We start from the raw sequence: 110096 nt of genomic DNA, 5'->3' as shown, positions 1-110096 counted from the left end.
GTGGTGACGGTCACCGACGGCGACGGCGACACGGCGACGAGCCCGACCGGCATCGGCGATGCCGTGCAGTTCCAGGACGACGGCCCGACGGCGGGAATCGTGCAAGGCGCCGCGGCGGTGGCGCACGACGAGACCGCGGGTCTCCAGGCGGATGCCGACGATACCGACGCTGCCGCAGTGGCGGCGTTGTTCACCGGCGTCAGCAATGTCAGCACCGATCTGACGGCCGGCTTCGCGCAGGACGCGACCCCTGTCGTGAGCTCGACCGGAAGCTCGCTCGGCGCGGACCAGGAGGGCGGAACGATCGTGTTCTCGCTGGCGGTGTCCTCCGCAGGGGTGGACTCCGGCCTCGACACGACGGCGGGCACCAGCATCTTCCTGTTCAAGGAAGGCGACCTGGTGGTCGGCCGCATCGGCAATTCCTCCGGGGCGGCGGCCTTCGCGGTGGCGATCAACAGCTCGACCGGCGTCGTCAGCGTGGCGCAATACGCCTCGCTGAAGCATCCGAACTCGGCCAACGCTGATGAGTCGATCAACATCACCGACGCTGCGCTGCTGGCGGTGGTGACGGTAACCGACGGCGACGGCGACACCGCGACGAGCTCGACCGGCATCGGCGATGCCGTGCAGTTCCAGGATGATGCGCCAACCATCGGGCCCATCGCCGATGGGCAGGTGGACTTCTCTGCTCTCTCTACCGTAACCAAGACGCTCAACGGAGTGGTCGGAGCGGATGATCCGGCGACCTACAGCATCACGAGCTCGCCGGCGAGCCTGACGATACTCGATGGCACGGTCTCGCAGATGACGCTGCTGCGGGAGCTCTCGAACAGCGATACTGTCGCTACCTACTACAAGGACGTTGATAACAGCGGCACACACACTGCAGGCGACATCGATTTCTTCAAGCTGACCCTGTCCGGCGGCAGTTACACCTTCGACGTCCTGCAGAATCCGCCGCCTGCGGAGATCAGCTTCAGCTTTGCCGGCGCGCCCTCCGGCAGCAACCTCTTCATGACCTTCGGCGATCCGACCTCGACCCAGATCGTGGTGATCGGGGAAAATCCGCTGAACCAGTCCCAGGGTGGAAGCATCACGACCAAGGACGTACTCAATATCAGCCAGGCCGGCAGCACCACGTCGTTCGGTGTCAACGGCAACGCGCTCAATGACAACGCCAATTACCCCACTGAGGGCGCGTACATCACCTACGTGACGGGCACGAATACGAACTTCCTCGTGCCCAATCTGGACCAGAACGAGGCGGACGTCGAAGCCAACATCGACTTCCAGAACGTCTTCAATGCGACCGGCGCGTCCTTCACCGTCAACCAGACCAACCCGGGCGTCGGTCCCGTCACCGTCAAGATTACGGCCTTCAACACCGCCAAGGAATCGGGGGTGAATTTCGTCGACGGGCTCACCAACGACCAGCACGTCAATATCACGTCGGCTTCGGTCACCGACTTCGTCGTCAAGACGGGCAACACGTCATTTACTCCCGTCGCCACGATCGACACCGACGGCAACTTGATCATCACCGGGCTGAGCACCGGCGACAAGGTGTCGTGGTCGACGGGCGCGACGACCCACGACCGGGTCCTGATCGAAAACATCAGCGCTCATGACACCGTTGTCGGCAACGACAACAACACCTTCGATATCGGCGGGTTCAGCCTGATCCAGTCGCAGCCGGCGCCCGATGAGAAGCTCGACTTCACCGTTCAGATCGCCGATGCCGACGGGGACACGGCGTCCAGCAGCTTCTCCGTCAAGATCGACGGAAACCACGACGGCGTCATCAACGTCTGAACCGCAAGCCGCCGGCTGCACGCCCCTTGGCGTGCAGCCGGCACCTCACATCGGGCTGGTGATGCTGCATGAAATTCCGAGAACCTGACTTCAGCCGGTCGCCGCAAACGCAAAACCTGTCCTCGCTGCTTCACGCCTGCCGCGGCGTGCTGGTCGGGCTCGGCCTGATCACCGCCATGCTGAACGTGCTGTACCTGACCGGCTCGTGCTTCATGCTGGAAGTCTACGACCGCGTTGTACCGAGCCACAGCGTGCCGACGCTGATCGGCCTCGCCGCGCTGGTCGGCGCCCTCTATGTGTTTCAGGCATTCCTCGACATTCTGCGCGGGCGCATCCTCGTCCGCATCGGCGAATGGCTCGACCGTGCATTCTCGGCGCGCGCCTATGACATCGTCGCGCGCTGGCCATTGCGGGCGCGCGCGAGCGGCGACGGGCTGCAGCCGGTGCGCGATCTCGACCAGGTGCGCAGCTATCTGTCCGGGCTCGGCCCGACCGCGCTGTTCGACCTGCCGTGGATCCCGTTCTACCTCGCGATCTGCTTCCTGTTTCATCCGCTGATCGGGCTCACGGCGACGATCGGCTCGCTGGTGCTGGTGTCTCTGACCCTTCTGACCAACCGGCTGACGCGCGAGCGAACCAGGGAAGTCACCGGGCAGCTCGCGCAGCGCAATGCGCTCGCCGAGGCCAGCCGCCGGAACGCCGAGGTGTTGCAGGCCATGGGTATGCGCGGGCGGCTTGCCGCGCGCTGGGCGGAGGCCAATGACAGCTACATGGCCACCCAGCGCAGTGCCGCAGATATCACCGGCGGCTTCGGCTCCGTTTCCAAGGTGCTGCGCATGGTGCTGCAATCGGCGGTGCTCGGCGTCGGCGGCTATCTCGTCATCAACCAGGAGGCGACCGCCGGAATCATCATTGCCGGCTCGATCCTCGCCTCGCGCGCGCTCGCGCCGGTCGAGCTCGCCATCGCCCATTGGAAGAGCTTGATCGCGGCCCGGCAGAGCTGGAAACGCCTGCAGCAGCACTGGGCACAACTCCCGGCCGAGGACGAGAAGACGCCGTTGCCGCCACCGTGCAAGTCCCTCGTGGTCGAGGCCGTCTCCGTGGTGCCGCCGGGCGAACAGGCCGCCGTCGTGATGGAAGCCTCCTTCGCGTTGAACCCGGGGCAGGGGGTCGGCATCGTCGGTCCGAGCGCATCGGGCAAGTCGTCGCTGGTGCGCGCCGTCGTCGGCGTGTGGGTGTCGGCGCGCGGCAAGGTGCGGCTGGACGGCGCCGCGCTCGACCAATGGAGCTCCGAGGCGCTCGGCCGCCACATCGGCTATCTGCCGCAGGACGTGGAGCTGTTCGCCGGCACGGTGGCGCAGAACATCAGCCGCTTCGAACCGGCTCCCGACGCGGAGGCGATGATCGCCGCCGCGCGCGCGGCCGGCGTGCACGAGATGGTGCTGCGATTGCCGAAGGGCTACGACACGCCGATCGGCGAAGGCGGCGCGGCGCTCTCTGCCGGGCAGCGGCAGCGCATCGCGCTCGCCCGCGCGCTCTACCGCGATCCCTTCCTGGTGGTGCTCGACGAGCCCAACTCCAATCTCGACGCCGAGGGCGACCAGGCTCTGACGCAAGCCATTCACGGCGTGCGCGCGCGGGGCGGCATTGTCATCGTCGTCGCGCATCGCACCAGCGCGCTCGCCGGCGTGGACCAGTTGATCGTGATGGCCGAGGGGCGCGTGCAGACGTTCGGACCCAAGGACGCGCTTCTGGCCAAGATGGTGCAGCCGCGCGCGGGGCCGGTGCCGCTCAAGGTCGTGACCGAGGGAGCCGGTCCATGAATCGCGAGCCGATGAACGTGGTTCCGCTCTCGATCCGCCGGCATCTGCGCGCCGGCCTTGCGGGAGTCGTCATTCTCGCCGGCGGCGTCGGCGGCTGGGCGGCGACCACGGAATTGGCCGGCGCCGTCGTCGGCTCCGGCACGCTGGTGGTCGACAGCTACACCAAGAAGGTGCAGCACCCGACCGGCGGCGTGGTCGGTGAACTCAACGTCCGTGAGGGCGCCCAGGTGAAGGCCGGCGACGTGGTCGTACGCCTCGACGAGACCGTGACACGGGCCAATCTCCTGATCGTCGTAAAAAGCCTCGACGAACAGACGGCGCGCCGGGCGCGGCTCGAGGCGGAGCGCGACGGCCAGGACTGGCTCGGTTTTCCCGCGGAGCTCGTTGCACGTGCCGCTGATCCGGACGTCGCTCGCCTGATCGTCGGCGAACGCAAGCTGTTCGAGCTGCGCCGCGTCGCCCGCGCCGGCAAGAAGGCGCAGCTCAACGAGCGCATCGGCCAGCTTCAGGAGCAGATCCGCGGGCTCGACGAGCAGATCCAGGCGAAAGACCGCGAAACCACCTTCATCGACCAGGAGCTTCTGGGCGTGCGCGATCTGTGGCGAAAGAATCTGGTCCAGATCACGCGCCTGACCACGCTCGAGCGTGATGCGGTGCGTCTGCATGGCGAACGCGGCGCTCTGGTCGCCGCCATTGCCGAAGCCAGAGGCCGGATCACCGAGACCACGCTGCAGATCATGCAGATCGATCAGGATCTGCGTAGCGAGGTCGGAAAGGATCTCGCCGAGATCCGCGCCAAGACCTCGGAGCTGGTTGAGAAGCGCGTGGCCGCCGAGGATCAGCTCAAGCGCATCGATATTCGGGCGCCGCAGGACGGCACCGTGCATCAACTGGCGCTGCACACCGTCGGCGGCGTCATCAGCGCCGGCGAGCAGATCATGCTCGTCGTCCCCGCCCACGATGCGCTCGTCGTCGAGGTGCGGATTCCTCCGCATGAGATCGATCGTCTGTCGGTCGGCCAGCCGGTGCTGCTGCGCTTCACGACCTTCAATCAGCGCACCACGCCTCAACTCAACGGCGAGGTGAGCAACGTCTCTGCCGATGTCGCAGTCGACCAGAAGAGCACGGCGAGCTTCTACGTCGCCCGCATCGCCGTTCCCGAGGCGGAGATCGCACGCCTGGGCGAGCTGAAGCTGATCGCCGGCATGCCGGTCGAAGCCTTCATCCAGACCGGTCAGCGCACGGTGATGTCGTACCTCGTCAAGCCGCTCTCCGATCAGCTGATGCGCGCCTGGCGCGAACGCTAGCGCGAGCCCGGCGTTTTCAAATGCAGCCATCACATATGTGATCTCTGCAGCTGAGCGTGTCATTCGCAAAGGCTTTGCGATTGCGACCGTCCCGCCGCTGCGAACTCATTGCATGAGAATCGGACCAAACGGCGGGGTCGGTATCATGCTCCGCAGCCGTTGATTCAAATCAATCTGCTGGTCCCTGGCACTGTCAATGTTTGCGACGCGTTGGTCGTTCTTGGGGAGTGCTCGCAATGGGAATCCCTCGCAGCGCATTTGCAGGCGCATTCGTATTGGCCTTGGGCTGGACTCCGTCAGCTGCGCAACAGGTGACAGGCACTCCAGGCTCCGCTGATGCCACGACCACCATCACCGGCCAGCAACTTCCGTCGCCGCCGCCAAAGTTTGGCGGCGTGATCAAGGAAAAGGCCGTGGAGTCGAGTTCGTGGTGGGCGCCGCGGATCGTGCCGCCGAAAGGCGCGCCTAACGTGCTGCTGATCATGACAGATGACCAGGGCTTCGGGGCGCCCAGTACCTTCGGCGGCGTCATCCCTACGCCATCGATGGATCGCATCGCCAAGGCGGGGTTGCGATACACCAACTTTCATTCCACGTCGCTGTGCTCGCCGACGCGGGCAGCTCTGATCACCGGCCGTAACCATCACTCGGTCGGGTACGGTGTCGTGGGTGAAATCGCAACCGGGTACCCGGGTTACGACTCGATCATACCGCTCGATAAAGGCACCCTTGGCACGATTCTCAAGGAGAACGGCTACGCGACGTCGTGGTTCGGCAAGGACCACAACACGCCCTCCTATCAATCCAGCCAGGCCGGGCCATTCCATCAATGGCCGAATGGAATGGGTTTCGAATATTTCTACGGCTTCGTCGGCGGCGATGCCAGCCAGTGGCAACCGAACCTGTTCCGCAACACGACCGCGATCTATCCGTTCCTCAACAATCCGGGCTGGAATCTGGAAACAGCAATGGCCGATGAAGCCATCCAGTACATCAAGCAGCTCAAGGAGGTTGCGCCGGGCAAGCCGTGGCTCGTCTACTACGTGCCGGGTGCCACTCATGCGCCGCATCACCCCACGCCCGAGTGGATCAAGAAGATCAGCGACATGCACCTCTTCGACGAAGGCTGGAGCACGGTGCGCGAGAAGATCTTCGCCAATCAGAAGCGGCTCGGCATCATGCCCGACAACGCCAGGCTGACACCGTGGCCAAAGGGATTGCCGGAGTGGGATTCCCTGAACCTGGAAGAGAAGAAGCTCTTCATCAGGCAAGCCGATATCTACGGCGCCTACCTTGCTTACGCGGATCATGAGATCGGACGCGTGATCCAGGCCGTGGAAGACCTCGGCCAGCTCGACAATACGCTGATCGTCTATATCGGCGGCGATAATGGCGCGAGTGCCGAGGGCATGGTGAACGGCACGCCCAATGAATTCACGACCTTCAATGGCGTGCCTGTGCCTGTGAAAGATCAGTTGCTCTGGTATCCGTTCTGGGGATCTGAGCGTACGTTCCCGCACTTCGCCGCGGGCTGGGCATGGACGATGGATACACCGTTCAAATGGGTGAAGCAGGTGCCGTCGCATTTCGGTGGAACGGCTCAGGGTGTGGTCATGTCATGGCCGGGGCACATCAATGACGCCGGGGGCATCCGCAGGCAATTCCACCACGTCATCGACATCGTGCCGACGATTCTGGAAGCGGCCGGCATCCCGCAGCCCGAGATGGTCAACGGCATCAAGCAGGATCCCATCGAGGGTGTCAGCATGGCCTATACGTGGGAAAAGGCGACCGCAGATTCGGCAACGACCCACAAGACCCAATACTTCGAAATGCTGGGCAACCGCGCGATCTACCAGGACGGCTGGGTGGCTGCGACCACGCCCGCGACCCTGCCTTGGGAGTTGAGCACCGCGACGCCGCCGGACGTCATCACCGGCTACAACTGGGAACTGTACGACGTGCGGGAGGATCCCACCCAGTTCGACGACCTTGCGGCAAGGATGCCGGACAAGCTCAAGCAGATGCAGGATCTCTTCTATGCCGAAGCGAAGAAGTACAACGTCCTGCCGCTCGACAACTCGACGCTGGCTCGTTGGAATACGCCACGTCCGAGTCTCACCGCTGGCCGAACGGAATTCACCTACTCCGGCGAATTGATCGGCACGCCGGCCAGCGCCGCGCCGAGCATCCTGAACAAGGCTTATGCCATCAGGGCGGAAGTGGAGATCCCGCAAGGCGGCGCCGAAGGCATGATCGTCACCCATGGCGGCCGCTTCGGCGGCTATGGCCTGTTCCTGAGCAAGGGCGAATTCGGCGCCGGGCGCGGCAAGGTGGTGTTCCTGTACAATCTGCTCGACCTGAAGCGCACGACATGGGAGGGCCCCGAGCTCGAAGCCGGGAAACACACCATCGTCTTCGAGTTCAAGCCCGAAGCGCCCGGTCTTGGCAAGGGCGGCACCGGCGTCTTGTTGGTGGATGGTAGGGAGGTGGCGCGGAAGACTCTGGAGCATACCACGCCCGTGACCTTCCCCGAGGACGAGACCTTCGACGTCGGTCAGGACACCCGCACGGGCGTAGCTCTGCTGGAGTACCGCTATGAGCCGCCATTCAAGTTCACCGGCAAGCTCAACAAGCTGACGTTCAAGCTCGATCCGGAACCGACGACACAAGGGAAGAACTAGCGGCCGCTCACCCTGCGACGTCGGGATCCGGGTCTGGGCGCGCTGGCGTTTTCGGCTGTCAAAACGTCTCGGTAATCTTGCTCAGGCGAGGGGGACGATCCGGGTCAAATCCGCGGGCGCATGCCGCCTGCTCGATCATCCGGTAGGCCGGAACCAGCATGGTGATCGGGTCGGTGGCAGGGTCGTCCTCGGCCAGCCAGGGCAGCGAACCATGCGGTCCGCCGCAGAGATGCAGCGCGAACTTCTGCTCACGCAATTCCTCTGCAAGTGCGTCCACGCTGGCCGCAGTTTCATCCATGAGGCGCATCATGACGACGGGCGTGCGTGACGAAAGCGCGGCACGTGGCCCGTGCTGCAGCTCGGCGGCGCTCAAGCCGATGGAGGGCAGGCGCAGGATTTCCGAAAGCTTGAGCGCGATCTCCCGCGCCGAGCCCAGGGCCAGGCCTCGAGCTGCCACAAACACGGCTGACGCCTTGACGAGATCATCGGCAATCCCGGACCAGTCGAGCGCCAGCGCACGGTGCAGGCGTTCGGGCAGCCGGTCGAGGGCTGACCGCAGCGCACGATCCTGCGCCAGCTCGGCAACCAGTCCGGCACCGGCGGCCATCGAGCCGATGACGGTCTTTGTCGCCGCAACTGAATGCTCCTGGCCGGCTTCGATCGGAACGACGAACTCCGCTTCGTCAGCCACCGGCGACGAGGTCGTATTGACGATGGCAATGGTGCGGGCGCCCGAAGCGCGCGCCGACCTTGTCGCCGCGACGAGATCCGGGCTGCGCCCGGATTGCGAGATCACGATGAACAGCGCGTCGCGCAGCATCAAGGGTGTGCGAAATGCCGTGATCACCGAGGGGGCACTTGCCGAAACGGGAAGGCGAAGCCGCGTCTCGACAAGGTATCTCAGGAAAACTCCGGCATGCCCGGAGCTTCCCCGGCCACACACGACGCACAGGGGGGCGGAGCCTATCTCAATTCGCTGCGCGATGTCGCGCGTGGCGGGACGGCCGCGAACGATTTTCGCGACGGTATCGGCGCTTTCCAGGATTTCACTCGCCATCGCGGATGTCATCACGACTTAACCGCTCCGCCCTGCTTGCGTGCCGCCGGTGCCTTGGGATGCGAGTCCCGATCCGAGTCCCGATCCCTGGCGAGCTCGGCAAACACGCGCCGGAGATTGCCGTCGCCGTCCTTCAGAATGGTCTCGGCATCAGCCCTGTCGACGCCCAGCGCCAGAAGGACTGCCGTCTTGACGTCTCCTTCGGCCTGCTCGAGCGAGCGTGCCGCGTGCGACGGATCGCAGTCGGCGATTTGCGCCACCATGGCCTCGGCGCGCCGCTTCAGCTTGGCATTGGTCGGCTGCATGTTCACCATCATGCCGCGATACACCCGGCCAAGACGCAGCATGATCCCCGAGGAGATCAGGTTGAGCACAACCTTCTGCGCAGTGCCGGCCTTCATCCGCGTGGAGCCGGCGATCAGCTCGCGGCCAGTCTCGATCAGGATAGGAAACTTGGCCGATGCCAGCAGTGCGGTGCCAGGATTGTTGGCGACACCCACCGTCACGGCACCGCAGGAGCCCGCCTGCTGCAGCGCCGCGACCGTGAACGGCGTTGTCCCGCTGGCGGCGACCGCAATCACCACATCATGAGCTGTGAGCCGCACGGCATTGATCTGCGCAACCGCATCATCAATGTCATCCTCCGCGCCCTCGATGCTGGTGACGAAGGCACTGTCTCCGCCGGCGACGACGAAGCGGACGCGCTCTTTGGGCCAGGCGAAGGTCGGCGTCAGCTCGGCGCCGTCCTGGACCGCCACGCGCCCCGAGGTGCCGGCGCCGACATAGACAAGGCGACCGTGATCGCCGAGCGCCGCTTTGGCCGCTTCGGTCGCCGCGGTGATCGCGGGGAGGGCATGGCCGATCGCAGCGACTGCCGCAAGCTGCCCCTCCCACATCGCCTCCATCGCCGTGGCCAGCGACCATGCATCAAGATCGGCAAAGCGGGGATCGACTTCTTCGGTGGCCATATCCTTGATCCATGCACCATCAAACGCGGAACTTTGAGGCCGGCTCATGCTCGGTTTCCATTCTGGGTAGTGTAAGCCGCCCTCGCGCCACCAGTAACGCGCCGGCCGCCGCATCGCCGTCAGGACGCTTCAGGCGGGCGCGCAGGTCGGGCGTCAGCCAGGGCGTAATGGCTTCTGCGAGCCCACCCACCAGCGAGAGCCGGTCGATTCCTCTCGCCAGGAATAGATCGAGCAGATCGCCAATGGCATCGGCCGCGCGTTCGACAATGCGACGGCCGACCGGATCACCCTGGTTGGCGTGCCGCATCACGATCGGTGCAAATGCGGCGTAGTCTGCGGCTCTGGCTTCTTCGGACCAGGCCACCGCCTGATAGGGATCATCATCGAATGCGCCCAGCACCTCTGCAAGCAATGGCGTCAACTCGCCGCGGCGATCCGCGGCCCGCAGCGCCAATCGGACAACCTGCAGGCCGATGTCGGCGCCGCTGCCTTCGTCCGACACGGGAAAACCGTAACCGGCGAGACGGACCTCGCGGCCGTCGACCAGGCCGACACCGACCGAGCCTGTGCCGGCCACGACAATGGCTCCGTCCGCGCCGCTATGGGCGCCAAGACAGGCCGCGAGGCCGTCGCTGATCAAGTTAACGGACGCGAAGGGATGCGCGATCTCGCTGAGCGCCGATTTCGCGCCCCGGCGGCCAATACCGGCAAGGCCAATTCCGGCGTGCATTTGGGCGAAATCCTCACGGCTCAGTCCGGCCCGGGTCGCCGCCGCTTCGGTGGCCTCCATGATGGACCGCCAGGCCTTGTCGACGCCGATCCGCGTTGTGGCCGGTCCCGCGTTCGCTTCTCCGAGCGTCTTGCCGTTTTCGTCCTCGATCCGGGCGCGGCAGCGGGTTCCGCCGCCATCAATGCCGAGATACGTGGTACCTTTTGTTCCCATGGAAAGTTAACGCGAAGGTTTCGCTTGGGGTCCGCACAAGGTCCCCTTGGCGTACATATGAGCTCTTGTGCGAGATTCGCCTCACGAGTCCGTGACGGCCATTCCCGGATCGATACAAATGGGCCACGCTGGTTCTGCCTCTCTCACGATTGCTGCACAGCACATCTTTGACGGCATCGACATGCGCGGGCCGGGGTCGGTCAGGATCGCGCAGGGACGGATTGAAAGAATCAGCTTCGGCGAGACCGCGGGAGCGTCAATCCGCCTTCCCCGAGATGCAATCCTTGCACCCGGATTCATCGACATCCAGGTGAACGGAGGCGGGGGCGTGCTTCTCAACGACCAGCCAACCGAGGCCGGCGTTCGCGGCATCGTCGAGGCGCACCGCAAGGCCGGCACCACGGGCTGCTTGCCGACCCTCATCTCCGATCGAAGCGAGGTCATCGAACGATTGGCTGTAGCAGCCGAGACGTGCCTCGAAATTCCCGGCGTGCTCGGCTTTCATCTGGAAGGTCCGGCCCTCAACAGGTCCCGCAAGGGCATTCACCCGGACGCCGAGATACGCGTGCCCGATCGGCGCGACCTCGCCGCCATCAAAAGTTTCGGGGACCGCGGTCGCTCCATTGTGACCTTGGCCCCGGAATGCGTGCCCGCGTCCATGATCGATGAATTGATCGCCGCCGGATTGCGTATCGCGGCCGGTCACAGCGACGCCACCGCAGCCGAAATCGGGCAGGCGGTCGATCGCGGTGTCTCGGGGGTGACCCATCTGTTCAACGCCATGTCGCAGTTGAACGCCCGGGAGCCGGGCCTGGTGGGCGCCGCGCTGGGCGATGACCGGCTGTTTGCAGGAATCATCTGCGACGGCATCCACGTCGACCCCACCGGTTTGCGTGTTGCCTTCCGCTGCAAGGGACGCGATCGATTGATGCTGGTCACCGATGCCATGCCATTGGCGGGCACGAACGACCGGCAATTCATGCTTCAGGGCAGGGAGATCACGTTGCACGACGGTCGCCTGACTGGCCGGGATGGCACACTCGCGGGCGCTCATCTCACCATGATCGAGGCGGTCCGCAATGCAGTTGCGCTCATCGGAATCTCCCTCGTCGATGCCCTCGTCATGGCGTCCCGGACGCCCGCTTCATTTCTGGGCCTTGGCTCCGAGCTTGGACGGATCGCGCCGGGATACCGTGCCGATCTCGTCGCCTTCAATCCGGATTTTGAGGTTGTCGACACCTGGATGAGCGGTGTCGGTTCGATGGGCGAGGCGAGCAAGGCTTCCGAGCGAGGTTAGATGCGCAACCATCCCGTCATCGTGCAGAAATATGGTGGTGTCTGCCTGGAAACACCGGCGAAGATTCGCGCGGTTGCGCGCAGTCTCGCCGATCTCTACGGCCGCGGTCATCGTGTCGTGGCGATCGTCTCCGCCATGGGCACGACCACCGACCAGTTGATTCAGATGGCTCATCAGGTCAGCCCGGCTCCCAACCGCCGCGAGCTCGATATGCTGCTGACGACTGGCGAGCGCATCAGCATGTCCCTGATGAGCATGGCGCTTTCCGATCTCGGCGTGCCTGCGATCAGCTTCACCGGCAGCCAGGCCGGCGTGATGACCGACGACTCCCATTCCTCCGCACGCATTCTGGATGTACGGCCCATTCGCGTGCTCGAGGAGCTCGATCGCGGACGCGTCGTGGTGCTGGCAGGATTCCAGGGCGTGAACCCGGCGACCAGGGAAATCACCACGCTCGGCCGGGGCGGCAGCGACACCACGGCCGTCGCGATGGCCGCTGCGCTGAAAGCCGAACGCTGTGAAATCATCAAGGAGGTCGACGGAATTTGTTCGGCCGATCCGCGCATTGTGCCGAACGCAAGGCCCCTGCGGCACGTGGACTTCGCATCCCTGTCGGAGATGTGCTTCTGGGGTGCAAAGATCCTGCATTTTCGCAGCGTGGAGCTGGCGCAAAGTCAGGATGTGCCTCTGGTCCTCAAGCAGTGGGGTGGCGTCGAACACAGCACACAAGTGATGAAAGAGGTTTCAGGCATGGAAAACGGGAAGGTTCTCGCCGTCAACTCGATCGCTCGTATTGAGCATGTGGAAATCGATTCCAGGGATCTCAATCACGGTTTCGAGAAACTCGCGCAGCATCTCAAGCAAAACAGCCTGTCGTGGCCGCAGCTCCTTGCATCACACTTCGCCGCAGGAAAAACCAGCATGACCGTGGCGTGCGATACGGAGTGGTTGGATGCACTGTTGCGCACGCTGGAGCACGTCAAGGATCTGCGCAAGCAGCGCCAAGCTTCAAGTGTGGTGAGTCTCACCTGCTTCGGTGGCGTCTCGTCGGAATTGCCGTTCAGGGCGTTGCAGGTCCTTGGGGCTCAGGGGATTGTCCCCGACAGGTACGTGTTGTCGCCGCATTCGGTCAGCCTGTTTGTCCCCGTGGAGAGCAGGGAAGCCGCGGTGAAGGCTTTGCATTCGCTGGTTCAGCAGACAGGGCAGGAGCAGTTGCAGAGAGACTGAGCGATACTTGTCGCGGTATCGGTCCTCTGTCCAGTTTTCAAGAAGTCCGCGCACCATCTGATCGGCTTAGATTGCGTCTATACTGCAAGGGACTAACGCTCATTTCCGAGCGGAACATGAATATAAAGGCTGAGGCCGACGAGTAACCGAGACGCAACGCGATCTCCGTAATCGGGAGGTCGCTGCCCAGCAATTCGATGGCCTTGAACAGGCGGACACGCTGGCGCCACGCGCGCAAGCTCATGCCGACTTCACTCTCAAAGTGCCGGGTCAGGGTTCGCGCGGACATTCCGATCTCACGTCCCCATTTGTCGGCGTGGCGAGGATTGGCGGGATCGGCATAGAGGCTCTCGCAAAGTGCGAGCAAGGAGGGGTGGGAAGGCCATGGCAGTGCTCCCGCGATCGGCGTCGCCCGCCGCAACTGATCGAGGATGAGTGCGGTAACGCGGTTGGCGTAGCGACGATCTTCTCGTTTGAGCGAAGCGGCCTCCACGATGAGCGCCCGCAGAAGTGCCGACACATGCATGACGGTGGTTCGGGACGTCATGCCGCGGCTCGCGACGTCGGCGACCCACAGGCTGCGAAATTCCGCGCCCATCAGGGATCCGACCGAGTGTGCCGTGCCGGTCGGCAGCCAGACGGCCTGCTCCGGCGAAATGACGAGGCTCCTTCCATTGGCGTTGACTGTGAGCGCACCCGCAATCGCGTAAACGAGTTGACTCCAGGTGTGACTATGCTCGGCGAAGTAGCTTCTCGGAGGCAGCGACTGCACCCGAACGATCATGGGCCTGGGTGATCCAAGACCCGGCGGAGCCTGAAGCAGCTTCCAGCCAATGGTCTTCGGCGATTGACGCTTCATCGACATAAATTGGCATTTTGTCGAGGGAAAGACTAGCGCTCTTTTCCTAGGCTGCGGCAATTGACGCCGCGCCGGTTCGGCTGACGTTGGTCGGCATCACTTGGCCGCGCCACCGCAATGACAAAGGGGGAGGAGCTATGAGCGTCAGTCGACGACAAATTCTGGCGTCGGGAGCGGCTCTCGCCATCGGCGGCTTGTCCTCCACGACATCCGTCGAAGCGCAAGCTGGCAATGTCCCGCTGGATGTTCCGGGATCGATGCATGAGCAGGGCAGGCCAGTCCTGTCGCCAGCCTACGGACTGCCGTCGAAATTCGAGAAGGATGTTGTTCGACGCATTCGCGAGCCTCGCGCCACCGACACCGAGGCCTTCAGCGTCACGCCGTTGCAGAACCTTCACGGCATCATCACCCCGAATGGGCTGGTGTTCGAGCGTCATCATGCCGGGGTGCCCGAGATCGCGCCCGATCAGCATCGCCTGCTGATCCACGGCTTGGTGGAGCGGCCATTGATCCTGACGATGGACGATCTCCTGCGCTTTCCTGCGGTCACCCGCATTCACTTCCTGGAATGCTCCGGGAACAGCTCCACTGAATGGAAGAAGTCCGGCTATCATTCGGTTCAGCGCACACACGGGCTGCTGTCCTGTTGCGAATGGACCGGCGTGCCCCTTTCGACAATCTTGGGCGAGGTCGGACTGAAACCGGATGCCAAATGGGTCCTGGCCGAAGGCGCCGATGCGGCCGCCATGACCCGCAGTGTGCCGATCGAAAAAGCGCTCGACGATGCGCTGATCGTCTACGCCCAGAACGGAGAGATGCTCCGGCCGGAGCAAGGCTATCCCGTTCGGCTGTTCCTTCCCGGCTTCGAGGGAAACATGTCGGTGAAATGGCTGCGTCGCCTGAAGGTCGGCGATCGTCCATGGCACACGCGAGAAGAGACTTCGCGTTACACCAACCTGCTCGCAAACGGCAAGGCGTATCAATTCGCGTTCGAGATGGACGTCAAGTCGGTCGTGACCTTTCCGAACGCGGACCGCAGCTTCAAGGCTCCAGGGTTTTACGAAATCTCGGGAATTGCCTGGTCGGGACGCGGCCATGTCACGCGCGTCGACGTTTCGGTCGACGGCGGTGCCACATGGCATCGGGCTTCGCTCCAGGAGCCTGTCCTCGACAAATGTCTGACCCGCTTCCGGCTGCCATTCAACTGGCAGGGCCAGCCTCTGGAAATTCAGAGTAGAGCCTACGACGACAAGGGTTGGATGCAGCCCACCCGCTCGAGCTTGATCGCCGCGCGGGGAATAAATCCCCGGTACCACTTCAACGCAATTCAGGGCTGGAAGGTCGCTGTCGATGGAGGCCTCACCAATGCGAGCGCTTAGCGCCTCGGCTGCTCTTGCCCTGTTCTTCTTCGCCGGGTCGGCAGTCGCGCAGCAAGCGCGGCTTGGCCTCGGAACGCCGGCTACCCCGGAACAGATCCGCGGGTGGGACATCGACGTGAGGCCGGACGGCGCAGGGTTGCCGCCCGGGAAAGGCAGCGTCGAGCAAGGCGAGAAGATCTATGCCGAGCAATGCGCCGCCTGTCATGGCGAGAAGGGACAAGATCCGGCGAAGGGATTCGACCGGCTTGTCGGGGGCAAGGGCACGCTTGCCACGCCCAAACCCGTACAGACGGTTGGCAGCTACTGGCCCCATGCGACGACTCTCTTCGACTATGTTCATCGCGCGATGCCGTTTCCCGCGCCGCAAACGCTCACGGCAGACGAGGTCTATTCGGTCGTGGCGTACGTCCTTTACCTCAACGATATCGTCCCGCGCGACACGGTCATGACCGCGCAGGACTTGATGAAGGTGAAAATGCCCAACGCAGAAGGGTTCATTCCGGACGGACGGCCCGACGCAGAGAACATGAAATGCAAGACGGATTGCAAATAGCCGGATTTGCGCCGGATGCGTCGGCAAGTGTTCGCCGAGAGCGCGGCAATGTCATAAGGCTCGCCGTCGCCCAGGCCTTGGCGGGCGCCAATTCCACCGTCGTCTACGCAACCGGCGCCGTGGTTGGCGACATGCTGGCGCCCACCACGGCGCTTGCGACGCTTCCGGTTTCAGTTTTTGTCGTCGGCATGGCGCTGTGCACGCTGCCGGCGGGCGCCGTCGCCGAGCGGTATGGCCGACGCACGACATTCCTGCTCGGTGCAGGCAGTGGCGTCCTCGCGGGCTTGATTGCACTCCTCGCGATAGTCTGCTCGTCGTTCTGGCTATTTTGTGCGGGCACCTTCTTCGGGGGCGTCTATGCGGCAGTTGTGCTCTCGTTTCGCTTTGCGGCTGCGGATTGCGTAGCGGCCGCACGGCGTCCGCGTGCTCTCTCTGCCGTGATGGCTGGCGGCGTGTTCGCCGGTGTGATCGGCCCACAGCTCGTGACACACACCATGAACCTGTGGGCGCCTTATCTCTTTGCTGCGACGTTTGTCGGCCAGGCGGCAGTTGCCGCTCTCTCCGCAGTCATTCTGGCGGGGGTTGAGCTTCCTCCGCTCACTGCGGCTCATTCGAGCGCCGGAAGGCCGCTGGTCATCATCGCGCGACAGCCGCGTTTCATCCTGGCGGTGATCTGCGGGGTCGTCTCCTATCTTCTCATGAACTTCCTCATGACGGCAGCCCCTCTGGCGATGAAGTTATGCGGACTGCCCCAGGAGTCAGCCAATCTTGGGCTGCAGTGGCATGTCATCGCGATGTATGCTCCCAGCTTTTGGACGGGGCGCCTGATCACGCGCTTCGGTGCATCCGTTATCGTGGCGGTCGGGCTGGCGCTTATCGCGGCCTCTTCGTCCGTTGGCCTGCTCGGAATCGACGTCGCGCATTTCTGGGCGACGCTGAGCTTGCTCGGGATCGGCTGGAACTTCGGCTTCATCGGCGCCTCGGCCATGGTTCTGGAGTGTCATCGTCCCGAGGAAAAGGCGCGCGTTCAGTCGCTCAACGACTTCGTTGTCTTCGGCACGATGACGTTCGGCTCCTTCCTTTCGGGCGGGCTGCTGTCGTCCTTCGGCTGGTCCACCGTCCTGATGCTGTCGTTCGCACCACTGCTCGCCGCGCTGTTGGCACTCATTGGCTTTTCATTTTGGCCCGCCGCACCACGAAGTTAGCGTCTCGAGGAGAATCCACATGACCGTAGCGGAAATCCCCGTTCAATATATGGAGCGAACCCGCCACTATTACCGTGCCCTCGGCTACGACAGCGATTATGTCTGGGCGAGCTTCGATGACGTCCCTTTCACCACGCCTGCTAAATCGTCATCGGACCTGCGTATCGCACTGATTACCACGGCCAGTCCGCCGGATTTTGATGGCGTGAAGCGGGTGTGGTCAGGTTTGGTTTCGCCGCCCCCCAAGAAGCTGTTTACCGACAACGTTGCGTGGGACAAGGAGTCGACCCACACCAATGACCCCGGCAGCTTCCTGCCGATAGAAGCCGCTTTCGGATTGGTCGGCGAAGGCGCCCTTGTCGGTCTGACCCGGCACTTTCACGGTGTGCCGACAGAATACAGCCAACGGAAAACGAACACCGAGGATGCGCCTGAAATCCTGGCGCGCGTTCAGGAAGATGGGGCGGATGCTGCGATCCTTTGTCCGCTTTGCCCTGTCTGTCATCAGACCGTAAGCCTGGTGGCCCGGCATCTCGAAGCGAACGGTATTCCGACCGTCATCATCGGCTCGGCGCTGGATGTTGTGGAGCACTGCGGCGTCCCACGGTTCTACTTCACGGATTTTCCTCTGGGCAATCCGTGCGGTCATCCCTGGCGACCCGACATGCAGCGTGACATCCTGCGCCAGGCGCTCACCCTTTTTGATACGGCGAAGACGCCGCGAACGACCGTGAATGCGCCGTTTGCGTGGAAGGAAGAGGGTTCCGAGTGGCGGCCCCGATATGGAAGGGTAACTCCGGAGAATCGCGAGCGCCTGCTCCAGCTGGGTCATGAGCGTCGCCTGCGGCAGGCAAGGGCCAAGCAGGTTGTCGAGGAGCGTCGTCAAAATGGCTGAGAACGCGATGAGCAATAGTGCGAGCGCTCTTGAAGACCGGTATGGCAACAGATTGAGCACAAGCTCTTCCGCCGCCCGCGACGCTTATGTGGTCGGCGTCGACAAGCTGCTCTCGGCCGGCACCGGGATTGACGAGGCGTTCCGCGACGCGATCGCTGCCGACGAAGGCTTTGCCCTGGCACACATCGCGCTTGCGCGAACCTTGCAAGTGCTTGGCCGGGGCAACGAAGCAAAAGCACCGCTCGAACGCGCATTGGCGCTCGCCCCGGCGACGACAGCGCGCGAACAAAGCCATGTTGCGATCTTCGCCACGATCCTGGGCGGTCGAGGCGCTGAGGCTGTTTCGATGATCGCCGGGCACATCAAGGATTGGCCGCGTGACGCGATGGTGCTGGCCCCGGCCACCGGTGTTTTCGGTTTGATCGGCTTCTCCGGAGAGTCCGGGCGCGAGGTCGAGCAACTGGCGTTGCTGGAACCCCTTGCGACCCACTACGGCGACGACTGGTGGTTTCGAACCGTGCTCGCGTTTGCCGAAATCGAGCTGCACAGGCTCGACAGTGGTTACAGGAATATCGAGGCCGCACTTCGCGGGTTTCCTCGCAACGCCCACGCTGCCCACATCAACGCCCACCTGTTCTATGAGAAGGGCGAGCGTGAAGAAGGCCTTGCCTATCTCGGCCGATGGAATGCTGCCTATCCACGCGAGGGACAATTGCACTGCCACATAAGCTGGCATCTTGCCCTCTGGTCCCTGGAGACCGGCCGGCGGGATCAAGCCTGGAAGATCTATCGGGAAGCGCTGCATCCGGGCGGTTCATGGGGCCCGCAGATCAATGTCCTCACCGACTGCGCTTCGTTCCTTGCACGCGCCGAGCTGGCGGGCGAGCCGCGATCTCCGGAACTGTGGAGCGAGATCAGCCGGTATGCGGCGAAGTGGTTTCCCAATTCGGGGATCATCTTTGCCGATATGCATAGTGCGCTTGCCTTTGCGATGGCTGGTGACGAGGAGGCTCTGGCGAGGATCATCGAGAACCCAAAGGGACCCGCCGCGGATATTCTGGCACCGATCGCTCGCGGCTTCGACGGTTTTGCGAGAGGCGACTGGACGCGGGTCGTCGATGAACTGAAGCCCATCCTGCAAACGCATGAAAGGGTCGGAGGCAGTCGCGCCCAGCGCGACCTCCTGGAATATTCCGTCGCTTGCGCCCTGCTGCGCAGTGGTCGCGCCGACGAAGCGCGACAGCTGATTGCATCTCGACGACCTCGGAACGCGGCGCGCGGTCTTCCGCTCGCCGGCATCTAGAGGTCAACACATGAAGCGATCCTATCGCGTCGCGCAGGTCGCGAAATCCGGCACGCTCGACATTGCAGAACGCGAAACGCCATCGCCACGGGCGGGAGAGGTGCTGATCTCGGTTGAAGCCTGCGGAATATGCGGTGCGGACGCTGCCGACATCGACCGCGCGGATCCGGCGATGCGACCGCCGCGCGTCCCTGGTCATGAGGTGGTGGGTCGCATCGCGGCCCTCGGCGCCGGAACGCCTTCGATCTGGAAGGTCGGTCAGAGGGTCGGGGTCGGAAGGCTCGGCGGTCATTGCAACGAATGCGTCCAGTGCCGTCGGGGTGAATTTCAGCTCTGCACCAATCAGCCGGTCGTCGGATCGTCGTGCGACGGCGGCTACGCGGAGATGATGATCGCCCGCGCGACCGGGCTCGTCTCGGTGCCCGACGAACTGAGTTCCGAAGAGGCTGCACCGCTGCTCTGCGCCGGCATGGCGACGTTCAACGCGCTCAAGAAATCGGGCGCGGAAGCCGGCGACACGGTGGTCGTGCAGGGGATCGGAGGGCTCGGACATCTCGCGGTTCAATACGCAAGGAAGATGGGTTTCAGGGTCGTGGCCGTCGAACGCGGCGCGGACATCGCAGATGATGCGCTTCGTTTAGGGGCGCATATCTACATAGATGCGAGCAAGGAAGATGCGGCCACCCGTCTGCAGGGCTTGGGCGGTGCCAGCGCGATCGTCACCACGATCGGCGACGTTCAGGCCGTCGCCGCGCTGATGGCTGCTCTCGCCCCGCAGGGAAGGCTGGTGCTGCTCGGCGTGGCAAAAGACCCTCTGCCGGTCTCGGCGGGACACCTCGTCCGCGGTGAGCGCGGCGTGCTGGGTTCGATGACAGGCACACCCTTCCAGAATGAAAGGACGCTGGATTTCAGCGTGCTCGCGGGCGTGCGTCCGTGCATCGAGACCATGCCGCTGGAGAGAGCCGCCGAGGCGGTCGCACGGATGCGGTCGGGGCAGGCCAAGTTCAGAATGGTATTGACCATGACGGAGAAGAGCCATGCGCATCAATGACGATTTGACGGTTCCGGTGATCGTCCACGCCGGGCAACTGCCGTGGACACCAAGTCCCGCGGCCGGTGTCGACCGACGCATGCTGTTCCGCATTGGCGACGAGGTGGCGCGCGCGACGTCGATCGTGCGCTATGCACCGCGCAGCGTGTTCCCCCGCCATACGCATGGTGGCGGTGAGGAGATCGTTGTTCTCGACGGCGTCTTTCAGGACGAGCACGGCGACTACCCGGCGGGCAGCTACTTCCGCAACCCTCCAGGGACTTCGCACGTTCCCGCATCGAAGGACGGCTGCACGATCTTCGTCCGGCTTTGGCAATTCCGGGATGCCGATCGTGACCAGATCGTGCGACGGCCAGCGGAAGGTCGTCGGATCGAGCCGAGATCGGAGGCGGCGAGCGCGATCGAACTGTTCGACGACGGATTCGAAAACGTACGCTTTGAGAGCTGGGCGCCCGGCAGTCCCGTCACCGTCGAGAACGCACGCGGCCTCGAAATGCTGGTTCTCGCGGGGAGCTTGTCGATCGGCGATCAGACCCTGATCGCGCAAAGCTGGGCCCGCTTGCCGGCCGGACAGCCGCTGAGCGCTACCACCGGTACGGACGGCGCGAAGGTCTGGTTGAGGGACGCGCCCCTTCTTCATTCGGACGTAAGCCGACTGCCATGAGGTCGAAGCGCGGAAATCTGCTCGTCGCGACGGAAAGCCACTCTCGCGTGCACTCGGCCAAGAAGAGCAGGCAGCCGATTCATGGCGCAGGAATTCGAATCTCTCTGGGCGATGCAACTCGACTGGAGCAAGCGGACTTTCAATCATTTCCGCACTGGAAACGCCGAGCCTTGTTGCTCATTGCCTTGCCTCAACAGACTTCCAGCCAGCGCCCCATGCTCGATCGCACTTTGGCCTCTTCTTCACCATCGTAGAGTTGCCGAAGTGCAAGCATGACGCCGCACGCCCCATGTCTGCGACGTCATTCAAAACGCTGTATCGGCAACCGCGGGGGCCCGATTCCATTCGGCGGCCGGAGCATCTCGCACGCTTCGCCGCTGGCTCGCGTCAAGGTCGGGCTACCCGGACGGCTCAGAGCCGCAGCGGGTCGGCGTCGAGGCCCAGCTCGGTCTACTGCCCCTCAAGTTCGTCGGACCAAGTCAAATTATGGCGTGATATTGTTCCTCCTTTAACTGTTGCTGCATTCAGCAACACAATCATCGGTAGAGACCATATTGTTGTCACTGGTTTGTCACTATCAAAGGTTGCAATTTGCTTCTTTCTAGTTAGATAGAAGTCTAGGAACGTAAGCCTGGGGAGCATCGGTAGTGGTCGTCTGGGATGATCTTCGTTTTCTGCTTTCGGTTGAGCGAACTGGGACGTTGTCGGCCGCTGCCAATCAGCTCCGGGTTACACAATCCACGGTGGGACGCCGTCTTTCGCGACTTGAAAGCACGCTTGGCGTTAGACTGATGGACAAGACTCCCGATGGATACATTAGGACCTCGGTTGCCGAGGACATTCTGAGCGAGATCGAGCGGCTTGAACGCTCCATAGAGGCGATCGTTCAGATAGCAGACAGTCGGACTCGAAAGGTCGATGGTGTCGTTCGAATCTCCTGCGCCGAACCGATCGCCAGTCGTATCGTTGCGCCCTGTATCGCCGTCCTGCACAAGAAGCATCCCGCGATCACCGTGCATCTAAGGAATGACGCACGCGTTCACGATCTGATGCGTCGGGAAATCGACATTGACGTTAGGATGGTTCGGCCAGATCAGAAGGAACTGGCGGTGCGGCGTCTAAGCAGCGTAGCCTTCGGGCTATACGCGAGTTCATCATACGCCGAATTCTTCCGTAGTTCTAAGGACGTGCCGTTTGCATATGTCCTATTGGAGCAAGACGGTAGAGACATATTCCGGCATGCTCGCTGGTTCAGCGACCTCTTTCCCTCATCAAGAATCTTGCTCCGGACTAATAACTATGAGGCGCAGTTTTCCTGCACCCTAAATCATGGTGGATTGTCTTGCTTCCCCCGGTTTCACGCGGATCTCTATCCGGAGCTTGTTAGGCTCGATGAAGTCAGCTCGCCTCCTGATGCCGTGGCGTATTTGACGATACATCGAAACAATTCCGATGTTCCTCGCATACGCATCGTCGCTGATGCGATCAGTCGCGCAATAGGCGAACTGGTTCCGATTAAACACGCGCCCGCATCAATCACCGGTGATGGTCCTGATGGTCCCGTCAAGCTGCTTCCATTGTGATTGACAGGCGCCGGCGCATGACGGTGTCGAGCGGCAGATTGAGAGAGGTCGGTGGCGGGTTTTAACCCCGGAGCGCCGCCAAGTCGGGACATGCGCGAGCCGGCGAACAACGATAGTCCGCAGCACTCGTTCGTTCGATCGCTCGATTGGGGCCGCTAAAGCGCAGCAGTTCGTGCACCTGGCTGCGGCTGGTCCTCCAACTCACCACCTGTTGGTGTGGGTCTGGCACGTCGCATAAGCCCTGTCCGGTCTTCGGCTCCGCACGCTGCGGTGTGAGTCAAGTGCGACAACCTCGAGTCTCTTGAACGGCGCGGCTGGATTGTTCTCGGCGTTGCAGCCGGGGGGCGTGCCCACGCGCGCGCTACGCGAACGGACGACAGAAGTCGCAAAATGGTGCGCACGGTTCGTCCCGCAACAAATATTTCTGCACAACCAATGAGCGAAAATTGAATCTTGGCGAGATGGGTCGTTTTCACTAGGGATAATTCGACTCCCGGTGACGCGCGCTGGCCAGCGTGGCCTGCGTTTTGATGGAAGGACAAGTAGATCATGACGTCCGAACCTGCGGTACTTACCGAAATGAGCAGCTACAACATCCCAAGAGATTTTTGGGATTCGGAAAGATTTGATTCGCTCCGACGGCAGCTAATTCCGTCGTTCGACCTGCTTTATGCAACGGGTGCGGACTTTGTCGGTGCGGTTTGCAGACAAGATGCACGGATCTTGGATATCGGGGCAGGTACGGGTCTGTTCAGTGGCTTGATACGCGCAAGACTGCCGCGCGCGGTCTTCACCTTGCTTGATGCGTCGCCGGAAATGCTGAGCAAGGCAGTCCATCGCATGGGGGACGGGGCCAAGTGCAGCTATCTGCATGGCGATTTCAGCAAGTCTTTGCCGGAAGGACGCTACGACGTCGTTGTGTCGGCCCTTGCTATTCATCATCTGACGCATGCCGACAAACGTGCGTTGTTCTGCAAGATCTTCGAGTGCCTCACTCCGAACGGCCTGTTCGTCAATGTCGAACAGTTGGCCGGCTCCAGTTCTGCAATTGAGCAGTTTTACGACAGGCAACACGAGAGGCACGTGCACGACATGGAGACGCCTCCGGAGGAGTGGGCGAGGGGCCGGGAACGCATGAAGTTGGATATCCCCGCCGACCTTCTCACGCAGTTGGACTGGCTGCGTTCCGCCGGCTTTTCCGAGGTCGAATGTCTCGCCAAGGATTGTCGATTTGCGACGTATGCCGCTTGGAAGCGATAGGCAGAGAAGCGGACCCATGGACAAGACGCGTCAAAGCATCGCTAGCTCTATTCCCATTTTCGACGCTATCTCACAGATTGCGAGGGAGAACGCTAATGGAGTGGCGATCGAGGCGTTGTCAGGGGAAACGTGCACTTTCGGATCCCTGATAGAGCGCGCCGAGATGCAGGCACGCGGCCTCCACGCCTTGGGGGTAGGCGCGGGCCATTGCGTTGCGGTCTATTGCAAGACGTCGATCTCATATGCCAGCTTGATACTTGCTGTCTGCCGTCTTGGCGCGTCCTACGTTCCGATCCTCAACAATTTTGACCTGGAGGCTCGCAGGCGGGCCTTCCAAATGGCGCAGCCCGTCCTCGTCGTCCATGATGGTGTCCGGAGCTATTCATCGTTCGGTCGGCCGGCGGTCGAAATTCGTGCTCTTATCGAACCGACCTCAGATCGCGGCTCTCCGCCGCGTCCTGATGCAGAGCATGTCTTTCGAAAGCTGTGGTCGTCGGGGTCGACTGGCGGCTCCAAGCTTATAGGATGGACTCAGGGAAAGCTCCTTAAGGAGCGGTTGCGCTGGCAGAACCATGTCGGCCTGCGCGGTTCGGACCGCTACTTCTGCAAGCACACGCTCGATGTAGCGCACGCTACCGATCTTCATCTGTTCTCGGCATTGCTCTCCGGGGCGACCTGCATTCTGGATGACGTCCATGCCGGGGACGCGGCCCTTTGGGAGACTATAGCCGACTGGCGGCCGACCGTGATGAGCGCGCTACCAGAACATTATCGGGATTGGTTGCGGCACTATCGAGCGAATGGAACGAGGCTGCCCGGAACACTACGCCTGGCGATGTGCGGGGGGACCTATGTAAGTCCCGAAACCGCGGCAGACGTCGCTGACGGGCTGGGCTTCAGGCTACGTCAGATCTACGGATCTACTGAATTTGGGCTGGCGATGATTTCCGAAGAGAGCGCCGGCGATCTGGTGCTGGTCAACGGCGTCGGAGCAAGACTCGAGCCGTTGCCGCAAGGGACCGCGGGAAACCTCGGGCACTTGATCCTTATCTCGGATTGCACCAGCGAGGGCTATCTAGGCGACGCCGATGAGCATGCAGCAGCGTTCCGCGGCGAGGAGTACGGGACCGGCGATGTTGCCGAGATGGTTTCGCCGAAAACATACCGGATCGTGGGCCGTACGAAAGAACTGCTCAATGTCGGTGGAAGAATAACGACGACGTCCATGGTGGATCGGCGAATTCAAGCCGAACTGCGCTTGCAGAATTTCGCAACGGTGGTCGATCCGCGATCGAGCGAGTCCGTAACGGTATTCGTGGATCAGCCTCCGGGCACGCCCGTAGAAGAAGAACGCCTTCAACGGCGTATAACGGCCGCAACTGAGCCGCTCGGTCTGAAGCCGTCGATCGTATTCCTGCACCCCTTTCCGTACACGGAAGTCGGAAAGCCGGACAAAGCCGTTCTGCGGCAAAAATTGGCGACACCCGTCAATATGAGATTGAATTGCCGCGAACTGGGCAGGGGATTTCCGCTGGTGATCCTCCCAGGTCTGTGCCTGACCGATGCGATCTTCGAGCCGCTGATCGATCTCATTCAGGACGAATATCGCCTTTTGCTGATTGATCTTCCCGGACATGGCCAAAACCAAAGCCTCCCGCCCGAAGTGACGGCTCGACCAGGGATCATCGACCGGTTCTGCGAGGGCATCTACAGCCTGCTCGCGGAAAGAGGAATAGAGAAGTTTGCGGTGATGGGAGTGTCCCTCGGTGCGACCGTCGCTTACGCTCTGGCAACTGGCCGCCATGCGAACCAAATATCGGCGCTGGTCTCCATCGAGCAAACGCCTTTCCTGCTTGCTGACGATGGATGGGGGCATGCTGCGTTCGGAACGTTAACGAGGGAAGGCGCACAACAGATTCTGGCTGGTCTCGCGACGGATTCAGGTGAGTTCTCCCGGCAGATTATCGCCGCTTCTCTTCTCGAGGCGACAAGAATTGATAAGGCGCTTAAGGGCCGTATCGTTCGAAGCTCCGCGGCCTGCGACCCAAGGGCGATGGCCGCCCTCCTTGCTGATGCGCTCAGCCAAGACTGGCGACCGGGTCTGCAAGGAGCAACCAGGAATGTGATGCTGGTGCATGGTTCCCAAAGCGCCGTTTACCCCACAAACGTCGGCTCTTGGCTGAATGAGAACTGGGATGTCAAAGCGCTTCTTCAACTGAAAACTGGAGGACACCTTCCGTTTATCGACGAGCCCGTGATGTTCTCGAACACAGTGAAGGCATTTCTGAAGTCAACCTGCGGTGATCAAAATGATGAGCACTAAGAAAGAGGCGACCTCGTTGAAGAACGTGTTCTGGGTTTATCCAGAAAGAAACACTGCTCGGCAGCGGGAGTTCGAGGAGCGGCGCGTGTGGGCGCCGTATCGGAAGGTATTGGAATCGATGGGTTACAGGTTCGGGCTCGTAAAGCCGGACGATATCCATATCGAGTTCGATCATGAACGGTCGGTATGCTTCGTCAATGACGCGCGGGTTACACCCCGCGACACCATCTTTGTAACTTCCATGTGGACGATGCCACATCAGGTAGTCGATACCTGCAATCAGCTGTTTTTGTATTCTGCGCTGGAAACGCTCGGCTTCTTTCTGCCGATCCCGCTGAAGTTCGCCAATATCACAGTAGACAAAATGGCGACCTATCTGCACCTCAGGGAATGCCCGGTACGGCATTTGCCGACGTCCCGCATTGCCGCCGGCCGTGACGTATTCACGAAGGATTATGCAGTCGCTGTGGCCAATGTGAAATATCCCGCCTTGGTGAAGCCGTCCTATTGGGCAATGGGTATTGGCGTCTGCATCGCGCATAATCCCGAAGAGCTGCATGGATTGGTAGGGCTCGCTCGCGGGGCTGACACGGCCGTGGTCGTCCAACCGTTCTTGAGCGGCGCATCGGACTATCGCGTGTACGTTGTTAACGGAGAGCCCGTTCTCATAATGAAGCGTTCCCCCCGCAAGGATTCGTTGACGGCCAATCTCGCGACCGGCGGTACGGCGGAGTATACCAAGACCCTGCCGTCGGAGCTTCGCGGCTCCATTGACTATATCGCCTCACGCTTGCCGATGCCCTATATGGCGATGGATTTCTTGCACGATGGCGAGAGGTTCTGGTTTTCTGAGATCGAACCGGACGGAGCTCTCGTATTCGATAAGGCCGACGAGTTGACGGACGCAATGAAAGTCGAGGCCGCTACAAAGCGGTTTCAAGCCTTCGTCGACGGGCATTCGGCCCATTGCGCGGAGTTGAATCAATGAGTGTGATCGGAACCTTGGACCATAGCGAGATCGTGGCCCACGCAAAATCCTTGCAGACGCACGGCGGTCTGCCTGTTTCCGGGATGGCCAACTCTCTCGGCGATCTGCCTGTTTGCGATGCATCGACGATTTATTCGATTACCCGGACCTTGGCAAAGGGCCGCGGTGGAATCCTGATGTCGAGCGGCGGTACGACGGGGAAGCCGAAGCTGACAGTCAACACCTTCGATCAAGCTTGCGGGCGTTTGCTGGCCGAGTGGAAGCCGCTTGGTCCCGCCGACGTCTTGCTCAATCTGTTCAATCCCGGCCGGCTCTGGGGATCGCACTACTATATGCAAGAGCTGGCATCGGCTAGCCAGGCCATCATTGCGCCGGCCGGACCGTATGCGATTGAAGATGTCTCCAACTGGATGAGCATATTCGACCATGTAAAGCTCAATGCCCTCGCCGGCACGCCGACCGGATTGTACGAGTTTGCCCTGGGCGTCCAGATGGCGGGCCGCAGTTTGCCGATAGAGAAGATTATCTGGATGGCCGAGCCATGGGTCGATGGCAAGCGTGAGTTCGTCGAGAGCCAGTTTCCCCAGGCGAAGTTCTGGGGGAACTACGGGTCAGTCGAGACATACGTGATTGGTACGAACAACCCGAAATGCGATCCCTATACCTTTCATTTGATGAAAGACCAGATCATCGAGATCGACGATGAAGGCGCGTTACTCTCTCGTGTCGGGGCGGGATGGACCGTGCCAATTGTCCGATATCGCATTCGGGATGAGCTAAAACCCGTCCGCTGCAGGTGTGGCCGCGCAGACGCGTTCATGATCGTCGGCCGTTCAGACGATTCGATCAGTCTGAGGAGCATTTTGTTCAGTGTGAACGAGCTTCGCAATGTGGCGCTTGGTACGCCGGGTGTGAGCGAGGTTCAACTGGTATGTAGTCCGGACGCAGACAACCCGAAAGCAGCCGCTTCTCTGACAATCTCCTATGTCGGCACGGCGGATAGCCACGAAGTCATGAGGCAGGTGATTTCGAGCTTCTACCATATGCCGGCGATCCTCAGATCCTACAAGAACGCTCTCAATGTCGAGCGGGTCAACTCGCTTCAGTCGAATCCAAGGACGCAAAAGACGGTGCCGCTAGTATGGAGACAGTGTTGAGATGAGCGGAAAGCCCCTCCGTGATACGGCACCAAATTTCGTGCTGGCTATTCTGTCGCTTGGCTTCCTGATGACGTTCATCGACCTGACGGTCATGAATGTTGCGATACCGGCGATCTCAGCGGACCTCAACGTTGGCATGGATAGCCTGCTGTGGGCGGTCAACTCGTACGTTTTGGTTGTCTCGTTCCTTTTGATTACGATGGGGCGGCTCGGAGATATCGTCGGAACACGAAATATGTTTCTTTTGGGCGTGGCATTGTTTTCCGCGGCAAGCGCAGGTGTTGGCGCCTCACGGACAGCAGCCCAGATGATCTCGTTCCGCGCGCTGCAAGGCGTAGGAACGTCCATGCTGCTTCCGCAAACGCTCGCAATTTTGGTTCAGGTCTTTCCTCCAGAGAAGCGAGGCGCCGCGTTTGGAACTTGGGGTACCGTCGCGGGAGCTGCCGCAATAGCGGGGCCGTTCTTGGGGGGGCTAGTCGTGTCAACGGTCGGCTGGCGATGGATCTTCTTGATCAATGTCCCGGTTGGGCTGCTCGTTCTGCCCTTGGGCTGGCAATTTCTTCCGGTAGGAAAAAGTGCGCAGAAAGCATCGCTCGACATTCTGGGAGCCATCTTAATCTCTGTCGTTCTATTCTCCGTCACCTATATCTTCATGGAGATTCGAAGCCAGGGCTGGAGCGTCGTCATGCAGGCCTTCGGCGGGGCCGCTGCCGTGGCTGCGCTGATTCTATTCAGGCAGCAGTCGCGTAGACAAGATCAAAGCCCCCTCATTCCATTCGGCCTATTTTCGGCAGAAGGATTTGCGACGATGAACCTGGTGATGGCATGCTCATCGATCAGCATTGTTGCTTTGATGTTGATCATTTCGATCTTCCTGCAGACGGGATTGAATTACTCTGCCTTCTATGCGGGTCTCGCCATCGTTCCCGCCTCGCTGATGTCGATGCTGCTGGCCCGATATACAGGTGGGCTTACAGATCGATATTCCGGCCGGAATGTCGTCTTTTCGGGACTTCTGATATCGGCCGCTGGGGTTATGTTCCTCATATGGGCAATGAACCTGGCCGTAGGGGGCACTGTCTCCGTTGCGGATGCTGGTCTTGGCCAAGTGCCGGAGAAGTTCTGGTACTTCATCGCGCCGATGGTGCTTGTCGGAATCGGAAATGCGTGCGTGGTTGCGCCGACGAATGCAACAGCAATGCGTCGTGTGCCCTCAGAACTTGCGGGGGCTGCGTCAGGCATTCTCAACACCGTTCGACAAATTGGGTTTGTCGGCGCGGTAACGATGACGAACTTCTTGATCGAATGGCGCATCGGCCAATCCCTGGACGTCAAGGCTCAGAAGGACGCCGCCCTGATGGCGCACGCGTTGCCTGATGTGATGTGGTTGCCGGCAGCGGCGATGATAACCGGCGCAATTGTCTGCCGAACGGTCAGAGGAGCGGACGAGCGGGTGAAACTCGAAGCACGCACGTGACAGGAACGGCCTGAAGGTTGCCTTGTCGGCGCGCAATATCGCTCCAGATTGCCACGAAGGCGGAGGATTTTTGTCGGACCTCAGTTGGGTCAGCGCCGGCGATGCCCCGCGGCCGGCCAAGCCGGGCAGGGTGAGACTAGCGCAAGCTGGAATGGCGGAGCGGTTCGCACTTGAAGCAGCGCCAAGTTGGCGGGCCTTTGCCTTTTGATGGCGTCAAGGTCAACGGCTTCTTACAGCGGGAGCAGGATGGGGAGGGGCGCACGCGCGGCATTCTGGGCACAACTCGAAGGCAGATGAAATTGTCGATTGATGCGTGGAGCGGCTTATTCGTTCGGAGCCAACATCTCGGTCAACACTGCCATCCTCACCGGAACTCCATTTGCAGACTGCTCGAAGTAGATCGCCCGTCTATCGTTGTCGACGTCGAATGCTATCTCCTTGCGTCTTCTTGGGAGCGGATGAAGGATCAGAGCGTTGGGCCGCATCAGTGTCACGTCCGGGGCAGTGAGCGAATACGAGTTGTCATATTCAACGTTTGGATCAATTCCAGCATGATAGACAATGTCGACCCGCGGGAGTGCATCTCGATAATCCTTGAGTACATCGATGCGCCCTCCTCGACTTTCGATCAGGCGAACATCGTCTCTCCCCAAGCCATGCTCACCAGGATGGCAAAGAATAAGGTGCGGCGAGTCGTATCGAGACAGACCCAGGGCAAAAGACCTTGCGGAGCGTTGATCCAGCTCGCCTAGCAATAGCGCGCATAAACCGTCCAAGCGCCCCAATCTTGACTGGATAGTGAATAGATCCGTCAAGGCTTGGGTCGGATGCTCAGCATCATGACCGACACCAGTTCCGGCGCTCACGACGGGAGCAGAAGAGTGTTCCGCGTATTCGGCGGCGCTGCTTGCGGAGGGATGGCGCAAGACGACGAGATCTGCATAACCGTCGATTACGCGCGCGAGGTCTCGAATTGGTTCTACGGGGCGCCTTTGGCCGGGAGACGGATTTACGTCCGAAAAATTCAAGCCCTCGCCACCGAGCGCGCCAAGGGCACGCTTAAAGCTCATTTCCGTACGGGTACTTGGGCTGAAGAAAACAAAAGCAACAAACTTGCCCTTGGCAGTGAGCGACAGTCGGCCGGCGCCATGATTGTGTTTGATGCCGGAGGCAAGGCCAAGAATACGATCGATGTCGCTTCTCGTCAGATCTGACATTCGTAGCATGTCTTTTCCAAAAATGTTCGACACAGCACGCGTCTCCTTGCAAGACCACCGCCGAAGAGAAAATTCGCAACGCGAGCGCGACAATCGCAGGTCCTCTCTCTCCGAGAGCGATGAACTTGCTCTTCACAATCGCGAAACACTACCATCATCAAAAAAACACAACCTATAAGATAATGCAACCTCGGGTGTTGAACGATGGCTCGTGCCTCTCCATCAATTGGGACGCGAGCTCGTTCACGGAATTGGAGCGCGACTATGGATGCTGATGGGTTCTATGCGGTCGTCAGAAACGTGGAAGAGCAATATTCAATTTGGCCGCAGGACCGGGAGATACCGACGGGCTGGACATCTGTAGGCTTCGAGGGATCCAAAGCAGAGTGCTTGTCTTGGATATCGAGCAATTGGACGGATATCAGGCCGCTGACCGTTCGATTGCGGCTGGCTGAATCCCACGATTCGAACAGCACATAGCGCTGACACCGGAAAAGGAGAAGAGGCCGGCGCTTTAGGCAGCGCATGGGAGCGCGTGCGTTCAGGAAGTAGAGCACCCAGCGGGAGCATACATGTCTTCGAGTGTCCAGTTTTGGCTTGAGAGTTTGAATGGCGCACCGCAGGTGCTGGAGCTCCCAACGGACGTCCCCCGTCCGGGAGTTCCGAGTTTCCGGGGCGCCCGGCATAGCTTCTCGATCGATGCTGACGCGACCGCGCGGTTGACACGTTTTGGTCAGGAGCGAAATGCCACCCTGTTCATGGTCGTGTTTGCCGCGTTTGCCGTCGTGCTCGGCCGATATAGCGGCCAGCGCGACCTGCTGATCGGCGTTCCCGTCGCCAATCGGCAGCGTGGCACCGAGGATCTGGTCGGCTTGCTGACAAACACATTGGTGCTGCGGGCAGATCTATCCGGCGATCCCAACTTCGATACGGTTCTGGCCCGCGTGAAGCGCGCATCGCTGGGCGCTTATGCCCACCAGGAAATGCCGCTGGAGAAGCTGATCGAACTCTTGCAACCTGCACGCGATACGAGCAGGCAGCCCTTGTTCCAGGTGATGCTCAATTTCGTTGACATCGATTTCTCGGAGCAACTTCCAAGCGGCTGGGAGGTTTTGTCGGGGCATCAGGATGTCGCGCAATTTGATCTGACGTTGTATGTCACCAGGCAGGACGGCGGCCTCCAGCTTCAGGTCGAATATGCGACGGATCTCTTTGCTGACGATACAGTTCAACGCTTTGCCCAGCATCTGCTGACGGTCCTCGGCAGCGCCACTGCCGACCCGAAGACCAGCGTCTGGCTGCTGCCGATGCTCACGGAGCGGGAGGAGCGCCAATTGCTGGTCGAATGGCAAGCGCCGGCAGCTGACTATCCCACCTCGCGCTGCGTGCATGAACTCGTTTCGGAGCAAGCCGCCAGGACGCCGGCCGCGATCGCGTTGGAGCACAATGGCAAGACTCTCAGCTATGCGGAGCTGGAGAAGCGCTCCAACCAGTTGGCGCACTTTCTCATTAAGTCGGGCGTCCGGCCGGAGACGCCGGTCGGGCTCTGCCTCGAGCGCTCGCTTGACTGGGTGATCAGTCTGCTTGCGATCCTGAAAGCAGGCGGCGCCTATGTCCCGCTCGATCCCAGCTATCCGAAAGACCGAATAGCGTACATCCTCGACCTTGCTCTGCCCCGCGTGGCAATAGTTGAGCATAGGAAGGCTGGGCCTGCGCTCGATGCGCTGGCCGCAAAGTCCGTCAGCCTGGTGGTGTTGGGGGAGCGCAGTCACGAAATCGACGGCTGTATCGATCTTCCGCCGCGGGTCGAGATCAACCCGAACAATTTTGCCTACGCATTCTTCACGTCAGGTTCGACCGGAGCACCCAAGGGAGCATGCGTTGAACACGAAGGTTTTACGAACCACGTTTTTTCGAAGATCGATGTTTTGAAGCTCACATCGGACGATTGTGTTGCTCAAACATCGTCTGCCTCTTTTGACATCTGCCTCTGGCAGGTCTTTGCCGCCCTGGTCTGCGGCGGCCGCGTGTCGATCATTGACAGCCAAGTGATTGCAGATCCGCATGCATTGGTTGCGGAATTTGGAAGAACCGGTGTTTCTGTTTTTCAGCCTGTTCCGTCTCTTCTAAGGATGATGGTTGATGGTGCGGGTTCTGCGATCGGAAAACTTTCGCGCCTTCGTGTCATCGTTCCAACTGGCGAGGCGCTCTCGCCGGACCTGTGTCAAAAGTGGTGGGATATTCTACCGTCGGTTCCGATTGTGAACGCTTACGGAGCCACCGAGACGTCGGATGACTTCACTCATTGCAGAATAACAGAGCCGCCGCCGAGCCACGATGCGGTACCGCTTGGAACACCAATCGCCAACAGCCGGGTGATCGTGGTTGATCGACATGGCGAACTGACGCCAATCGGAGTGCCTGGCGAAATCTGCGTAGCCGGCGTGGTGGTCGGACGGGGTTATCTTGGCAACGCGCCGATCACGGCAGAGCGGTTTGTTCCCAGTAGATATGCACCGGGACAGCGCGTGTACCGAACGGGAGACATGGGCCGTTGGCGTTCGACGGGTACGCTGTCATTCTTGGGGCGCGTCGATAGCCAGGTCAAGTTGCGCGGCTTTCGTGTGGAACTCGGAGAGATCGAAGCTCATATCAAGGCTGACGCGGCGGTGAACGACGCTGTGGTGATCGTCAGGGAGGATGTACCCGGTGATCAACGGCTGGTCGCTTATCTGGTTTGGAGCCGTCCCGAAACCTACGTCAATTCTCTCGCGGGAGTTCTACGAAGCAAGCTTCCCGCCTATATGGTGCCGGTTGCATTTGTCGTTCTGCAATCGATGCCCCTCAATTCGAACGGAAAGCTCGATCGCGGGAGATTGCCAGCCCCGAACTACGCCGCCGACGTCGGCGAGTGCCATCTGCCGGGACGCAGCGCAGAGGAAGAAATACTCTGCAACATTTGGGCCCAGTTGCTGGGGCTGGAACGAGTGTCCCCCAACGACAATTTCTTTGAGCTTGGCGGTCATTCGCTGCTCGCGGCCAAATTGCTGACGAAGATGCGAGCCGTGTTCGGTACAAGCATTGGCTTGCGAGACGTGTTCGCAAATCCGACGCCAGCCCAAATCGGTCGCCTCATCGCGAGATCACCGCAAGCCGAACGACTTGCGATTCCCAAGAGAGAGAACGACGCTAGCGCGATTTGCTCGTCTGCCCAGCAGCGGCTTTGGTTCCTGCATGACTACGATCAGAACAAATCCGTCTACAACATAAATCTAGCGTGGCGGCTCGTTGGAGAGATCCGGATGGAGGCCCTGCAGCAGGCTGTCGATCGCGTCGTGCAGAGGCACGAGAGCTTGAGAACGACGTTCGACTTTGAGGGCGATGCTGTCCGCCAAATGATTGGCAACGGCAAGTATCCAAGGATTGCGATGGCGGACCTGTCGGGCCAGGCCGACGCGGAATTGGCTCTCGATCGCTGGATGACAAAAAATGCGGAGGCGCCATTCGACCTCAAGAATGATTGCCTTCTCAGAGTTGGTCTGGCGCAACTTGCGCCGGAGACGAACGTGCTGCATCTGTCGATGCATCACATCATTTCCGATGGTTGGTCGGTCGGCATATTCGAGGAAGAGCTGAGCCGGGCCTACAACGAGTATGCTGCAGGGATACAGGCCGAGTTCGCCGACCTGCCCATCCAATACGGTGACTATGCCGAATGGGAGATGGGGCGTCTGACGGGATCGGGATACGCAGCCAGCCAACGCTATTGGCTCGAATATCTCAAAGATGCGCCAACGCTGCTCACTCTGCCGAGCGATCTGCCGAGACCCGCGGAGTCCACTTACGACGGAGAACAAGTCCGGTTCTCATTTGGCGCCGAGCTCTCGGCCAGTCTTCGTTCGCTTGCCAAGGCCTGCGACGCGACGCTATTTGCGGTTCTCATGAGCGGCTTTAGCTTGCTGCTGTCCCGCCATTTCGATGAAAAGGATATTTGTATCGGCTATCCCGCCGCAAACCGGGAAGTTGAGGGCACGGGAAGCTTGATCGGCTTCTTTGTCAATACGTTGGTATTTCGTTCGAAGATCGACGAACGTATGAGTGCGACCAAGCTGGTTCGACATGTTCAGGACGCGTTGCTCGTGTCCCAAGAGCATGGGTCTTTTCCATTCGAGAAGATCGTGGAGCTGAAAAACCCTCAACGGAGCAGCAGTCATTCGCCAATTTTCCAAATAATGTTCGCGTTCAACAATACGGCTCGACGTGCAATCAAAATGCACGACATCGTCGCCGAAAAAGTTGAGCATGATAGCCGCTTATCGAAATTTGATCTGACGCTCGAGATGGATGGCGCGGAGCCCGAGCTTTCCGGCGCGTTTCGGTACAAGCGAGATCTGTACGCTAGCTCAATGGTTCGAAAGCTGTCGGCCCGCTTCGAGGCGTTGCTCGATGCGCTGACTCGCAATCCCGAGCGCCCGATAGTTCAGCTTTCGCATATTCCTCAAGCTGAGACCGCTGCGCTCATGGAGATCGGGAGTGGTGCTCGGAGCAGCTTTCCCAATCACTTCGTGGACGAGCTGATAAAGGCGCAAGCGGACCGAGATCCGGGCAAGGTGGCCGTTGTGTTCAACGAGTCAAGCTTGACATATGGCGAGTTGGATCGCGCGTCATCTGTGATTGCCAGGGAGTTGGCGCAGAAGCTGCCGGCGGGGGTACGAGTTGTTCCGCTGCTGATGTCGAGCGGCGTAAACATCGTAGTTGCCATGCTGGGCGCAATCAAGGCCGGAGTGGCGTTCGCGCCCCTGGATGCGGCCTGGCCGGATTTGCGTTTGAGCCAAATCATCGATGACTTTCACGGGAAGTATATCTTGGGAGACTGCGTCACTCAGTCCAATATTGAGAAGCTGGGCGCAATCGCAATCTTGGTCGATTCTCTGACTGCATCGGCCGATCAAGCCGAGGCGCCCCAAGTAGATCGCTCCCTCGGTGACACCATGTATGTCATGTTTACGTCGGGATCGACCGGCGCCCCGAAGGGCGTGATGGTGAACGGCGCCGGTGTAAACAATCGGCTCGCCTGGATGAATGAGCAGTTCGGAAAAGCGGCTGCTCAGAGCGTCATACAGACGACCCGTCTCACATTCGATAGCTCGATTTGGCAGATCTTTTGGCCGCTCATCAACGGCGGTCGAACGATTTTGACACCCGTCAATTTCTCGTTCGACCCGGGGATTCTCCTGGATCTAATCCGACTGCACAGGGTGTCATTCATGAACTTTGTGCCGTCAGTCTTTAACGTCTTGCTGGAAGCACTTTGCGCCGGCGAGGAAGCAAAGCTGGCTCTGACCTCGCTGAACACCGTGATTATGGGCGGCGAAGAGATGCGGCCGCGAGATGTCGCGCGATTTAGGAATGCTCATCCTCACGTAAGGGTCTTCAATGTATATGGGCCCACGGAGGCGACGATAGGGTGTCTGTTTCACGAGTTTCGGGGAGATCAAGGTGCTGCACGTGTTCCCATTGGTCGGCCAATCGCGAATACGCAAGTCTACATACTCGATGACGGATTGCGCCCGGTTGCCCAGGGTGTAGTAGGCCAGCTCTATATCTCGGGCGTCTGTCTGGCAGACGGTTATCATCGCCAGTCTGCCCTTACGGCGGAAAAGTTCATACCGAATCCGTTCGGCCCGGCTGGTAGCAGAATGTACGGTACCGGCGACCTGGTCCGGATCACTGATGCGGGAGCGGTCGAATATCTCGGGCGAAACGATTGGCAAATCAAAGTGAGAGGAATGCGCATCGAGCTGAGCGAGATCGAAAGCGCAATGCGCACTCACGCTGCAGTCAAGGATGTTGCCGTTGTGCTGCAGAAGAATGGATCGGTTGGCCAGCAGCTCGTTGCTTATGTGGTCATAAGAGACGAGTACACGGTGCTCGATGTGGATGAACTTGGGAAGCACGCACGTCGCTTGATTCCTGCCTACATGGTCCCCGCTGAAATTCGGCGCCTGTCGGCTCTTCCTCTCACCCCGAACGGGAAATTGGATCGAAATCGGCTGCCCGTGGATTCCGTCCCGTCCTCGAGCGCAAATGGCGGGAGATCTCGACCTGGTTCTGGCACCGAGGAATTGGTCAGTTTCGTTTGGGCGGAGCTTCTGGAGAATCCGCGTTTGGGCCTGGACGATGATTTCTTCGCGCTCGGTGGTCATTCGCTTCTTGCTGTCCAGGTCGTGCAACGCATTCGCTCTGTGTTGGGCTTCTCTGTCCCTGTTGCGGAGCTCTTCCGAAATCCCACGGTACGAGCATTTTCTGCGGCGCTGAACGACTACATTCCGGTTCGAGCCAACGGAATGATTGAAGTGAGGGACTCCGGTGGCTCCGAAGCCTTGAGCCTGGTCCATGATTTTACCGGCCTTGCAAATTGCTTCTTCGGCCTCTCGAAAGGTCTTTTGCCAGAATACACTTTGCTTGTTTTCGAAGCAGCCATGAACCAGGGGACTGCACCTTCCACGATCGAAGAGCTGGCGGACTCGTACATTGAGGCGATGAGCTCCCGTGTAACCGGAGTGGTCAATATTGGTGGCTACTCGTTCGGGGCGCTGGTTGCGTTTGAGATGGCGCGTAAGTTGCGAGCGGCCGGGCGCCAGGTGGGGACCGTTTTGCTCATCGCGCCGCCCTTGAGGATTGGTGACAAACAAAGACAGAATGGTCGACGCGACGTCGATATTGAGATTGAGGCCCAGAGGGCGCTCGAGTCGGCCTTTCGTGTCAGCTCGGATGGAGCAAAACATCTGAAGCTTATCAGGGAGGTCGCCATCCGACATATCGCTGCGGCGGATAAGTACGAGCCCGGCTTTTTGGATGCGGAATGCGTGTTGCTCCAACCAGAGGCAGACGCCGGGGACCCCGGTATCTGGGCCACGCTCTGCGCGCGTCTCCGTCAGGTATCGATACCCGCGGGCCACTACGAGGTCTTTCGAAGCTCTCATATTGAGGGCACGAGCGACGCAATCAACTCAATCCTGCGGCAGAGTCGTTCCGGAGACAGTGATGCAGAGCATACTGCGACGCGGTAGTGCGCTATATGCCGGCTTGGGCCCCGGTGTATTCACATTGGCCGGCTTTGCGCTGTTGAATGCGCTTTCAATGTCCAGCAATTCGTTCCTCTCGCTGTATCTGACTGCGCATCGACACATCGAGGCAAGTGTTGTGGGGCAACTCATATCGCTGCGAGGTCTCGCAGCGATAGTGGGAGCTTACATAATTGGATACGTCATTGATTATGGAGGGCCGAGGAAGACCCTTGCGGCCGCTTATGTTCTCTGCGCAGCAGGCTACCTGACACTCGCGACCTCCGGCACCGCTGCGGTTGTCGGAGGCGCGCTAGTTGCCGTGGCATTGGCGAGGACCGCGTTCAGGCCAGCTTATAACGTTCATTTGTCTTCGATTACCGCTGAGAGCGACCGGGGGCGCGCTTACTCGCTGTTCGTAATGGGGCTTAACGGCGGGAGCGCGTTGGCGTCGTCGATCGGAGGAATGATCATGAGCATCGTGCCGGCTGCGGTGTTCATGTGGGATGCGGCTCTGTGTTTGGTCGCTGCATCAGTTGCGGTGGTGCTTCTGCGAAGCCAATACCCTGTCCCTGAGCAGAAGCAGGCGCAGGTGCTGGAGGAGAAGTCACAACGCGGCACCAGAAACGAGTTCCTGATACTTTGTGCGCTGTACTTCTTCATTGAGATTTCGGAAAGCCTATCCTTCTTCGCGTTGCCAATACGCATCGTCAACGAGCTGGGGTACAGCCCAAACATCTGGGGCTACATGATGGCTGCCCTGGGCATCTCGGTGTTTTCGCTGAGCCTTTTGGCCTCCAACTATGCGAAGCGACACGACCAGAGATGGGTTATCATGATTTCGTGTATCGCGATGTGCCTTGGGTTGGCCGTCGCCGGCCTTGCAAGCTCCTCCGCGTTGTTGGCGCTGGGGTGGCTGGCGTTCTGTATAGCCCAGGTCTTTGTATACCCTGCGCTGATGCAGCGACTGTTATCGACCATCGGTGACAACAACAAAGCGCGTTCAATCTCGTTCTATTATTCGTGGTCATCTGTGGCTGCGACGGTAGGTCCATTGCTGGCGGGGTGGGCCATCTCGGATCAATCGGCCGTTCGAGTCCCCGTGTTCTGTGCGCTAGCCGCGGGTGTGTGCGGTATCCTGGGTGCTCTCCTGCTATCCAGCAAACATAGAAGTGAGTCCGTCGTGACCTAGCTCTTTCCGAAGCCTCACTGAGGCGCGGAATATTTTCCTTTGGTCGCCGCGTGGATGCAAAGCTGCCATAATACAATCATAGAATGAATCATAAGGATGGTGTCGCGGCTTCGCTTGCGCGGATTGCCGTTATCGCAGGAGACGAAATGACTCGAGCCGACCTGTATTCTGCGGATAGTGGTGCCGAGTTGCGTGACCGGGCATGCCGGCTTCGATGTTTCACCGAAGAAGATGCTCGGGATGTAGCGTCAACTGCCGTTGCGAACGAAGTCTCACATGTCGCAGCTCCATCCTCGTTCAAAGCTCAACCGGCGATGAACGCGACGGCGCGAGCTGGCCTCATCAATATCGCCTTCCGCGAACTCCGTGAGGTTAGCCTGTGGTTGTTCGGCCTTAACGCTGTCGCGTGCGTCAGCCGCGGAGGAGCATTGCAATGACTATTCCTTCACTCGAGTCGCTCATCCAGGATGATGTCTTCTACGAGCTCCCGTTGCCGGGAACTCAACTGGTCGTCCAGCTGAAGTTGGAAGGATTGAACCCGGCCGGCTCGATCAAGTTCAAGACTGCTCTGGCCATGATCGGAGATCTGGAGCGATCCGGAAAGCTGCGCGCGGGCGCGACGATCGTAGAGTCGTCGTCGGGCAACCTCGGTCTGGCCCTGAGTCTGCTGTCTGCCTCCCTGAGCTTCCATTTCATATGCGTGTGTGATCCCAACATATCGCCCGACACCAGTCGCCTGATTGAGGCGCATGGCGGCATTCTCGAACCAGTCACAGAACTTGATGCGAATGGCGGCTTTCTTGGTACGAGACTCGCTCGCGTCGCGAAGATAGTGCGCGAGGTGCCAAATTGCGTTTGGACGAACCAGTATGCCAACCCGGCGGCGAAATGGGCGCACCACCGCTGGACTGGTCCCGCCATTCGACGAAAATGTCCTCGCATAGACTACTTGTTCGTCGGCGTGGGGACTTCCGGAACTGCCATGGGGTGTGCCGAGTACTTTCGGGCGCATGCTCCGCATGTACGCATTATTGGAATCGACAGTGTCGGCTCAGTGACCTTCGGTCACCAGCCGCAACGACGATATCTCCCTGGCCTCGGTGCAAGTCAACGGCCCCCGCTCTTCGACGCAGATCTGATGGACGACCAGGTCATGGTCCCGGAAGCCGACGCCGTGCGGGCTTGCTGGCAATTCCAGCGCGAGCACGGCTTCTTGCTCGGCGCGTCCAGTGGAACTGTCATGGCCGGCATCCAAAAATACGCTGATCGCATCCCTCCTGGTTCAACGATCGTCGCGATCTCCCCAGACTTCGGAGATCGCTACACCTCTACACTCTACGACTCTTCATGGGTCCTAGAACGTTATCCTGAACTCGAGCAACCGCATCTTGATCGAAAGATTGCATGAATCCCGGAGGAGGCTTGAAGATGAACGCGTCCATGATCCAGCCGCAGCCCACGTTCTCCGTCGTTGGAAGCGACTTTATCCGCAACTACGTCGCCGAAAACGTCGAGAATCTCGTCGAGATCGTAAGGGCAACATATCTAGCGCATCGTCGGGGGAGCACGGTCAATCCGGACAGTTACTTCCTGCGATTTCCCGATCAGCCGACCGCGCGAATTATCGCGCTCCCTGCGGCCCTCGGAGAGCAATCGCCCATTGCCGGCATCAAATGGATTTCGAGCTATCCTTCCAATCATGAACGTGACCTGCAGCGAGCTTCGGCGGTTCTGATTCTCAACGACTACAATACGGGCTATCCCTTCGCCTGCCTTGAGGGATCGATTATTAGCGCCGCACGAACGGCGGCGTCGGCGGTAGTGGCCGCCGAGCAACTGCATCCGTCTCCGAAACAAATTCGGCGGCTAGGGGTCGTCGGTGCTGGGCCGATCGCGCGGATGACCTGCGAATTCCTGCTGCGGATCGGGTGGCAGATCGGTGAGATGCGCGTGCATGATCTCAATGCCGAGCGTGGCAAATCGCTTGTGGATCACATGAAGGCGGCCTGGACCTTGACGGCCGAATTCGAGCCCGACAACGCCGCGATGATCGCGGGCAGCGATCTGGTGCTCTTTGCTACGACTGCCCCGACGCCATACCTAGGGAATCCTGGTCTATTCGAGCACAACCCCACCGTACTCCATGTTTCTCTCAGAGATCTTAGTCCCGAGATCGTGCTGAGCTGTCAAAATGTGGTCGACGATATCGAACATTGCCTCAAGGCAAATACCTCGGTGCATCTAACGGAGCAGAGCGTCCGACATCGCAACTTCATCGCGGGGACCTTGGCCGATATTCTTGCCGGCGTGCTACGACCCGATTTGGATCGTCCTCGGCTCTTTTCACCGTTTGGGTTGGGCGTGCTCGATCTGGCCGTTGGAGCGGCGATCTACCAGGCGAGCGTTGGTGACAAAATGGATCGGCTCGTCCCCGGCTTTTTTCCTCGCACGTTGGACTTCGCCGGATCGTCCAATTGAACCGGCACTTCGATCCATCTTCCCGTTCGTCAAGGTAACGTGAGTAGAGGCAATGGAACTTGAAAAGTCGATCAGAAGAATTGGCCGAAAAGTCTGCTTTGCGCATTCCGCTTATCACATGCATGTCAAGTTCGAAGAGCGCAAAACGGGAATCTCCAGCTTTCAGGTGAGATCCGTCGAAGAATTGAAGGAGCATCTATCGGAGGTGGACGTCGTCGTAATATCGATGATGTGGAGAAATGAACTCCTGAGGGACGCGCCAAATCTCAAATATATACAGTCGATCAGCTCCGGTACGGATCACTTCGACAGGGGAGCCCTACGGGAGAGGGGGATTCGTCTGGCGAGCGCGTCTGGAGCGAATGCGAATGCCGTAGCCGAACATGCCATGGCGTTGATGCTCTCCCTCCGACGCCATGTTCATACAGGACGCGACAACCAATCCGCAAAGTTGTGGCGCGGGATGATTTCCGATCTCGACAGCCGGGAAGACGAACTGGCCGGTAAAACCCTTCTGGTCGTTGGCTACGGTCGGATCGGATCACGGCTTGGGAAGATTGCAAAGGCGTTCAACATGAATGTGATTGCCGTCAAGCAGGACGTGTCAGTTGGAGCTGAATCGGCCGATGAAGTGTACGATAAAAGCCGCTTGTTTGAGTTGTTGCCTCGAGCGGACGTCGTAGCGCTGACCTGCCCGCTGACCAGTGAAACGGAAAATCTCATTACCGCATCTGCATTGCGTGCCATGAAGCCGAGTGCGCATCTGATCAACGTCGCACGAGGGAAGGTGGTTGACGAAGGTGCACTCATCGCTGCCCTGGAGTCGCGATCGCTGAGGGCCGCGGGGCTTGACGTTACCCGCGAAGAGCCGCTGCCCCCCGAATCTCCGCTGTGGCGATTGCCAAACGTCCTGATCACGCCTCATACGGCGGCCGAAACATGCGCTTATGAGGACAACGTGATCGATATTCTGATCGAAAACCTGTCGAGGCTTGGGCGAGGTGAACAGACGCTTCGCAATCAGGTGGTTTGATCCGTCTTCAGAGTGATCTGCTACCGTCCTCTTACGTTCGGTCGGCCGCCCAGTTATGCGCAGTCATTTGGCTTGGGCTGGGCGGAGCCGGTTGCTGCCGTCGAGCTTAGGTTTTGGCGCCGAGTCGCTGAAGCGGGCAAGCTTGCGGATCTCAATTCCAAATGCGTATCGGGCTCGACGAGTTGTCATGAAAGCTGCACAACATGACTGACCAACCTCCTACAACGCGGCGCGAGCTTGTGGTGCCAGCGGTCCTCCCAGATCGGCGATCTGTGCTGAAAGCAGCGCTTGGTGGCACCGCGTTGCTGTCGACACTTGGCTCGAGTGAAGCGCAAATGTCGCACGCTTTCTTGGACGGCTATAAGCCTCTCTATTTCAGCACGACGGAATGGGCGTTCATTCGTGCGGCCTGTGCGCGGTTAATCCCATCGGAGGGCGAGGGCCCCGGCGCTCTCGAGGCACGAGTTCCAGTCTTCATTGACACGCAGATGGCGGGAGATTTTGGCAAAGCGTCGGACTGGTACATGCTTGGCCCCCACGAGCCCGGCGCCAATCCCCTGCTCGGCTTTCAATCGCCCTTGACGCCGGCACAGATCTATCGCCAGAGCATCGCGCTCGTCGACGAATGGTGCACGGAGCAAAAGGGTAAGGCCTTTGCGGAGCTTGGTCCCGATTTACAGGACGAAGTTCTCAGAGATTTGCAGGCAAGGAAAATGCCGCTCAAGGCGGAGCTGCGCGACTTCTTCGTGCTCCTCCTCCAGAACACGAAGGAAGGTTACTTCGCGGATCCGATCTATGGCGGCAATTACCGAATGGCCGCCTGGAAATACATAGGCTTCCCTGGCGCTCGCGGTGCGTATCTTGAATGGGCAAACGACAAGGGCGCTCCTTATCCGCTCGGCCCCGTTTCCATTTCGGGCGACAGGGGATGACGATGGCGCGCAGACAGAAAAAGACGGATGTCGTTATCGTCGGGCTGGGCTGGACCGGCTCCATTCTGGGAATCGAGCTTGCCAACGCCGGCCTGAAAGTACTTGCGCTCGAGCGCGGCGCGGATCGCGATATGATACAGAATCTCGCGTATCCGAAGATGATAGACGAACTGAAATACGGCGTTCGTCACGGTCTGATGCTGCGGCCCGCCGACTCAACCGTGACCATCCGTCATTCACTACGGGACACGGCTCTGCCGTATCGTTCGCTCGGCAGCTTCCTGCCCGGAAACGGTGTCGGCGGAGCGGGCGTGCATTGGAATGGTCACACTTGGCGAGCGTTGCCGGAAGAGCTCCGGCTGAAGACCTACGTCCTGGAGAAGTTCGGTGCGAGTGTCATCCCGGCGGGCATGACCATTGAGGATTGGGGCGTGACCTACGAGGAGCTTGAACCCCACTTTGAGCGGTTCGAGTATGTCTGTGGCATTTCAGGACGGGCCGGCAATCTCGGCGGATCAACACAGGCCGGCGGAAATCCGTTCGAGGGGCCGCGCAAACGCGACTATCCGTTGCCGCCCCTACCAACGCTCTTGAACGGCAAGATATTTGGCGATGCCGCAAAAGCAATGGGCTATCACCCGTTCCCGCTGCCGGCGGCGAACCTCTCCGATGCCTACACCAACGAATATGGAATGCAGCTCGGACCGTGTAATTTCTGCGGATTTTGCGAGCGCTTCGGTTGTATCGGCTACTCGAAGTCTTCGCCGCAGACCTGCATTCTCGGCGCGTTAAAGCGCAAGTCGAACTTCAGCTACCAGACGCGTTCAGAAGTATTACGCGTCGAACTCGCGTCGGACAGGAGGACGGCGACCGGAGTGACCTACATTGACGAGAAAGGAGAGGAGATCTTCCAACCCGCCGATCTCGTCATTCTGGCAGCCTATCAGTTCCACAACGTACACCTTCTGCTGCTGTCGGGGATCGGCAGGCCGTATGTGGCGGAAACCGGAGAAGGTGTCGTGGGCAAGAACTATGCTTACCAAATGACAGGCGGTACCAGCCTATTTTTCAAAGATTTGAATTTCAATCCGTTCGTGGGTGCGGGCTCGAGCGCGATGGTGATTGACAACTTCTCCGTAGGTCAGATCGACTTCGGAAAAGAAGGGTTCATTGGTGGCAGCTATATATCCAGCGGTCAGTTCAACGGCCAGCCAATTCGCTCGATGGCGCTACCGTCTGGTACGCCGACCTGGGGGGCAGGCTGGAAAAAGGGTATCAGGGATTGGTATGGCCACTCCATGAGCATTGGCTCGCATGGCTCGAACATGTCCTATCGGGACTGTTACCTCGATCTCGATCCGACCTATCGCAACAAGCACGGTCAGCCCATGCTGCGTATGACATTCGACTGGAAGCCAAATGACATTCGTATGACCCAGTTCATGCGCTCCAAGGTCGAGTCCATCGCGAAATTTCTGAATCCAACGAGCTGGGTGTCCGGGTATAAAGGAGACAGTTCGCATTACGATGTCCGTCCCTACCAAACAACCCATACGGTCGGCGGCGCAATCATGGGTATCGACCCAACGAAGAGCGCGGTGAACCGCTATCTCCAAACTTGGGATGTCCACAACGTGTTCGTAATGGGCGCCAGCGCCTTCCCCCAGAACCTGCAATACAATCCCACGGGTACCGTCGGCGCTCTAGCCTACTGGTCAGCGCATGCGATCAAACACGACTATCTGAGAAACCCCCGTCCGTTGGCCTGAGCCGAGGAGCATGGCATGAGAGCGCTTGTTCGCATCATTGGCGGGCTCATCGTTCTCGTAATTGTCATACTCCTTGGTCTGATGCTCATGCCGATGCATCGCACCGCAGCGGTCACGAACTTGCCGGCAGGCTACGAGCCTCCGGCGGGAGCCGGCGAGCGGGTCGCGATCGCGGCCGATTGTGCGGCGTGCCATACCGCGCCCGGAGGCAAGCCTTTCGCGGGTGGGCGCGTGGTCGAAACGCCAATCGGCAGAATCTACGCGAGCAACATCACGCCTGACAGAAAGACCGGCATCGGCAATTACACGCTCGATGACTTTCGCGCCGCCCTCTATGACGGTCTCAGGAGAGATGGCGTGCATCTCTATCCGGCCATGCCCTATCCGAGCTATCGTAAAATGACGGAAGAGGATGTCCGTGCACTCTACGGCTACTTCATGAATGAGCTGGCACCGGTGGAAGCGTCAGTTCCGGAAACCCGTCTTGCCTTTCCGTTCAACCAGCGTTGGGGCATCCGGCTCTGGGACTGGGCCTCGTTGCCGCCGGCGGGATTCAGGCCTTATATGCGTAGTGCCAAGCTCGACCGCGGCGCGTATCTCGTTGAAGCCTTGGCGCATTGCGGCTCCTGCCACACCCCGCGCAACGGCTTGACTTTCGCCGAGAAGGGTTACGAGTCCCGCTCCGCCGACTTTCTTACCGGAGGTGTCATCGGCGCCTGGCCGGCCCCCGATCTGCGCGCCAGGGACAGCGCGGCCCAACGCTGGAGCGACGAGCAGTTGGCCGCCTTGCTTGCCAGCGGCCGGAACGAGACGGCTGGCGTTTCGGGCGAGATGGCGCTGGCTGTCGAGCATTCGCTGCAGCATCTGCCCAAAAGCGATATGGAGGCGATCGTCTCTTATCTCAAGGCGATCAAGCAGGATCGCCCCATCGCCGACGCAAGCGCACCGCGCAGCACGCCTGCTCCGACCGCCCAGCAATTGGCCAGCGCCTCTCCCCAACTTGGACTCGGCGCAAGGCTCTATCTTGATAATTGCAACGCCTGTCATTTTGCCACCGGCAAGGGCGCCAAGAACGTATTCCCCAACCTCGACGGCAACGCCGTGGTGACGGCAAAGCAACCGGGCGGCTTGATCTCGCTCATCCTCAACGGCGATGCGATACCGTCCACAAGCGAGCGTCCGGAGCGGCTTGTCATGCCGGGCTTCGGCTGGCGGCTGAACGATGATGAGGTCGCTGCACTTGCGACATTTGTTCGCCAAAGCTGGTCGAATGCTGCGCCAGCCGTGACCACGGCAGACGTGGCGAAGCTGCGAGGGGCAGTCAACACCACACCGTGGTAGTCAGGCCAAGCGGTGTCGATAGCGGCTCCGGATAGCCCGCGGTGCGGATCGGCGCACCCGAATTGGCCTGTGGGCCATAAGCCGGTCATCGGCATCTTTTGGTGGTGCAAAGCGGACCTTCGAACACTCAAGTTGCAGAGGGGTCCAAGAGCGGACCAAATCGGGCCACTGCGCGCTTAATAGGCGCTTAACGCTTTTGCGCAACAGATGGATTACCAGCGCGGAATTAGTCCTAGTTACAAGTGCGAGCCGAGCTCCCAGGGAGGGAATCGGATGGGACTGCTTTTTGTTGGAGTGCTGGCAGGAGTCCTGATCGGCTTTGGCTGGTTCGCGCCTTCCCGAGGGTATTTCCTTGGGTGTGAGTCACGACCCTGTTTCGACCGGGTTGCGGTCGCCCGACCCGCGCAGCCACCGCCGACGGCATTGGCGCCGAATCCCGTGATCGTCAAATCGAATTCTGCAACTCCGGGAAGGTCCGGCAAGAAATCATCTCCAAAGAAGAGCAAATCGGTCGACCTCGCCAAAGCGGCGTCACCGCGGACGAGGATCAGCGTCCCGGCATCCGAACGGCCTGCGGAAGTATCAGATCCTGTCCTGGAAAAGGCGAAGGTCACCATCGCGACGAAGATGGAGGAACCAGGATCGGCCGAATTCACCGAAATGAAGCGCACGATGCGAAAGAACACGCTTGGACGCCCCGTGGATACGATTTGCGGGCGTGTGAAAGGAAGAAGCGCATCAGGCGGCGAGACCGGAGAGAGACCGTTTCTTTATCTCGTGAAGGAGGATGAAGCATATGTCGTCGACGGCAAGTCGGGGTCGGCGGCGTCAACGGCCTATCGAAATATCTGCAATTAGGGAATGCGTCGACTGCGTCACCGCGCGGTACGCGCCGAAATGATTTGAGCGGAAAGAATTTCCACCCAGGCGTCAGGTAAACCCGCAGTGGATAAGGCACTGCGGTGGCACTGCGCCGCTCTCATGATGATCATTCAGGATGAATGCAGCAGCAGGGGAGAAGCAATAGGGAATGGGAATATCGTGGAAGCTCTTTTCATCTCGAGGAAATCATGGACGACATAACCAACTCCTCAAAGCGGCTCGATGGGTCGCTTCACTTGCCGGTTCTGGTGATCGTCGAACCGCTCCTGTTGCCTCGCACATGTATTCTCAACGTCCTCAGGCGGGAATTGGCGGAATTCGAGATCCTCGACATGGCAACGGTCGAAAGCCTGGACTGCACGTCAACCCGCGATGTTCGTCTGGTGGTGCTGAGTATCGCAGACAAGCCCATCGACGATCCCTCGGTTGAGGGCAGTCTCGCCTTCGTCGCGGAGTGTTGTCCCAACGCCGCCGTTGCAATCCTGTCAAACCATGACGACGAGCCGACCGTGCAGGCTGCGATGCAGCGGGGCGTACGCGGCTTTCTTTCTACCTCGCTGCCGATCGAGATCGCCATAGCTGGCCTGCGCCTTGTCCTTGTCGGCGGCGTCTACAGGCCGTTGCCCGTCGCCGGGATGAACAGGATACCGGATTTCGAGCCGCCAGATGCACGCGGGCTTGCGCGCGCATATCTTGTGAACGAGGGAGCCGGAGTGACTATCGAAAGGAGCGTGACGGATCTCACGCCTCGTGAGCAACAGGTTCTGGCGGAATTGGAGCTCGGCCTGCCCAACAAACTGATCGCCGCCAAATTGAACCTCTCGGAAAGCACAGTCAAAATGCACATCCAGCATATCATGCGGAAATGTGCTGCGCACAATCGGACGGAAGCCGTGCTCCGCTGGCGTGGCCGGTTGCCGGCGCAGGGGCGCGATCACGAACCCGGCGCAGGTCCGATGCAGGAGACTTAGTCCTCTCTGAATGCACCACGGAAGCTGTCGAGCAGGGGCCTGAGCGCGTAGAGAGCCACGGTACCGCGCCCTGTCGTGATGAACACTTGAACCGGCATGCCGGGGACGATCGGGATGTCGTTTGCGACGATCTGCGCGTCGTCGATCCGGATTTTGGTCGCGTAGTATGGCTGGTCGGTACGCTTGTCGAGGAGCCGGTCTGCGGACACGTGCACGACAGTTCCCTTTAGGCGAGGCACGCGACGCTGATTGTACGGTAGGAGGTGAACCTCGGCATTGAGGCCGGGATGAACCACATCGATATCCTCGGGCCTCAGGCGCGCGGTCACGATGAGACGGTCTTGCCGGGGCACCAGGTCCATGAGCGGAGCGCCCGCTCCGACGACGCCACCGGCTGTATGAATCCGCAAATCGGTTATCACGCCGTCCTCTGGCGCCTTGACCTCTGTTCGCGATAGCTGGTCCCTGGCCGCAAACAACCGCTCGCGGAGCTGGAATATCTGGTTCTGTGCTTCACGAAGCGACTGTGCGATCTCGTTCTGCCTCTCGCTCTCGAGCTTGAACAATGTGGCCTGCTGTTCGCTGATGACTTGCGCGGCGCGGGAAATCTGCGCCGCGATCTCGCCGCGGCGGCCCTCAACGTCGGCCAGCTCCCGCTGCAGGTTCAGAAGTCGCGGCCGCCGTTCGAGCCCCTTGTTGACGAGGGTCGTGACCATATCCAGTTCCTCCCGGACGATGCCGATCCGCTGCCCGGTGGCGCTCTCCTGCGCCGTGAGACCTTCGATCTCCTTCTCGACTTGACGCCTTCGTTCGCGAATGACCGCAAGCTGCGACTCGTGAACCTGCAGGCGCGCCTGAAAAATGAATTGCTGCGCCGACACTGCAGCGGCGGCCACTCCGCTCTGCCTGCTGTCCTGTTCCAGCGCGTCCGGAATTGCGATCCTCTCGAACCTCTGCTGCTCGGCTTGAAGCCGAGCGGCACGAGCAGCCGCATCCCAAAATTGGCCTTGAAGACTTTGTACCTCCGAGCTCGCCCGGGTGTCCTCCAGCGCGATCAGCGTTTGGCCGCTGCGCACGTTGTCGCCATCCGAAACCAGGATCTTGCTGACGATACCGCCTTCCAGATGCTGAATGGTCTTCCGGCTCGATTCCGATTCCACGACGCCGGACGCGATCGCGGCGCTCTCGAGAGGCGCGAGGCTCGCCCATGTACCAAGCCCCAGCATGAAGCAGAGCACCAGCAGATTGCCCGCGACGGTGATCGCGCGAAGCCTTCCGCGTGGCGACGTCGGCGTAGGCGTCGAGCACCACGGAAATTCCAGAGGCTCGAAATCGTCGATTGCGGTTACCACGACGCCAGATCGTCGGGCGAGTGGGGGGCGCGCCGGCGCGCGCATGAGCCGGTCCCAGATCATGGGAAGTCTCGAGACGGCGGGATGCTTCCAGATGGTGAGAGAATTCCACATCATGGCGCAACCTGCGAAGTAACCTGGGGTCGGCTCAGGTGCCGTTCAAAGATGTCCTCGCTGTCGCCGAACGCGGCGACCGCACCGTCTTCCATGATGGCAATCTTGTCCGTGGCGGCGAGGAGACCCATCCTGTGAGTGACGACGACAAGGATGACGCCTGCGAGCTTCATGCGCTCGATGGCATCCAGGAGCATTCGCTCGCCCCCGTAGTCGAGGCTGGCGTTGGGTTCGTCGAGAACGATGAGGCGTGGGCTGCCGAAAAAGGCGCGGGCAAGACCGAGGCGCTGTCGATACCCGCGTGAGAAGATTGTTTCACTGTGAACCACCGTGTCGTAACCCTGCGGCAGGCGCATGATCGCCCCATGGATTCCGGCGAGCTTGGCCGCTTCGACGACCTTCCGCCGGTCGGCATCTTCAAGGCGTGCGATGATGTCGTTGATGGTGTCGCCGATCAGATTGATGTCCTGGGGGAGATATCCGAGGCCGTCGCCGTTTCGGCCCTCGCGAAGCAGCGAGACGTCGGTATTGTCGAGGAGGACACGGCCATGCGTCGGCATCGACAGCCCGGCGATCACCTGGCCGAGCAAGGACTTGCCTGACCCGGACGGACCGATGATGCCAAGGCATTCTCCGGGCATGAGGCTGAAGGAGACGCCGTTCAGCAGAAGATGGTCGGTCCCCGCAAGCCACACGCCCACATTGTCGACGACGAGGCCGCTTCGCGCCTGCGGCGGGAAAACCCCCGCGCTCTCCTGCCGGGCGAGGGGGAATGCGGCGAGAAGTGCGCCGAGCCGCTGACAGGCGTTCACGGCCGTCACGAGTGATTTCCAGCCTGCGACCGCACTTTCGACCGGCGCGAGCGCCCGGCTGAACATCAGCGTAGAAGCAAAGATGATTGCCGGACTTTTCCCGTGATCGAGGACGAGCCACGCGGCAGCCCCCATGATCAAGACCTGCGACAGCGCGCGAACCGGCTTGGTGGCCAGTGAGACGATCTCGCCTCGCCGGAGCGCCACATCGTGCTCTCTGCGCGCGTGCTGCGCGTCACGGTGGATCATGCGCGCAGCGCTATCGAACATTCCCATGGCGCGGATCATGTGGATGTTGCCCGCGGCAGTCTGAAGGCGACCGTAGCTTCTGGAGAGCGCGGCGCTGGACCTGAGCAGAGCGTCTTCCGTGACCAGCTCTCCGGCGACCGTGAGTGCGAACAGGAAGGCGACGCAGCAGGCGCCCACCACGCCAAGCAGGGGATGGATCAGAACGAGGACAAGGAGGAACAAGGGCGCCCAGAGCGCGTCGAACAGCATCGTACATGAGCCGGACTCGACGAACTGGCGCAGCACGGTGAGGTCCCGATATGCGCCCGACGCTTGCGTCCAATCGCTGCGAAACGCTGATTCGAGGCCGGCCGAAAGCACGCAGGGACGAAGGCGATCGTCGAGCCAGGCGCCGAGGCGTCCAAGGACGGCGCGCCGCAATGCATCGAACACGCCGCCGACGACCACTGTGATCGCGACTATGAGCGTGAGCAGGAGCAACGTGTCGCCGCTCCGGCTCGACAACACGCGGTCGTAGATCTGAAGAAGATAGATGGAGGGCGCAAACAGCAGCAGATTGTAACTGCAGCTATATGCGAATACGAGACCCAGCGGTCCCACGCAGGACCGGAGGGCTGTGTGCAGTGGCGTCCGGATCTGCGGCAGGATGGGCAACCGAATGGGCGGCATCAGCATGATCGTCACCGCCTGAAATCGAGGTCCGGCGCACTTGACTGATGGTCAACGCAATCCGGCAACGGTATCGGTAGATCTTTGGCGTGAAAATCCGGGACCGGCGGCCGCGGCAGCCGGTCCCGCCAGTCGGACGAGCGGATCGTCAGAGCGTGTCGAGATGGAAGGTCACCCCGCCACCCCATGCGAAGTTGCCGTCTCCGCCATCGCCGCCGATGCCGGCGACAACTTCCTGGTGCTGGTCCACCGCGAGCTTGTTGATCTGGGTGGCATCCGTATTGGCGTAGACCTTGGAGGTATCGTAGCCGCTGTAGGACTTCTGGCTTCCGTTCGACTCGGCGTCTCCGCCATGAGCCTTGGAGAACACCGAGGCCTTGGCGTTGGCGCCGCCGGCATCCCAATCCGCCGTCTGTTTGACGTGATCGCCGGTGCTCACGTGCACGTCGGCGCCTTCCGCCTTGTTGGTCGGATCGTAGTTGACAGTCGGCTTGCTGATGATGGCTCCCTTGAAGGTACCGTCGCCGCCATTTCCGGCACTTTGACCACCGGTGTCGATCGATTTGAATTTGATCGTATCCGAGATGTTGATTGCCTTTGGCATCATTTGAGGCCTCCGTCGTTTTGTTGGTTGTCGTGCAACATCCATCCCGATCAGGCGGACGCGCACGGCAAGTCTGATCCGCCCGCGCGCGAGCGCGATAGATGTCAAATCGAACACCATCCGGTTTGGTGGGCCTACGTACGAAAGTACGACATTTCGTCAGGGGAGGGCGCCTCTGCGCGGGCTTTGCATGCGAAGAGCGGCGACGGCGCGCGCCGCGATGCGACCGGCCATGCGAGCGATGCGACGTTTCGCTATGCCACCAGGTGAAGATCCGACAGGAGATGCGCGGCATCGCCACCTAGCGCGAGGTTGCCGTAGCCGCCGTCCCCGCCAACGCCGGCGATCTGGGTCGTACTCTGGTCGATGTGCACGTTGTTGACCTGATCGGCCACGGCCGTCGAATGGGGACCTGCGATTGCTATGTTGATGGGTGCATAGATCGCGACGCTGACGTCGACCAGACTGCCGGAAAAATAACCGTTGCCGCCATTGCCTGCGCTGTTCGAACCGGTCGCGATCGTATCGGACCCGCCCCACAGATGATGGGAGAGAAGGTTTGCATGGCCGCCCGCTGCGGCGTTGTCGTTGCCGCCGTGCCCGCCAATGCCGGCGATCTGAACCGCGGATTGATCCACGGAGACATCATTTATCTGGACCGCGTAAGCGCTGGAGCCATAGCCCGCGACTGCGATGTTGATCGGGTTGTACACGACAAACGAGGTATGGACGAGTTCCCCGTAGAATATGCCGTCGCCGCCATTGCCGGCCTGGCTTCCGCCCGTTTGAACGTCAAAGACGCTCGATCCCCAACGGGGGTCGAGCGTGATGACGCTGCCGCCGGCGGCCACATTGCCATGTCCGCCACTTCCGCCGACCCCCGCGATCTGCGTAGCCGATTGGTCGATGTCGACCGTGTTCGACTGACTTGCATGTGCAGTGCCGCCCGAGCTCGCCAATGCAATATTGATCGGATGATAGATCACCACGGGAGCGTCCACGATCGCACCCGAGAAATAGCCGCTGCCGCCGTTTCCGGCGCTGTTGTCGCCACTCGCGATCACGCCGGAATCTAAAAACGTACCGGTGCTCCCACCCGCTGCAATGTTGTCATTGCCGCCATGGCCGCCGACGCCGGCCATTTGAAGAGCGGATTGATCGACATTCAGATTGTTGGACTGGTTGGCCAGGGCGACCGAGCCGTATCCCACGCTGATCGAAATGTTGATCGGTTCGTAGATCAACAGGGACGCGTGAATGATGCTTCCGTAGAAGTAGCCATCTCCGCCGTTCCCTGCCGTATTCGCCCCACTCTCGACCGAAGCAATGCCCTTCTCGGGAAAGGATGCGCCGGCAGGAGGCTTCGTAGACGAAGCATCCAGGCCCGCTGCCGCGTGGTTGCCGGCGTGGCCGCCCATCTCGCCCCCCGATGGGGGATGTTTGGATTGAACGGGGTCGGAGTCTCTATGATGGGTATTCGCGCTCGCGGCGTATGGTCCAGGACCAGCAAACGGGCCGGGACGATGGAACAGGGACGCAGGGCCCAATTCGTCCGCGCCATCGTATCCATCGTGGTGACGAGAGGCGTGATGCAGCCGGATTCCATCCGACATCCGCGTAAAATCCATCGTAGCCTCCCTCATCGCAATCGCTCCGCGCGATCGGACGGGTTCTGCACTCCGGACGGAATGTCGTCCCGGGAAGCTCGAATGCCCAGCCGTCAGTTCGGATATAGCGCTCGTCTGGCAGCCGTAACATCGGCTACATCCGTTCGGGTGTGGTTACAGCCTTTGCATCAATTCCCCCGGTCCGCGCACTCATCTGGTCTGAACCGAGGAAGCTGAGGTTGCGAAGCTTCAGTGTTCCAGGGAGAGACCAGATGAACGTCCACAAGAATGCGCCGGGGCGCGGCCGCTGCTCCGCTAGCAGGACCATTACGACTGCAAATTGCGTGGCTTTCGTTGCTTTGGCCGACCGGAACGATGTAGACCCCGCACTTCCTGCTGTTGAAAAAGTTCCGCGCAGACGCCACGCAACCACTGGCTTGCCGGATCGTGATGGAAACGGGCGTGCCAATATTGCTTTACAGTAAATCCGGCGATTGCCAGGGGGCAGTCGAGCACGCGCAGGCCGTAGTAGTGAGCCAGCGTTTCGCCAATGTGCCTTGGAAGGGTTGCGATCAGGTCAGTCGTCCCGACGATTGCAGGTAACCCCAAAAAGCCCGGTAGCTCGAGCGCAACGTCAAGGACCATCCGCTGCTGCTGTAGCGCGTCCGCGAGCAACTGATGTCCAGTGCCGGAACGGATGAGGACGTGTGCCTCACGCCGGAAATCCTTAGCTGTGATGCGGTCGCGGATCCGGGCATGTCTTGCGTTCGCCAGGCAGACCCAATCCTGCGGAAACAGCGCCTGCTGGAAGTGCCCCGCATCGAGATCCGAGATGTAGCCGAGCGCCAGATCAGCTTCGCCGGATTGCAGCATCCGTGGGGTGTCCGCGCCGATCTGTGTCGCCTCGATACGAACGCCAGCGGCAACGCGGCGGACGTGAGCGAGAATGGACGGAAGCAGCGTGACGTGGCTTCCATCCGTCATGCAGATGGTAAAACGGCGTTTTGCGGTTGTCGGATCGAAATCGGTGCGAAGCTCGGCCAGGCGACGCAGCATTTCCAGCACCTGCCTCGCCGTGCCGATGAGAGCCTCGGCGCGCGGCGTCGGCAGCATCCCCTCCGCCGACCGGATGAAGAGCGGATCGTCGAGTTCCTTTCGCAGGCGCGCCAGCCAGATCGAAATGGTCGGCTGACTTTGACCGAGCCTTTCGGCCGCCTTGGTGACGCTGCCCGTGGTGAACAAGGCGTCGAAGAGCCGGAGCAGGCGCGGGTCCAGCAGGTTCGTCTCGGAGAGGTCCCGGTGCTTCATTGCGATCTACAATAATGGTTATAAGGGTCATAGCATATCCAAATATTGAGCAGACTGCTACCACGCCTCCGACGCTCAAAAAAAGGCGCGGGAGAAACGTTCGGATGAGGATCTGCTTTATCGGAGCGGGAGCCTTGGGCTCGACCATCGGCGGCACCCTGGCGCGCGGCGGTGCCGAGGTCTGGTTGATCGATCCGTTTCGAGCTCATGTCGAGGCGATCACTGCCGGTGGGCTACGGATGCTCGAAGGTGGCGCTGAGACCACTGTAAAGCTCTCTGCGTGCACCTCCGCGGCCGAGGTCGGCATAGTGGCGGACCTCGTCATCGTCCTCGTCAAATCCTACCACACGCGAGATGCCATCCGGGCGGCAGCGCCGATCATCGGGCCGCAGACGGTCGTGATGTCGCTTCAAAACGGTCTTGGGCACGAGGACATCCTTTCGGGGGAAGTTGGTCGCGAGCGGGTCATGGCGGGCAAGACCTACGTTGGCGGCGTGCTGCTGGGTCCTGGTCATGTTCGCTCCGGGGTCATCGGCAAGGAAACCATCATCGGCGAACTTGACGGGCGCTTGACGGAGCGCGCACAGCGAATTTCCGAGACGTTCAATCGTGCCGGCATTCTCACGCTGCTCAGCGACAACATCTTGGGCACGATGTGGGACAAGTTGTTCATCAACGTGGCCGGTGGGGGAATTACGGCAGTTACCGGGCTGACCTATGGCGGCCTGTATTCACTGCCTGTCCTGGAAGAGTGTGCGCTGGCCGCAATCTCGGAGAGCATCGCAGTCGCCCAAGCCGCTGGCGTCAAGATCTCGATTGCCGACCCTCGGCTCGCTTGGACGATGGCATCCGCTGGGCTGCCGCCCGAGTTCAAGACCTCGATGCTGCAGAGCTTGCAGTCCGGCAACCTGACTGAGGTCGATTACATTCACGGCTCGGTCGTGCGTTGGGGGGCCAAGTTCAATGTCCCGACCCCCGTCAATTCGACCCTCGTCGCGTTGATCAAAGGGCTCGAATACGCCCGCAGCGATTATCCGGGAAAGGCCTGAGACGATGTCGTTGCCCCGCGCTTATGTCGAGCACGTCGCGATTCGCGTGCCGGATGTTGATCGTCACGTCGACTTCTTTCGTGAGGTGCTTGGTCTCGCCATCCGCGACGAGCAACCCGCCGATGGCCCGCGCCCGCGTCAGGTATGGGTGCTCGGAAGCGTGCAACTCATCGAGGATCCGAACTTCGTCGGACCGGAGGGCCGTCTCGCCCATCTCGGCATCATGGTCGACGATTACGAAGGTGTGCTCGCCCGAGCTGCCGCGTGGGGCGCTAAAGCACTGCCCGCCGGGCCGAACTGGCTCGAGCTGCCGGGCGGGCTGAACGTCGAAATCTTGCAAGCCAGTGCGGGTGCCGTGGAAGCGGCGCTGGCGATCGATCCACGGGCCTAAGGAACACGCGACATGACCGATGAGCGCTACTGGGACGATGCCAGGGTCGGTGACGAATGCGTCACTCCCTCAGTGACGGTTACCGAAACGATGGTGAACGCCTACGCCGAGCTGACGGGCGATTTCACGCCGGTCCATGTCGACGAGGAATACGCCAGGACTACACCATTCGGTACGCGCGTCGCGCACGGGCTGTTTGGTCTGTCGCTGGCCGATGGTTTGAAGACCCGTGCCGACTACCGCTTCCTCCCGGGAATGTCGCTGGGCTGGACATGGGATTTCAAGCTGCCGATCAAGCTCGGCGACACCGTACATGTGAAGTTCCGCGTTGGTTCAATGCGCGCCACGAAGCGGGAAGGGTGGGGCATCGTGGTGCTGCCCTCGGAGCTAATCAACCAGCGCGGCGAAGTGGTGCAGCTAGGCGAGCACCGGCTGATGATTCCGATGCGCCCGAAGACCAGCGTCGCGGGAGGGCAGGCATGACCGCACAAGATCTGCCGCTCCAAGATCTGCCGCTCAAAGGCATTCGCGTCATCGACTACAGCCATTTTCTCGCAGGCCCGTTCATGGGCCGTTGCCTCGCCGCGATGGGCGCTGAGGTCATCAAGGTGGAGCGTCCGAAGCAAGGCGATGCGGGTCGCGCCCACGGCTATTTCAAGGACGGACAATCCGGCTACTTCCTGCAGCAGAACATGGGCAAGCAGGGCCTGTGCATCGATCTGCGCGACAGGCGTGGCCTCGACATGATGATGAAGCTGGTCGACACGGCCGATGTCTTCATCGAGAACTACCGCCCCGGCGCACTCGAACGCCTCGGGCTCGGTTACAAGACGCTGTCGGCGCGCAATCCCGGACTGATCTACTGTTCGGTCTCCGCCTATGGCCACACCGGTCCCTATGCCGACCGTCCGGGCTTCGGCCTGATCGCAGAGGCGATGTCGGGCGCTCTGGCGCAACTGGGCAATCCCGGCGAAGCGCCGCCGCTGCTGCGGATGCCATTGGCCGACATGTACACCGGCATTCACGGCGTGGCTGCCATCAATGCCGCGCTGGTCGGCCGCGCGTCGTCCCGGCGCGGTCAACACATCGATCTGGCGCTGTACGACTGCATGGTCTCGATGCACGACTATGCGGTGCAGCGCTACTTCCTCTCCGGCGGTACCGACCTGCCGAAGCAGACCGGAAGCGGACAGCCAGATTCGACCGTCTACGGCGTCTTTCCGGCAAAGGACGGCAATCTTGTCATCGCCGCGCAAGTCGATGATGCGTGGCGACGATTGGCGACACTGATTGGGGGAAGCAGCTTGTCATCCGACGAACGCTTCACCACGCCTGCCGCGCGGAACGCCCATTATGCCGAAGCGATGGACATCGTGCGCAACTGGACATTGTCGCAGCCGTCTCGCGATGCCTGCCTAGCGGCACTCGACGAAGCAGGTGTGCCGTCAGCTCCCGTGCAGACCATCAAAGAGGTCGTGAACGATCCGCAGATCCACGCGCGCGGCATGTTGGTCGAGCAGGAGCATCCTGTGCTCGGCAAGGTGACGTTGCCGAACCTGCCGTTCCGGTTCTCCGATTGCGACACCACCGTGCGTACCCCAGCGCCGCTGCTCGGCCAGGACAATCGCCGCATTGCAGAGTCGCTGGGACTCTCGGCCGACCTCGTCGAGGCGATGGTGCGTGACGGGGTCCTCTACAACGAAGTCGCAGTGCGGGAGTGAGCGATGAGCGACCGGTATGCGGTGATCGGCAATCCGATCGGCTTCAGCAAATCACCTCTCATCCATGGCACTTTCGCCAGAATGACGGGACAGGACCTTGTCTATGAGGCGATCGAGGGCCCCCTCAATGGTTTCAACGAGCGGGTTGATCAATTCCGGACAGAGGGCGCCAAGGGGCTGAACATCACCGCCCCGTTCAAGCTCGATGCCTTCGCCTACGCAAACGAGCTTTCGGAGAGCGCCAAACGAGCAGGCGCTGCAAACTGCCTGAAGTTCGACGGCGATCGGATCGTTGCCGAGAATTTCGACGGGATCGGCCTCGTGCGTGACATCACCGTCAATCTCGGCGTCAAAATGACCGGCCGCCGCGTCCTGATGCTCGGCGCTGGAGGAGCAGCGCGTGGCGCGCTACTGCCGTTCCTGCGTCAGGAGCCATCCGAGTTGGTTCTCGTCAATCGTACCTTATCGAAGGCTGTGGCATTGGCCGAAGAGTTCGCCGGTTTCGGTCCCCTGATCGTCAGCGGCTATGCTGAACTGGCCGATCTCGCCGAAGGCTATGACGTCGTGGTCAACGCGACATCGGCCAGCCTGCGGGGTGAGTTGCCGCCGCTTCCAGGCAACGTCTTCCGCGGTGCGGAGCTGGCGTACGAACTCGCCTATGGCAAGGGGCTCACTCCCTTTCTGCAAGCGGCCCGCGCCGAAGGCGTAGCCAAGCTGGCGGACGGCGTCGGCATGCTGGTCGAGCAGGCGGCGGAAGCTTTTGCCTGGTGGCGCGGCGTTCGACCGAGCACGGCTCAGGTCATCGCCGAGCTGACTGTCCCTTTGAGCTGACGGGCGATGCCGACCATGCATCAGAAGTCCAGCTTTCTCGTCGGCCTGATCGGGAGCGGCATCGCGGCGTCACGCACTCCGCCTATGCATGAAGCGGCCGCTGACGCCGCGGGCATCCGTTATCTCTACAAGAAGATTGACCTGACTGAGTTGAAGCTCGGTGCCGAAGCGCTGCCGGAATTGCTGACGGCGGCAAAGTGGATGGGCTTTGACGGGCTGAACGTGACCCATCCCTGCAAGCAGGCGATCATTCCGCTCCTGGATGAGCTTTCGCCTGACGCGGAGGCGCTTGGTGCCGTGAACACCGTGGTCGTCAGGAATGGCCGAATCATCGGCCACAACACCGACTGGTTCGGCTTCGCCGAGAACTTTCGCCGTAACATGCAGGGTGCATCGCTCGGTCGTGTCGTCCAATTCGGCGCCGGCGGTGCAGGAGCGGCGGTCGCTTTCGCGCTGATGAAGCTCGGCGTGCGGGAGTTGACCATCATCGACGTCGACCCGGCCAAGGCGCAGAATGTGGTCGACGGCTTGTCCCCGCGATTTGCAGAAGGGCGCTTGAAGGTCGGCCAGGATGTCGCGGCCGCCGTTGCTGCGGCAGACGGAATTGTCAACGCGACGCCGATCGGCATGGACAAATATCCGGGCACGCCGCTGCCGACGGCTCTGCTGCGTCCCGATCTGTGGGTCGCTGAGATCGTCTACTTCCCGCTGGAAACCGCCCTGCTGCGCGCGGCGCGTGCCCTCGGCTGCCGCACCGTCGATGGTGGTGGCATGGCGATCTTCCAGGGCACCGAAGCATTCCGCCTGTTCACGGGCATCTCACCTGATCCAGACGTTTTCTTCGCCACTTTCGCATCCCTGGGAGGGTAACACCCGGCCGATGGGCGAGCGGCACGCACAACGCCCGAGAGGAAACGCAAGATGGGCTATACGCTCGATTTCTCGGTGGTTTGGCACGCGATGCCGGCCCTGCTGTGGGGGTGCGTGGGAACGTTGGCCCTGGCGCTTGCCGGCATGACGCTCGCAATGATGATCGGCGTCGCCGGCGTCGCGGCACGCGATTCGAAGGCGGCTTGGATGCGTGCTCTCGTGATCGGCTTTGTCGAGATCGTGCGCAATACGCCTTTCCTGGTGCAGATCTTCTTTCTCTTCTTCGCCCTGCCGCTCATCGGATTGAAGCTCAATCCGACCGCCACCGCCATCATCGCGCTCGGCGTCAATGGTGGCGCCTACGCCATCGAGATCATCCGCGGCGGGGTACAGTCCATTCATAAAGGACAGGTGGAAGCCGGCTATGCGCTCGGACTGCACAAAGGGCAGGTATTCCGGTTCATTGTGCTCAAGCCCGCGCTTCGCGCGATCTACCCCTCGCTGACGGGGCAGTTCATCATGCTGACGCTGACCTCATCGATCTGTTCGGCGGTATCGGCCTACGAATTGACATCGGTTGCGCAGCGCATCGAAAGCGACACGTTCCGCAGCTTCGAGGTCTATTTCTTCGTCACCTTCCTCTACCTCGCGATCTCCTGGCTCTTGATGCTGGGCTTCGCCGTCGTCTCTCACCGCTTCTTCTCATATCCGACACGCTGAGGGAGCGATCATGACACCGCATTTTGGCCTTCCTGAGTTCGGCTTCCTGCTGCGTGGTCTGCAATGGACGATGCTGCTGACGCTGGTTGCGTTTGTGGGCGGCTGCACGGCGGGTCTGGCTGTAGCATTGCTGCGTACCTGTGGTCATAGGGGCGTGGAGTGGATCACCCGCATTTACATCGGGTTGTTCCAGGGCACTCCGCTGCTGCTGCAGCTTTTCGTCGTGTACTATGGATTGGCGCTCACCGGGCTGAAGCTCGACGCCTTCGTGGCGGTGGCGATCGGCTTCACCGTGAATGCCTCCGCCTTCCTTGGTGAGATCTGGCGCGGAGCGATACAGGCCGTGCCGCGTGGCCAGACCGAGGCCGCGATGGCGCTTGGACTGCACTATTCGTCGCGCATGCGCGACATCGTGCTGCCGCAGGCAATCCGCATCTCGCTGCCCGCGACCATCGGCTATCTCGTGCAGCTCATCAAGGGCACGTCGCTCGCCGCCATCGTTGGTTTCATCGAACTCGCCCGCGCCGGTCAAATCGTATCGAACCAGACCTTCCAGCCCTTGCTCGTCTTCGGCGTGGTCGGCGCGATGTACTTCATCCTCTGCTGGCCACTGTCGTGGTGGGGCAGTCGGATGGAGGCCAGGCTCGCCCTGGCCAGTCAAAGGTAGGAACGGCGCACCTGCTCAATCACAAACAGCCATCACCAGGAGGAGATACTCATGTTGTTTTCACCCAACCGTCGCCAGCTCGGCATCGCGCTGCTGGCGTTGGCGGCTATCGCCATCGCAGGCAAATCGCAGGCCGGCACTCTGGAAGACGTGAAGAAGAAGGGCGTCGTCGTCATTGGCATTCAGGGCGACAATCCTCCCTGGGGCTATGTCGATAGCTCGGGAAAGCAGGATGGCATCGATGCCGACATGGGACGGGCCTTCGCTGAATATCTTGGCGTGAAGGCCGAGTTCGTTCCGCTGGCGGTGGCCAATCGTATTCCGGCGCTGACCACAGGCCGGGTCGACATTCTGTTCGCGACCATGGCCATGCTGCCCGAGCGTGCGAAGGCGGTGCAGTATTCCAAACCCTACGTCGCCAACGAGATCACACTGGTCGCAGCCCAGGCAACGCCGATCAACGGCAATGCCGACATGAGCAAATTCGTCATCGGCGTTCCGCGGTCCTCCACGCAGGATACTCAGGTGACCAACAACGCCCCGTCCGGGACCGAGATCCGCAGATTCGACGACGACGCCGCCACCATCCAGGCGCTGCTCTCTGGCCAAGTCCAGGCCGTCGGCGCGAATCTGTTTTATCCGCAGCGCCTCAACGCCGCAAAGCCGGAACTGGGGTTCGAGCCCAAACTTCACTTTACCGCTCTGTACAACGGCGCCTGCACGCGCCTCGGAGAGAAGGAGTGGAACGAGACGGCCAACAAGTTCATCGACCAGATCAAGTCGAACGGCAAGTTGGCCAGTTTCTACGCCAAATGGATGAAGGTCCCGGTCCCTGTCTTCCCGGACTCCGTCCCCGGCGTTCCCTTCACCGTCCAGTAGCCACCGCGAGCGGCCGACGCGATCCGCGTCGGCCGCCGCCCAACGGCGGAGACCAGCATGCAGGACCAGATCCTGATCGAAATGAAGGGCGTGCAGAAGTGGTACGGCGGGTACCAGGCTCTCCGCAACGTCGATCTCATCGTGCGAAAAGGCGAGAAGATCGTGCTCTGCGGTCCGTCCGGCTCAGGCAAGTCGACGCTGATCCGCTGCATCAACCGCCTCGAGCCGATCCAGCAGGGCAGCATCGTGGTGAACGATCATCGGCTTGACGACAGCATCAAGGCTATCGATGTCGTACGTCAGGACGTCGGCATGGTCTTTCAGAGCTTCAATCTTTTTCCGCATATGACGGTCTTGCAGAACTGTATGCTCGCACCCATCCGCGCGCGCCGCATCGGCAAGAGCGAGGCGGAAACGATTGCGCGAAAATACCTCGAGCGCGTCCGCATCGGTGATCAGGCCGAGAAGTATCCGGCTCAGCTTTCGGGCGGTCAGCAACAGCGCGTCGCGATCGCGCGCGCGCTCTGCATGCAGCCCAAGGTGATGCTGTTTGACGAACCGACCTCGGCACTCGATCCTGAGATGGTCAAGGAGGTGCTCGATACGATGATAGGCCTCGCCAACGACGGTATGACCATGATTTGCGTCACCCACGAGATGGGCTTTGCCCGCCAGGTTGCCGACCGGGTCATCTTCATGGCCGAAGGCCAGATCATCGAAGAAGGCGCGCCCGACGCATTCTTCCGCAATCCCCAGCAAGCCCGCACCAGGCAGTTCCTCGGCGAGATCCTTGCCCATCACTGAATGGAGTTCATCCATGAGTCGTCTTGTCTACGTCCTCAACGGACCAAATCTCAATTTGCTCGGCAAGCGCCAGCCCCACATCTATGGCCACGAGACGCTTGGGGACGTGGAGCGGGATTGTCGGGCGCTGGCCAAGGAGCTCGGCCTGGAGATTCGCTTCCATCAATCCAACCGGGAATACGAGCTGATCGACTGGATCCACGAGGCGCGCGAGACGGCTGCCGGGATCGTGATGAATCCCGCGGCTTTCACCCATACGTCGGTCGCGATCCTCGATGCTCTAAACACGTTCGAGGGGACAGTGATCGAGGTCCATATTTCCAATGTGCACAAGCGCGAGGAATTCCGCCACCACTCGTTTGTCTCCAAACGAGCGGATGGGGTCATCGCAGGCTTCGGCACCCAAGGTTATCTGCTCGGCTTGCGTCGCGTGGCCAAGCTGCTTGATGAGAAGAAGGGGTAGCATTGTAGAGCGCACCCGTCCGCCTCGGTGATGGGAGCGGCCGAAGAAGGGCATCAGAACGCGAAGGATCGAATCCATACCCGCCCCCGAGTTGTTACAGCCAGCCCACAATCGGCGTGATTGATTCAGAAAGGCGACGGCTGGTCAATCGGCGCTACACGTCTTCGGGGGATGCGATTGAAAGCCGCGACCGCGAGAAAAGACCCCCTCAGCTTTTTCGCGCTCAAAAATCGGCGAAAAAATCGAGGCGAAATTGATTAGTCGTATCAGAGGGATCTGAAATCGGGTCGTTCTCAAAACGAAATCGAGTCGTTTTCAAAGTGTCCGCACTTGATCGATTTATTGGTGGGCCCGGCAGGACTCGAACCTGCAACCAGACCGTTATGAGCGGCCGGCTCTAACCATTGAGCTACAGGCCCCGCCGCGGGACGGCCGCGGGAATGCGGCCGGCAACGGTGCGCGGTTCGTTTACAGGGCCTGAGGCGGGGGTGCAATCCTCAAGCGTTTTCAAAGCGAAGTGGTCCTCGGTTCGCGTCAGGACAACGCGTCGAACATTGCCGCGATCGAGGGGAACGCGGGCGCTGCGCCGAAAGCGCGACTCGTCGGATGATTGCTGAATTCGGAATAATGGCATTTTTGCCACTGTTTTGCCCGACAAGTCAAACGGCCCTCACGATCAGCCGGCCGGTGCCCAGTTTGGCGCTGCCGTAACCCGCTGTGATTGCTCACGTCTTCTACTGTGCATGGGGTTGTTTTCGCACTTTTTGTTTTGAGAGGGCCTTTCGGCCCCCTCGGATGCTTTGCCGGTGAGTCACGGGCGGCGCGGCGGCCTGCCGCTAGTCCACCGACACCCCCGCGAACTCCACCACCTTGCGCCACTTCTCGGTCTCGTCCGTGACCAGCTTGCCGAACTCGGCGGGCGTCATCGGCTTGGGGATGCCGCCTGTCTCGGCGAGGCGGGCGATCACCTTCGGATCCTTCAGCGCTTCGCCAATGGCCTTGTTGAGGGTCTCGATCACCTCGCTCGGGGTGCCCTTCGGCGCGGAGATGCCGTAGAAGCCGACCGATTCGAAGCCCGGCACGGTCTCGGCGATCGCGGGCACGTCGGGCACGCTCGGCCAGCGCTGCGGCGAGGTCACCCCGAGGGCGCGGACATTGCCGCCCTTCGCCTGCTCCAGCGCGGACGGCAAATTGTCGAAGATCAGCTGCACCTTGTTGGAGATGATGTCGGGGAAGGCGATCGCAGATCCCCGATAGGGCACGTGGATCATGTCGCACTTGGTCATCGCCTTGAACAGCTCGGCCGACATGTGCACCGAGGTGCCGTTGCCGGACGAGGCATAGGAGATCTTGCCCGGATTGGCCTTGCAATAGTCGATGAACTCCTGGACCGTCTTCGCGGGAAACGCGTTGGAGACCACCAGCATGTTGGTGAGCTGCATGATGCTCGCCACCGGCACGGTGTCGCGCAGGAAGTCGAACGGCAGCTTCTTGTAGAGCGAGGTCGAGATCGCGTTGTTCGGCGCGACGAACAGCAGCGTGTAGCCGTCGGGGGCTGCGTTGATCGCGGCCGCAGCCGCGATGTTGCCGCCGGAGCCGGTGCGGTTCTCGACGATGAATTGCTGGCCGAGCCGATCCGAGAGCGTCTGCGCCATGATCCGCGCCACGATGTCGACCGGGCCGCCGGCGGCGAAGCCGATCATCCAGTGCACGGGGCGGTCGGGATAGGCGGCCGCGGCGGGAGGGGTGGTGTTGAAAAGACCTAAGAGAACTGCGAGCCCGAAAACACCGTTACGCAAAATTCGCAACATGACACCTCCCATTGTTCTATTGTCGTTGGGCTGCATGCTTTCACAAAAACGCGCGGCTGCCTACATCGTCGCAAGTCGGTGTTGACGCAGGCCCGCCGGGAACGACCATGAGATTCGCTAATCCTATCCTTCTCGCAGCGGCGCTGCTCGTAAGCCCCGCCGCCGCCCAGACCGGAGGCACGGCCATTCCCACCACGACACTCAGCTTGGGCACCGCGACGCCCGGCGGCGGCTTTCCGCTCTATGGCAACGCCTTTGCCGAGGTGATGAACGCAGCCGATCCGGTCATCACCATCGCCCCGCGCAACACCAAGGGCAGCAACGAGAACATTCCGCTTCTGGAAAAGGGCGAGCTCGATCTCGCTCTGGTCGCGGGCGAGCCGGCCTATGAGGCTTTTGCCGGCATCGGCCGCGCGAAGGTCGGGCTGAAGATCTTGACGGCGATCTATTCCAACCCCGGCATGTTCGTGGTGCGCGCGGACAGTCCCTACAGGACGATTGCCGATCTCGTCGGCCAGCCCGTCGCGTTCGGGGCCAAAGGCTCGGGCCTGCCGATCCTGGCGCGCTATGTGCTCGACGGTCTCGGCCTGAAGCAGGACGAGGACTTCAAGGCGGTCTATCTCGACCGCGCCGGCGACGGCCCCGCGATGGTCGAGGACGGCCGCGTCGCCGCGCTCTGGGGCGCCGGCATCGGCTGGCCCGGCTTTGCCGCAGTGGCCTCGAGCGCGTCAGGCGCGCGCTTCATCGCGCCAAGCGCGGAGGAGATCACCCGCATCCGCGCCAAGCATACGTTCCTGAAGCCGCTGACCGTGCCGGCGGGCAGCTACCCCAAGCAGTCCGAGTCGATAGCCTCGCTCGGCTCATGGAGCTTTGTCCTCACCCGCGAGGATCTGCCCGACGACGTCGCCTATCGCCTCGCCAGGACGCTGCATGGCGCCGAGGCGACGTTCTGCAAGACACTCGCGCAGGCCTGCGAGACCACGGCCGCGAACACCGTCGCGGCCGCGCCGAAGGTCGAGCTGATCCATCCGGGCGTCGTGAAGTATTTTCGCGAGATCGGCGTGGTGAAATGACGATCGCTTTAAGCGATCGTCACTTCTTCACCAGCGGACACGCCGGATCCGGCGGGCCGAACGCCTTGTCGCCGGAGATGGTCGTGAGGATCTTGTAATAGTCCCACGGATATTTGCTCTCCTCCGGCGTCTTCACCTGCACCAGCCAGAGGTCGTGCACCATCAGATTGTCCTCGCGCAGTTTGCCGTTGCGGGCGAAGAAATCCTCGATCGGCTTCTCGCGCATCTTTGCCGCGACCTTGAGCGGGTCGTCGGTGCCGGTCTCCTTGATGGCGTTGAGATAGTGCATCACGCTGGAATAGACGCCGGCCTGCCACATCGACGGCATCTTGTTCATCTTGGCGAAATAGCGCTTCGACCATTCGCGGGTCTTGTCGTCCATGTCCCAGTAGAACGACGTGGTCAGGAGCAGACCCTGCGCGGCCTGCAGGCCGAGGCCGTGGATGTCGGTGATCAGCGCCAGCAATGCCGCCATCTGCTGGCCGCCCTTGAACACGCCGAACTCCGAGCCGGTCTTGATCTCGTTCATGTTGTTGGGGGGACCGGCGGCAATGCCGATGATCTTGGCCTTGGAGGCCTGCGCCTGCAGCACGAAGGAGGAGAGATCAGGCGTTGCCAGCGGCGGCCGCACCGAGCCCAGCACCTTGCCGCCATTGGCAGTGACGACGCTGGAGGCGTCGCGCTCCAGCGAATGGCCGAAGGCGTAGTCGTCGGTGATGAAGAACCAGCTGTCGCCGCCGCGTTTGACCACGGCATCCGCGGTGCCGACCGCGAGCGCGCGGGTGTCGAACACCCACTGGATCGCGTAAGGCGAGCAGAACTTGCCGTGGAAATCCGCGGTGCCGGTGGAGTGGGTGATGAACAGCCGCTTCTTCTCGTTGGCCATGTTCTGCACCGCGAGCCCGACCGCCGAGACCGGCACGTCGACGATCAGGTCGACCTGGTCGACGTCATACCAGCGCCGCGCCAGCGAGGCGCCGATGTCGGCCTTGAGCTGATGGTCGCCGACCACGATGCTGATCGGCTTGCCGAGTACGGTGCCGCCGAAATCGTCGATCGCCATCTGCGCCGCGGTCACCGAGCCCTGGCCGGTCGGCGCGGAGGCCGGGCCGTTCATGTCGGTGAGCACGCCGATCTTCACGACATTGTCGGACACCTGCGCCATGGCGGCGCCCGGCAGCAGCGCTGCCGCAACGGCGGCCGCGACCGGCAGTCCAAATCTCGCTCGCTTCACGTTTGTCCTCCCCTGATCCGGCGCGTTGGCCGGTGTTGCTTTTGCCGGGTATGGCCCGGCTGAATTGGTTTCTTTTGCAACTATTCAGGGGTGGGCGTCAACGTCAGGCCGCGAAGCGGATCTGTCCCGCCGGCGAGGGGTCGTAGCCGGTCAGCTCCTCGGCGCGCTGCCGCAGCCGTCTTTCGCTGAGAAACCTGATCAGCGCCTGCATTGCAGGGCGGAAATAGCTGCGCTGCCGCATCGCGAGATCAAAATTCTCCCAGACCAGCGGCACGAAATCGAGGCCGGCTGAGCGCGCCGCCGCGCGCGTCGCGACCCCGCAATCGGCTTGTCCGGCGCGGACCATTTCGGCGAGATCCGGCCCGGTGAGGGCGGGCGTCTCCACCCGGCGCAGATCGCGCGTCGTGGCGTCCGCGCGCTTGAGCAGCGCGTCGAGCAGCATCTGAGCGCCTGTGCCCTGTTGTCGCATCGCCATCCTGGCGCCGACCGCGAGCACGTCGGCGAGTCCGCGCAGCCGTTTCGGATTGCCCGGCGGCAGCACCAGGCCCTGCTCGCGGCGCACGAATGCGACCAGCAGGGCGTCATGCAGGTCCGGAGCGTCCCGCAGCGCCGTCACACTGGCATCGGCGGCAAGATTGCCGGTGGGATCCAAGCTGTGGAAGTGCATGGCCACGGCCATCACCTCGTCGCGCTGCAGGCGCTCGAGCCCGCGCGCGCTGCCCTCGCTCATGGAGCCGAGGCCGGAGCCGGATTCACGCAGGCTCCAATCGAGCAGCTCGTCCTGGCTGCCGCCCATGACGGGCGGGGGCTCCGTGGTTAGCATGCCCGCCGGACGCGCGAGGCCCGAGAGGACCCAGAGGTCGAGCTCGTGCCGGGGGAAGAGCCACTTACCGGTCACCTTGCTGCAGGGGATCGCACCGGTGGTGACGAGTTCGTAGAGCTTGCGTTCGCCAAGTCGGAGATAGTCAGCGGCTTCACTGGTCGTCAGGAATTCCATCCTGCATTCCTATGCAAATTCTTGCTTCTTTTTGGACGTTCGTCGCAGGTGGAATTCTGCATTTCATTTTGTGTCCGCGGGAACCATGCCCGATCATCTCGTTGCTTTGCAACACATCCGCGCGCGCGATTTCTGCTTTGGTGAACGATCCTCAAGCGCTCGAATGGTGCGGGCCTTGCGGCTGTCGCGAACGTGCATGCGATCGCCGGTTTTGCAATCGCCGTGCCGCGTTGTCGTTGCCGAAATATCCCGAACGGAGCGCGATTGGCGTCACGAGTGCGGCGCAATCCATCATCATGATCGCGTCATATCGAAGGGAACCAGCTCATGGCCGCTCGCCGCCTGTCCGTTGCATTCGCGCTTCTCTGCGGCCTTGCTGCGGGCGTTGCGGCCTCCTTCGCGGAGGATCGCGCGATCGTGCTGGCCACGACGACGTCGACGCAGGAGTCCGGCCTGCTCGATCATCTGCTGCCGATCTTCCGTGACAAGACCGGTGTCGACGTGAGGGTGATCGCGCGGCGCGCCGACGAGGTGCTCGACGGCGCGCGAAAAGGCGAGGCGGACGTCGTGCTGACGCATGCGCGGCCACAGGAGGAAAAATTCGTCGCCGACGGTTTTGCCGTGAAGCGCTTCGACGTGATGTACAACGACTATGTGCTGATCGGGCCGAAGAGCGATCCCGCCGGCGTCAAGGGCAAGGACATCGCGACCGCGCTCAAGGCGATCGAGGCCAAGGGCGCGCCGTTCGTGACGCGTGGCGATCGCTCGGGCACCCACGCTGCGGAGCTCGCGCTCTGGATCGTCGCCGGCATCGACATCGCCGCCGCCAAGGGTGCCTGGTATCGCGAGGCCAAGCAGGGCATGGACGCGGCGCTCGAGGCTGCACGCACGGCGAACGCCTATGTGCTGTCGGACCGCGGCAGCTGGATCGGCTTCAGGGATCGCGGTGATCTCGATGTCGTCGTCGAGGGTGACAAGCGGCTGCTCAACCAATACGGCGTGATGCTGATGAGCCCCGACAAGTTCCCGAACGTGAAGAAGGAGCTGGGGCAAACCTTCGTCGACTGGCTGATCTCGCCGGACGGGCAGGCGGCGATCGCTGCCTACAAGGTCGACGGCCAGCAGCTGTTCTTTCCAAATGCGGACAAGACGGGCGGCTGAGATCCTCATCTCCTGCGGTTGCCAAACCGGGCGAGGCATGGTCCATCATGGCGCATGACCCAGCGCCTGTCGCCATCGCTGACGCCGCTCGACACCGCACTCGCCGCGTTGCTGCGAGGCGTTGATCCGGTCGCGCCGGTCGCATTGCCGCTGTCCGAGGCCATTGGCTGCGTCGCGGCGGGCGCGCCGCAGGTAGCGGCCTATCCGTCTCACGACATCGCCGCCGCGGATGGCTGGGCGCTGCGCGCCAACGATCTCGTCGGCGCGTCCGCCTATGCGCCGCTGCCCTTGGCGACGGCCCCTGTCTGGGTCGATGCCGGCGATGCCATGCCGCAGGGATGCGACTGTGTGCTCGATGCCGACGCAGTCGAGGTATCGGGGCCGCTTGTGCAAGTGCTGGCGGAGGGTGTTCCGGGGCAGGGCATCCGGCGCGCCGGAGCCGACATTGCCGCCGGCACGACGGCCGGCGCGAAGGGATACCCGGTCGGTCCGGCCGACCTGTTGCTCGCGGGCGTCGCGGCGGTGGACGGGCTGAGCGTGCGGCGACCGCGGCTGCGCATCGTCAACGTGCCGGGCGCGACGACGACGGTGCATATGATCGCCGGTCTCGCCCGTGCTGCGGGACTGGATGTGCAGACCGTTGAGGCCGCCGCACGCGATGACGCATCGATCGCCAATCAGCTTGATGTGTCTGCTTGCGACCTTCTGCTGATGGTCGGCGGCAGCGGCCTCGGTCGCCAGGATGCCGCGGTGGCCGCGTTGGCCCGGCACGGTGAGGTGCTCTCCCATGGTCTTGCGCTTCAGCCCGGCCGCACCGCTGCGGTCGGACGGCTTGGCAAGGTTCCCGTCGTTGCCTTGTCCGGCTCGCCGGATCATGCGCTCGCGGCCTGGCTGGCGCTGGTACTTCCGCTCATCGATCGTCTGTCGGCACGGCAGCCGCGCCGGCAAATGCCTCTGCCGCTCGCGCGAAAAATCGCATCCAGTGTCGGCATCGCCGAAATCGCGCTGCTGGCCGAGGAACAACATGCGTGGATGCCGCTTGCGGTGGGAGAGTGGCCGCTCCAGGCCATCGCCCGTGCGGATGCATGGCTGATCATTCCCGCCAGCCACGAGGGATTTGCGGCGGCTACGCCCGTTGATGCCTATCTGATGCAGGAGTGATATGGGTTCCGGCATGTCGATGATCCCGCAATCGCAAGGCCGCAGCGCGCTCGAACAGGAGCAGTTCCTCAAGATCCTCTCGCGCGAGGAGGCCTTGGCGCGCTTCGAGGCGGCGCTGTTCCCGCGCGCGATTCCAAGCGAGCTGCGTAAGCTCGCTGCTGCGCTCGGCGCGGCACTCGCCGAGGACATCACTGCGCCGATCGATGTGCCGCCGTTCGATCGTTCCAACGTCGATGGCTTTGCCGTCCGCTCGGCGGATCTCGCCGCCGCGGGTGAAGGCGCACCCGTTCGGCTCTCGTTGAACGCCGAGACCATCCACTGCGGCACCGCGCCGAGGATGCAGGTCGCCGCGGGCACCGCCACGCCGATCGCCACCGGCGGCCCGCTGCCGCGCGCCGCCGACGCCGTCGTCATGGTCGAGCACACCCAGCCGGCCGGCCCGGATGCGATCGACGTTCGCCGTGCCGTCTCGCCCGGTCAGTTCGTGTCCTACGCCGGCTCCGACATTGCGCGCGGCGAGGCGCTGCTGCGCGCCGGCACTATCATCGGCTCGCGCGAGATCGGCATGCTGGCGGCCTGCGGTATTGCGGGGGTAGCCGTCGCGCGCAAGCTGCGCGTTGCAGTCATCTCCACGGGCGACGAGCTGGTGCAGCCCGGCGAGGCGCTCGCCCCCGCAGAAATCTACGACACCAACGGCGCGATCGTCGCGGCTGCAATCGACGAGAACGGCGGCGAGGCGATCTTCCTCGGCGCCATTCCCGACGATGAGGCCAAGCTCGAAGCTTCGATGCGGCGCGCACTTGAAGACGCCGACATGCTGGTGCTCTCGGGCGGCACATCGAAAGGCGCGGGCGATCTGTCCCATCGCATAATCGGCCGGCTCGGTCAGCCCGGCATCATCGCGCATGGCGTCGCACTCAAGCCCGGCAAGCCGCTGTGCCTTGCGGTGTGCGACGGCAAGCCGGTGGTGATCCTGCCGGGCTTTCCGACCTCGGCGATGTTCACCTTCCACGACATGATCGTGCCCGTGCTGCGCAGGATGGCCGGGCTGCCGCCGCGCTCCGATGCCAAGGTCAGCGCGACCGTGCCGGTCCGCATCGCCTCCGAGCTCGGCCGAACCGAATTCGTCATGGTCTCGCTGGTTGAGGGCAAGAACGGCCTGATCGCCTATCCCTCCGGCAAGGGCTCTGGTGCGATCACGTCCTTCGCGCAGGCGGACGGCTTCCTGCGCATCGACGCGCTCGCCGACCAGATGCCGGCGGGCACCGCGACCGAGGTGACGCTGTTCACGCCGCATGTGCGGGTGCCCGATCTCGTCATCGTCGGCAGCCATTGCACCGGCCTCGATCTCGTCACCGCGCAGCTCGCACATGTCGGCCTGACCGTGCGCTCGATCGCGGTCGGCAGCCTCGGCGGCCTTGCGGCGGCCAGGCGCGGCGAATGCGATCTCGCGCCGATCCATCTGTTCGACGACAAGAGCGAGACCTACAACACGCCCTATCTCGTCGAGGGGCTCGAGCTCGTCCCGGGCTGGCGGCGGATGCAGGGCATTGTCTTCCGCGAGGGCGACGCGCGATTTGAGGGTCTGAGCGCGAAGGATGCGGTTGCCGCGGCGCTCGCTGATCCCACCTGCATCATGGTCAACCGCAACCAGGGCGCCGGCACGCGCATCCTGATCGACCGGTTGCTCGCCGGTGCACGCCCGGAAGGCTATTGGAACCAGCCGCGCTCGCACAACGCCGTTGCCGCGGCTGTTGCGCAGCACCGCGCCGATTGGGGCATGACCATTGCGCCGGTCGCCCATGCGGCCGGCCTCGGTTTCATTCCGCTCGCGGAAGAGCATTATGATTTCGCGCTGGTGACGGCGCGCAAAGACCGACCGGCGGTGCAGGCGTTTCTCGACGCGCTCCGCTCGAATGATGCGCGCGCCGCACTGGAGCACGCAGGCTTCCGGCCTGCGTAGATCGACGCGGCATGCAAGCCGCGCGACAGGGTGGGGGACGCGATGGCAAGGCCGCTTTCGGTTGCGATCGTCGGTGCCGGCATGGGCGGGCTTGCGACCGCCGCGGCGCTGAGACGCGCCGGTGTCAACGTCATGATCTACGAGCAGGCCTCCAAATTCGCCCGCATCGGCACCGGCATCCAGATCGGCTGTAACGCCATGAAGGTGCTGCGCGCGCTCGGGCTCGAGGCGCGGATGCGCGAGCACTCCTTCTATCCGCGGTCCTGGAACAATCGCGACTGGAAGAGCGGCGACATCAAGTTCGACATGATTTTTGGTGAGAGCGCGGAAGAGAAGTTCGGCGCGCCCTATCTGCTGGCTCATCGCGGCGATCTGCACGCGGCACTCGCGAGCGTGGTGCCGCGCGAAGTCGTGAGGCTGAGCCACAAGCTGGCCGGTCTGGATGACACCGGGGATGGCGTCCGGCTGACCTTTGCGGACGACACCAGCGCCGTTGCCGATGCCGTGGTCGGCGCGGACGGCGTGCATTCGACGGTGCGCGACATCCTGTTCGACACCGCGCCGGCCAGGTTTACCGGTCGCATCGCCTACCGCACCACCTATCCGGCCGCTCTGCTCGGAGGGAAGAAGATCGACGACTGCACGAAGTGGTGGGGCGAGGACCGCCACATCGTGATCTACTACGTCAAGCCGGATCGTAGCGAGGTCTATCTCGTCACCAGCCAGCCCGAGCCGGATTTCCGCATCGAGTCATGGTCGGCGAAGGGCGACGTGCGCGATCTGCGTGCCTCCTTCGAAGGCTTCCACCCGCAGGTCGGTCAGGTGCTCGCGGCGTGCCCCGACGTGCACAAATGGGCGATCATGGACCGCGAGGCGCTCGATCGCTGGGCCGACGGCAAGGTCACGCTGCTCGGCGATGCCTGCCATCCCATGACGCCCTATATGGCGCAGGGCGCGGCCATGGCGATCGAGGACGCGGCCGTTCTTTCACGCTGTCTCGCCGGTGTCGATCGCGACGGTGTTGCCGACGCATTCCGCCGCTTCGAGGCGACGCGGAAAGGGCGGACCACGCGGGTGCAGGAACCTCGCGCGCCAACATCTGGCTGAAGGACAGGACCGATACGAGCTGGGTCTACGGCTACGACGCCTGGTCGGTGCCGCTGGCGGCCTGATCGCGTTGGCGCTCACGTTCCTCGGCTTCGGCAAGTGCACGCTGCGCGGCAGGCGACAGCGGCTTCGGGTCCGGCGGCACCTCGACGATGTCAGGCTTGCTCAGCCGTTTCGTGCGATCGATCGTTTCCGAAACATCGATGGCGAAATCGACAACGTCGAATATGACTTCCAAGAGAGAGACGGCCATGGCTCATCCGGGCAACGTACCCATCATTGGTCGTCCCTGTGCGCGGTCCGGTTCACGGCCATGGACTCAAAGCAGAGCCCTAGGACGTGTCATCCAGCGCCGCCAGCCGTTCGGCCTCGGCGATGTCCTCGACCGTGTTGGCGTTGAAGAACGGATCGAGCGGCTCGGCCGGCCAGGTCACCGTCGCGAGCGGATAGCGCGCGGTCCAGCGATCGATCTTGCGGAGGTCCTCGACGACCAATGCGTGACGCAGCTCGTCGCGCAAGGCAACACGCCACAAGCCGATCACCGGATGCGACTGCTCGCCTGAAGCGGCGACCACGAGCTGCGCGTTCTCTCGGCTTCGGGCTTCGTGCAGGCGTGCGACCAGATCGCGCGGCAGGAACGGGCAGTCGCCGGCGGCGCTGAGCACCCATGCGACCTCCGGCCGGTTCGCCGCCGTCCAGTCGAGTGCGGCGAGGATCCCGGCCAGCGGCCCGGGATAGCCGGGCACGTCGTCGGCGACGACCTGCAGGCCGAAGGTTGCGAAACGCGCGGGATCGCCGTTCGCGTTGAGGATCAGCCCGCTGCATTGAGGTTTCAGGCGCGCGATCACGCGCTCCAAAATGGTGCGGCCGCCGATCGTGCGCATGGGCTTGTCGCCACCGCCCATGCGCCGCGCGAGGCCACCGGCGAGCAGCACGCCAACGGCCGGCGGAACACTCGTGGCGGGAATTTCAGTCGTCACCACCTTCACCCTTGCGCTTGTGTTTCGCCGATTCCTCCTCGACGTAAGCGAGGTTCTGGTCGTAGACGATGCGCTCCTCGCCCGCGAGCGCGATGAAGCGCTTTCCGCGCGTGCGTCCGACCAGCGTCAGCCCGACCTGCCTTGCGAGATCGACGCCCCAGGCGGTGAAGCCGGAGCGCGACACCAGGATCGGAATGCCCATCCGCACGGTCTTGATCACCATCTCCGAGGTGAGCCGCCCGGTGGTGTAGAGGATCTTGTCGGAGGGGTCGACGCCGTGGCGGTAGATCCAGCCGGCGATCTTGTCGACGGCGTTGTGCCGGCCGACGTCCTCGGTGTAGCAGAGCGGCGTGCCCTCCTTGCACAGCACGCAGCCGTGGATCGCGCCGGCCTCGAGGTACAGCGAGGGCATGGTGTTGATGGTCTGCGTCATCTGGTAGAGCCAGGAGGTGCGCAGCTCCGCCTTCGGCAGCGCGACGCTCTCAACGGCTTCGAGCAGATCGCCGAAGGCGGTACCTTGCGCGCAGCCCGAGGTCTGCGTGCGCTTCTTCAGCTTGGCCTCGAAATTGGTGTGGTGCTCGGTGCGCACCACCACCACCTGGAGATCGTCGTCGTATTCGACCTCGGTGACCACGTCATTATATTTCAGCATGTTCTGGTTCAGCAGGTAGCCGAGCGCCAGATATTCCGGATAGTCGCCGATCGTCATCATGGTGACGATCTCCTGGGCGTTCAGGTAGAGCGTCAGCGGCCGCTCCATCGGCACCTTGATCTCGACCCTGGCGCCGGTCTGGTCGGTGCCGGCCACGCTCTGGGTCAGGCGCGGGTCGTCCGGATTGGGGACGATCAGGGGCACCGGGGCTTTGTCGATCTTCATCATGGCCGCGACGTTAGCATGACATTCCGCTCAAGCCGATATAAGCATGGCTGGGAATGGGTGAAATGCCTCCGCTCGTCATTGCGAGCGGAGCGAAGCAATCCAGAAATGCATCCGCGGAGACAGTCTGGATTGCTTCGCTGCGCTCGCAATGACGGGGAGAGGCTGTGGTTCCATCGGCTGGCGAGCCGTTGGCGGAGATCGAAGGATTATGAAAGTCATCGGCCTTGCAGGCTGGAGCGGTGCGGGAAAGACCACGCTGTTGACGCGGCTGATCCCGCATTTCAACGCGCAAGGCCTGCGCGTCTCCGTCATCAAGCATGCGCATCACCAGTTCGATGTCGACGTGCCCGGCAAGGATTCCTGGCGGCATCGCGAGGCGGGCGCGGCCGAGGTGCTGGTGGCCTCGTCGAACCGCTGGGCCTTGATGCATGAATTGCGCGGCGCGGCGGAGCCGCGGCTGCCGGAATTATTGAGCAAGCTCTCCGCCGTCGATCTCGTCGTGGTCGAGGGATTCAAGCGCGAGCCGCATCGCAAGATCGAGGTGCACCGCGCCGCCAATGGCAAGCCGCTGCTGTTTCCCGACGATCCCGGGATTGCCGGCATCGCGACCGACACCGCCATTGAAACCCGGCTGCCGACCGTCCATCTCGATGATATCCCCGCTGTGGCCGCGCTGCTGCTGCGTGCGGCGATGCCGGTCGAGGAAGCGGTGGCAAGAAGCGCCGCGACACGCTGACGAGGCACCATGGCGCAACTATCGGACGATTGCTTTGCCTTCGGCGGACCGATGATGTCGGTCGACGAGGCCGTTGGCCTGATCACGGCGCGCGTCAACGCGATTGTCGATCTGGAAACCGTGGCGCTCGTCGATGCGGACGGGCGCGTGCTGGCGCGCGATATTGCAGCGCCCTTGCCGCTGCCGCCGTTCACCAACTCTGCGGTCGACGGTTATGCCGTGCGCAACGCCGACCTTCCGCAAGCTGCGGAGCAGGCATTCCCGCTTCATGGCCGCATCCAGGCCGGTGGTCTTGCGCAGGCACCGATCAAGCCCGGCCACACCGCGCGAATCTTCACGGGCGCGCCGATGCCACTGGGCGCCGAAACCGTCTTCATGCAGGAGGATGTCCGCATCGACGATTCCGGCCGGATCGTGCTGCCGCCGGGGCTGAAGCCGGGCGCGAATGTCCGCCCCGCCGGCGAGGACATTCCGAAGGGACAGGTTGCGCTGCGCGCCGGCCAGCGCTTGCGGCCGCAGCATATCGCGCTTGCCGCGGCGTTCGGCCTTGTCAGGCTCGATGTGGTCAGGCGCATCCGTGTCGCGGTGTTCTCGACCGGCGACGAGCTGGCTTCGCCGGGCGAGCCGCGCGCGACCTCGCAGCTGTTCGATTCAAATCGCTTCATGCTGATGGCAATGCTGCGCCGGCTCGGTTGCGAGGTCAGCGATCTCGGCATTTTGCGCGACGAGCGAACGTCGCTTGCGAGCGGCCTGAAGGAGGTAGCAGGCGCGCATGATTTGATTCTCACCACCGGCGGCGTCTCGACCGGCGAGGAGGACCACGTCAAGGCGGCGGTCGAGAGCGTCGGCTCGCTGGTGCTGTGGCGGATGGCGATCAAGCCGGGCCGTCCCGTGGCGATGGGCATCATCGGCGGCACGCCGCTGATTGGCCTGCCCGGCAATCCCGTCGCGAGCTTCGTCACCTTCGTCCATGTGGTGCGGCCGACGGTCCTGGCGCTGGCGGGTGCCCTCCCGGAGCCGCTGGTGCCGATCCCGGTGCGGGCTGCGTTTACCTACAGGAAGAAGGAAGGCCGGCGCGAATATGTCCGCGTCTTCCTCCGCAAGGGGCAGGACGGTGCGCTCGAGGTAACCAAGTTCCCGCGCGAGGGCGCCGGACTGCTGTCGTCGCTGGTCGAGACCGACGGCCTGGTCGAGCTCGGTGAAGCCGTCACGGGCGTCGAGCCCGGGCAGAGCGTCGGCTTCCTGCCCTACGCCGGCCTGATCTGATGTCCGCGTTGACGCCGCCGGCCCGCCCCGCCATGTTGCCGCGATGACCAGGACGACTCTCGATCTCACCGGGCTGAAATGCCCGCTACCGGCCCTCAAGACCCGCAAGGCGCTCAAGCCGCTCAAGGCAGGGGACCAGCTCGAGGTCCACTGCACCGATCCCCTCTCGGTGATCGACATCCCCAACCTGATCCGCGAGACCGGCGACAAGGTCGAGATCACCGAGCGCAACGAGGCGCGCATCGTGTTCCTGGTCGAAAAGAGCGACGGCCCGTAGAAAGGCGAATGTTCACGGCTGCAACGCTTGACTATGCTGCGCGCCCTGGGGAACGGCCGGAGCTTCGCTGCAATGCGAAAAGGCCCGGTTGTTGCGGTGGATGATCTCAAACCTAAGACGTCGGGCATGAATCTCTCAACATCGAAGGCAAGCGCAGCTGCAGGTTCCGCGGCGGCCCGCGAGCCTGCCGTCAAGCTCGGCAAGACGGCCACAGGTCCCGAGTTCAGTGCACTGGCGCAGGCCTCCATCCTGATCGTCGACGATGAGCCGGGCATGCGCAATTTCCTGTCGCGCACGCTTGCGCCGCGCTGCAAGCTGGTGGACGAGGCGGCCGACACGGATCAGGCCTCGCGCAAGCTCGATTCCAACCGCTACGACGTCGTCATTCTCGACAACATCATGCCGGGCAAGAATGGCGTCGATTGGCTCGCAGAGCAGCGCGCTGTCGGCTTTTTCGCCGACGCGATCCTGATCACCGCCTATGCCGACCTCGACACCGCGATCCAGGCCCTGCGCGCCGGCGCGGCCGATTTCGTGCTCAAGCCGTTCCGCTCCAACCAGATCCTCAACGCGGTGGCGCGATGCCTCGACCGTGTCCGCCTCCAGCGCGAGAACTATGTCCTGCGGTACGCTTTGCGCGCCTCGTCCGACCGCACCTTCCTGCGCGACAACCTGATCGGACAGTCGGCGCCGACGCTGCGCGTGCGTGAGACCATCGCACGCGTTGCGCGCCTGCCGACCTCGGTTCTCCTGACCGGCGAATCCGGCACCGGCAAGGAAGTCGCAGCGCGCTCGATCCACTCGCTGTCCGACCGCGCCGACAAGCCCTTCGTGCCCGTGAATTGCGCGGCGATCCCGCCCGAGATGATCGAGGCAGAGCTGTTCGGACACATCAAGGGCGCCTTTACCGGCGCCGATTCCGGGCGCGAAGGCCTGTTCCTGTATGCGCATGGCGGCACGCTGTTCCTCGACGAGATTGGCGAGCTGCCGCTGCCGATGCAGAGCAAGCTGCTCCGCGTGCTCGAGGACCGCCGCGTCCGCCCCGTCGGCTCCGAGCGCGAGGTTCCGGTCGACCTGCGTTTCATCTTCGCAACCAATGCCGAGCTTCAGAAGGAGGTCGAGAAGGGCCGCTTTCGAGCCGATCTGTTCTACCGCCTCAACGTGATGCAGATCCACCTGCCGCTCCTGAGGGATCGCGGCGACGACGTGCAGGAGCTCGCCGCCATCTTCATGAGCAAGCTGTCGACCCAGCTCGGCATGCCGCCGGTCCCGATCGACGCTTCGGTGCGTGCGGCGCTCGCAAGCTATGACTGGCCAGGCAATGTGCGCGAGCTGCGCAATTTGATCGAGCGCACACTGATTCTCGGCGCTTTCCCTGACGACTTCGCCGGTCCCCGCAACGACGGCCAGTCGGCGCCCGCCGACAGTCTCGCGGAGCTCGAGCGCCGTCACATCCTCGGCGTCTTGAAAGAGGTCAATGGCAATCGCGAGGAGGCGGCGCGGCGGCTCGGTATCTCGCGCAAGACCATCGACCGCAAATGCGCGTTGTGGGATGTCTGATGCGGCCGGTCGCAGCGACGAGCCCGTGCGGGGACGCTCCGTGCGCTTCCGGCTGCTCGCGATCGCGTTGTTGCCGATGCTGGTCATCCTGCCGCTCTTGCTTGGCGTTGCGATCTATCGCTGGAACGCAAAATTCGACGCGACCTTGATCTCCAAGGTGAACGGCGATCTCACCATCGCCCACCAATATCTCGCCCGCATCCTTGAAAAGACCGGCGTCCAGCTCCGGGCGCTCGGCCTGTCGGCCCGCTTCCACGAGGTGCTGGCGCCGGATGCGCGCGGCTCCCTGCGCGATCTGCTCGACGAGACTCGCAAGGAAATCGGTCTCGACTTCCTGTATCTGACCAACGGCCGCGGCGACATCCTGGCCTCATCGCCGCCGTTGCAGCATCAGCCGAGAAATGACTGGCCGATCATCATGTCGGCGCTGTCGGGTCAGGTTCCGGCGACGGGCATCGACATTTTTTCCAATGACGAGCTCGCCGCGATCTCGCCGACCCTGGCCGAGCGCGCGCGCCTGGACCTCGTGCCGACGCCGAACGCGGTGCCGACCGACCGCAGCACGGAGACGCGCGGCATGGTCGTGCATGCGGCGAGCCGCGCGATGCTGCCCGACGGCGGCGCCGCGGCGCTGGTCGGCGGCACGCTGCTCAACCAGAATCTCGAATTCATCGACACGATCAACGGCCTCGTCTATCGCGCGGCGAGCCTGCCGGAGGGCAGCCAGGGCACCGCGACGCTGTTCCTGGAGGACGTGCGGATCTCGACCAACGTCCGCCTGTTCGAGGGACGGCGCGCGCTCGGCACGCGCGTTTCGGCTGCGGTACGCTCGGCCGTGCTGGGCGAGGGACGCACCTGGCTCGACAGTGCCTTTGTGGTCAATGACTGGTACATCTCCGCCTACGAGCCGCTGGTCGACAGTTATGGCAAGCGCGTCGGCATGCTCTATGTCGGCTTTCTGGAAAAGCCTTTCAGCGAAGCCAAATACCAGACGTTGGTGATCGTCATCGCGGCGTTCATCGCGATCACGGCCGCGACCGTCCCGATCTTTCTGCGCTGGGCGAGCTCGATCTTCATGCCGCTGGAGCGCGTCACCGCGACGATTGGCGAGGTGGAGCGGGGGAACCTCTCCGCCCGCACCAAGATGCCTGTCTCGGGTGACGAGATCGGCCGCGTCGCGGTTCATCTCGACAGCCTGCTCGACCAGATCCAGGAACGTGACCGGCAGCTCCGGGAATGGAACGAGGAACTGAACGTCCGCGTGCGGGAGCGGACCCGGGACCTCGAGCACGCCAATCTCAAGCTCGAGACAACCACCAAGCAGCTCATCATGTCGGAGAAGCTGGCTGCGATCGGCGAGATCACCGCGGGTGTCGCACACGAGATCAACAATCCGATCGCGGTGATGCAGGGCAATCTCGACGTCATCCGCAGCGTGTTCGGGCCCGATGCCGACAAGGCGAAGGTCGAGTTCCGCCTGCTCGACGAGCAGATTCACCGCATCAGCCAGATCGTGACCAAGCTGTTGCAGTTCGCAAGGCCGGAGGAATATGCCGGCTATGTTGAGCGCCATGCGCCGGCAAGCATCATTTCGGACTGTCTGCCGCTGGTGCAGCATCTCCTGAACAAGACCGATATCGCCGTCCTCAGGGACGACCGCGCCAGCCGGCTGGTGCTGATGAACCGCAATGAGCTGCAGCAGGTGCTGGTCAATCTGATCGTCAATGCGATCCACGCCATGCCGGATGGCGGAACCCTGACGCTCCGCGCCTTCGATGCCGAGCGCGACGGTCATCAAGGCGTCGCCATCGAGGTCGCCGACACCGGCATCGGCATGAGCACCGAGGTGGTCGAGAAGATCTTCGATCCCTTCTACACGACGAAACGGCGGCAGGGCACCGGGCTGGGCCTCTCCATCAGCCAGACGCTCATCAAGCGCCAGGGCGGACAGATCACGGCGGAGAGCCGCGTCGGTTCCGGGAGTACATTCACGGTGTGGCTGCCCGAGGCGACCTGATTGGACATTTTGTCCGAGGATTTCAGGACATTTTGTCCCGCGCAGCACATTGCGCTGCGGGAAGTCATTGATTCGTCATGGCGCGATATCTGGCACGCGCGTTGCTCACTCCAAGACAGGGTGTTGAGGGGGATGAGGGCGCGATAGCCGTCACTGCAACGCTGCTTGCGAGGCGAAGGGACATCACCCGCGATCAGCTGCTTGCTCGGTGCACATGACGAGATGCGCACCAGATGATTCCACTTCGGCATGAAGTTCGACCGGTCATGCGCGGCTGCCAAGCACGCGTGCGACCGGTCTCAAACCGATGCGCCGGTAAGGCCACGCTTTGGAGGTAATGCTTATGACAACTGCCGATACCGTTCTTGCACCTGTTGGTGCCTCCGGCTTCCTCGATCGTGAACGCACGATCGCGACCGCCGGCTTCAATCGCTGGCTGGTGCCGCCGGCGGCGCTGTGCATCCATCTCTGCATCGGCATGGCCTACGGCTTCTCGGTGTTCTGGCTGCCGCTGTCGCGCGCGATCGGCGTGACCGCGCCGAAGACCTGCGGTGACATTTCGCTGTTGCAGGAGCTGTTCACGACCAGCTGCGACTGGAAGGTCGCCAGCATGGGCTGGATGTACACGCTGTTCTTCGTGCTGCTCGGTATCGCGGCCGCGGTCTGGGGCGGCTGGCTCGAACGCGTGGGACCGCGCAAGGCCGGCTTCGTCTCGGCGCTGTGCTGGTGCGGCGGGCTCTTCCTCGGTGCGATCGGCGTCTACACCCATCAGCTGTGGCTGTTGTGGCTGGGGTCGGGCGTGATCGGCGGCGTCGGCCTCGGCCTTGGCTACATCTCGCCGGTGTCGACGCTGGTGAAGTGGTTCCCGGACCGCCGCGGCATGGCGACCGGCATGGCCATCATGGGCTTTGGCGGCGGCGCCATGATCGGCGCGCCGCTGGCGAACCTGCTGATGAACTACTTCAAGACCCCGACCTCCGTCGGCGTCTGGGAGACCTTCGTCGCGATGGGCGTCATCTACTTCGTGTTCATGATGATCGGCGCATTCCGCTATCGCCTGCCGCCGCCCGGCTGGCAGCCCGAGGGCTGGACCCCGCCGGTCAAGGCCAACGCGATGATCTCGAAGAACAACGTCCATCTCAACGACGCGCACAAGACCCCGCAGTTCTGGCTGATCTGGTGGGTGCTGTGCCTGAACGTGTCGGCGGGTATCGGCGTGATCGGCATGGCCTCGCCGATGCTCCAGGAGATCTTCGGCGGCAAGCTGATCGGCCTGCCGGACGTCGGTTTCAACGCGCTCGATGCCGGACAGAAGGCGCAGATCGCGGCGATCGCCGCCGGCTTCGCCGGATTGCTGTCGCTGTTCAACATCGGCGGCCGCTTCTTCTGGGCGTCGCTGTCTGACAAGATCGGGCGGAAGAACACCTACTATACCTTCTTCATCCTCGGCATCGTGCTCTACGCACTGGCGCCGACCTTTGCGGCGATGGGCTCGAAGCTCCTGTTCGTGCTCGGCTTCGGCATCATCCTGTCGATGTATGGCGGTGGCTTCGCCACGGTGCCGGCCTATCTGGCCGACATGTTCGGTACCCAGTTCGTCGGCGCCATCCACGGCCGGCTGCTGACGGCGTGGTCGACCGCGGGCATCATCGGCCCAGTCGTGGTCAACTACATCCGCGAGTTCCAGCTCGCGGCCGGCGTGCCGCGCGACCAGCTCTACAACACGACGATGTACATCCTGTGTGCGATGCTGATCGCGGGCCTGATCTGCAACTACCTGGTCAAGCCGGTCGATTCGAAGTGGCACATGAAGGACGCCGATGTCGCCAAGTTGCAGGCGGCGAGTGCCAGTGCTGCAGCTGCGGGGCCGCACGGCTCCTACGGCATCGGCTTTGGCGGGCTCGACGCCAAGGCGGCGCTGTTCTGGGCCTTCGTCGGTGTCCCCTTGGCGTGGGGCGTCTGGAAGACGCTGGAGAGCGCGGTCAAGATCTTCTGATCGCCCATTCATCGCGAGCGGGAGCGCACCATGAGGGCGCTCCCGCCGCTCGTTTCGCTTGTTTCAAAATGACCCCTGGGGGAATTCGATGGTTCGTAAACTCGCTTGTGCCGCCGCCATGCTGCTCGTCGCCGGCGCCCTGCAATCCGCATCCGCACAGACCGCCGCGGCACCGGCCGTCACGCCGCCTGCCGCGACCGAGGCCAAGCCCGGCAAGATCAAGCTGACCGTGCAGAAGCTCAAGGACATGAAGGCCAAGTGGAGCGCCAACAAGCCGAAGCTCAAGGAGTGCCGCAAGGACGTGAAGGCCAAGGGCCTCGCGGGCGACGATCGCTGGTTCTATATCGAGGAGTGCATGGGCAAAAGCTGACCCATCGGCATCGGGGCATGCAGGGTCACCTGTAGCCTCGGCGCGGGAGCTCGATACGATTTCGCTATCGCAGCATAGGAAGCCTTTATTGATCTCCAGACCAATTCAGGCTTCGTTTGATCAGTTGGCGCGTTGGACGAACGCAAGGCCGTGTCCGGGCAGCGATCCAGGGTTGCCCTTGAGCTGCGCTTAACTGCTTCCGCGAGCATGATAATTCGCTTGGCATCTGGCATGCCAGAAGCTAGAACTGGAGCCGTTCTAAAAGACGAGATCGAGACGAATCGATGAGCCACGACGTGCATGAGGTCCGCTCGTTCGAGCATCCGGGCGAGGGACGGAAGCGAGCCAAGGCCACGCCCAAGGGGCGGCAGGTCGATCCGACCGCCGCGCATGAGATCGAGCAGTTGCTCGGCGATCGGCCGCGGCGGCGCGATCTCCTGATCGAATATCTGCACCTGGTCCAGGACAAGTACCATCAGATCTCGGCCGCGCATCTCGCCGCGCTCGCCGACGAGATGAAGCTCGCCTTCGCCGAAGTGTTCGAGACTGCGACCTTCTACGCGCATTTCGACGTGGTGAAGGAGGGCGAGCCTGATATTCCGCCGCTGACGATCCGCGTTTGCGATTCGCTGACCTGCGCCATGCTCGGCGGCGAGAAGCTGCTCGAGGATCTGCAGAGCGCTTCCGGCCCCGGCATCCGCGTCGTGCGCGCACCCTGCGTCGGGCGCTGCGATACCGCGCCTGCTGCGGAAGTCGGCCACAACTTCGTCGACCATGCGACCGTCGCCAACGTGACGGCGGCCGCGAAGGCCGGCGACACTCACGCGCATCTGCCTGATTATATCGACTACGACGCCTATGTTGCCGGCGGGGGCTACAAGCTGCTGGGTCGCCTGCGCTCGGGCGAGCTGTCGAAGGACGATCTCCTGAAGTCGCTCGACGATGCTTCGCTGCGCGGCCTCGGCGGCGCCGGCTTCCCGACGGGGCGCAAATGGCGTGCGGTGCTGGGCGAGCCCGGTCCGCGGCTGATGGCGATCAACGGCGACGAGGGCGAGCCCGGCACGTTCAAGGACCGCTATTATCTCGAGACCGATCCGCATCGCTTCATCGAGGGCATGCTGATCGGCGCGCATGTGGTGCAGGCCTCCGACGTCTACATCTATCTGCGCGACGAATACCCGGCCTCGCGCGAGATTCTGGAGCGCGAGATCGCAAAGCTTCCCGCCGGCGGTCCGACGCTGCACATGCGCCGCGGCGCCGGTGCTTACATCTGCGGCGAGGAATCCTCGCTGCTTGAAAGCATCGAGGGCAAGCGCGGCCTGCCCCGGCACAAGCCGCCTTACCCGTTCCAGGTCGGCCTGTTCGGCCTGCCGACGTTGATCAACAACATCGAGACGCTGTGGTGGGTGCGCGACATCGTCGAGAAGGGCGCCGACTGGTGGAAGGGCCACGGCCGCCATGAGCGTCACGGCCTGCGCAGCTTCTCGGTCTCGGGCCGCGTCAAGAATCCCGGCATGAAGCTGGCACCAGCCGGCATCACCGTGCGCGAGCTGATCGACGAATATTGCGGCGGCATGGCCGACGGCCATCAGTTCTACGCCTATCTCCCTGGCGGCGCCTCGGGCGGCATCCTGCCGGCATCGATGGACGACATCCCGCTCGATTTCGGCACGCTGGAGAAATACGGCTGCTTCATCGGCTCGGCCGCGATCGTCATCCTGTCGCAGAAGGACAGTGTGCGCGCTGCCGCACTGAACCTGATGAAGTTCTTCGAGGACGAGAGCTGCGGCCAGTGCACGCCGTGCCGTGTCGGAACACAGAAGGCGGCGCTGCTGATGCAGAAGCCGGTCTGGAACCGTGCCTTGCTGGAAGAATTGAGCCAGGCGATGCGCGATGCCTCGATCTGCGGGCTCGGACAGGCGGCATCGAATCCGCTGTCTTCCGTGATCAAATATTTCCCTGACGAGTTCAAGGAAGCGGCCGAATGACCAAGATTACGTTCGAGCTCGACGGCAAGCAGGTCGAGGCCAAACCCGGCGAGACGATCTGGCAGGTCGCCAAACGCCAGGGCCGCGACATCCCGCATCTGTGCTATTCGCCGGCGCCCGACTATCGGCCCGACGGCAATTGCCGCGCCTGCATGGTCGAGATCGAGGGCGAGCGCGTGCTGGCTGCGTCCTGCAAGCGCACGCCGTCCGTCGGCATGAAGGTGAAGACCGAGAGCGCCCGCGCGACTGCTGCGCAGAAGATGGTGATGGAGCTGCTCGTCGCCGACCAGCCGGCGCGTGAGACATCGCACGATCCGGATTCCAAGTTCTGGCACTGGGCCGAGACCACGGGCGTCACCGAGAGCCGTTTCCCCGCCGCCGAGCGCTGGGAGACCGATGCCAGCCATCCGGCGATGCGCGTCAATCTCGATGCCTGCATCCAGTGCGGCCTGTGCGTGCGCGCCTGCCGCGAGGTCCAGGTCAACGACGTCATCGGCATGGCCTACCGCAACCATGGCTCGAAGATCGTGTTCGACTTCGACGATCCCATGGGCGAGTCCACCTGCGTCGCCTGCGGCGAATGCGTGCAGGCCTGTCCGACCGGCGCGTTGATGCCGGCCGTGATGCTCGACGACAAGCAGACCCGCGTGACTTACGCGGACAAGAAGGTCGATTCGCTCTGCCCGTTCTGCGGCGTCGGCTGCCAGGTGACCTACGAGGTCAAGGACGAGAAGGTGATCTATGCGGAAGGCCGTGACGGCCCCGCCAATCACAACCGACTCTGCGTCAAGGGCCGCTTCGGCTTCGACTATATCCACCATCCGCATCGCCTTACAAAACCGCTGGTGCGGCTGCCGAATGCGAAGAAGGACGCTAACGATCAGGTCGACCCGGCCAATCCCTTCACGCATTTCCGTGAAGCGAGCTGGGAAGAGGCGCTCGACATCGCCGCCAAGGGCCTCGTCAAGATCCGTGACGAGAAGGGTGTGAAGGCGCTGGCCGGCTTCGGCTCGGCCAAGGGCTCGAATGAAGAGGCCTATCTGTTCCAGAAGCTGGTACGCACCGGTTTCGGCTCCAACAACGTCGACCATTGCACTCGCCTGTGCCACGCTTCGTCGGTCGCGGCGCTGTTCGAAGGCCTGAGCTCGGGTGCGGTATCGGCGCCGTTCTCCGCCGCGATGGATGCCGAAGTCATCATCGTGATCGGCGCCAACCCGACCGTGAACCATCCGGTCGCCGCGACCTTCATCAAGAACGCGGTCAAGCAGAACGGCGCCAAGCTGTTCGTGATGGATCCGCGCCGGCAGTCGCTGTCGCGTCATGCGACCAGGCATCTTCAGTTCAAGCCCGGCTCCGACGTCGCGATGCTGAACGCGATGATCAACACGATCATCACCGAGGGCCTGACCGACGACCAGTACATCGCCGGCTACACCGAGGGTTTTGACGACCTCAAGGAGAAGATCAAGGAATTCACGCCGGAGAAGATGGAAGCGATCTGCGGCATCCCGGCCCAGACGCTCCGTGAGGTCGCGCGCACTTATGCGCGTGCAAAATCCTCGATCATCTTCTGGGGCATGGGCATCAGCCAGCACGTCCACGGCACCGACAATGCGCGCTGCCTGATCGCGCTGGCGCTGATCACCGGCCAGGTCGGCCGTCCCGGCACCGGCCTGCATCCGCTGCGCGGTCAGAACAACGTGCAGGGTGCCTCCGATGCCGGCCTGATCCCGATGTTCCTGCCGGATTACCAGCCGGTCGGTCGCGACGACCTGCGCGGCAGCTTCGAGAAGCTGTGGCAGCAGGATCTCGATCCCGTGCGCGGCCTGACCGTGGTCGAGATCATGAACGCGATCCATGCCGGTGAGATCAAGGGCATGTATATCGAGGGCGAGAACCCCGCGATGTCCGATCCTGACCTGCAGCACGCACGCCACGCCCTTGCCATGCTCGATCATCTCGTGGTGCAGGATCTCTTCGTCACCGAGACCGCGTTCCACGCCGACGTGATCCTGCCAGCCTCGGCGTTTGCGGAGAAGGACGGCTCCTTCACCAACACTGACCGCCGCGTGCAGCTCGCGCGCCAGGTGATCAAGCCGCCGGGCGATGCGCGCCAGGACCTCTGGATCATCCAGGAGATCGGCAAGCGCATGGGCCTGCCCTGGAATTACGCCGGCCCCGGTGACGTCTATACAGAGATGGCGGAGCTGATGCCGTCGCTGAAGAACATCAGCTGGGAGCGGCTGGTGCGCGAAGGCGCCGTCACCTATCCAGCCGACGATCCGAACAAGCCCGGCAATGAGATCATCTTCACCACGGGATTCCCGACCGCGAGCGGACGCGGCAAGATCGTGCCGGCGAAGGTCGTCCCGCCGGACGAGCTGCCCGACGCCGAATATCCGATGGTGCTGTCGACCGGCCGCGTGCTGGAGCACTGGCACACCGGCTCGATGACGCGTCGCGCCCAGGTGCTCGACCAGATCGAGCCGGAGGCCGTGGCCTTCATGAGCCCGAAGGACATGCGCAAGAAGAAGCTCGCGCCGGGCGATTTCATTCGCCTCGAGACCCGTCGCGGCGCCGTCGAGGTCAAGGTCCGCTCCGATCGCGACGTGCCGGAGAACATGGTGTTCATGCCGTTCTGCTACGCAGAGGCGGCCGCGAACCTGCTCACCAATCCCGCGCTCGATCCGTTCGGCAAGATCCCGGAGTTCAAGTTCTGCGCGGCGCGCGCCGAGCGCGCGGAGATGCGGGACGCGGCGGAGTAGGGGGCGGCCGTCGTTTGGGGGCATAAGGCCTTCCAAACATGCGATGTCGTCCCGGCGAACGCCGGGACCCATACCGCGTGATCTCTCGATCGGGATCGGTCGTAGTACCGCGCACCACGAGTCTTCGCCAAACTGCTCCCTGGGGTTATGGGTCCCGGCCTTCGCCGGGACGACACCGAGGGTGTCGTGCGCATCTTTGCCCACACCGTCATTGCGAGCGAAGCGAAGCAATCCAGGCTGCCTCCACGGCGGGATTCCGGATTGCTTCGCCGCTTCGCTCCTCGCAATGACGGTGATAAACGTGGCGCATGTCCAAAGTTACCCCAGCCACACGCGCGCTTGAAGCCGCCCGCGTTGCCTTCACCGTTCACACCTACGACTACGATCCCGACGCCGAAAGTATCGGCCTCCAGGCGGCGGCCGCGCTCGGGGAGAACCCGGCGCGTGTCCTGAAGACGCTGATGGCGCTGGTCGATGGCAAGGCGGTCTGCGTGATCGTCCCGTCCGACCAGGAGGTCTCGATGAAGAAGCTCGCCGCTGCCGCGAGCGGCAAGTCGGCGCAGATGATGAAGCCGCCGGAGGCCGAACGCGTCACCGGTTTCAAGGTCGGCGGCATCAGCCCGTTCGGGCAGCGCAAGCCCGTGCGCACCGTGATCGAGCAGAGCGCGCTCTTGCATGACCTCGTTTATCTCAATGGCGGCCAGCGCGGCTTGCAGGTGCGGCTGAAGCCCGGCGACGTCAGGGATGTCCTGAGGGCGGTCGTCGCGGATGTGCTCGCGTAGGCGCCTCGCCTACTGCTTCTGTAACAATTTCAGCCGGCAGCGCAGCGCTTCCCGGATATGCGCGCGCGCCAGTCGTTCGGCCTTGTCGCCGTCGCGCGCGGCGATCGCGTCGATGATGGCCTGATGCTCGCCATGGCTGGTTGAGGGGCGTCCGGTCACTGTGAAGGTGGTCGGACCGAGCAGGGCGATCCAGTCCTGCAATTCCCGCGAAGCGTTGTCGAGATAGCGGTTGCGCGCGGCGCGGCAGATGGCCTCGTGGAAGGCGCGGTTGAGCCGCGCCATCTCGGCGGCGTCCGTCGCCGACGCCTCGACAAAGGCCTGCTCGATATCCCTGAGCGCCTCGATCTCCGTGGCCGAGGCATGCCCGGCGGCGAGGCGCGCGGCGGCGCCTTCCATGATCTCGCGCATGGCGTAGAGCTCGAGCACCTCCGAGATGTCGAGGTTGCGCACGATCAGGCCGCGGCCGCCGGCGGGCTCGACGAAGCCGCGCGCGGCGAGCCGGCCCAGCGCTTCCCGCACCGGCGTGCGGCTGACCTTCAGCCGCTGGGCGACCTCCTCCTCGCGCAGGCGGTCGCCGGCCCGGTAGTTGCCGGCCTGCAGCGCCTCGCACAGCGAGCGGAACACGGCTTCCCCGAGCGCCACGCCGCCGCCGCGCCCGATTGATCCGCCTGTCTTTGCCGGGCGTCTGGCCATGCATCCTCGTCTGCCGCCAAGCGCATCCTGCCCATGCAGAGATGTCGCTTGCGCCATTTCTGTATATCTTTGTATACAAAAGTACGCAATGGCGGGCCGGTAGATCCGTGCCGACCGGCGGGCAGAATGTCTCCAACTTCGTCGCATCGGGCAGACGGCATGGGCAGCAAATACGACGTGCTGGTGATCGGCGGCGGCAACGCGGCACTGTGCGCGGCGATCAGCGCCCGCCGCGGCGGCGCCTCGGTGCTCGTGCTCGAAGGCGCGCCAAAGTTCTACCGCGGCGGCAACACGCGCCACACCCGCAACATGCGCTGCGCCCATGACGCGGCGACCGAAATTCTGACCGGCCCCTACACCGAGGAGGAGTTCTGGGAGGATCTGCTGCGTGTCACTGGCGGGCAGACCGACGAGGAACTCGCGCGCCACATGATCCGGGAGTCCAAGGACATCCTGAACTGGATCGTGGAGCAGGGCGTGCGCTGGCAGCCCTCGCTTGGCGGCACGCTGAGCCTCGGCCGCACCAACTCCTTCTTCCTCGGCGGCGGCCGGGCGATGCTCAACGCGCTGTATCTCACCGCCGAACGGCTCGGCGTCGATGTCGAATACGACGCCGAGGTCACCGATCTCGTGATCGAGGGCGGCATGTTCCTCGCCGCGCGTCTCAAGCGGCCGGTCAAGGGCGAAACCGAGATCCGCGCGACCTCGCTGGTCGCCGCAGCCGGCGGCTTCGAGGCCAACATCGAATGGCTGAAGCAATACTGGGGCGAGGCCGCCGACAATTTCCTGATCCGCGGCACGCCCTATAATCGCGGCTCGATCCTGAAGATGCTGCTCGACAAGGGCGTGCAGGAGGTCGGCGATCCCACGCAGTGCCATGCGGTCGCGATCGACGCCCGCGCGCCGAAATTCGACGGCGGCATCATCACGCGCCACGACTCCGTCGTGTTCGGCATCGTCGTCAACAAGCACGCCCAGCGCTTCTATGACGAGGGCGAGGACATCTGGCCGAAGCGCTACGCGATATGGGGCCGGCTGGTCGCGGCCCAGCCCGACCAGATCGCCTATATCATCTTCGACTCCACCGTCGTGACCAGCTTCATGCCGACGCTGTTCCCGCCGATCGCCGGGCAGACCGTCGCCGAGCTTGCCGGCAAGCTCGAGCTCGATCCGGCCGCGCTGGAAAAGACCCTCACCGAGTTCAACGCCGCGGTGCGCCCCGGCACCTTCGACCACACGATCCTGGATGACTGCGTGACCGAGGGCATCACGCCACCCAAGACGCACTGGGCGCGCAAAATCGAGACGCCGCCTTATCTCGCCTATCCGGTGCGGCCCGGCATCACCTTCACCTATCTCGGCACGCGGGTGAACAAGGAGGCGCGGATGCTGATGGCCGACGGCAAGCCGTCCGCCAACATGTTCGCGGCCGGCGAGATCATGGCGGGCAATGTGCTCGGCAAGGGCTATGCGGCCGGCATGGGCATGACCATCGGCAGCGTGTTCGGACGCATCGCGGGGCGGGAAGCGGCACGCCACGCCAAGAACTAGGGATCAAGAAGAAAGCCAGAGGGAGAAACCATGTCGCGCATTGCCATTGCCTCGATCACGGCGCTGCTGATCGCCGGCCACGCCCATGCCGCCGAGCCCATCACCTTGCGCGACATGGGCTCGTTCCATGTCGGCGGGCGTCTGGTCGAAATCTCCGGCAAGCCGGTGAAGGAGGTCATGTTCACGCCCGGCGGCGTGCCGGCCAAGGTCGATCCCAATGGCACCTATCAGGTCGAGCAGATGTACGTGCAGTATTTCCTGCCGGCCACCGAGAAGGGGGCTTATCCGCTGCTGATGTGGCACGGCGGCGGACTGACCGGCGTCACCTACGAGACCACGCCCGACGGCCGCGAAGGCTGGCTGAACTACTTTCTGCGCAAGGGCTGGGCGGTCTATAATTCCGATGCGGTGGAGCGCGGACGCGCAGGCTGGGCGCAATATCCTGACATCTTCAAGAGCGAGCCGGTCTTCCTCACCACGGCCAATCCGTTCGAGCGCTTCCGCATCGGCGATGGCCCAAACTCCTACGATCCCGATCCGGCCAAGCGGAAGGTGCTTCCGGGCAACCAGTTTCCGGTCGAGGGCTACGAGAACTTCGTCAAGCAGAACGTGCCGCGCTGGACCACGACTGACGATGCGACCGTCGCCGCCTATATCGCCGAGATCGATCGCGTCGGCCCCACAGTGATCCTGTTCCACAGCCAGGCGGGCAGCTTCGGCTTCAAGGTGGCGCAGGCACGGCCAGACAAGGTCAAGGCGCTGATCGCAATCGAGCCGGCCGGCATCGGCGATATCGCCAAGGCGGATGTGCTGAAGAATATTCCAACCCTCATCATCTATGGCGACTATATCGAGCGCGATGCCCGCTGGCCCAAGATCCGCGCCAACGGCATCGCCTTCGCGGACGCCATCAAGGCGGCCGGCGGCAGCGTCGACATCGTCGATCTCCCGCAGGCCGGCATCAAGGGCAATTCGCATATGGTGATGATGGACAAGAACAACCTCGAGGTCGCGGGCCTGATCCAGAAATGGCTCGAGGCGAAGGGCCTGACGAAGTAAAGCCATGCACGGAACCCGAATCCTCGACGAGGCCGACCGTCTGATGACGGTCTGCAATTCCTGCCGGTACTGCGAGGGACTTTGCGCGGTATTTCCCGCCATGGAGATGCGGCGCGCCTTCTCCGACGGCGATCTCAACTACCTCGCCAATCTCTGCCATTCCTGCGGCGCCTGCTATGTCGACTGCCAGTTTTCGCCGCCGCACGAGTTCAACGTCAATGTTCCGAAGACGCTGGCGGTCGCGCGCGCGGAATCCTATGCGGCCTATGCCTGGCCGCAGGCGCTGTCCGGCGCGTTCGCGCGCAACGGCCTCGTCATCAGCATCATCGCCGCGCTCAGCATGGCGGCCTTCATCCTCGGCTTCGCCGCGCTGAATGACCGCAGCGTGCTGTTCGGCGTCCACACAGGGCCGGGCGCGTTCTACAAGCTCATGCCGCACAATGCGATGGCTGCGCTGTTCAGCGCCGCCTTCCTCTACGCCATCCTGGCCCTCGTCATGAGCGTGCGCGCGTTCTGGCGCGACATCGGTCCGGCCGTCGGTGGCCGCGCCGACGGCGGATCGATCTTCCAGGCGATCCGCGACGCCGGCGAGCTGCGTTATCTCCATGGCGGCGGCGTCGGCTGCTACAACGAGGACGACAAGCCGACGGACCGGCGCAAGCTGTATCACCACCTGACCTTCTACGGCTTCCTGCTGTGCTTTGCCGCGACCTCGGTCGCGACGCTCTATCACTATCTGTTCGGGCGCGAGGCGCCGTATCCGTGGTGGGACCTGCCGGTCGTGCTCGGTACGCTGGGCGGCATCGGCCTGATCATCGGGCCGATCGGCCTGTTCGCGGCCAGGACGCGCCGCGATCCGGCGTTGCTCGACGAAAACCGCTACGGCATGGACATCGGCTTCATCGCCATGCTGTTCCTGACCGGGCTCACCGGCATGCTGCTGCTGATCCTGCGCGAGACTTCTGCCATGGGGCCGCTGCTCGCGTTGCATCTCGGCGCGGTGTTCGCATTGTTCATCACCATGCCCTACGGCAAGTTCGTGCACGGCATCTACCGCTTCGTGGCTTTGGTGCGCTATGCGCAGGAGCGCCGCGGCGAGGCCGGCTCTTGAGGGACGTACTGGGCTGACGTATGTCTTCCCGGCTCGCGCACAGCGCGAATTGCCTGGTGAGCCCGCGCTCATGTATATGTTTTTGCCATTCCTGCTGGCGCTCGCGGGTTGCGCGAGCGTCTGGCGTTCGCGCGCGGGACTGAGCTACGCGCTCTGGAGCGCAACACTCGTCGTCACAGTCGCCTGGTTCTTCCACCATGCCACTGATCCGCTGAAATTCTCTTTCTGACGGTGCCAGAGATGAGCATCGTTGATACGAGCAAGCAACGATCAGTCGGCGCGATGCTGAACATGCTTGGCCTGCTCGGGATCTCATCGATCCTGATGGTCGCGTTCTCCTACCAGCTTGCGCTCGGCGAATTGCCTTGCCCGCTCTGCCTGCTGCAACGGGCCGGGTTCATCGCAATCGGCATGGGCTTCCTGTTCAACCTGCGCCTCGGTGAGCGTCCGTCGCACTATGCGATGATCCTCATGGCCAGCCTCGTCACCGGCTTCATCGCGATGCGGCAGGTCTCGCTGCATCTGGCGCCCGGCGATCCCGGATATGGCTCGGCGTTGTGGGGCCTGCATTTCTACACCTGGGCGCTCATCGCGGCTGTGGGCGTCGTGTGCTATGTCGCGCTGGTGTTTGTCCTGAAGGATGCGACCGGCAAGCGAGAGGGAGATGCACCCATGACCGGGTTCGCGTCGAACGCGGTCTTTGCAATCTTCGCATTGCTGGTTGCCGCAAATCTTCTGTCGACCGTGCTGGAGTGCGGCGCAGGTCAGTGCGACGACAACCCGGTCCGCTATCTCCTGCTCAAGTGAGAGGCGGCGCGGAAGCGGCCGTCGCGCAGGAAGGCGATCGTCTGTTCGATCGCGGCGGTATGACGTGGAAGCCCGGTGTGGGACGCCTTCACGACGACATGGTCGGTCATGCCGGCCAGCATCGTGCTCTGCACCGACACCCGTCCGTCATTGGGTTTCGGCAGAACGAAGAGGCCGGCGACGGGATCGATGAAGCGGGTTCCGGCGATCACGCCGACCGGATAGTCGATGGCGGGGAGGGCACTCGGCACGGTCGCAGGCGTGGTGGTGAGCTCGAGGCCGGCTGGCCCGTAGAATGCGCGGTAGGGCGGAAATCCCCGCAGGAGGTCGGCGACCTCGCTGCCGCTGTTCGGCGTGCCCAGCATCACGACGCGGCCAAGCCGGGCCGGGCGGTGTCTTGCGATATAAGCGCGCGCGACGAGGCCGCCCATTGAATGCGCGACGAAATGCAGCGGTGCGTCACGTTCGGCGAAACGGGCGATCGCCGGATGAATGTCGTCCGTGATGGCGGCGATCGGCTTGCTGCGGCTGGGATAGTCGATGTTGAGTGTCGTGAACCCGCTCGCCTGGAGCGCCCGTTCCAGCTTGGCCAGGGATGCCGAGGTCCGCGCGATGCCGTGAAGCAGAACCACTCCGGGGCATCGCGCGTCGCCTGATTGAGGCGCCTCGTGCATTCGTTTACGCCACCTCGCGGTCCGGTGCGGATGCCTGCTCGCGGGCCATGGCGGTTGCCGTGACATAGTCGGTCTTGCCGGTGCCGAGCAGCGGCACCTTGTCGACCACCATGATCGTCGCGGGAACGGTCAGCTCGGAGGCGCCGATCGTCTTGGCCTGGCCCTGCATCGCGCTGCGCTCGGCGTTCTTCTCCGTCGTCAGCAGCACGATGCGCTCGCCCTTGCGCTGATCGGGGATCGACACCGCGACCGAAGCAGCCTGCGGCCACAGCGCCGTCGCGATGGCTTCGACTGCAGACAGCGAGACCATTTCGCCCGCGATCTTGGCAAAGCGCTTGGCGCGGCCCTTGATGGTGATGAAACCGGCGGCGTCGATCGCCACGATGTCGCCGGTGTCGTGCCAGCCCTCGGGAAGCTTTTCCAGCACGCCGGGATTTTCGGCCCTGAGGTAGCCGAGCATCACGTTCGGCCCGCGCACCGAGAGGCGTCCGCCTTCCTCGATGCCGGGGACCGGATCGAGGCGGCTCTCCATCAGCGGCGAGAGGCGGCCGACAGTGCCGGGACGGTTGGCCATTGGCGTGTTCATCGCCAGCACCGGCGCTGTCTCGGTGACGCCGTAGCCTTCGAGGATGCGGATGCCGTAGCGCTCCATGAACACCTGCCGCGTGCGGTCCTTGACCGCCTCGGCGCCGGCGATCACGAGACGCAGGGTGCGGAAGTCGTAGGCATGCGCCGAGCGCGCATAGCCGGTGAGGAACGTGTCAGTCCCGAACAGGATGGTGGCGCCGGTCTGGTAGATCAGCTCCGGCACGATCCGGTAGTGCAGCGGGGAGGGGTACATGTAGATCGGAATGCCTGCGAGCATCGGCATCATCATTCCGCCGGTCAGGCCGAAGGAGTGGAACACCGGCAGCACGTTGAACACCTTGTCATTGGCGTTGGCATCGACCCGCGCCAGCGCCTGTGCCGCGTTGGCGAGGATGTTGCGGTGGGACAGCACCACGCCCTTGGGCGTGCCTTCCGAGCCCGAGGTGAACAGCACGACGGCCGGATCGTTGGCCTGGCGGGATACGCGCGGCGCGGTGCCCGCGAGCAGGCCCTTGATCTTGTCGGCGGTGCCGATCGAGGCGCGGACATCTTCGAGGTAGACTACGCGTGCCTCGGCGGAGATCGCGGCCATCAGCTTGTCGAGCTTGCCCTTCTCGATGAAGGCTTTTGAGGTCAGCACGGTCTTGACCTGCGCGGCCTTCATGGCGGCGAGGACGTTGACCGGACCGGCGGAGAAGTTGAGCATCGCCGGCACGCGGCCGATGCTTTGCAGCGCCATGAAGACGACGGCGACGCCCGCGGAATTCGGCAGCAGAACGCCGACATTCTCGCCGGCGGAGGTGCCGTCTTCCAGCTTCCGGCTCAGGACCTGCGCGCCGAGGATCAGCTTGCGATAGGTCAGCTTGGTGCCGAGCGCGTCCTCGATGATCACCTTGCCGGTGTCGCGGTCGCGATAGGCGTGCCCAAGCGCCTCGAACAGGGTGTGATCGAGCATGGCGTTCTTCACCATCGCGTCGATCATCACGTCCTGGAGCGCGGCGCCGGCGGCATTGCGGCGCGCCTTGCCCTTCAGAGCCGCATCAACCGGCAGCTTGACTGGAGGCAGGATCGTCACTGTCACCCGCGGGAACCACGAGCGCTTGATCTGGCTAGAGTTGAGATAGCTGAGATGCGAGCGCTGCGCCCCTTCGATGCGAACCGGCACGACGACGGCGTCGGCCTTGTCCGCGATCATCGCGGTGCCGTCATAGACCTTCATCAGCGAGCCGGAGACCGTGATGCGTCCTTCCGGGAAGATGACGACAGGCTCGCCCGCGGCGACGAGCTTGATCAGGTCGCGGGCGGCGAGCGGCTTGGTCGGATCCATGGTGTAGTGCTTGACCACGCGCAGGAACGGTTTTGCCCACCAGGCTTTGGCAATGCCGGTATCGACCGCGAAGCTCGCGTCGATCGGCAGCACCGCGTGCAGCATCGGGCCGTCGATCAGGCTGACATGGTTGGGCGCGATCAGCATGCGCGTGCCCGGAGGCGGCAGGTTTTCGAGGCCACGCACCTCGGTGCGGAAGAGGGCGCGGAACAAGAGTCCGCCGGCATCGCGCACGCCTTCCTTGCCCCACTTGGTCAGCACGAACCACACCGCGCCGAAGCTGGCAACGCCGAGGCCGAAGAAGATCCAGCCGACATGCAGCCCGCCCGCCTGCAGCAGTGCGACGAACAGCGAGCCGACCACCATGAAGGCGGCCTGGAGCACGTTGCCGGCGGCGATGATGCGGGCGCGCTCGGAAGGTTCCGACCAGGCCTGGACCGCAGCGAAGGACGGGACGACGAACAGGCCGCCGCCAAAGGCGAACGCGACGAAGTCGGCCAGCATGCGCAGCCCCGCGAACGAGGTCGCGAAATCGACCGCGGTGATGTCCTGGCCCTTGGTGGTCACACCGATGGCCCAGGCGAGATCGAGGCCGGCAAACCCCATGATGATGGCGCCGATCGGCACCAGCGCGAGGTTCGGGCGAACGTGGCTCAGGCTTGCGGCAAACAGCGAGCCTATGGCGATGCCGATCGCGAAGATCGCAAGACACAGCGTCACCACGCCCTCGGTGCCACCGACCACCTCCTTGATCAGCGCCGGCAGCAGCGACAGCACGATGGCGCCGACCAGCCAGAACCAGGAGACGATCACGGTGCCGTCCCACAGCCGGTGGTCGGCGTAGAGCGTCTTGAGCAGGCCGAGCGTCGAGGTCCAGGGATTGGCATCGACCGGCAGATCGGGCGCGGAGGGCGTTGTCTGCGGAATGCGGGACGCGAACGCCCAGGACAGCAGGGCCAGCACGACGACGGCGGAGGCGACCCAGCCCATATGCGTGGAGCCGGCGACGAACTGGCCGCCGGCGACGGTGCCGAGCAGAATGGCCATGAAGGTCGCGCCTTCGACCAGCGCGTTGCCGGTCGCGAGCTCGCCGAGCTCGAGCTGGTCCGGCAGCATGGCGTATTTCACAGGGCCGAACAGCGCGGCGATGGTGCCGAACAGCGCGAGCGCTGTGAACAGCAGCGGCACCGAATGCAGGAAGAAGCCGGCGGCGGCGAAGCCTGCGGCGAAGATCTCGACGAATTTGAGCCGCCGTGCGACGACGGACTTGACGTATTTGTCGGCGAGCTGGCCGCCGAGCCCGGACAGGATGAAGTAGGGGAAGATGAAGACGGCGCCTGCCACCGTCACCAGCGCATCGCCGTGACCGGTCGCGGCACTGTAAAGCAGGATGATGACGAGTGCGTTCTTGAGCACGTTGTCATTGAGCGCCGAAAAGAATTGCGCCCAGAACAGCGGCGCGAAGCGGCGTGACGACATCAATTCCCTGATCATGACTAGTCCTGTTTTGAAAAAGGCAGCCTGAGGTTGTTGCTTTGGCGGTGAAAGTGTCACGACCGGAAGGGCATGGGACGAACGATTGCAGAGTGACTGGTGTCGTCGGTCTGCTCTGTCCCCCTGGTCCCTCTGATCCTGTTGGTCTCCAAATGCTCTTGTTAGGTTCGCAAATTTCCCGTTGCGGCCACGTCAGCTTTGGGCGGAAGGGCCGCTCTGACCCGGATATGCGACGGGCCGTGAGCAAAAACTGAACCGCACCGGTTAGGCTCGCGACATCGGCTGCGAATGTCGGCAAATGGTAAGCCCTTCATTGCGGCCTTTCCTTGCATTCGAGCCGTTTCGTGGCGCGCGCCTCACGTGAGATGGGCGAGGTGGCGAAAGGGCGAGAGGCGACCAAGCAGGCTGAACCGGCGGCTATCGCGACGGCTGTGGCCGCGGTTGGCCCGCCACATCCGGAAGGTCGCACGGCGCTCGGCGAGCACGCCGGCAATGTCACAGGCATTGGCGATGCGATCGATCGGGGCCATCGCGAACTTGAGCAGGGTCCGGCCGAGGCCGGTCACGAGGGCTGCGGCGTCATCGACGAAGGTGGCGGCGATATCAACAGCGAGGGTTTGCATTTTGCAGGTCTCCGGGTTAAGTTGAACAATGTTCACATTGGTAGCTTGAAAATGAACAATGTTCAAGAAGAATCGCTGCGGGACCAGAAAAAAAATCGGCGTCGGCTCCAGATCCTGGAGATCGCCCGCGGAATCATTGCCGCTAAGGGATTGAGATCACTCAAGGTTCGGGATGTTGCGGAGGCCGCAGGCTGCTCGGTCGGCAGCGTCTATAACGAGTTCGGCGATTTCGACGGGGTGATCCTGACCGTTAACCGGGAGACCGTTCAGGCACTTACGGCCCGCCTGCGCGGGGTTCCGGGCGAAGATCCCGTTCGCCAGCTCTATGGGCTTGCCGAGACCTATCTCGAATTCTTTGCCGGGCACGCCAATCTGCTGCGCTCGCTGTTCGAGCACCGGATGGAGGACGATCGGCCTTATCCGGACGACATCCTTCAGATGGTGATGGATGCCTTCGCGCTGATGCACGCGCCCTTGGTGCGGGTGCTACCGAATGCGGACGACGTGAAGATCGCGCTGCTGTCGCGCACCCTGTTCTCGGCGGTGCACGGCATCATCTCGCTTGGCCTCGAGGAGCGTATGGTGGCCGTGCCGCCGCAGATGCTGCGCCAGCAGATCGAACAGTTCATCGACACGCATCTCGCCGGTCTCGGAATTCGGCCGGTCGGCGCAGGGTTATCTCGATGAGGCGTCGCCACTACCAGGCGTATCGCAGGCTCGCAGTGCCGGAATAGGTCGTGCTGCGCGCCGCGAACTCGCCGTCGAATTTGGCGGACAGCGCGATGCCGTTCGCAAACTTCAGCTCGGCGCCGGCGGATGCGAGCGCGGCGTCCTTTGCCGGCGTCGCGCCATTGACGATGAAGCTCGCGCCGGGCAGCGCCTGGAACGCGGCGACGAGCGTGGGATCGCTGATCCAATCATGCGCCAGGCCGCGCGGCCGCGCAGTGTGAGGACAGCATTCGGCGCGACCAGCGTCGCGCGATCGAAACGCGCGCCGAGCTCGCTCCGTGTGTCGGAGGCGGTGCGTCCCTGATAGGTCAGGCCGAAACCGCTGCCGGCCAGATCGGTCTCGGTATAGGTCGGCGTGCGAAACGCTTGCGCCTGCGCTGCCGCGTAGGGCGTGAAGCCGCCGAGCGGCGTGGCGAACCGATAGCCGCCCTCGATGCGGCCACCGACGGTTTGCGCGTCGAACTTCGCGGTGAGCTGATTGCCGAACGGAGCGAGCCGGTCGGTCGACATCCAATGATTGGCCACGGCGAGCGAGGCAGCGAAATAGGCCGGCCCATTGCGTAGTGCGGTGTAGACGCCGGCCTGCAACGCCTCGCTCTTGCCGCCACCGATCGCCTGCGCGAGGTCCCATTTGGTGCCGCCGCCCGAAAGCGCGAAGCCGACCAGCGCGTCGCGGCTGAAGTGATAGTCGGCGCCGGCCGCGACGCCGGCGGCGCGCGCGTTGAGGTCGTGGCTGCCAATGACGACGGGGTCGCCACTGGTGCGGTTGGTGCCGCCGAACGCCGAGCCCCAGGCCGTCCAGCGCTCGGCAAAGGCTGGCGCTTTCGCGGCCGGCATGCCCAAGGCCTTGTTGTAGGCGAGGGCAACAGCTTCCGGCAGCGCGGCGCGCTCGGGGCTGAAGCCGAGCGCGGTGCCGCCCGCATCGCCGAGGCCGCTGCCGCGGCCAGCGACGAAGGGATCGAGCATCAGGCCGAGGAACTGGCCGGTGAACTGGAAGGCACCCTGCCGCGCGCCGGTCGCAGCCTCTCCCGAGAGCTGATCGAGACTGTAACGAAGCTGGGCGTCGCTGAGACCTGCGAATGAGGACAGGAAAGGCAGATTGGGGCCGAACGCGCTCAGTGCGCCGGCCACGGCCTTCTGGTTCTGCGTCTGCGCGACGGAGAGGAACGCGGCGTCATTGTAGTTGAGCGTCAGGAGGACGGCGGACCCGTTATAGCTGAGGGCGGAGGTGAAGAACTGAGGATTGTATCCGCTGAGCGTCACGCCGGAGAAAGTCCCGGTGAGGCCGGTCGTCGTGGTCAGGATCGTATATTGTGTCGATGCGCCGTAGGCGCCCGCAAGTGTGGTGACGGCGACCGTGCCGCCGTTCAGCGTCGCGCTCACCGCAGCGATCTTGCTGGATTGTCCGGCCGCGTTGACGGAGATCGCATAGGTCGAACCGGCGTTGAATGTGGCATTGCCGTAGCTCGTGAGCGCACCGAAATTACTGGGTGCGACCCTGCCGCCCGACAGCACGACGAGATCGCCGACATTGCCGTTGCCGCCAAGGGTGCCGCCGCTGCTGACCGTCGTCGTAACGCTAGCCATTGCGCCGTTGATGATGAGGTTGCCGGCCAGGACGTTCATGGTCGCCGTGTCCGTCGTCGAGCCCGTCAGTGTCCAGGTGGAGCTGCCGGTCTTTTCCAACGACTCGAATTCCCGGAACTGCTTGACCGCGCCGAATGTGCCGAGATCGAACGAGCTGTTGGCCGCCCCGCCGAAACGCAGCGTGTCGGTTCCGTTGCCGCCCACGACCCAGCCTGTGATGTTCGATCCCGCGCGCAGCTCGAAGACGTCGTTCCCATTCTTGAGATCGACTGCGATGCTGACGCCGTTGCTGGTGATCGTGCCCGAGTTGATGATGGTGTCCTGACTGTTCGAGCCGAAGATTGCCGTGCCCGAGGCATTCGATACGGTGCCGGCATTGTTGATGGTGTTGCCGTCCGCCGCGCCGTTGAAATCGATGGCCGCCGGGCCGTTGCCCTGGACAAAACCGCCCGGCAGGATGTTCAGCTGATTGCCTGCCGAACCGCCGAAGATGCCGATGCCGGCAGTTCCGGCCGCGCCGCTTCCAACCGTGCCTCCGATCGCGACGATGTTGTTGTTCGAACCGAAGAGGCCAAGCGCCGTCGTCCCGACGGTCGGCGATCCGACTGCAGCACCTGCATCCACCGTGATTGTATTGTTGCTGCCGCCTATCACGTCGATGCTGTCGCTGTTGGTTGGCGCGACCGACGCATTGCCGAAAATCTTGATCGCGCTGTTCGAAGCCGCGTCAAAGACAATGCCGGCAAAGACGGGGTCGTTCAGGGATGTCGGGCTGCCGTCGCCGACGTTGACGGTGACCCCGCTGACCCCTGACGCCGTTCTGACCAGCGTATTGCTCAACCCAGTGCAGGTAATTGAATCGCCGGACTGGAGTGCTACCTGCGAGCCGGCTCCGCTGATCACACATGCCGCTTGTGCCGGCATGATGAACCACGGCAGCGAGCTGCCGAGGGCACCGATCGCAGTGCTCAAGAGAAGCGCGCGCCGCCGGGACGTCGTTGCGCGAACGATATTGCGCGGGGCCATCAAGTCATTCCAAGGCACTTCCAAACTCCTCTCGCGGCGCGATTCCGGTCGGATTCGCCCCCGCAGCATCGGTGCGATGCCATCCTTAGCGAGAGAGGTCCCGGCCATCGTGGACCGGCGCGCAATGTGATGTGTCCGAATGCGAAGAGGGCTGCTTTTTCAGAGCCATGTGGCCACGACGTCACAACTGCGCCGTGTCGCCGCATTGCCCGGCGCGCCGGGGGTGGATCGAAGCGCCATCGGGAGGGCCTGAGGCGAACTCAAACTGATTGCGATCGTCCCCGGAGATGAATTTGACCGGGCCGCAATCAGCCTTGCGCAGCGACGGCCTCGCGCGGCCGGGGCGCGACCAGCACGACGTCCGGCCGCACACTGTCCACCTGAACGCGGTTGCGTCCCTTTTCCTTGGCGCGGTAGCAGGCGGCATCCGCGCGCCGCATCGCCTCCTCGAGCGAGGTATCGCGGTCGGCGATGCAGGTGACGCCGACGCTGGCGGTCACCGCGAAGCAGCGATCGTCCCAGGTGAAGCTGAACAGCTCGAGCGATCGTCGCAGCCGTTCGGCGATGTCGACGGTGCTCGACGGCGAGCACTGCGGCAGGATCAGGCCAAACTCATCGCCGCCGAGCCGGGCCACCAGATCATGCGGCCGCCGGTCCCGTTGCAGGAGGCTGGAGACCTGGCAGAGCAGGCGGTCGCCCGCGAGATGGCCGCAGCTGTCGTTGACGTTCTTGAACTGGTCGAGGTCGAGCAGGATCAGTCCCAGCGGACCCGCCGCGACATTGTCCAGCTCGCCTTGCAGGCGCGCCTCGAAGGCGCGGCGGTTGGAAAGCCCTGTCAGCCAGTCATGCGACGCCTGCCAGGCGAGGCGCTCCTTCTCCGCATGGAGTGCGTCTTCGAAGGCCTGTCGCTGCAGCACCAGTCGTCGCGTGTGCCAGATCAGGAGCAGGATCAGGGCAGCGGCGGTCGCGATGTTGATGCAGGTGAGCGTCACCTTGATGGCGCGGGAGCCTTCCCCGAGCACAGCGGAGAAGCGCTTGGCATGCACCGTGAATTGGGTGTTGAGCTCCGAGAGCCGCGCCGACAGGAATTGCAGACGGCCGTTGTCCCGAACGGGGCCCTTCGCCAGCTCGGACCGGATGACCTCGCCGAAGACGCTCAGCTCCAGCAGCATGGGATCGGTGGCGGTCCACTCGTGGATCGCTTCCTGGAGGAAGCTGACGCCATTGAAGTAGCGAAACAGCCAGATCAATCCAGGTACGTCATCAGGGTGGTTGCCGCCTTGCAGGAAGCCGATACGGGCGGCCTCGACGTCGACCGGATCGCGCTCGAGCGCCCAGCGCGCGAATTCGTCGCCGATGGGTACGGCGAGCGAGGCCTGATATTGCGCGAACTGGCTCGGTTCGCCCGAATGCAGATAGAGATTGAGGAAATAGACCGCGTTCTTCTGCGAGCGCGACCATAGCGCTTCACCTGCGACATAGGCGCGGACCGACGACATCACCTCGAGGCTGAATCCTGCAATCGTCGCCTGGAGCACGACGACCATCACGAAAGGCGAGACGAGCTTGATGACGTGAAGGAAGCTGCGTTCCTTCGTCGACGACGCTGTTCTGCGAAACACCCTGCGTTCCCCAAATCGCTCAACGACCCCAGCGGAGCGGTTGCGCCTGCAACGCCAAGTAGAGGAGAAGGTTGCTTAACTCGACCTGAAAATGCGGGGACTGCGTCGCAGGGTGAAGGCGTCGTGAAGCGGATGGCCGCAGATCGCTTCAAATACCGAGAAAGCGGAACTGGCGCGGAATCGGCAAATCAATGCCGCGCATTCGTCACGTGCTGTTTACCCGATCGACAGAATTGCTAGACCAGCACCGGCTTGCGTACGCGTCCGGCATCGCCGAACACACGCAGGTAACGCTCGATCTCCGAAGGCAGGCCTGTTGCCTTTTCCGGATTGTCGGAGAGCTTGACGGCCGGATGGCCGTCGACCGACGACACCTTGCAGACCAGCGAGATCGGATCGAGATTGAACGAGCCGTCCGGCGTGCAGCCGACGAAATCGTTGGTGAGGTTGGTGCCCCAGCCGAACGACAGCCGCACGCGGCCGGTGAAATGGTGATAGGTCTCCTCGATCGAGCCGACGTCCATCGCGTCGGAAAACACGAGCAGCTTGTCCCTGGGGTTGCGGCCCTTCTTCTCCCACCAGGCGATGATCTCGTCGCCGGCCTGGATCGGCGGCGCGCTGTCGGGGCGGAAGCCGGTCCAGTCGGCGACCCATTCCGGCGCATCGCGCAGGAAAGCCTTGGTGCCGAAGGCATCGGGCAGTGCGATCAGGAGGTTGCCGCCATAGGTCTGACGCCACTGATCGAGGATGCGGTAGGGCGCCCAGCGCAATTCCTCGTCGTCCCTGGCAAGCGCAGCCGCGACCATCGGAAGTTCGTGCGCGTTGGTGCCGATGGCTTCGAGATCGTTGTCCATCGCGAGCAGCACATTGGACGTGCCGATGAAGGAGGGGCCCAGGCCTTCCTTCACCGCCTCGACGCACCAGCGCTGCCAGAGGAAGCCGTGGCGGCGGCGGGTGCCGAAGTCGGAGAGCCGCAAATTCTCCAGCTTGCGCAGCCGCTCGACCTTGGTCCACAGCTTGGCCTTGGCGCGGGCATAGAGCACGTCGAGCTCGAAGCGGCCGCGGCCCTTGATCGCCGCGCGCGAGCGCAGCTCGTTCAGGATCGCGAGCGCCGGAATCTCCCACATCGAGGTGTGGGTCCACGGCCCGTGGAAGTGCAATTCATACTGGCCGTCGACCTTGCGCAACTCGTATTCGGGAAGGCGGAATTCGGCGAGCCAGCGGATGAAGTCCGCCGAGAACATGTGGGTCTTGCCGTAGAACGTGTTACCGGCCAGCCAGATCAGCTCTTTCTTGGTGAAGCGGATGGTGCGGGCGTGGTCGAGCTGGGCGCGCAGCTCGCCCTCGTCGATGATCTCGGCGAGCCGCACATGGCGCGAGCGGTTGATGACCGAGAAGGTCACCTGCTGATCCGGGTAATCCTCCCGAATCATTTGCAACATCAATAGCTTGTAGAAGTCGGTATCGAGCAGGCTGCGGATGATGGGATCCAGCCGCCAGCTGTGATTGTAGGTCCGGCTCGCAATATCGGTCACTGTCATGGGGCAATTCTAGCGTGGTGGCCCCCGCCCAACCAGTGGGTTTGGCGAGGGGCTGGCTTTCCCGAAATTGGAGCGGGGCTCAGTCTCCGGCTGCCGTCGTCGCGACGGTCTCGAGCTGGCTCCGAATCCAGCGATGGGCCGGGTCCTTCTGGTAGCGCTGGTGCCAGACCATGAACATCGGCAGCTCGGCCAGCGTGCGGGTGCGCGAGGCCAATGGAATGCGCGCTTGCGCGAAGCCGCCCATCACGCCGGACGCGAGCAGGCTCGGCATGCTCGCGAGCATCTGCGAGCCGCGCAGGAAGGACGGCACGCCGGAAAAGCTCGGCACGGAGATGGCGATGTCACGGTGGAATCCATTGCCGGCCAGGCGGCGGTCGAAGTCGAGCCGCTCATTATCGGTATAGACGACGGTGATGTGGCGCGCCGCGAGATAGGCATTGCGGTCGGAAGGCGCCGCGCGCGCCTCTGGATCGTAGTAGCAGACGTAGTGATCGCTGAGCAGCCGCTTCTGCACGATGTCGACGCCGGACGGCGGCAGCGGCGTGATCATGAGATCGCAGCGGTTCTCGCGCAGCATCGCGGGCGAGGGGGATTGCGAGGGGATGACGCGCAGGTTCAGGCTCTTCACCTGGCCGGCGACATGATCGAAGAAGCGCGGCAGCAGCAGGTCGCGCTGGAAGTCGTTGGCGGCGATCGTCAGCGACAGTTGGGCCTGTGCCGGCGCGAAGCTGACGCCGCCGGCAAAGCTGCGCATCTCGTCGATCAGCGCGCGCGCCTTCGCCGCGAGGGCCTGGGCGTGCGCGGTGGCGACGATGCCGCGGCCGGACTTGGCGAACAGCGGGTCGCCGGCGATCCGCCGCAGCTTGTTCAGCCCGTGGCTGACCGCAGATTGCGTCAGGCCGAGCCGGGTTGCGGCCGCCGTCACCGAACCTTCCTCCAGCACCGCGAGGAACAGTTCGAGGGCGTGGCCGTCGAGGGCCAAATGATCGATTTCCTTCATGGAATTCATTATAATCGATCTATTTATCTTGAGAATGGGTGGCGGCATTATCGTTCAATAAGCCGCACGCCCGGACCGGGCGCCACAGGGAGAGACAACACCGATGAATGCCCAGGCGACAGCCTTGCAGGATCCCCGCCTCAACCGCCCCGATCCGTTCACGCCGCCGCTCGGCGACGGCGGCTTCTTCCAGCGCGACCGCTCCATCCATCCGCCGGCACATGCGCCCGGCTACAAATCCTCGGTGCTGCGCTCTCCGCGCCAGGCGCTGCTGTCGCTGGAGAACTCGGTCTCGGAAATCACGGGACCGGTGTTCGGCCACAACGATCTCGGCCCGCTCGACAACGACCTGATCCGCAACTACGCCAAGGACGGCGATCCGGTCGGCGAACGCATCATCGTGCACGGCCGCGTGCTGGACGAGACCGGCCGGGGCGTTCCGAACACGCTGGTCGAATTCTGGCAGGCCAATGCCGGCGGCCGCTACCGGCACAAGAAGGACACGTATCTGGCGCCGGTCGATCCTAACTTCGGCGGCTGCGGCCGCGCCCTGACCGACGACACCGGCTACTATTATTTCCGCACCGTGAAGCCGGGCCCCTATCCCTGGCGCAACTACGTCAACAGCTGGCGCCCCGCCCACATCCACTTCTCGGTGTTCGGCTCGGGCTTTGCGCAGCGGCTGATCACCCAGATGTATTTCGAGGGCGATCCCCTGATCCCGGTCTGCCCGATCCTGACGACCATTCCGGACAAGGATGCGCTCGACCGCCTGGTCGCGCCGCTCGACCTCAACGCCTCGACGCCGTTCGACTCGCTCGCCTATCGCTTCGATATCGTCCTGCGCGGCCAGCGTTCCACCTATTTCGAAAATCGCACCGCGGGGAACTAAGTCCATGCCGCAGCCGCTCAACTATCTCAAGGAAACCGCCTCGCAGACCGCCGGTCCCTACGTCCATATCGGCCTGATCCCGGCCATGGCCGGCTTCGACATCTTCGAGAAGAATTTTTCCAACGTGCTGGTGACGCCGAACACCAAAGGCGAACGCATCACGCTGGAAGGCAGGGTGCTCGACGGCGCGGGTTCGCCGCTGCGCGACGTGCTGCTGGAGATCTGGCAGGCCAATGCGGCCGGCCGCTACAACCATCCGGCGGATCGCTCGGTCGCCGCGCTGGAGCAGGAGTTTCGCGGCTGGGGCCGCGCCGGTTCCGACTTCGACAGCGGCCTCGTCACCTTCGAGACCATCAAGCCCGGCGCGATCACCGACAAGACGGGACGCAAATGCGCGCCGCACGTCAATGTCTGGATCGTCGCGCGCGGCATCAATATCGGTCTCAACACGCGGCTCTATTTCTCGGACGAAGAGGCCGCCAATGCCGCCGATCCCGTGCTCAACCTGATCGAACAGCCGGCCCGGCGTTCGACGCTGATCGCAAAGCGCAGCGAGCGCGCCGGCAAGGTCGTGTATTCCTTCACCATCAATTTGCAGGGGCCGGAGGAGACGGTGTTCTTCGACGTGTGACGATCCGGCGGTCGTCGCGCAGGGTCACTCGACCCGGTCGTCGCGTTTGATCGTTCCGCGCGCGAGGAATTGCGGTGGCTGCCGCACCTCGCGCGATGCCGGGCGGTCGACCGGATCGCGCCCCACCTTTTGTTTCAGCTCAGCCAAATCGATGAAGACGTCCGCCTGCCGGCGCAGGTCGTCGGCGATCATGGGGGGCTGAGTGGAGAGCGTGGAGACGACCGTCACGCGGACACCGCGGCGCTGCAGGGATTCCACCAGCGAACGAAAATCGCCATCGCCCGAGAACAACACGATCTGGTCGACATGTTGGGCAAGCTCCATCGCACTTACGGCGAGATCGACATCCATGCTGCCCTTCACCTTGCGGCGGCCGGTGTTTGCGTCGACGAACTCCTTGGTGAGCTTGGTGACGACAGTGTATCCGTTATAGTCGAGCCAATCGATCAACGGACGAATTGACGAGAACTCCTGATCCTCGATGACGGTCGTGTAGTAGAAGGCGCGCAACAGCGTGCCTCGGCTTTGGAATTCGCCGAGCAGACGCCTGTAATCGATATCGAAGCCGAGCGCCTTGGAGGTGGCATAGAGATTGGCGCCATCGATAAAGAGTGCGATCTTCCCAATTGAAGACATTATGGACAAATCTCCAGTTCCGCACGAAGCCAGCCTGTTCGGCCACGGGGCACCGTGTGTCGGCGGGAAACACTGAAGGCGCCGATGGCTTGCTGAAAAAGCGGCGCCGGCGACCGGACAGGGGTGGCCGCCTTGCGCCAAGGTTAGGGAGGGTTCCATGCCACCAGCGCCAGGGCGCCGAATGCAGCCACGCTAAAGCGAGCGCATTCCCTGCTCAATTGTACGGAGTCGTCCGTTAAGAAGCCGGATTGATCGAGGCTGGCCGGGCGAGCGTGCGCCATAGCTGGGCCAGGAACAGGCACAAGAGATATCTCAGCCAGGCGAGGATGCGGCGGAAGTTGTGTCCGACGGCTGAGAGGACGACGTTGGCGGCATCGCCGGCGCGGCCTTTGAGGTAGCAGCGCCCGAGGTGGCCTTCCGCCTTCAGGTGTCCGATGATGGGCTCGATGGCGGAGCGGCGGCGCAGCTCGCGCTTGATGACACCGAAAACGCCGCGCTTCTGGCCGGAGATGAAGACGCGACGGGGATTTTGTGCGTCGTGGCCGCGGTATCCCTTGTCGACATAGGCCCG

General features: G+C 62.6%; 89 protein-coding genes and 1 tRNA gene. 64 read left to right on the top strand and 26 right to left on the bottom strand.

Annotated features, from left to right (window positions below; all coding sequences use genetic code 11):
* The 4 genes from IQ16_RS30890 to IQ16_RS30875 form a co-directional block, all read left to right on the top strand.
* On the top strand, positions 1 to 1812 hold a 1812-nt coding region (locus IQ16_RS30890), incomplete at its 5' end, for a DUF5801 repeats-in-toxin domain-containing protein (RefSeq protein ID WP_018645970.1).
* 68 nt (positions 1813 to 1880) lie between these two features.
* Positions 1881 to 3635 (top strand): type I secretion system permease/ATPase, encoded by a 1755-nt coding sequence (locus tag IQ16_RS30885; protein ID WP_018645971.1) that lies wholly within the window; start codon positions 1881 to 1883, stop codon positions 3633 to 3635.
* The gene (locus IQ16_RS30880) at positions 3632 to 4942 is read left to right on the top strand and encodes an HlyD family type I secretion periplasmic adaptor subunit (RefSeq protein ID WP_018645972.1); all 1311 of its coding nucleotides are present in this window, start codon (positions 3632 to 3634) and stop codon (positions 4940 to 4942) included. Before IQ16_RS30885 ends, IQ16_RS30880 begins: the two co-directional genes overlap by 4 nt.
* Positions 4943 to 5178: 236 nt before the next feature.
* Positions 5179 to 7626, top strand: coding sequence for an arylsulfatase (locus IQ16_RS30875; RefSeq protein ID WP_026312457.1), 2448 nt, complete (start codon positions 5179 to 5181; stop codon positions 7624 to 7626).
* 58 nt (positions 7627 to 7684) lie between these two features.
* On the opposite strand, the gene IQ16_RS30870 is transcribed toward IQ16_RS30875, so the two are convergent.
* From IQ16_RS30870 to IQ16_RS30860, 3 genes are read right to left on the bottom strand one after another with little or no spacing between them, the layout of a single operon-like run.
* Positions 7685 to 8683: an SIS domain-containing protein gene (locus tag IQ16_RS30870; RefSeq protein WP_026312458.1), complete on the bottom strand. Its 999-nt coding sequence runs from the start codon at positions 8681 to 8683 to the stop codon at positions 7685 to 7687.
* Between the two features lie 11 nt (positions 8684 to 8694).
* Positions 8695 to 9651, bottom strand: a complete 957-nt coding sequence (locus IQ16_RS30865) for an N-acetylmuramic acid 6-phosphate etherase (protein ID WP_018645975.1) — start codon at positions 9649 to 9651, stop codon at positions 8695 to 8697.
* Between the two features lie 19 nt (positions 9652 to 9670).
* Complete coding sequence (locus IQ16_RS30860; protein WP_018645976.1) at positions 9671 to 10594, bottom strand: glucosamine kinase nucleotide-binding domain-containing protein; 924 nt, start codon at positions 10592 to 10594, stop codon at positions 9671 to 9673.
* A gap of 118 nt (positions 10595 to 10712) precedes the next feature.
* On the opposite strand from IQ16_RS30860, the gene nagA reads away from it, so the two are divergent.
* On the top strand, positions 10713 to 11891 hold the full coding sequence (gene nagA / locus IQ16_RS30855) for an N-acetylglucosamine-6-phosphate deacetylase (RefSeq protein ID WP_018645977.1): 1179 nt from the start codon (positions 10713 to 10715) through the stop codon (positions 11889 to 11891).
* The gene (locus IQ16_RS30850) at positions 11892 to 13118 is read left to right on the top strand and encodes an aspartate kinase (protein WP_018645978.1); all 1227 of its coding nucleotides are present in this window, start codon (positions 11892 to 11894) and stop codon (positions 13116 to 13118) included.
* Positions 13119 to 13155: 37 nt separating this feature from the next.
* On the opposite strand, the gene IQ16_RS30845 is transcribed toward IQ16_RS30850, so the two are convergent.
* A complete protein-coding gene (locus IQ16_RS30845; protein WP_020608027.1) occupies positions 13156 to 13983 on the bottom strand; it encodes an AraC family transcriptional regulator in 828 nt (275 codons plus the stop codon).
* Positions 13984 to 14114: 131 nt separating this feature from the next.
* Between IQ16_RS30845 and soxC the strand changes: the two genes are divergently transcribed.
* From soxC to IQ16_RS30780, 13 genes are all read left to right on the top strand, one after another.
* Positions 14115 to 15356 carry a sulfite dehydrogenase gene (gene soxC / locus IQ16_RS30840; protein WP_018645980.1) on the top strand — a complete coding sequence of 414 codons (1242 nt, stop codon included), beginning with the start codon at positions 14115 to 14117 and terminating at the stop codon, positions 15354 to 15356.
* The gene (locus IQ16_RS46685) at positions 15343 to 15909 is read left to right on the top strand and encodes a c-type cytochrome (protein ID WP_020608029.1); all 567 of its coding nucleotides are present in this window, start codon (positions 15343 to 15345) and stop codon (positions 15907 to 15909) included. Before soxC ends, IQ16_RS46685 begins: the two co-directional genes overlap by 14 nt.
* Positions 15888 to 17114 (top strand): MFS transporter, encoded by a 1227-nt coding sequence (locus IQ16_RS30830; RefSeq protein ID WP_018645982.1) that lies wholly within the window; start codon positions 15888 to 15890, stop codon positions 17112 to 17114. Before IQ16_RS46685 ends, IQ16_RS30830 begins: the two co-directional genes overlap by 22 nt.
* 19 nt (positions 17115 to 17133) lie before the next feature.
* Entirely contained in the window at positions 17134 to 18009 is an 876-nt protein-coding gene (locus IQ16_RS30825) for a glycine reductase (RefSeq protein ID WP_018645983.1), read from the top strand.
* Positions 18002 to 19312, top strand: a complete 1311-nt coding sequence (locus IQ16_RS30820; protein ID WP_018645984.1) for a tetratricopeptide repeat protein — start codon at positions 18002 to 18004, stop codon at positions 19310 to 19312. The genes IQ16_RS30825 and IQ16_RS30820 overlap by 8 nt, the downstream gene beginning before the upstream one ends.
* A gap of 10 nt (positions 19313 to 19322) precedes the next feature.
* On the top strand, positions 19323 to 20363 hold the full coding sequence (locus IQ16_RS30815; RefSeq protein ID WP_018645985.1) for an alcohol dehydrogenase catalytic domain-containing protein: 1041 nt from the start codon (positions 19323 to 19325) through the stop codon (positions 20361 to 20363).
* Positions 20350 to 21027, top strand: coding sequence for a cupin domain-containing protein (locus IQ16_RS30810; RefSeq protein ID WP_018645986.1), 678 nt, complete (start codon positions 20350 to 20352; stop codon positions 21025 to 21027). The genes IQ16_RS30815 and IQ16_RS30810 overlap by 14 nt, the downstream gene beginning before the upstream one ends.
* 647 nt (positions 21028 to 21674) lie before the next feature.
* Positions 21675 to 22610 (top strand): LysR family transcriptional regulator, encoded by a 936-nt coding sequence (locus IQ16_RS30805; protein WP_145831932.1) that lies wholly within the window; start codon positions 21675 to 21677, stop codon positions 22608 to 22610.
* Between the two features lie 549 nt (positions 22611 to 23159).
* Positions 23160 to 23870 carry a class I SAM-dependent methyltransferase gene (locus IQ16_RS30800; protein WP_018645988.1) on the top strand — a complete coding sequence of 237 codons (711 nt, stop codon included), beginning with the start codon at positions 23160 to 23162 and terminating at the stop codon, positions 23868 to 23870.
* Between the two features lie 16 nt (positions 23871 to 23886).
* Positions 23887 to 26193 carry an alpha/beta fold hydrolase gene (locus IQ16_RS30795; RefSeq protein WP_158646950.1) on the top strand — a complete coding sequence of 769 codons (2307 nt, stop codon included), beginning with the start codon at positions 23887 to 23889 and terminating at the stop codon, positions 26191 to 26193.
* Positions 26180 to 27181 carry an ATP-grasp domain-containing protein gene (locus IQ16_RS30790; protein ID WP_145831930.1) on the top strand — a complete coding sequence of 334 codons (1002 nt, stop codon included), beginning with the start codon at positions 26180 to 26182 and terminating at the stop codon, positions 27179 to 27181. The genes IQ16_RS30795 and IQ16_RS30790 overlap by 14 nt, the downstream gene beginning before the upstream one ends.
* On the top strand, positions 27178 to 28338 hold the full coding sequence (locus IQ16_RS30785; protein ID WP_018645992.1) for a phenylacetate--CoA ligase family protein: 1161 nt from the start codon (positions 27178 to 27180) through the stop codon (positions 28336 to 28338). Before IQ16_RS30790 ends, IQ16_RS30785 begins: the two co-directional genes overlap by 4 nt.
* 1 nt (position 28339) lies before the next feature.
* The gene (locus IQ16_RS30780; RefSeq protein WP_020608030.1) at positions 28340 to 29818 is read left to right on the top strand and encodes an MFS transporter; all 1479 of its coding nucleotides are present in this window, start codon (positions 28340 to 28342) and stop codon (positions 29816 to 29818) included.
* A gap of 323 nt (positions 29819 to 30141) precedes the next feature.
* Here the strand turns inward: IQ16_RS30780 and IQ16_RS30775 are convergent, their stop codons facing one another.
* Positions 30142 to 31068 (bottom strand): aspartate/ornithine carbamoyltransferase family protein, encoded by a 927-nt coding sequence (locus tag IQ16_RS30775; protein ID WP_145831929.1) that lies wholly within the window; start codon positions 31066 to 31068, stop codon positions 30142 to 30144.
* Between the two features lie 171 nt (positions 31069 to 31239).
* Here IQ16_RS30775 and IQ16_RS30770 point away from each other — a divergent pair, with 171 nt between their 5' ends.
* The 11 genes from IQ16_RS30770 to IQ16_RS30720 all read left to right on the top strand — a co-directional run bounded on the left by IQ16_RS30770 (position 31240) and on the right by IQ16_RS30720 (position 48700).
* Positions 31240 to 31515, top strand: a complete 276-nt coding sequence (locus IQ16_RS30770; RefSeq protein ID WP_145831928.1) for an MbtH family protein — start codon at positions 31240 to 31242, stop codon at positions 31513 to 31515.
* 92 nt (positions 31516 to 31607) lie between these two features.
* A complete protein-coding gene (locus IQ16_RS30765; RefSeq protein WP_145831927.1) occupies positions 31608 to 38108 on the top strand; it encodes a non-ribosomal peptide synthetase in 6501 nt (2166 codons plus the stop codon).
* The gene (locus IQ16_RS30760; protein ID WP_018643952.1) at positions 38083 to 39294 is read left to right on the top strand and encodes an MFS transporter; all 1212 of its coding nucleotides are present in this window, start codon (positions 38083 to 38085) and stop codon (positions 39292 to 39294) included. The genes IQ16_RS30765 and IQ16_RS30760 overlap by 26 nt, the downstream gene beginning before the upstream one ends.
* A 433-nt stretch (positions 39295 to 39727) precedes the next feature.
* Positions 39728 to 40702, top strand: a complete 975-nt coding sequence (gene sbnA / locus IQ16_RS30755) for a 2,3-diaminopropionate biosynthesis protein SbnA (protein ID WP_018643953.1) — start codon at positions 39728 to 39730, stop codon at positions 40700 to 40702.
* Positions 40703 to 40722: 20 nt separating this feature from the next.
* On the top strand, positions 40723 to 41772 hold the full coding sequence (gene sbnB, locus IQ16_RS30750; RefSeq protein WP_020607933.1) for a 2,3-diaminopropionate biosynthesis protein SbnB: 1050 nt from the start codon (positions 40723 to 40725) through the stop codon (positions 41770 to 41772).
* A 52-nt stretch (positions 41773 to 41824) separates the two neighbouring features.
* On the top strand, positions 41825 to 42805 hold the full coding sequence (locus IQ16_RS30745; protein WP_051123002.1) for a D-2-hydroxyacid dehydrogenase: 981 nt from the start codon (positions 41825 to 41827) through the stop codon (positions 42803 to 42805).
* Positions 42806 to 43140: 335 nt separating this feature from the next.
* Positions 43141 to 43737, top strand: a complete 597-nt coding sequence (locus IQ16_RS30740) for a gluconate 2-dehydrogenase subunit 3 family protein (RefSeq protein ID WP_018643956.1) — start codon at positions 43141 to 43143, stop codon at positions 43735 to 43737.
* Positions 43738 to 43739: 2 nt separating this feature from the next.
* Positions 43740 to 45506, top strand: coding sequence for a GMC family oxidoreductase (locus IQ16_RS30735; RefSeq protein WP_026312139.1), 1767 nt, complete (start codon positions 43740 to 43742; stop codon positions 45504 to 45506).
* A gap of 15 nt (positions 45507 to 45521) precedes the next feature.
* Positions 45522 to 46847 (top strand): cytochrome c, encoded by a 1326-nt coding sequence (locus IQ16_RS30730; protein WP_026312140.1) that lies wholly within the window; start codon positions 45522 to 45524, stop codon positions 46845 to 46847.
* A 273-nt stretch (positions 46848 to 47120) separates the two neighbouring features.
* A complete protein-coding gene (locus IQ16_RS46680) occupies positions 47121 to 47705 on the top strand; it encodes a hypothetical protein (RefSeq protein ID WP_244635919.1) in 585 nt (194 codons plus the stop codon).
* 212 nt (positions 47706 to 47917) lie between these two features.
* Complete coding sequence (locus tag IQ16_RS30720) at positions 47918 to 48700, top strand: response regulator transcription factor (protein ID WP_035666708.1); 783 nt, start codon at positions 47918 to 47920, stop codon at positions 48698 to 48700.
* On the opposite strand, the gene IQ16_RS30715 is transcribed toward IQ16_RS30720, so the two are convergent.
* From IQ16_RS30715 to IQ16_RS30695, 5 genes are all read right to left on the bottom strand, one after another.
* The gene (locus IQ16_RS30715) at positions 48697 to 50169 is read right to left on the bottom strand and encodes an HlyD family type I secretion periplasmic adaptor subunit (protein ID WP_018643961.1); all 1473 of its coding nucleotides are present in this window, start codon (positions 50167 to 50169) and stop codon (positions 48697 to 48699) included. The genes IQ16_RS30720 and IQ16_RS30715 overlap by 4 nt on opposite strands.
* The gene (locus tag IQ16_RS30710; RefSeq protein WP_035666716.1) at positions 50166 to 51902 is read right to left on the bottom strand and encodes a type I secretion system permease/ATPase; all 1737 of its coding nucleotides are present in this window, start codon (positions 51900 to 51902) and stop codon (positions 50166 to 50168) included. The genes IQ16_RS30715 and IQ16_RS30710 overlap by 4 nt, the downstream gene beginning before the upstream one ends.
* A gap of 142 nt (positions 51903 to 52044) precedes the next feature.
* Entirely contained in the window at positions 52045 to 52503 is a 459-nt protein-coding gene (locus IQ16_RS30705) for a hypothetical protein (protein ID WP_018643963.1), read from the bottom strand.
* Between the two features lie 251 nt (positions 52504 to 52754).
* Positions 52755 to 53918: a hypothetical protein gene (locus IQ16_RS30700; RefSeq protein WP_244635915.1), complete on the bottom strand. Its 1164-nt coding sequence runs from the start codon at positions 53916 to 53918 to the stop codon at positions 52755 to 52757.
* Positions 53919 to 54434: 516 nt separating this feature from the next.
* Complete coding sequence (locus tag IQ16_RS30695) at positions 54435 to 55415, bottom strand: LysR family transcriptional regulator (RefSeq protein WP_145831926.1); 981 nt, start codon at positions 55413 to 55415, stop codon at positions 54435 to 54437.
* A gap of 104 nt (positions 55416 to 55519) precedes the next feature.
* Between IQ16_RS30695 and IQ16_RS30690 the strand changes: the two genes are divergently transcribed.
* Genes IQ16_RS30690 through aroQ form a run of 11 tightly spaced genes read left to right on the top strand, consistent with a single transcriptional unit; the run spans position 55520 to position 63810 of the window.
* Positions 55520 to 56464, top strand: coding sequence for a ketopantoate reductase family protein (locus IQ16_RS30690; protein WP_026312143.1), 945 nt, complete (start codon positions 55520 to 55522; stop codon positions 56462 to 56464).
* A gap of 4 nt (positions 56465 to 56468) precedes the next feature.
* Positions 56469 to 56855, top strand: coding sequence for a VOC family protein (locus IQ16_RS30685; RefSeq protein ID WP_018643968.1), 387 nt, complete (start codon positions 56469 to 56471; stop codon positions 56853 to 56855).
* Positions 56856 to 56867: 12 nt separating this feature from the next.
* Entirely contained in the window at positions 56868 to 57338 is a 471-nt protein-coding gene (locus tag IQ16_RS30680; protein ID WP_018643969.1) for a MaoC family dehydratase, read from the top strand.
* Positions 57335 to 58576 (top strand): CaiB/BaiF CoA transferase family protein, encoded by a 1242-nt coding sequence (locus IQ16_RS30675; RefSeq protein WP_018643970.1) that lies wholly within the window; start codon positions 57335 to 57337, stop codon positions 58574 to 58576. Before IQ16_RS30680 ends, IQ16_RS30675 begins: the two co-directional genes overlap by 4 nt.
* Before the next feature lie 3 nt (positions 58577 to 58579).
* A complete protein-coding gene (aroE, locus tag IQ16_RS30670; RefSeq protein ID WP_018643971.1) occupies positions 58580 to 59407 on the top strand; it encodes a shikimate dehydrogenase in 828 nt (275 codons plus the stop codon).
* A 15-nt stretch (positions 59408 to 59422) separates the two neighbouring features.
* Positions 59423 to 60277, top strand: a complete 855-nt coding sequence (locus tag IQ16_RS30665) for a shikimate dehydrogenase (protein ID WP_026312144.1) — start codon at positions 59423 to 59425, stop codon at positions 60275 to 60277.
* 51 nt (positions 60278 to 60328) lie between these two features.
* Positions 60329 to 60997 carry an amino acid ABC transporter permease gene (locus tag IQ16_RS30660; protein WP_018643973.1) on the top strand — a complete coding sequence of 223 codons (669 nt, stop codon included), beginning with the start codon at positions 60329 to 60331 and terminating at the stop codon, positions 60995 to 60997.
* A gap of 10 nt (positions 60998 to 61007) precedes the next feature.
* Complete coding sequence (locus tag IQ16_RS30655) at positions 61008 to 61664, top strand: amino acid ABC transporter permease (RefSeq protein WP_018643974.1); 657 nt, start codon at positions 61008 to 61010, stop codon at positions 61662 to 61664.
* A gap of 51 nt (positions 61665 to 61715) precedes the next feature.
* Positions 61716 to 62543 carry a transporter substrate-binding domain-containing protein gene (locus IQ16_RS30650; protein WP_018643976.1) on the top strand — a complete coding sequence of 276 codons (828 nt, stop codon included), beginning with the start codon at positions 61716 to 61718 and terminating at the stop codon, positions 62541 to 62543.
* 57 nt (positions 62544 to 62600) lie between these two features.
* A complete protein-coding gene (locus IQ16_RS30645; RefSeq protein WP_018643978.1) occupies positions 62601 to 63347 on the top strand; it encodes an amino acid ABC transporter ATP-binding protein in 747 nt (248 codons plus the stop codon).
* Positions 63348 to 63360: 13 nt separating this feature from the next.
* Positions 63361 to 63810, top strand: a complete 450-nt coding sequence (aroQ, locus tag IQ16_RS30640) for a type II 3-dehydroquinate dehydratase (protein ID WP_018643979.1) — start codon at positions 63361 to 63363, stop codon at positions 63808 to 63810.
* Between the two features lie 343 nt (positions 63811 to 64153).
* Here aroQ and IQ16_RS30635 read toward each other — a convergent pair.
* Both IQ16_RS30635 and IQ16_RS30630 read right to left on the bottom strand, forming a co-directional pair.
* A tRNA-Ile gene (locus IQ16_RS30635) sits at positions 64154 to 64229 on the bottom strand.
* Between the two features lie 417 nt (positions 64230 to 64646).
* Entirely contained in the window at positions 64647 to 65621 is a 975-nt protein-coding gene (locus IQ16_RS30630) for a Bug family tripartite tricarboxylate transporter substrate binding protein (RefSeq protein ID WP_026312145.1), read from the bottom strand.
* Between the two features lie 107 nt (positions 65622 to 65728).
* Here IQ16_RS30630 and IQ16_RS30625 point away from each other — a divergent pair, with 107 nt between their 5' ends.
* The gene (locus IQ16_RS30625; protein WP_018643981.1) at positions 65729 to 66694 is read left to right on the top strand and encodes a TAXI family TRAP transporter solute-binding subunit; all 966 of its coding nucleotides are present in this window, start codon (positions 65729 to 65731) and stop codon (positions 66692 to 66694) included.
* 19 nt (positions 66695 to 66713) lie between these two features.
* Here IQ16_RS30625 and IQ16_RS30620 read toward each other — a convergent pair whose 3' ends face one another.
* Both IQ16_RS30620 and IQ16_RS30615 read right to left on the bottom strand, forming a co-directional pair.
* The gene (locus IQ16_RS30620; protein ID WP_018643982.1) at positions 66714 to 67928 is read right to left on the bottom strand and encodes an ABC transporter substrate-binding protein; all 1215 of its coding nucleotides are present in this window, start codon (positions 67926 to 67928) and stop codon (positions 66714 to 66716) included.
* A gap of 103 nt (positions 67929 to 68031) precedes the next feature.
* Entirely contained in the window at positions 68032 to 68925 is an 894-nt protein-coding gene (locus tag IQ16_RS30615) for a substrate-binding domain-containing protein (protein ID WP_018643983.1), read from the bottom strand.
* Positions 68926 to 69252: 327 nt separating this feature from the next.
* Here IQ16_RS30615 and IQ16_RS30610 point away from each other — a divergent pair, with 327 nt between their 5' ends.
* From IQ16_RS30610 to IQ16_RS30595, 4 genes are read left to right on the top strand one after another with little or no spacing between them, the layout of a single operon-like run.
* On the top strand, positions 69253 to 70086 hold the full coding sequence (locus IQ16_RS30610; RefSeq protein ID WP_026312146.1) for an ABC transporter substrate-binding protein: 834 nt from the start codon (positions 69253 to 69255) through the stop codon (positions 70084 to 70086).
* A 54-nt stretch (positions 70087 to 70140) separates the two neighbouring features.
* Positions 70141 to 71247 carry a molybdopterin-binding protein gene (locus IQ16_RS30605; RefSeq protein ID WP_018643984.1) on the top strand — a complete coding sequence of 369 codons (1107 nt, stop codon included), beginning with the start codon at positions 70141 to 70143 and terminating at the stop codon, positions 71245 to 71247.
* A 1-nt stretch (position 71248) separates the two neighbouring features.
* Positions 71249 to 73210, top strand: a complete 1962-nt coding sequence (locus tag IQ16_RS30600; protein WP_145831925.1) for a molybdopterin biosynthesis protein — start codon at positions 71249 to 71251, stop codon at positions 73208 to 73210.
* Between the two features lie 42 nt (positions 73211 to 73252).
* Entirely contained in the window at positions 73253 to 74317 is a 1065-nt protein-coding gene (locus IQ16_RS30595; RefSeq protein ID WP_244635911.1) for an FAD-dependent monooxygenase, read from the top strand.
* Positions 74318 to 74348: 31 nt separating this feature from the next.
* On the opposite strand, the gene IQ16_RS30590 is transcribed toward IQ16_RS30595, so the two are convergent.
* The 3 genes from IQ16_RS30590 to IQ16_RS30580 form a co-directional block, all read right to left on the bottom strand.
* A complete protein-coding gene (locus tag IQ16_RS30590; protein ID WP_018643986.1) occupies positions 74349 to 74570 on the bottom strand; it encodes a hypothetical protein in 222 nt (73 codons plus the stop codon).
* A gap of 79 nt (positions 74571 to 74649) precedes the next feature.
* The gene (gene mobA / locus IQ16_RS30585; RefSeq protein WP_018643987.1) at positions 74650 to 75306 is read right to left on the bottom strand and encodes a molybdenum cofactor guanylyltransferase MobA; all 657 of its coding nucleotides are present in this window, start codon (positions 75304 to 75306) and stop codon (positions 74650 to 74652) included.
* The gene (locus IQ16_RS30580; RefSeq protein WP_018643988.1) at positions 75287 to 76177 is read right to left on the bottom strand and encodes a formate dehydrogenase accessory sulfurtransferase FdhD; all 891 of its coding nucleotides are present in this window, start codon (positions 76175 to 76177) and stop codon (positions 75287 to 75289) included. Before IQ16_RS30580 ends, mobA begins: the two co-directional genes overlap by 20 nt.
* Before the next feature lie 208 nt (positions 76178 to 76385).
* Between IQ16_RS30580 and mobB the strand changes: the two genes are divergently transcribed.
* From mobB to ybaK, 10 genes are all read left to right on the top strand, one after another.
* A complete protein-coding gene (gene mobB, locus IQ16_RS30575; RefSeq protein WP_018643989.1) occupies positions 76386 to 76913 on the top strand; it encodes a molybdopterin-guanine dinucleotide biosynthesis protein B in 528 nt (175 codons plus the stop codon).
* A gap of 9 nt (positions 76914 to 76922) precedes the next feature.
* Positions 76923 to 78179, top strand: a complete 1257-nt coding sequence (locus IQ16_RS30570) for a molybdopterin molybdotransferase MoeA (protein ID WP_018643990.1) — start codon at positions 76923 to 76925, stop codon at positions 78177 to 78179.
* Positions 78180 to 78222: 43 nt separating this feature from the next.
* Positions 78223 to 78456, top strand: a complete 234-nt coding sequence (locus IQ16_RS30565; protein ID WP_018643991.1) for a sulfurtransferase TusA family protein — start codon at positions 78223 to 78225, stop codon at positions 78454 to 78456.
* 126 nt (positions 78457 to 78582) lie between these two features.
* The gene (locus IQ16_RS30560; protein WP_018643992.1) at positions 78583 to 80016 is read left to right on the top strand and encodes a sigma-54-dependent transcriptional regulator; all 1434 of its coding nucleotides are present in this window, start codon (positions 78583 to 78585) and stop codon (positions 80014 to 80016) included.
* On the top strand, positions 80009 to 82033 hold the full coding sequence (locus tag IQ16_RS30555; RefSeq protein WP_018643993.1) for a sensor histidine kinase: 2025 nt from the start codon (positions 80009 to 80011) through the stop codon (positions 82031 to 82033). Before IQ16_RS30560 ends, IQ16_RS30555 begins: the two co-directional genes overlap by 8 nt.
* Before the next feature lie 343 nt (positions 82034 to 82376).
* Entirely contained in the window at positions 82377 to 84029 is a 1653-nt protein-coding gene (locus tag IQ16_RS30550) for an OFA family MFS transporter (RefSeq protein ID WP_018643994.1), read from the top strand.
* Positions 84030 to 84117: 88 nt separating this feature from the next.
* On the top strand, positions 84118 to 84399 hold the full coding sequence (locus IQ16_RS30545; protein WP_018643995.1) for a hypothetical protein: 282 nt from the start codon (positions 84118 to 84120) through the stop codon (positions 84397 to 84399).
* Between the two features lie 284 nt (positions 84400 to 84683).
* Positions 84684 to 86387: an NADH-ubiquinone oxidoreductase-F iron-sulfur binding region domain-containing protein gene (locus IQ16_RS30540; protein ID WP_018643996.1), complete on the top strand. Its 1704-nt coding sequence runs from the start codon at positions 84684 to 84686 to the stop codon at positions 86385 to 86387.
* Positions 86384 to 89152 carry a formate dehydrogenase subunit alpha gene (gene fdhF, locus IQ16_RS30535; RefSeq protein ID WP_018643997.1) on the top strand — a complete coding sequence of 923 codons (2769 nt, stop codon included), beginning with the start codon at positions 86384 to 86386 and terminating at the stop codon, positions 89150 to 89152. The genes IQ16_RS30540 and fdhF overlap by 4 nt, the downstream gene beginning before the upstream one ends.
* 308 nt (positions 89153 to 89460) lie before the next feature.
* Positions 89461 to 89934, top strand: a complete 474-nt coding sequence (ybaK, locus tag IQ16_RS30525; protein WP_018643998.1) for a Cys-tRNA(Pro) deacylase — start codon at positions 89461 to 89463, stop codon at positions 89932 to 89934.
* Between the two features lie 9 nt (positions 89935 to 89943).
* Here the strand turns inward: ybaK and IQ16_RS30520 are convergent, their stop codons facing one another.
* Positions 89944 to 90627, bottom strand: coding sequence for a GntR family transcriptional regulator (locus IQ16_RS30520; protein ID WP_018643999.1), 684 nt, complete (start codon positions 90625 to 90627; stop codon positions 89944 to 89946).
* Between the two features lie 159 nt (positions 90628 to 90786).
* Between IQ16_RS30520 and tcuA the strand changes: the two genes are divergently transcribed.
* The 5 genes from tcuA (at position 90787) to IQ16_RS30500 (ending at position 95155) form a co-directional block, all read left to right on the top strand.
* Positions 90787 to 92178, top strand: coding sequence for an FAD-dependent tricarballylate dehydrogenase TcuA (gene tcuA, locus IQ16_RS30515; protein WP_026312149.1), 1392 nt, complete (start codon positions 90787 to 90789; stop codon positions 92176 to 92178).
* A gap of 30 nt (positions 92179 to 92208) precedes the next feature.
* Positions 92209 to 93237 carry an alpha/beta hydrolase gene (locus tag IQ16_RS30510; protein ID WP_018644001.1) on the top strand — a complete coding sequence of 343 codons (1029 nt, stop codon included), beginning with the start codon at positions 92209 to 92211 and terminating at the stop codon, positions 93235 to 93237.
* 4 nt (positions 93238 to 93241) lie between these two features.
* Entirely contained in the window at positions 93242 to 94348 is a 1107-nt protein-coding gene (tcuB, locus tag IQ16_RS30505; RefSeq protein WP_018644002.1) for a tricarballylate utilization 4Fe-4S protein TcuB, read from the top strand.
* A 70-nt stretch (positions 94349 to 94418) separates the two neighbouring features.
* Complete coding sequence (locus IQ16_RS45885; protein WP_018644003.1) at positions 94419 to 94577, top strand: DUF5993 family protein; 159 nt, start codon at positions 94419 to 94421, stop codon at positions 94575 to 94577.
* Between the two features lie 11 nt (positions 94578 to 94588).
* The gene (locus IQ16_RS30500) at positions 94589 to 95155 is read left to right on the top strand and encodes a disulfide bond formation protein B (RefSeq protein WP_018644004.1); all 567 of its coding nucleotides are present in this window, start codon (positions 94589 to 94591) and stop codon (positions 95153 to 95155) included.
* Here the strand turns inward: IQ16_RS30500 and IQ16_RS30495 are convergent.
* Both IQ16_RS30495 and IQ16_RS30490 read right to left on the bottom strand, forming a co-directional pair.
* Complete coding sequence (locus IQ16_RS30495) at positions 95137 to 95829, bottom strand: esterase/lipase family protein (protein WP_018644005.1); 693 nt, start codon at positions 95827 to 95829, stop codon at positions 95137 to 95139. The genes IQ16_RS30500 and IQ16_RS30495 overlap by 19 nt on opposite strands.
* Positions 95830 to 95833: 4 nt before the next feature.
* Positions 95834 to 99238: an acyl-[ACP]--phospholipid O-acyltransferase gene (locus IQ16_RS30490; RefSeq protein ID WP_018644006.1), complete on the bottom strand. Its 3405-nt coding sequence runs from the start codon at positions 99236 to 99238 to the stop codon at positions 95834 to 95836.
* Positions 99239 to 99912: 674 nt separating this feature from the next.
* Here IQ16_RS30490 and IQ16_RS45875 point away from each other — a divergent pair.
* The gene (locus IQ16_RS45875; protein WP_018644008.1) at positions 99913 to 100548 is read left to right on the top strand and encodes a TetR/AcrR family transcriptional regulator; all 636 of its coding nucleotides are present in this window, start codon (positions 99913 to 99915) and stop codon (positions 100546 to 100548) included.
* Between the two features lie 111 nt (positions 100549 to 100659).
* On the opposite strand, the gene IQ16_RS30480 is transcribed toward IQ16_RS45875, so the two are convergent.
* From IQ16_RS30480 to IQ16_RS30465, 4 genes are all read right to left on the bottom strand, one after another.
* Entirely contained in the window at positions 100660 to 103203 is a 2544-nt protein-coding gene (locus IQ16_RS30480; protein ID WP_244635910.1) for an autotransporter outer membrane beta-barrel domain-containing protein, read from the bottom strand.
* A 308-nt stretch (positions 103204 to 103511) separates the two neighbouring features.
* Positions 103512 to 104825 (bottom strand): GGDEF domain-containing protein, encoded by a 1314-nt coding sequence (locus tag IQ16_RS30475; protein ID WP_018644011.1) that lies wholly within the window; start codon positions 104823 to 104825, stop codon positions 103512 to 103514.
* A gap of 236 nt (positions 104826 to 105061) precedes the next feature.
* Positions 105062 to 106366, bottom strand: a complete 1305-nt coding sequence (pncB, locus tag IQ16_RS30470; RefSeq protein WP_018644012.1) for a nicotinate phosphoribosyltransferase — start codon at positions 106364 to 106366, stop codon at positions 105062 to 105064.
* Between the two features lie 79 nt (positions 106367 to 106445).
* Positions 106446 to 107375 (bottom strand): LysR family transcriptional regulator, encoded by a 930-nt coding sequence (locus tag IQ16_RS30465; RefSeq protein WP_026312150.1) that lies wholly within the window; start codon positions 107373 to 107375, stop codon positions 106446 to 106448.
* Positions 107376 to 107469: 94 nt separating this feature from the next.
* Between IQ16_RS30465 and pcaH the strand changes: the two genes are divergently transcribed.
* Both pcaH and pcaG read left to right on the top strand, forming a co-directional pair.
* Complete coding sequence (gene pcaH / locus IQ16_RS30460; RefSeq protein WP_018644014.1) at positions 107470 to 108258, top strand: protocatechuate 3,4-dioxygenase subunit beta; 789 nt, start codon at positions 107470 to 107472, stop codon at positions 108256 to 108258.
* Between the two features lie 4 nt (positions 108259 to 108262).
* Entirely contained in the window at positions 108263 to 108889 is a 627-nt protein-coding gene (gene pcaG, locus IQ16_RS30455; protein WP_018644015.1) for a protocatechuate 3,4-dioxygenase subunit alpha, read from the top strand.
* Positions 108890 to 108913: 24 nt separating this feature from the next.
* Here the strand turns inward: pcaG and IQ16_RS30450 are convergent, their stop codons facing one another.
* Both IQ16_RS30450 and IQ16_RS30445 read right to left on the bottom strand, forming a co-directional pair.
* A complete protein-coding gene (locus tag IQ16_RS30450; protein WP_145831944.1) occupies positions 108914 to 109525 on the bottom strand; it encodes a LabA-like NYN domain-containing protein in 612 nt (203 codons plus the stop codon).
* Between the two features lie 235 nt (positions 109526 to 109760).
* Positions 109761 to 110096: transposase (locus IQ16_RS30445; protein ID WP_488226076.1), on the bottom strand; the 336-nt coding region annotated here is incomplete at its 5' end.

Origin of the sequence: Bradyrhizobium huanghuaihaiense (assembly GCF_007830635.1) — a bacterium.
GTDB lineage: Bacteria > Pseudomonadota > Alphaproteobacteria > Rhizobiales > Xanthobacteraceae > Bradyrhizobium > Bradyrhizobium huanghuaihaiense.
The sequence above is the reverse complement of the archived record's forward strand: the minus strand, read 5'-3'. Positions and strand labels throughout refer to the sequence as shown.

What these genes read in the sequence shown, in the direction of transcription:
- IQ16_RS45875 (WP_018644008.1), top strand. Translation starts at nt 99,913, where the DNA reads ATGAACAATGTTCAAGAAGAATCGCTGCGGGACCAGAAAAAAAATCGG.
- IQ16_RS30830 (WP_018645982.1), top strand. Translation starts at nt 15,888, where the DNA reads ATGCAAGACGGATTGCAAATAGCCGGATTTGCGCCGGATGCGTCGGCA.
- IQ16_RS30800 (WP_018645988.1), top strand. Translation starts at nt 23,160, where the DNA reads ATGACGTCCGAACCTGCGGTACTTACCGAAATGAGCAGCTACAACATC.
- tcuB (WP_018644002.1), top strand. Translation starts at nt 93,242, where the DNA reads ATGCACGGAACCCGAATCCTCGACGAGGCCGACCGTCTGATGACGGTC.
- IQ16_RS30820 (WP_018645984.1), top strand. Translation starts at nt 18,002, where the DNA reads ATGGCTGAGAACGCGATGAGCAATAGTGCGAGCGCTCTTGAAGACCGG.
- IQ16_RS30685 (WP_018643968.1), top strand. Translation starts at nt 56,469, where the DNA reads ATGTCGTTGCCCCGCGCTTATGTCGAGCACGTCGCGATTCGCGTGCCG.
- IQ16_RS30825 (WP_018645983.1), top strand. Translation starts at nt 17,134, where the DNA reads ATGACCGTAGCGGAAATCCCCGTTCAATATATGGAGCGAACCCGCCAC.
- mobB (WP_018643989.1), top strand. Translation starts at nt 76,386, where the DNA reads ATGAAAGTCATCGGCCTTGCAGGCTGGAGCGGTGCGGGAAAGACCACG.
- pcaG (WP_018644015.1), top strand. Translation starts at nt 108,263, where the DNA reads ATGCCGCAGCCGCTCAACTATCTCAAGGAAACCGCCTCGCAGACCGCC.
- IQ16_RS30545 (WP_018643995.1), top strand. Translation starts at nt 84,118, where the DNA reads ATGGTTCGTAAACTCGCTTGTGCCGCCGCCATGCTGCTCGTCGCCGGC.
- IQ16_RS30610 (WP_026312146.1), top strand. Translation starts at nt 69,253, where the DNA reads ATGGCCGCTCGCCGCCTGTCCGTTGCATTCGCGCTTCTCTGCGGCCTT.
- IQ16_RS30780 (WP_020608030.1), top strand. Translation starts at nt 28,340, where the DNA reads ATGAGCGGAAAGCCCCTCCGTGATACGGCACCAAATTTCGTGCTGGCT.
- IQ16_RS45885 (WP_018644003.1), top strand. Translation starts at nt 94,419, where the DNA reads ATGTATATGTTTTTGCCATTCCTGCTGGCGCTCGCGGGTTGCGCGAGC.
- IQ16_RS30710 (WP_035666716.1), bottom strand. Translation starts at nt 51,902, where the DNA reads ATGCTGATGCCGCCCATTCGGTTGCCCATCCTGCCGCAGATCCGGACG.
- IQ16_RS30500 (WP_018644004.1), top strand. Translation starts at nt 94,589, where the DNA reads ATGAGCATCGTTGATACGAGCAAGCAACGATCAGTCGGCGCGATGCTG.
- IQ16_RS30555 (WP_018643993.1), top strand. Translation starts at nt 80,009, where the DNA reads ATGTCTGATGCGGCCGGTCGCAGCGACGAGCCCGTGCGGGGACGCTCC.
- IQ16_RS30765 (WP_145831927.1), top strand. Translation starts at nt 31,608, where the DNA reads ATGTCTTCGAGTGTCCAGTTTTGGCTTGAGAGTTTGAATGGCGCACCG.
- IQ16_RS30560 (WP_018643992.1), top strand. Translation starts at nt 78,583, where the DNA reads ATGAATCTCTCAACATCGAAGGCAAGCGCAGCTGCAGGTTCCGCGGCG.
- IQ16_RS30695 (WP_145831926.1), bottom strand. Translation starts at nt 55,415, where the DNA reads ATGAAGCACCGGGACCTCTCCGAGACGAACCTGCTGGACCCGCGCCTG.
- IQ16_RS30615 (WP_018643983.1), bottom strand. Translation starts at nt 68,925, where the DNA reads ATGGAATTCCTGACGACCAGTGAAGCCGCTGACTATCTCCGACTTGGC.
- IQ16_RS46680 (WP_244635919.1), top strand. Translation starts at nt 47,121, where the DNA reads ATGGGACTGCTTTTTGTTGGAGTGCTGGCAGGAGTCCTGATCGGCTTT.
- IQ16_RS30850 (WP_018645978.1), top strand. Translation starts at nt 11,892, where the DNA reads ATGCGCAACCATCCCGTCATCGTGCAGAAATATGGTGGTGTCTGCCTG.
- IQ16_RS30570 (WP_018643990.1), top strand. Translation starts at nt 76,923, where the DNA reads ATGGCGCAACTATCGGACGATTGCTTTGCCTTCGGCGGACCGATGATG.
- IQ16_RS30540 (WP_018643996.1), top strand. Translation starts at nt 84,684, where the DNA reads ATGAGCCACGACGTGCATGAGGTCCGCTCGTTCGAGCATCCGGGCGAG.
- IQ16_RS30870 (WP_026312458.1), bottom strand. Translation starts at nt 8,683, where the DNA reads ATGGCGAGTGAAATCCTGGAAAGCGCCGATACCGTCGCGAAAATCGTT.
- IQ16_RS46685 (WP_020608029.1), top strand. Translation starts at nt 15,343, where the DNA reads ATGCGAGCGCTTAGCGCCTCGGCTGCTCTTGCCCTGTTCTTCTTCGCC.
- IQ16_RS30700 (WP_244635915.1), bottom strand. Translation starts at nt 53,918, where the DNA reads ATGGGCGGCCACGCCGGCAACCACGCGGCAGCGGGCCTGGATGCTTCG.
- IQ16_RS30495 (WP_018644005.1), bottom strand. Translation starts at nt 95,829, where the DNA reads ATGCACGAGGCGCCTCAATCAGGCGACGCGCGATGCCCCGGAGTGGTT.
- IQ16_RS30675 (WP_018643970.1), top strand. Translation starts at nt 57,335, where the DNA reads ATGACCGCACAAGATCTGCCGCTCCAAGATCTGCCGCTCAAAGGCATT.
- IQ16_RS30600 (WP_145831925.1), top strand. Translation starts at nt 71,249, where the DNA reads ATGGGTTCCGGCATGTCGATGATCCCGCAATCGCAAGGCCGCAGCGCG.
- IQ16_RS30715 (WP_018643961.1), bottom strand. Translation starts at nt 50,169, where the DNA reads ATGATGTGGAATTCTCTCACCATCTGGAAGCATCCCGCCGTCTCGAGA.
- IQ16_RS30735 (WP_026312139.1), top strand. Translation starts at nt 43,740, where the DNA reads ATGGCGCGCAGACAGAAAAAGACGGATGTCGTTATCGTCGGGCTGGGC.
- IQ16_RS30770 (WP_145831928.1), top strand. Translation starts at nt 31,240, where the DNA reads ATGGCTCGTGCCTCTCCATCAATTGGGACGCGAGCTCGTTCACGGAAT.
- IQ16_RS30645 (WP_018643978.1), top strand. Translation starts at nt 62,601, where the DNA reads ATGCAGGACCAGATCCTGATCGAAATGAAGGGCGTGCAGAAGTGGTAC.
- IQ16_RS30605 (WP_018643984.1), top strand. Translation starts at nt 70,141, where the DNA reads ATGACCCAGCGCCTGTCGCCATCGCTGACGCCGCTCGACACCGCACTC.
- IQ16_RS30660 (WP_018643973.1), top strand. Translation starts at nt 60,329, where the DNA reads ATGGGCTATACGCTCGATTTCTCGGTGGTTTGGCACGCGATGCCGGCC.
- IQ16_RS30520 (WP_018643999.1), bottom strand. Translation starts at nt 90,627, where the DNA reads ATGGCCAGACGCCCGGCAAAGACAGGCGGATCAATCGGGCGCGGCGGC.
- IQ16_RS30580 (WP_018643988.1), bottom strand. Translation starts at nt 76,177, where the DNA reads ATGATGAAGATCGACAAAGCCCCGGTGCCCCTGATCGTCCCCAATCCG.
- aroQ (WP_018643979.1), top strand. Translation starts at nt 63,361, where the DNA reads ATGAGTCGTCTTGTCTACGTCCTCAACGGACCAAATCTCAATTTGCTC.
- IQ16_RS30760 (WP_018643952.1), top strand. Translation starts at nt 38,083, where the DNA reads ATGCAGAGCATACTGCGACGCGGTAGTGCGCTATATGCCGGCTTGGGC.
- IQ16_RS30785 (WP_018645992.1), top strand. Translation starts at nt 27,178, where the DNA reads ATGAGTGTGATCGGAACCTTGGACCATAGCGAGATCGTGGCCCACGCA.
- IQ16_RS30550 (WP_018643994.1), top strand. Translation starts at nt 82,377, where the DNA reads ATGACAACTGCCGATACCGTTCTTGCACCTGTTGGTGCCTCCGGCTTC.
- pcaH (WP_018644014.1), top strand. Translation starts at nt 107,470, where the DNA reads ATGAATGCCCAGGCGACAGCCTTGCAGGATCCCCGCCTCAACCGCCCC.
- IQ16_RS30860 (WP_018645976.1), bottom strand. Translation starts at nt 10,594, where the DNA reads ATGGGAACAAAAGGTACCACGTATCTCGGCATTGATGGCGGCGGAACC.
- IQ16_RS30625 (WP_018643981.1), top strand. Translation starts at nt 65,729, where the DNA reads ATGAGATTCGCTAATCCTATCCTTCTCGCAGCGGCGCTGCTCGTAAGC.
- IQ16_RS30795 (WP_158646950.1), top strand. Translation starts at nt 23,887, where the DNA reads ATGGACAAGACGCGTCAAAGCATCGCTAGCTCTATTCCCATTTTCGAC.
- tcuA (WP_026312149.1), top strand. Translation starts at nt 90,787, where the DNA reads ATGGGCAGCAAATACGACGTGCTGGTGATCGGCGGCGGCAACGCGGCA.
- IQ16_RS30740 (WP_018643956.1), top strand. Translation starts at nt 43,141, where the DNA reads ATGTCGCACGCTTTCTTGGACGGCTATAAGCCTCTCTATTTCAGCACG.
- aroE (WP_018643971.1), top strand. Translation starts at nt 58,580, where the DNA reads ATGAGCGACCGGTATGCGGTGATCGGCAATCCGATCGGCTTCAGCAAA.
- IQ16_RS30480 (WP_244635910.1), bottom strand. Translation starts at nt 103,203, where the DNA reads ATGGCCCCGCGCAATATCGTTCGCGCAACGACGTCCCGGCGGCGCGCG.
- IQ16_RS30880 (WP_018645972.1), top strand. Translation starts at nt 3,632, where the DNA reads ATGAATCGCGAGCCGATGAACGTGGTTCCGCTCTCGATCCGCCGGCAT.
- IQ16_RS30875 (WP_026312457.1), top strand. Translation starts at nt 5,179, where the DNA reads ATGGGAATCCCTCGCAGCGCATTTGCAGGCGCATTCGTATTGGCCTTG.
- fdhF (WP_018643997.1), top strand. Translation starts at nt 86,384, where the DNA reads ATGACCAAGATTACGTTCGAGCTCGACGGCAAGCAGGTCGAGGCCAAA.
- IQ16_RS30595 (WP_244635911.1), top strand. Translation starts at nt 73,253, where the DNA reads ATGGCAAGGCCGCTTTCGGTTGCGATCGTCGGTGCCGGCATGGGCGGG.
- sbnA (WP_018643953.1), top strand. Translation starts at nt 39,728, where the DNA reads ATGACTATTCCTTCACTCGAGTCGCTCATCCAGGATGATGTCTTCTAC.
- IQ16_RS30490 (WP_018644006.1), bottom strand. Translation starts at nt 99,238, where the DNA reads ATGATCAGGGAATTGATGTCGTCACGCCGCTTCGCGCCGCTGTTCTGG.
- soxC (WP_018645980.1), top strand. Translation starts at nt 14,115, where the DNA reads ATGAGCGTCAGTCGACGACAAATTCTGGCGTCGGGAGCGGCTCTCGCC.
- IQ16_RS30790 (WP_145831930.1), top strand. Translation starts at nt 26,180, where the DNA reads ATGATGAGCACTAAGAAAGAGGCGACCTCGTTGAAGAACGTGTTCTGG.
- IQ16_RS30865 (WP_018645975.1), bottom strand. Translation starts at nt 9,651, where the DNA reads ATGGCCACCGAAGAAGTCGATCCCCGCTTTGCCGATCTTGATGCATGG.
- IQ16_RS30650 (WP_018643976.1), top strand. Translation starts at nt 61,716, where the DNA reads ATGTTGTTTTCACCCAACCGTCGCCAGCTCGGCATCGCGCTGCTGGCG.
- IQ16_RS30845 (WP_020608027.1), bottom strand. Translation starts at nt 13,983, where the DNA reads ATGTCGATGAAGCGTCAATCGCCGAAGACCATTGGCTGGAAGCTGCTT.
- pncB (WP_018644012.1), bottom strand. Translation starts at nt 106,366, where the DNA reads ATGACAGTGACCGATATTGCGAGCCGGACCTACAATCACAGCTGGCGG.
- IQ16_RS30655 (WP_018643974.1), top strand. Translation starts at nt 61,008, where the DNA reads ATGACACCGCATTTTGGCCTTCCTGAGTTCGGCTTCCTGCTGCGTGGT.
- IQ16_RS30565 (WP_018643991.1), top strand. Translation starts at nt 78,223, where the DNA reads ATGACCAGGACGACTCTCGATCTCACCGGGCTGAAATGCCCGCTACCG.
- IQ16_RS30510 (WP_018644001.1), top strand. Translation starts at nt 92,209, where the DNA reads ATGTCGCGCATTGCCATTGCCTCGATCACGGCGCTGCTGATCGCCGGC.
- IQ16_RS30815 (WP_018645985.1), top strand. Translation starts at nt 19,323, where the DNA reads ATGAAGCGATCCTATCGCGTCGCGCAGGTCGCGAAATCCGGCACGCTC.
- nagA (WP_018645977.1), top strand. Translation starts at nt 10,713, where the DNA reads ATGGGCCACGCTGGTTCTGCCTCTCTCACGATTGCTGCACAGCACATC.
- IQ16_RS30730 (WP_026312140.1), top strand. Translation starts at nt 45,522, where the DNA reads ATGAGAGCGCTTGTTCGCATCATTGGCGGGCTCATCGTTCTCGTAATT.
- IQ16_RS30680 (WP_018643969.1), top strand. Translation starts at nt 56,868, where the DNA reads ATGACCGATGAGCGCTACTGGGACGATGCCAGGGTCGGTGACGAATGC.
- IQ16_RS30705 (WP_018643963.1), bottom strand. Translation starts at nt 52,503, where the DNA reads ATGATGCCAAAGGCAATCAACATCTCGGATACGATCAAATTCAAATCG.
- IQ16_RS30450 (WP_145831944.1), bottom strand. Translation starts at nt 109,525, where the DNA reads ATGTCTTCAATTGGGAAGATCGCACTCTTTATCGATGGCGCCAATCTC.
- IQ16_RS30665 (WP_026312144.1), top strand. Translation starts at nt 59,423, where the DNA reads ATGCATCAGAAGTCCAGCTTTCTCGTCGGCCTGATCGGGAGCGGCATC.
- IQ16_RS30590 (WP_018643986.1), bottom strand. Translation starts at nt 74,570, where the DNA reads ATGGCCGTCTCTCTCTTGGAAGTCATATTCGACGTTGTCGATTTCGCC.
- IQ16_RS30465 (WP_026312150.1), bottom strand. Translation starts at nt 107,375, where the DNA reads ATGAATTCCATGAAGGAAATCGATCATTTGGCCCTCGACGGCCACGCC.
- sbnB (WP_020607933.1), top strand. Translation starts at nt 40,723, where the DNA reads ATGAACGCGTCCATGATCCAGCCGCAGCCCACGTTCTCCGTCGTTGGA.
- IQ16_RS30745 (WP_051123002.1), top strand. Translation starts at nt 41,825, where the DNA reads ATGGAACTTGAAAAGTCGATCAGAAGAATTGGCCGAAAAGTCTGCTTT.
- ybaK (WP_018643998.1), top strand. Translation starts at nt 89,461, where the DNA reads ATGTCCAAAGTTACCCCAGCCACACGCGCGCTTGAAGCCGCCCGCGTT.
- IQ16_RS30630 (WP_026312145.1), bottom strand. Translation starts at nt 65,621, where the DNA reads ATGTTGCGAATTTTGCGTAACGGTGTTTTCGGGCTCGCAGTTCTCTTA.
- IQ16_RS30810 (WP_018645986.1), top strand. Translation starts at nt 20,350, where the DNA reads ATGCGCATCAATGACGATTTGACGGTTCCGGTGATCGTCCACGCCGGG.
- IQ16_RS30690 (WP_026312143.1), top strand. Translation starts at nt 55,520, where the DNA reads ATGAGGATCTGCTTTATCGGAGCGGGAGCCTTGGGCTCGACCATCGGC.
- IQ16_RS30720 (WP_035666708.1), top strand. Translation starts at nt 47,918, where the DNA reads ATGGACGACATAACCAACTCCTCAAAGCGGCTCGATGGGTCGCTTCAC.
- IQ16_RS30885 (WP_018645971.1), top strand. Translation starts at nt 1,881, where the DNA reads ATGAAATTCCGAGAACCTGACTTCAGCCGGTCGCCGCAAACGCAAAAC.